64 protein-coding genes (1 of these 64 running past the window's edge) are annotated in these 89,683 nt (G+C 44.6%); 42 read left to right on the top strand and 22 right to left on the bottom strand.

Annotated features, from left to right (window positions below; translation table 11 throughout):
- The 22 genes from T426_RS0111840 to T426_RS0111715 form a co-directional block, all read left to right on the top strand.
- On the top strand, positions 1-2,999 hold a 2,999-nt coding region (locus T426_RS0111840; RefSeq protein WP_027585749.1), incomplete at its 5' end, for an HNH/endonuclease VII fold putative polymorphic toxin.
- A 2-nt stretch (positions 3,000-3,001) separates the two neighbouring features.
- Positions 3,002-3,415 carry an Imm50 family immunity protein gene (locus T426_RS0111835; RefSeq protein ID WP_025866161.1) on the top strand — a complete coding sequence of 138 codons (414 nt, stop codon included), beginning with the start codon at positions 3,002-3,004 and terminating at the stop codon, positions 3,413-3,415.
- Positions 3,416-4,322: 907 nt separating this feature from the next.
- Positions 4,323-4,736 carry a type IV pilin protein gene (locus T426_RS0111830; protein WP_025866162.1) on the top strand — a complete coding sequence of 138 codons (414 nt, stop codon included), beginning with the start codon at positions 4,323-4,325 and terminating at the stop codon, positions 4,734-4,736.
- A complete protein-coding gene (locus T426_RS0111825; RefSeq protein WP_027585748.1) occupies positions 4,736-5,266 on the top strand; it encodes a prepilin peptidase in 531 nt (176 codons plus the stop codon). The genes T426_RS0111830 and T426_RS0111825 overlap by 1 nt, the downstream gene beginning before the upstream one ends.
- A complete protein-coding gene (locus tag T426_RS0111820; RefSeq protein ID WP_025866164.1) occupies positions 5,244-6,668 on the top strand; it encodes a GspE/PulE family protein in 1,425 nt (474 codons plus the stop codon). The genes T426_RS0111825 and T426_RS0111820 overlap by 23 nt, the downstream gene beginning before the upstream one ends.
- A gap of 82 nt (positions 6,669-6,750) precedes the next feature.
- On the top strand, positions 6,751-8,655 hold the full coding sequence (locus T426_RS0111815) for a type II secretion system protein GspD (RefSeq protein WP_027585747.1): 1,905 nt from the start codon (positions 6,751-6,753) through the stop codon (positions 8,653-8,655).
- Positions 8,656-8,665: 10 nt separating this feature from the next.
- A complete protein-coding gene (locus tag T426_RS0111810) occupies positions 8,666-9,868 on the top strand; it encodes a hypothetical protein (RefSeq protein WP_027585746.1) in 1,203 nt (400 codons plus the stop codon).
- A 3-nt stretch (positions 9,869-9,871) separates the two neighbouring features.
- Complete coding sequence (locus T426_RS0111805; RefSeq protein ID WP_025866168.1) at positions 9,872-10,432, top strand: hypothetical protein; 561 nt, start codon at positions 9,872-9,874, stop codon at positions 10,430-10,432.
- On the top strand, positions 10,419-11,375 hold the full coding sequence (locus T426_RS0111800) for a hypothetical protein (RefSeq protein ID WP_025866169.1): 957 nt from the start codon (positions 10,419-10,421) through the stop codon (positions 11,373-11,375). The genes T426_RS0111805 and T426_RS0111800 overlap by 14 nt, the downstream gene beginning before the upstream one ends.
- A 23-nt stretch (positions 11,376-11,398) precedes the next feature.
- Complete coding sequence (locus T426_RS0111795) at positions 11,399-11,878, top strand: hypothetical protein (RefSeq protein ID WP_025866170.1); 480 nt, start codon at positions 11,399-11,401, stop codon at positions 11,876-11,878.
- A gap of 216 nt (positions 11,879-12,094) precedes the next feature.
- Positions 12,095-12,685 carry a toxin-antitoxin system YwqK family antitoxin gene (locus T426_RS0111790; RefSeq protein WP_025866171.1) on the top strand — a complete coding sequence of 197 codons (591 nt, stop codon included), beginning with the start codon at positions 12,095-12,097 and terminating at the stop codon, positions 12,683-12,685.
- Between the two features lie 6 nt (positions 12,686-12,691).
- The gene (locus tag T426_RS0111785; RefSeq protein ID WP_025866173.1) at positions 12,692-13,990 is read left to right on the top strand and encodes a hypothetical protein; all 1,299 of its coding nucleotides are present in this window, start codon (positions 12,692-12,694) and stop codon (positions 13,988-13,990) included.
- On the top strand, positions 13,981-14,349 hold the full coding sequence (locus tag T426_RS0111780) for a type IV pilus modification PilV family protein (protein ID WP_027585745.1): 369 nt from the start codon (positions 13,981-13,983) through the stop codon (positions 14,347-14,349). Before T426_RS0111785 ends, T426_RS0111780 begins: the two co-directional genes overlap by 10 nt.
- Before the next feature lie 63 nt (positions 14,350-14,412).
- On the top strand, positions 14,413-15,027 hold the full coding sequence (locus tag T426_RS0111775; RefSeq protein WP_169737685.1) for a pilus assembly FimT family protein: 615 nt from the start codon (positions 14,413-14,415) through the stop codon (positions 15,025-15,027).
- Entirely contained in the window at positions 15,017-16,177 is a 1,161-nt protein-coding gene (locus T426_RS23540) for a type II secretion system F family protein (protein ID WP_025866177.1), read from the top strand. Before T426_RS0111775 ends, T426_RS23540 begins: the two co-directional genes overlap by 11 nt.
- A 1,088-nt stretch (positions 16,178-17,265) precedes the next feature.
- Complete coding sequence (locus tag T426_RS0111750; RefSeq protein WP_036985426.1) at positions 17,266-17,976, top strand: DNA-binding domain-containing protein; 711 nt, start codon at positions 17,266-17,268, stop codon at positions 17,974-17,976.
- Between the two features lie 332 nt (positions 17,977-18,308).
- A complete protein-coding gene (locus T426_RS0111745; protein ID WP_036985424.1) occupies positions 18,309-21,701 on the top strand; it encodes an RHS repeat protein in 3,393 nt (1,130 codons plus the stop codon).
- A 33-nt stretch (positions 21,702-21,734) separates the two neighbouring features.
- On the top strand, positions 21,735-28,466 hold the full coding sequence (locus T426_RS0111740; RefSeq protein WP_027585741.1) for a DUF6443 domain-containing protein: 6,732 nt from the start codon (positions 21,735-21,737) through the stop codon (positions 28,464-28,466).
- 11 nt (positions 28,467-28,477) lie between these two features.
- The gene (locus tag T426_RS0111735) at positions 28,478-28,999 is read left to right on the top strand and encodes a hypothetical protein (RefSeq protein ID WP_081782494.1); all 522 of its coding nucleotides are present in this window, start codon (positions 28,478-28,480) and stop codon (positions 28,997-28,999) included.
- A 595-nt stretch (positions 29,000-29,594) separates the two neighbouring features.
- Positions 29,595-31,067: a polymorphic toxin-type HINT domain-containing protein gene (locus T426_RS25140; protein WP_262502894.1), complete on the top strand. Its 1,473-nt coding sequence runs from the start codon at positions 29,595-29,597 to the stop codon at positions 31,065-31,067.
- A gap of 562 nt (positions 31,068-31,629) precedes the next feature.
- Positions 31,630-31,878, top strand: a complete 249-nt coding sequence (locus T426_RS0111720) for a hypothetical protein (RefSeq protein ID WP_036984777.1) — start codon at positions 31,630-31,632, stop codon at positions 31,876-31,878.
- 92 nt (positions 31,879-31,970) lie between these two features.
- On the top strand, positions 31,971-33,113 hold the full coding sequence (locus T426_RS0111715; RefSeq protein WP_025865291.1) for an MFS transporter: 1,143 nt from the start codon (positions 31,971-31,973) through the stop codon (positions 33,111-33,113).
- On the opposite strand, the gene T426_RS26010 is transcribed toward T426_RS0111715, so the two are convergent.
- Both T426_RS26010 and T426_RS26005 read right to left on the bottom strand, forming a co-directional pair.
- Positions 33,110-33,697, bottom strand: a complete 588-nt coding sequence (locus tag T426_RS26010) for a MutS-related protein (RefSeq protein WP_262502895.1) — start codon at positions 33,695-33,697, stop codon at positions 33,110-33,112. The two genes, T426_RS0111715 and T426_RS26010, sit on opposite strands and share 4 nt — an antisense overlap.
- A 35-nt stretch (positions 33,698-33,732) precedes the next feature.
- Positions 33,733-34,725 (bottom strand): hypothetical protein, encoded by a 993-nt coding sequence (locus T426_RS26005; RefSeq protein WP_199898661.1) that lies wholly within the window; start codon positions 34,723-34,725, stop codon positions 33,733-33,735.
- Between the two features lie 215 nt (positions 34,726-34,940).
- Between T426_RS26005 and T426_RS0111705 the strand changes: the two genes are divergently transcribed.
- From T426_RS0111705 to T426_RS23525, 10 genes are all read left to right on the top strand, one after another.
- The gene (locus tag T426_RS0111705; protein ID WP_025865292.1) at positions 34,941-36,251 is read left to right on the top strand and encodes an MFS transporter; all 1,311 of its coding nucleotides are present in this window, start codon (positions 34,941-34,943) and stop codon (positions 36,249-36,251) included.
- Positions 36,252-36,432: 181 nt separating this feature from the next.
- The gene (locus T426_RS0111700; RefSeq protein WP_027585739.1) at positions 36,433-38,004 is read left to right on the top strand and encodes a carboxyl transferase domain-containing protein; all 1,572 of its coding nucleotides are present in this window, start codon (positions 36,433-36,435) and stop codon (positions 38,002-38,004) included.
- Positions 38,005-38,092: 88 nt separating this feature from the next.
- Positions 38,093-38,881, top strand: coding sequence for an enoyl-CoA hydratase-related protein (locus T426_RS0111695; RefSeq protein WP_025865293.1), 789 nt, complete (start codon positions 38,093-38,095; stop codon positions 38,879-38,881).
- A complete protein-coding gene (locus T426_RS0111690) occupies positions 38,881-40,875 on the top strand; it encodes an acetyl/propionyl/methylcrotonyl-CoA carboxylase subunit alpha (RefSeq protein WP_051568981.1) in 1,995 nt (664 codons plus the stop codon). Before T426_RS0111695 ends, T426_RS0111690 begins: the two co-directional genes overlap by 1 nt.
- 2 nt (positions 40,876-40,877) lie before the next feature.
- Positions 40,878-42,026 carry an acyl-CoA dehydrogenase family protein gene (locus T426_RS0111685; RefSeq protein ID WP_027585736.1) on the top strand — a complete coding sequence of 383 codons (1,149 nt, stop codon included), beginning with the start codon at positions 40,878-40,880 and terminating at the stop codon, positions 42,024-42,026.
- Positions 42,027-42,053: 27 nt separating this feature from the next.
- Positions 42,054-43,064 carry a beta/alpha barrel domain-containing protein gene (locus T426_RS0111680; protein WP_025865295.1) on the top strand — a complete coding sequence of 337 codons (1,011 nt, stop codon included), beginning with the start codon at positions 42,054-42,056 and terminating at the stop codon, positions 43,062-43,064.
- Complete coding sequence (locus T426_RS0111675) at positions 43,061-44,383, top strand: hydroxymethylglutaryl-CoA reductase (RefSeq protein ID WP_025865296.1); 1,323 nt, start codon at positions 43,061-43,063, stop codon at positions 44,381-44,383. Before T426_RS0111680 ends, T426_RS0111675 begins: the two co-directional genes overlap by 4 nt.
- Positions 44,376-45,311 carry a GYDIA family GHMP kinase gene (locus T426_RS0111670; protein ID WP_025865297.1) on the top strand — a complete coding sequence of 312 codons (936 nt, stop codon included), beginning with the start codon at positions 44,376-44,378 and terminating at the stop codon, positions 45,309-45,311. Before T426_RS0111675 ends, T426_RS0111670 begins: the two co-directional genes overlap by 8 nt.
- Entirely contained in the window at positions 45,304-46,377 is a 1,074-nt protein-coding gene (locus T426_RS0111665) for a diphosphomevalonate decarboxylase (RefSeq protein WP_025865298.1), read from the top strand. The genes T426_RS0111670 and T426_RS0111665 overlap by 8 nt, the downstream gene beginning before the upstream one ends.
- Complete coding sequence (locus tag T426_RS23525; protein WP_025865299.1) at positions 46,377-47,333, top strand: mevalonate kinase family protein; 957 nt, start codon at positions 46,377-46,379, stop codon at positions 47,331-47,333. Before T426_RS0111665 ends, T426_RS23525 begins: the two co-directional genes overlap by 1 nt.
- Before the next feature lie 69 nt (positions 47,334-47,402).
- On the opposite strand, the gene T426_RS0111655 is transcribed toward T426_RS23525, so the two are convergent.
- Together T426_RS0111655 and T426_RS0111650 are read right to left on the bottom strand one after the other, a co-directional pair.
- The gene (locus T426_RS0111655) at positions 47,403-48,611 is read right to left on the bottom strand and encodes a DUF4861 domain-containing protein (RefSeq protein WP_025865300.1); all 1,209 of its coding nucleotides are present in this window, start codon (positions 48,609-48,611) and stop codon (positions 47,403-47,405) included.
- A gap of 50 nt (positions 48,612-48,661) precedes the next feature.
- Complete coding sequence (locus T426_RS0111650) at positions 48,662-49,897, bottom strand: DUF2264 domain-containing protein (RefSeq protein ID WP_025865301.1); 1,236 nt, start codon at positions 49,895-49,897, stop codon at positions 48,662-48,664.
- An 881-nt stretch (positions 49,898-50,778) separates the two neighbouring features.
- On the opposite strand from T426_RS0111650, the gene T426_RS0111635 reads away from it, so the two are divergent.
- A complete protein-coding gene (locus T426_RS0111635; RefSeq protein ID WP_025865302.1) occupies positions 50,779-51,435 on the top strand; it encodes a DUF6261 family protein in 657 nt (218 codons plus the stop codon).
- Positions 51,436-51,482: 47 nt separating this feature from the next.
- On the opposite strand, the gene T426_RS0111630 is transcribed toward T426_RS0111635, so the two are convergent.
- The 5 genes from T426_RS0111630 to T426_RS0111605 form a co-directional block, all read right to left on the bottom strand.
- Positions 51,483-52,880 carry a sialate O-acetylesterase gene (locus T426_RS0111630; RefSeq protein ID WP_025865303.1) on the bottom strand — a complete coding sequence of 466 codons (1,398 nt, stop codon included), beginning with the start codon at positions 52,878-52,880 and terminating at the stop codon, positions 51,483-51,485.
- A gap of 403 nt (positions 52,881-53,283) precedes the next feature.
- Positions 53,284-55,026, bottom strand: a complete 1,743-nt coding sequence (locus tag T426_RS0111620) for a RagB/SusD family nutrient uptake outer membrane protein (protein WP_027585731.1) — start codon at positions 55,024-55,026, stop codon at positions 53,284-53,286.
- A 22-nt stretch (positions 55,027-55,048) separates the two neighbouring features.
- Positions 55,049-58,453, bottom strand: a complete 3,405-nt coding sequence (locus T426_RS0111615; protein WP_199898662.1) for a TonB-dependent receptor — start codon at positions 58,451-58,453, stop codon at positions 55,049-55,051.
- A 327-nt stretch (positions 58,454-58,780) separates the two neighbouring features.
- Positions 58,781-59,833 (bottom strand): FecR family protein, encoded by a 1,053-nt coding sequence (locus tag T426_RS0111610; protein ID WP_027585730.1) that lies wholly within the window; start codon positions 59,831-59,833, stop codon positions 58,781-58,783.
- A 144-nt stretch (positions 59,834-59,977) separates the two neighbouring features.
- Entirely contained in the window at positions 59,978-60,556 is a 579-nt protein-coding gene (locus T426_RS0111605; protein WP_025865307.1) for an RNA polymerase sigma-70 factor, read from the bottom strand.
- A gap of 308 nt (positions 60,557-60,864) precedes the next feature.
- Here T426_RS0111605 and T426_RS23520 point away from each other — a divergent pair, with 308 nt between their 5' ends.
- Positions 60,865-62,529 (top strand): cellulase family glycosylhydrolase, encoded by a 1,665-nt coding sequence (locus T426_RS23520; RefSeq protein WP_025865308.1) that lies wholly within the window; start codon positions 60,865-60,867, stop codon positions 62,527-62,529.
- Positions 62,530-62,629: 100 nt separating this feature from the next.
- Here T426_RS23520 and T426_RS0111595 read toward each other — a convergent pair whose 3' ends face one another.
- The 9 genes from T426_RS0111595 to T426_RS0111555 form a co-directional block, all read right to left on the bottom strand.
- Complete coding sequence (locus T426_RS0111595; protein ID WP_025865309.1) at positions 62,630-63,181, bottom strand: YceI family protein; 552 nt, start codon at positions 63,179-63,181, stop codon at positions 62,630-62,632.
- 3 nt (positions 63,182-63,184) lie between these two features.
- Positions 63,185-63,847, bottom strand: coding sequence for a hypothetical protein (locus T426_RS0111590; RefSeq protein WP_036984778.1), 663 nt, complete (start codon positions 63,845-63,847; stop codon positions 63,185-63,187).
- Positions 63,848-64,042: 195 nt separating this feature from the next.
- A complete protein-coding gene (locus tag T426_RS0111585) occupies positions 64,043-64,255 on the bottom strand; it encodes a heavy-metal-associated domain-containing protein (protein ID WP_025865311.1) in 213 nt (70 codons plus the stop codon).
- 40 nt (positions 64,256-64,295) lie between these two features.
- Positions 64,296-66,524, bottom strand: a complete 2,229-nt coding sequence (locus tag T426_RS0111580; protein ID WP_025865312.1) for a heavy metal translocating P-type ATPase — start codon at positions 66,522-66,524, stop codon at positions 64,296-64,298.
- Positions 66,525-66,606: 82 nt separating this feature from the next.
- Positions 66,607-67,173 (bottom strand): helix-turn-helix domain-containing protein, encoded by a 567-nt coding sequence (locus T426_RS0111575; protein ID WP_025865313.1) that lies wholly within the window; start codon positions 67,171-67,173, stop codon positions 66,607-66,609.
- A 49-nt stretch (positions 67,174-67,222) separates the two neighbouring features.
- Positions 67,223-69,115 carry a biosynthetic arginine decarboxylase gene (gene speA / locus T426_RS0111570; protein ID WP_025865314.1) on the bottom strand — a complete coding sequence of 631 codons (1,893 nt, stop codon included), beginning with the start codon at positions 69,113-69,115 and terminating at the stop codon, positions 67,223-67,225.
- Between the two features lie 202 nt (positions 69,116-69,317).
- A complete protein-coding gene (locus T426_RS0111565) occupies positions 69,318-70,451 on the bottom strand; it encodes a lipid II:glycine glycyltransferase FemX (protein WP_025865315.1) in 1,134 nt (377 codons plus the stop codon).
- A 170-nt stretch (positions 70,452-70,621) separates the two neighbouring features.
- Positions 70,622-71,533 (bottom strand): sugar phosphate isomerase/epimerase family protein, encoded by a 912-nt coding sequence (locus T426_RS0111560; protein ID WP_025865316.1) that lies wholly within the window; start codon positions 71,531-71,533, stop codon positions 70,622-70,624.
- A 107-nt stretch (positions 71,534-71,640) separates the two neighbouring features.
- A complete protein-coding gene (locus T426_RS0111555; protein WP_025865317.1) occupies positions 71,641-72,330 on the bottom strand; it encodes an aspartate/glutamate racemase family protein in 690 nt (229 codons plus the stop codon).
- Between the two features lie 304 nt (positions 72,331-72,634).
- Between T426_RS0111555 and T426_RS0111545 the strand changes: the two genes are divergently transcribed.
- Entirely contained in the window at positions 72,635-73,324 is a 690-nt protein-coding gene (locus T426_RS0111545) for a protein-L-isoaspartate(D-aspartate) O-methyltransferase (RefSeq protein WP_027585727.1), read from the top strand.
- A gap of 77 nt (positions 73,325-73,401) precedes the next feature.
- On the opposite strand, the gene acs is transcribed toward T426_RS0111545, so the two are convergent.
- Positions 73,402-75,315 (bottom strand): acetate--CoA ligase, encoded by a 1,914-nt coding sequence (acs, locus tag T426_RS0111540; protein WP_025865319.1) that lies wholly within the window; start codon positions 75,313-75,315, stop codon positions 73,402-73,404.
- Positions 75,316-75,578: 263 nt separating this feature from the next.
- Positions 75,579-76,427 (bottom strand): bifunctional transcriptional activator/DNA repair enzyme AdaA, encoded by an 849-nt coding sequence (locus T426_RS0111535; protein ID WP_025865320.1) that lies wholly within the window; start codon positions 76,425-76,427, stop codon positions 75,579-75,581.
- Between the two features lie 217 nt (positions 76,428-76,644).
- Between T426_RS0111535 and argS the strand changes: the two genes are divergently transcribed.
- The 3 genes from argS (at position 76,645) to T426_RS23515 (ending at position 82,488) form a co-directional block, all read left to right on the top strand.
- Positions 76,645-78,435, top strand: a complete 1,791-nt coding sequence (gene argS / locus T426_RS0111530) for an arginine--tRNA ligase (RefSeq protein WP_025865322.1) — start codon at positions 76,645-76,647, stop codon at positions 78,433-78,435.
- Positions 78,436-78,573: 138 nt separating this feature from the next.
- The gene (locus tag T426_RS0111525; protein WP_025865323.1) at positions 78,574-78,864 is read left to right on the top strand and encodes a PQ-loop domain-containing transporter; all 291 of its coding nucleotides are present in this window, start codon (positions 78,574-78,576) and stop codon (positions 78,862-78,864) included.
- A gap of 144 nt (positions 78,865-79,008) precedes the next feature.
- On the top strand, positions 79,009-82,488 hold the full coding sequence (locus T426_RS23515; RefSeq protein WP_025865324.1) for a PAS domain-containing hybrid sensor histidine kinase/response regulator: 3,480 nt from the start codon (positions 79,009-79,011) through the stop codon (positions 82,486-82,488).
- 55 nt (positions 82,489-82,543) lie between these two features.
- Here the strand turns inward: T426_RS23515 and T426_RS0111515 are convergent, their stop codons facing one another.
- Positions 82,544-85,177, bottom strand: coding sequence for a DUF5916 domain-containing protein (locus T426_RS0111515; protein ID WP_027585726.1), 2,634 nt, complete (start codon positions 85,175-85,177; stop codon positions 82,544-82,546).
- A 285-nt stretch (positions 85,178-85,462) separates the two neighbouring features.
- Between T426_RS0111515 and ffh the strand changes: the two genes are divergently transcribed.
- The 4 genes from ffh to T426_RS0111495 all read left to right on the top strand — a co-directional run bounded on the left by ffh (position 85,463) and on the right by T426_RS0111495 (position 89,216).
- Entirely contained in the window at positions 85,463-86,797 is a 1,335-nt protein-coding gene (gene ffh, locus T426_RS0111510) for a signal recognition particle protein (protein WP_027585725.1), read from the top strand.
- A gap of 26 nt (positions 86,798-86,823) precedes the next feature.
- Positions 86,824-87,699, top strand: coding sequence for a bifunctional methylenetetrahydrofolate dehydrogenase/methenyltetrahydrofolate cyclohydrolase FolD (folD, locus tag T426_RS0111505; protein WP_025865325.1), 876 nt, complete (start codon positions 86,824-86,826; stop codon positions 87,697-87,699).
- A 170-nt stretch (positions 87,700-87,869) separates the two neighbouring features.
- Positions 87,870-88,688: a M48 family metallopeptidase gene (locus tag T426_RS0111500; RefSeq protein ID WP_025865326.1), complete on the top strand. Its 819-nt coding sequence runs from the start codon at positions 87,870-87,872 to the stop codon at positions 88,686-88,688.
- Positions 88,689-88,841: 153 nt separating this feature from the next.
- Entirely contained in the window at positions 88,842-89,216 is a 375-nt protein-coding gene (locus T426_RS0111495; RefSeq protein ID WP_025865327.1) for a DUF3276 family protein, read from the top strand.
- A gap of 98 nt (positions 89,217-89,314) precedes the next feature.
- Here the strand turns inward: T426_RS0111495 and T426_RS0111490 are convergent, their stop codons facing one another.
- On the bottom strand, positions 89,315-89,683 hold the 3' end of the coding sequence (locus T426_RS0111490) for a tellurite resistance TerB family protein (protein WP_025865328.1). The gene runs 378 nt beyond the window's last position; the window shows 369 of its 747 coding nt (coding positions 379-747); the start codon falls outside the window, past its right edge — the gene reads right to left on this strand; it ends in the stop codon at positions 89,315-89,317.

The following is an 89,683-nucleotide window of genomic DNA, read 5'->3' as shown; positions in this document are numbered from 1 at the left end:
CTGAAACTGTATTTGACAACTCTCCCCTGAACCGGGTAATGGAACAGGGAGCCCCGGGGCAGGCCTGGCAGCTTGCTGGTGGGCATACGGTGAAAGCCGAATACCTGTCGAATGCGGCAAACGAGGTAGCCCTGTACCGGGTTGACCCGGTTACTGATTCCCTGGCTACGGGAACTCCTTCATGGTATGATGCGGGAACCCTGTACAAGACGGTAACCAAAGATGAGAACTGGACCGACCAGGGCTCGGCTGCGCTGAACAAGCTGCATACTACTGAAGAGTTTAAGGATATACTGGGACGGGTGATTTTGAAGCGGAGTTACGCACTGGAAAGCGGCAGCACGACCCAGGTGGATGAGCTAAATACCTACTATGTGTACGACGATTTTGGGCTGCTGCGCTATGTATTCCCGCCCAAGGCGTTTGCTGACGGCAATAATAGTATCAATGCTACCGAGATGGATTCGTTGTGTTACACCTACAAGTACGACGGCCGAAGACGAATGTTCGAGAAAAAGTTGCCGGGAGCTGAGCCGGTGTACATGTTGTACGATAAGCGTGACCGTCTGATTGCCATACAGGACGGTGATATGCGGGCCAATTCGGAGTGGGAATTTACCAAGTACGATGCATTGAACCGCCCGGTCATGATCGGTATCAAAACTTCCTCGAAAACCCGGGCCGACCAGCAGGCTTACCTGGACTCCTACAACGGGGTATATTACGAGAGTCGGACGAGTACGGGAATTGGCTATACGCTTACGCAAAGCTTTGCCGACCGCTATACAGCAAAGGAGAAGAAGCTGTTGAAAGTGATCTACTATGATGACTATGATTACCCGGGTTGTAAGGCTTTTGACGGCAGCACAAATATCAGCGGTTACAGTGATGCGTCGGGCGACAGTCGTTATTTCGATAACGTAAAAGGACAGGTAACCGGTGTGCGGGAAAAGGTGCTGGACGGGAACGAACTGACGACAGACGGTGTCTGGCTGGCTAGCACAACGTATTACGATGACCGTTACCGGGTGATTGAAACACTGAAAGACCTGTACCCGCAAAGCAGTGGTAACTACGAAGTGAGTAGTTCGAAGTACGATTTTGTCGGAGATGTGCTGCTGAGCAAGACGGTACAGTCCTTCCAGGGAAATACCGACTCGATCCGGGAGGCTTACAGCTATGATCATGCAGGACGGATGACGCAGATTCAGTACGCGTTGAACAACAACGCGCCGGTCATTCTCTCCTCAATGGAGTACAATGAGCTGGGACAGCTGAAGCGGAAAACGCTGAACGGTGCACCCGGTGCAGGAGCCCAGGAGCTGAAGTATGCATACAATATCCGGGGTTGGCTGAGTCAGATTAACGATCCGAGTGTGGCCCCGGGAAGTAACAGCACTGAGAAGTTTAACCTGGCGCTGTACTACAATACCACTCCTTCGGGGTTGACAGCCGACCCGCAGTACAACGGGAACATCTCGGCTATGGTCTGGAATACTCCGTACAACGACGGGGCATTGTCGCCTACCGGGAAACAGGGCTACGGCTTTACCTATGATGCTTTGAACCGGCTATTGACCGCCGACTATGGCGAAGGCAGCAGTTTTGCGACCAATGCCGGGGCCAACAACGTAGCCATTACGGGTTATGACCGGAACGGAAACATCATGGGCCTGACCCGGCAGCTGAAGGGTACGGGAACCATTGATGATCTGTCCTATGCCTATGACGGGAACCAGCTGAGAGCGGTAAACGATGCCGGAGACCGGCATATCGGCTACATCGAGGGAGCCACACCTCATACGGTGGAATACACGTACGATGAGAACGGTAACCTGACCAGCGATTCGAATAAGGGAATATCGGGTATCAAGTATAACTACCTGAACCTCCCGCGGCACATGTACGCAGGGACAACGAAAATTGACTACCTTTATACCTTTAGTGGTACCAAGGTATGTAAGCTGAATATTAATGGTGACACAATTGCGCATTACTATGCGGGCAACTTTGTGTACGAAGGAAGTTCTTTGAAATATATCCTGCACGAAGAGGGGATGGTGACTACGCCTTCTACATCGCCCGTGTACCTGTACGACCTGAAGGACCATTTGGGCAATACCCGCCTGGAGGTGAACAGCTCGGGTACGGTAACCCAGCAGACGGATTATTACCCGTTTGGGTTGGCCTTTAAAATTGCCGGATCTTCCGACAACAAGTACCTCTACAACGGCAAGGAACTCCAGGACGATGCCATTGGTAACGGAACGCTGGGATGGTACGATTACGGGGCCAGGATGTATGAGCCGGAAATTGGGCGGTGGTTTGTTGTGGATCCGAAATTAGAGTTGTCAAGGCGTTGGAGCCCGTATGTATACGGTTTTGATAATCCCATTAGATTTATTGATCCGGATGGAATGTGGGGAGATGATTATACCGGATATATACAAAATGCTTCGCCAAGTCTTAGAAACTACAATCCTGCAAAGGCATTCATAAAAGACATCAGTGCAGATTTTCTCAACAATTTTTCGCCGCTTGGCGGCATTGATGATGCTATTGTTACCTACAAGAATCCCAATGCCACAACAATGGATAAGGTTAACGCGACCGTGGAAGCTGCAGTGGGCGCTGTTATTATTGTAGGAGAAGGAAAAGCGCCTGTTGGAGAGAAGGTCGGTAAATTTGAAACTAAAGGGGGAGCCTTAGGACAATTAAAAAGGGATGTGAAAATTCCAAGATCTCAACAACCAGAAAATGTAGCAAAAGAACCTTTGAGAAGTAAAGGCAAGACCGTTCTTGGAGGTGATGGCAAGCCAGTAATGACCACTGAGTATACACATACGACAACTGATGGAAACAAAGTTGTAATACAAGATCATTCTGCTGGTCATACAATTGGTAATGTTGGACCTCATTACAATGTCCGACCAGAAAGTAATACTCGCACGGGTAAAGTTTCTGGGGCACGAACGCATTATGAATGGAAAAATAAATAGTTATGGAAGATATAAATAATGAGTTGATATGGATTTTAGTCAATCCAGAACCAATAAAGGCAATCTTTAAGAAGGAAGTGCTGGATTTGGATCATATAAATGTTGCAAGCTATGCTGTTGATAGTATTAATGATAGTGTCACAGTCGCTTTTGATGTGAGGAATTTTCCTACAACGCCACCGAAGAAGTGGCTCGCACAAAAGTTCAATACTGTTAGGATAATGTTAAAGATGTATGATATTGAAGTAATAAATTGCAACTATAACTTCGGTTTTAAAGATACAGTGAGGTTGTTACTTGACAAAAAAGATGGAGTAATTAGCATGTCTCTGGTGAAAGAAGAAGACGTTCTATTTTTCAAGATAAAAGGAAAATGGCTTTATTTAGACAAGATTGAAGCATATTCAAAAGAGTAAGAAAAAAGAAGTCCGGCTATATCCGGGCTTCTTTTATACTTTTAAGGACGATTCATTATACATAGAATAGCCAAATTGTAAAGGAAATTTTAAGTTGTACAACAGGTTAATCAGAGCGATATTTTTACCTGACGCCGGGTAACCATTACTACTTGTTGAGTATTAACAAGTAGTTGAGTCGGCTGTTGCAGATGAACCATATCTTTTTCCTTTTCATTTGGAGAGAACCACTGAATAGACTATCGTAGTCTCCTGCCGGTATTTAAAGCAGCAACCCGATCGTCCTGGCAAAAGGTTACAACTACCGGTGTTGGATCCTTATAACCATCTTCCAAAGAATAAGGTAACCATCTGTGGAAAAACCTTCTAAGGTTTTGTGTCAGATCCTTATAACCTTTTTCGGAAAAGGATTACTACCATTTGTCGCCGATCCTTATAAGGATTTTCGTTTGGTCCTTGTAAGGATTTGGAATGGGGAACTGTGATCATCTCACCCGGGAGCTGAATAGAACTGGTGCAATTGACAACTTTCGGGGCCTGTATGAGTCGTATTCCCGGGTGTCAAAGATAAGAGGTAGCTTATGCTTTCATCTTTTCTTTAAAATGAAATTTCAAGTTGTACAACAGGCCAAGTAATGAGATTTTTTAACAAAAACGGGGGTAACCATTTTCCCATATTATGTATTAATATGTGTATGAGTTGTCATCTTCAAAGACAATCTTACAAATTATCTAATACTACCATTGACTGGACCATCATATCGGGATGAAAGGAGAAGTGATAACCTTATCTTTCATTCAGGATTAAATTCGCTAAACGAGTTTTTGCTGTATTTACCAGGATTGTTCAGCCGATTGTAAAAACTAACAAGGATACGAAACGATCGAACCTGAAAAAAACAGACTTATGAAATTTTCCATCACCTCAAAGAAGCTGAAAGGCTTTACATTGCCGGAACTATTAGTCGTCCTGGTTATTATCGGTATCTTGTTGCTGATTGCACTGCCTAACCTGATGCCCTTGATATCCAGGGCGAAGAGTACCGAAGCACAAATGCAGTTAAACCATCTGTATACGCTGGAGAAGAACTATTTTTACCTGCACTCGAAATACACGAATGAGATTGACCAGCTCGATTTTGTGCAGGAGAAACTGGTCACCGACGGAGGGAATGCCAATTACCAGATAACCATTACCGAGGCAACAGCCAATACTTTCAAGGCGAAAGCCACAGCAGTAGTCGATTTCGATGGGGATGGCGTATTCAACGTTTGGGAGATTGACCAGGATAACAATCTGAAACAGGTAACCAAGGATTGATGGTTGGGTTACTGTTGTTATCGGTTCTCTTTTTACTTCTCATTGCCGTATCTGATTTCCGTACCCGGGAAATACCGGTTTTGTTCCTGTTGGCAGCGTTCCTTCTTTCTGCCGGGATACGTTATCTGCTGGTAGGAAAGGAATTGTTTTGGGAAGGTCCGGTTAATCTGGTGGCTATCGGGCTACAGGTATTTGTTTTGTGGGCCTGGATACGATTTGGGAAGAAGAACACAGGCGAGCTGTTTTCGGGCTTTGGCCCGGCAGATGTGGTGATGCTTATCATCATCGGGGTAAACTTTACGCTGGCCGGCTACCTGGTGTTTATTTCGTTGGCTAGTTTTTTAACGCTGCTTGTATGGATAATCGTGACTAAGGTACGTAAGTCAGGAGAAGCCTCGGTTCCGTTTGCCGGATTTTTGGCAATCGGGCTGATTATATACCAATTTTCCCTGCTATGGACGGGAGCCAAGGGCGATTGGGTCGACCAATACATTGGAAAGGTGATTTATGGATTATCAGGAAGTTTTTGAATTAAGTACCGAACACCGGCAGTTGTTGTCGACAGCCCAGGCGTGGTATCTCCGGATTATTCCGGCGGGACACACCAATGGTAAGCTTCATTTCTTTTATGAGGAGGAGAAAGATGTTGCGCAACTGCAAAACGAGTTAGAAGTATTGCTGGGTAGAGAGGTGGCGCTGAAACCGGTGCCATCGGATTGGATTACCCGGCAACTGAACCGGCACTATCCCAACAATCACCAGCGGAAGAATGTAGAATGGCTCAATTCCCAATCGAAGGATCTGCTGTCGATGATCCTGGACGAGGCGGCCAAAATCAAGAGCAGTGATATTCATCTGGAACCATACGAGGAGCGGTGCCGGGTCCGGTTTCGTATCGATGGTAAGTTGGTGGAACGATATGTGATACCCACCTCCGAATATCCGGCCATCGTGAACAAAATCAAGATCAAATCGCATCTGGATATCTCTGAAAAGCGGCTGCCACAGGATGGGCGTATCATATACGAGCAGGGAGGAGCCAAGTTCGATTTAAGGGTTTCGGTGTTGCCAACCTTGTACGGTGAAAAAGTCGTATTGCGCTTGTTGAACCGTGATGCCACTCAGATCCAGATCGACCGGTTAGGATTTAGCGAAGTACAATTGGCTAAATACCTGGAAGGGATAAAAAATCCCAACGGATTGATTTTGATTAGCGGACCGACCGGATCAGGTAAAACCACAACTTTGTATGCTACGCTGAAGTTGCTGAACCGCAATGAAACGAACATTTTAACCATCGAGGACCCGATTGAATATATGCTGGAGGGGATTAACCAGGTTCAGTTAAAAGAAGCCATCGGGTTAACGTTTGGCAGTGCGCTGCGCACATTCCTGCGACAGGACCCGGATATTATCATGGTCGGGGAGATTCGCGACGGCGATACGGCCCAAATGGCCGTCCGGGCGGCACTGACCGGCCACCTGGTTTTATCGACAGTACACACGAATTCGGCCTGGGGTACCATTTCCCGGTTAATCGATATGGGGATTCCTCCTTACCTGATTTCGTCCACCGTAAAGCTGAGTATCGCGCAGCGGTTAGTGCGTAAACTTTGCCCGCATTGCAAAAAAGAGGAAGCATTTAACGCAACCGATGTGCGTTGGAATTATCGCCCGGAAGTTTTGCCGGAAAACCATTTTACGGCGGTTGGATGTCCAGAGTGTTTTTATACGGGGTACCACGGGCGTATTGCCGTGTATGAGGTGATTACGATTGATGATGACCTGCGCGAGATGATTCGCAGGAATGAATTGAATGCTACCGAATATTATGAAAGGAAGAAAATGAAGACCCTGTCTGATCAAGCCTTTCAATTACTGGTTGATGGAACGACTTCGCTGGAAGAGGTGTATGCCATTCTTTCCGGTTGAGCAAACTGCAGAAGAAGAAAATGAAAAGAACACAAGATTAAACCTGGTGCAGATAGAATCTGCATTGAACTGATCCCGATATATGAATTTACGACAACGCTTTTTATTACTGTTCCCCCTGATAAGTCTGGTTTTGATATTGATAACCAGGCCCGTTTCAGCAGTTGGACAAACAGAGAACACACCGGTTATTCAGTTACTGGATTCGCTATCCAATAAAATTCCGGCACTCAACGAGAACATCGATATCACGGTCAATGCTACCCCGGTGCAGGAATTTTTAAGAGGAGTTGCCAACCAAACGGGATTGAACATCAATATTGATCCGACGCTCAATTTTACGGTCACCAACAATTTCGTTCACGTCAGGGTACGGGATATTTTACAGTTTCTGGTCGATAATTATGATATTAATCTTCAGGCAGCAGGCAGTATTATCAATATTCGGAAGAACAAGCATTCACCGGTACCTCTTTCCGACAGGTTAAAAGTAGAGTTGGATACGCTTTCCGACCATGTCAATATGTCGATTGAGCAGGTTCCCATTCAGGACCTGGCCAAAGAAATTACCCGGAAAACAGGCAATAACATTGTTGTGACACCCGAGCTCAGCAAAAAAGTGATTAGTTCCTATATCCAGAATATGCCGCTGACCGATGCGATGGACAAGCTGGGAATGGAGAACAATTTTACGGTGACCAAAACGGATGGTGGTTTTTATGTATGGGAACCTAAACAACCGGTTAGAGCAAATGAGATGCAACTACATCGTTCTTCCGGTAGAAATTCCATTGGTGACGGAACCATCGATATTGAGGCGTTAACCATTGATTCAGTGAAAATACATACGGCAAACGCTCCATTGGATAAGGTGGTGGAGAAGTTGTTCGATGTATGTCATCAACCCTACAAATTATTGGGACCGTTAACTGATAACGTGTCGATCGATTATGATCGCATCTCGTTTGCTTCGCTGATTGATGAATTGTTTGCAGGCACTGATGCGACGTTTAAGTATGTGGACGGTCGTTATTGGGTGGGGAAACGGAATATTGACGCTTTACAGGATGTAAAGATGATTCAGCTAAAGTACCGCACGGTCGATTCATTGGTGCAAATTATACCAACACAGCTAAAGACCGGGGTTGAAATAAAGGAGTACCCCGATATCAACAGCATTATTCTTTCCGGCCCGCAGGAGAAGGTTAATCGCCTGGCAACGTTTGTTCACCAGGTCGATAAGTTGATCCCTGTAATCCTGATTGAAGTGTTGATTATCGACAACAAAAATAGTAAAGCGCTGGCGACCGGAATTACCGCCGGTTTATCCGATGAACCGGTCACGACCAAGGGAACTGTTTTTCCATCGGTTGATATGACCCTGAGTTCGAAAGCGATTAACAATTTGATAGACGGTTTGAACGGCTTTGGTTGGGTGAACCTGGGAAAGGTAAAATCCAACTTTTATGTCACGCTGAAAGCGTTGGAAGAGGATGGTGTGATCGATCTCCGGTCCACACCGCAGTTATCCACGCTGAACGGGCACAAAGCCACGATGAGTATCGGAAATACTGAATACTACAAGGAAGAGATGAACACCATTTATGGTTCCATCAACACCCAATCGCAGGTGGCTACCACTTATAAACCAGTGAATGCAGAGTTGGCCGTCACCATACGTCCGATTGTTGCGGGGAATGACGAAGTAACACTGGATATTAAAGTGGAGCAATCGGATTTTACCAGTCGTATTTCGGAATATGCTCCTCCCGGAAAGGTATCGCGCAAATTCGAATCCCTCATCCGGGTAAAGGATCAGGAAATGATTTTGTTGGGAGGACTGGAAGAGAAGGAAGTGAAGGATACCCGAAGCGGGTTACCTCTTTTAGCCCGGATTCCGATTATCCGGTGGCTCTTTTCGAGCCGGGAAAAATCGAATACCAAGTCGAAGCTGAATCTGTTCATTAAACCGACGATCATCAAATAACAAAGACGTTTTGAAGTTGAATCTTGACAAACATATATTAAAGAGGACGTCACGAGTCATTGGGCTAGGCATTACGTTTCTCACCCGTGATGACTGGCGGTTTTCGGCAGTGGAACTGAAGCGGACAAAGCAGGAGATTCAAATCCTTTCCCAAACCGAAAGTCAAAACGATTGGGATGCCATAAAAAGCCACTTCAACCCGGATGTCCCGGTGGTATTACATCTCGACGGTGTCGGGATATTGCTCAGGGATGAGGAGCCGGGAGAACAGGCTTCGGAGAATGGCAGCTCTTTTCAGTCAGATGATTCTGATTTTATCGTTCGTCGGTATGCAAAAGCAGATGGGACAGGAGAGTTGGTATCTATTATGCGAACGGAGCTGGTGCAGACAGTTCTTGATTTTTGCGTAAACAATGGAGTCAATGTGGTCGATTTGAAATTTGGCCCATTTCCTGTGGCAGCAGTCATTCCCCTGCTGGCCAATGTAGGCGATGAGGTCATCACCGGGCGTTGGAAGCTACTTCTGAAGGATGGACAGCTTCATTCGTTTTCAGCCAACAGCGATGAATCACGTGTTACATATTCCATAGAAGGAGAGCGAGTATCCTCAAGCGTAATTGCTCTTTTGGCTGCTTGCCTGCAATTTTTGTCTGGTGATATGGATGATATCCTTTTACTGGGTAGACCACGGGAAGGGTACACCTACGGGTATCTGCTGAAAAAGGGAGGCATCGTTGTGTTGGGCGTGCTGCTGTTATTCCTGACCGTAAATTACTTTGTTTGGGACAATCTGCGCGGTCGGTATGCCGGCTTAAGGATGCAGGTAGCCAACAATGAAAACTATCTCACCGAATTGTCCGGACTGGAATCGAAGCTGAAAAAGAAACAATTCTTTGTCGATAAATACATTGGCAACGATGTATCTACCCGGTTTTCATTTTATGCCGACAGGCTGGCGTCTACATTGCCGGGATCGATTCGACTCACCCAAATGGAGCTTCAGCCGTTGATGCAAAAACCGAAAGAGGGTAAAGCGATTCTTTACCAGGAAAAAACAATAGCCGTGGAAGGAATCTCGAGACACATGACAGCGATTAGCCGGTGGATAAAAAGAATCCGCAGTGAAAGCTGGGTGAAAGAGGTAGAACTGGTGTCGTATTCGGTAGACGAGAAGCACCATACGGGAAATTTTGAACTGGAAATTAAATTTTAAGCAATGCTGAGCAACTGGACCAATAAACGGAAATTCATCGTGGCACTGATCGGCCTGGTCATTTTTGCATGGCTGGCTTACCGGTTGACATTTGCGAAAACATTTGCCCTGTTGCATGAATACCGGACATTGAAGAGTCAGCAGGTGCAGATAAAGGACTTGGCCACACGGGTTCCTGAACTCAAGGCGCATCTCGAAAGACTGAACAACATGTTTGGAGAGGCCAACAGTGAGGATTTCTCGGTTCTCGTGATGGATGAACTGAACGAATTGTGCAGCAAATCAGGCATTGTTCTGAAAGATATTCCTCAAAAACATGTCTTCGAGGGCGATGATATTCGAATTGAAACCATCGATGTGAATTTCCAGGGAGCATTCAAAAAGCAATTGGCTGTGATTTCGAGTATGGAAAACAATGATCATCAGGCTAAGATTCGTTCAGTACAGTTCCAATTGGAAGTCGATAAAAGAACCAACCGGAAACGGTTGCTTGGGACGATCTTTTTACAATCCATTCAACTTTTAGAATCAAAATCTAACGAGGAGTCTCATGAAAACAAATAAAACTCTGAATACGATGCTGGGAATCATATTGATTGCGACAATGGCAGGATGCGATTCCTTTTTCGAGGACGATATTTCTAACCGTTCGGTTGAACTGGTCTCTCCGGCCGACCAGGTAGAAACCGATATTCTCACGCAGACTTTTTACTGGGATGTGGTAAAAGGAGCCTCGTCCTACCGCTTACAGATCGTCACTCCATCATTTGCCAACGCAGAAAATTTAGTGCTCGATACCCTGGTAACAGATAATAAGTACACGTATAGTTTATTTCCGGCAGAATTTGAATGGCGGGTCAGAGCAGAGAATAGTGTGTATCAGTCCGGATGGTCCTCTTCACATTTAACGATTTACAGCAGTGATGATTTGACCCGGCAAAAAGTGCAGCTCGTATCCCCGCACGATGGAAAGATTACCAACAGTGCTGATATTTCTTTTGTATGGGATGCCTTGTACAATGCCGATAATTACCAAATTGCCATATACAAAGGCTCCTGGGAAGGAGAGACGGTCGTAGCGCCAGTCAGCGTCGATGGGACCAGCTACGAAGGAACATTGTCGGAAGGCACGTTCTTTTGGGGCGTGCAGGCTCAGAATCAGACCTCGGAAACTTCTTACACCATTCAATCATTAATGATCGATCAAACGCCGCCGAATACTCCGGTATTGACATCGCCGGAGAATAACTCGACAGTTACTTCCACGTCGGTTCAGTTTGCATGGAACAGCAGTGATTCGGGTAGTGGGATTGCTCAGGATACGGTAAAGGTCTATTCCGATAAGAATTTATCGACGCTGGTGGATGCTGTGGCGTCGTTCGATCAACAGGCGAAAGTTACTTTATCCGATCGGACTACCTATTACTGGACCGTACTTTCGGTCGATAAGGCGGGGAATGTAGGTGCCCGGGCAAGTATCGATACACTCATCGTTCGGGTCAACTAATCTCATGAAATAACCTGGCTGCTATGTTAAAGAATAAGAAACTGGTCTATCTTTTGTTGCCGTTGGTCCTGCTCATCTGGGGACTGATATTTTATCGTATTTATACGAACCTGCATGGGAAACAGGTCAACTCTTCTTTCAGAAAACAGGTGACGAAAGAAATCGATGTATCCGATAACGAAGAGAAGCCTAAGCTATCCCTGAATTATCCCGATCCGTTTTTGAAAAGTGCTTCAGGCGGGACCGTGAAAACGAAAGCGAGTCATCAGCGTAGCGATGTGCGTTCCCAACCGATTAACTGGCCCATGATTACCTACCGGGGAATGGTCAGGAGTGAGAAGCTGAAGGCGAAGGTCATGGGATTTCTCCGTGTCGGGACCAAAGATTTGTTGGTGCATAAGGGAGATGTAGCGCATGAACTGACTGTTCTCAGGATTGTAAAGGATTCTATTCAGCTGGAAAACCGGGAGAAAAAGAGGTGGTTCCGGGTGCGTGAAAAATAGAGAGTTAATGAAGTAAAAGATATAATGAAATATCCGAATGTTTACCATTCTGAAATTAATGTAAGAAACGAGGCAAAAAATGGTCAATATTCATTCGTGTTAGAGATGCGACTCACCCCACCGCCCGGAATCAGGGGGGCGGGGGAGAGTAGAGTTAATATCAGATTTTATTACGATAGGTAATTAACTGGATATATCATAAAAGATATTTGTCAAATGAGAAATTTAGTGGTTATTTTTTTTCTGGTTTTTGGGCTCACATCATGCCGGTCAACTTCCGATATCCCGGAAATCACTCACCGAAATATCAGTGTGGTATCGGGTAACGGTACCGTGGAAGCGAATATTTTGATTGAGCGAAATAAAAAAGCAGCAAAAGGAGATCCGGCCAAAATGTACGCTGGGTATTACCTGAGCGGAATTCATTATACACAAGGAATGGTCGTTGGGCACCCGCTGGACGGTTTGTACCGGAAGTTTGATGGAGATAACCAACTCATGATTTCCGGAAAATACCAAGATGGCTTGAAAGATGGTTTGTGGCGGAAGTGGAATAAGGCAGGTAAGTTGACCGAATCTTCAACCTATCGGAAGGGAATACTGGATGGAGAGCGCCGGATTTATTTCCAGGGACATCCGGCAAGTATCGAGCAATACAAAAAAGGGGAGCTGGATGGGAAACAAATCACATTTGTCAGCAGCGACTCCATCCGGGTAGAGCGGTACCGTAACGGAGAGAAGATAGTGAAAAAGCATTTGTTTCATGGATGGTTTCATCCCTCACAAAAAAAGGATACCATCCAATAGATTTTCATGGTTGGTTTAGTGTTTACATATCAGGATAAGCTATTCAGGAAGAGACCGCGATATCGGTTGAAAGGCGGTGCGCTTTATTTTGCCATTCTGGTCCTCCTTTTGCTGAGTGTTCTTTCCTCATTCTTCATCCTTCTGGAACGATTGTGGAATGAAGAGGATGTTCAATACATGAAAAATGTGGAATTGAATGATCGAATTGAGTCAGCGGCAGAGTGGCTGCATGCCGCTCCTTCCCTTGTTCAGCCCGGAGAAACCAAAGAACTAACGCTTTTTGAAGACAGCGTACTTGTGGAGATAGGTGTGCGCTGCTGGGGAATGCTTCGGATAGCGAATTACCGCACCCAATGGCACCGAATGGAAAAGAAATATACCGAGCTACTGGCGGCTGAAGATGAACCAACCTACGCACTGTATCTGACCGATGAGAATAAATATTTGTCGCTGGTTGGACAGAGTTCGTTGGTAGGTAATTGTAAACTGCCCCACCTGGGGATACGGAGCGGAAATATCAGGGGAAGAACGTTTGAAGGGGAAAAGCTGGTGGACGGAACCGTCTCTCCCAGTGATACCCAGCTGCCGGCTCTTTCAGAACATTTTCAGGATTTTGCGGCTGCATACCTGAATGGCGACTTCACAAAGCAGGACAGTGTGATAGCGCTTAGCAAGGTTGAAAGAAATGGCCTGCATCAGTTTTCGTTTCATCATAAGACTTGTGTGATAAATTGTGGAGGTTCTGCTTACCTGGATAATGTTCAGTTGGAAGGAAATGCTGTTGTACTGGCGAGGGATACCCTTGTTGTATCTCCGGGTGCCCAATTGAAGAATACTATCCTGATAGCCCGGGTGATTCGGGTGGAGGATAAGGTGACAGGGCGTTTTCAGGCTTTTGCCACAAAGGAGATTACGGTCGGGAAGGATTGCCGGCTGAACTACCCCTCTTTTCTGGTTTGTCTGAATAACCGGAAGCCCGGGAAGATAACGCTGGGGAAAAACAGTACTGTCATCGGCGGCATAGCGCTGAACGGCAAAAACCAAGAGCACAAGAACAATTTGTTGTTTTTGGATGAAGACGATCACCTGGCCGGAACGGTATATGTGAATGGTGATGTTCATTTTACCGGCCGCATCGATGGGCGGTTATACTGCAACCGGTTTATCATCGACACGCCCCGGGCCTTTTACGAGAATATCATTGTCGATGGCATCATCGATAATACCAGTACACCTGCTTTATTTGGCTCTTTCTCTGTTTCCGATCAGCCGTTTCAACTAAAACAGATAGCCATATGCCAGTAAAACGTTTACATACACTCCGGGGAAGTACTATGATTGAAGTGGTAGTCGGCTTTTTTCTTATCTCCCTTGCTGTCGGGTTGACAACCGTACTGTTCAATCAGGTCATGAACAGTTCCGTGTTGTACTCCCGGCACCGGGCATATCTGGCTGTTAACAACCTGGTAGAAAAACAACAGGAACAGAACACCTATGAAGCGGTATCGGAAGAGTATGGCGATTTGGTAATCGAAGTAACATTGACGCCATTCGATGAGAAGAGAAAGCTATACATCGTTACTTACCAGGCGATACAAAAAGAGAAAAAGGAAGTACTGTATAAGCGACAATTACTGAAACAGATAAAAACGAACGGGGAATAACCATTTAAAATAACAGGTGTTCTTAACTGCTCGCTTATTTCGAAAGAGATGAAAGGTATAAAAATGGTTAAAATTCATCCGGAGAATAAAACGGACTCACCCCACCGCCCTTATTTCGGGCGGTCTCCCCTCTCTACACGTAGAGAGGGGCCGGGGGAGAGTAGCACCAATTTCAAGAATGGAGATTCAGTTGTGCAAGAGTATATTCATAAGAAACTGAAAGGATTTACCCTGATGGAGCAGCTTATCGCGATTGCCCTGACCAGTCTTCTGTTGCTGATAGGTTTTACGGCTGTGATGAATTTCAACCGGCTTTTCCGGCAAATCAGGTTAAATGCCGGTGAGGACAGGAGTGTGCTGCTTTTGGAAACCCAACTCGCAAACGACTGGCAAGCATGTAATGAGGCTCGGTGGGATGAGCAATTAACCTTAAAAAAGGCTTTCAGCACGATCACCTACCAATTCGAACCGGAATACATTGTCAGAAGCTACGATATGCAATCCGATACGTTCCGGCTAAGTAGCCGTGAATTAAATATCAACGAAGTGTCCGGAACAAAGGGACTGGTGCGCACCCTTTCCTTTCAGGTACCTACTACCAACGAGCAATATACCATTCAACTAACCAAAGAGTATCCGCAGTTTAAACAATGGGAGGCAAGAGGTTATGGCGATTAAACTTTCCAATATCGATTCAGGGAATACAGGACGAAAACAAAGTGCACCATCGGTTGGTAATCGAAAGGAACCGGATATTTCCGCGGTAAAGCGATATCTCACACAAAAGGGGCGATTGCTAAAAGACCGGAAGAAGGAGGAGTTTTATGCCGAGATATTTTTGCTCCTTCAGGCGGGCCTGGATTTGAAGAGCGCCATCGAGTTGTTTTCCTCCCAGGAGAGTAATGTCAAATTGAAAGCGATATTTACCGATATCGAGAATAAGCTCATTAAAGGAAGTTCCTTCTCGGAAGCATTGGAACAAACCGGACAGTTTTCGCTGTATGAATATTATAGTGTGAAAATTGGGGAGGAGAGCGGGAAGCTGCCGGAAGTGGTGAAGGAACTGGGGCACTATTACGAGCGGAAAATCAAATTACAGAAGCAGGTATTTGGAGCGCTTTCCTATCCGTTCATCATCCTGATTACGGCTGTTGTGGTAGTGATTTTCATGATGAACTTCATTGTCCCCCTGTTCGCTGATGCCTTCAAACGTTTTAATTCCGATTTGCCGGCCTTTACGCAGTCGGTGATTGATATTTCGAACGGATTACGAAGCTACTGGTGGCTTATCCTGCTTATCGTAATGGCTATGGGCGTCACCGTTTTCTTTGTACGGCAAAACAAAAAGGTGCTTCGAACCCTCAGCTCTCTGGTAATTCATGTACCAGTTATTGGCCCATTATTACTAAAAATCTACCTGGCACGCTTTTGCCAGTTCATGTCGCTGATGACCTCGGCCAAAACTCCGCTCATTACAGCCCTGGATATGGTGGGGAAGATGGTGGGCTTTTTACCACTGGAAGAAATACTTATTTCGGTGAGAGGCCAGATTTACAAGGGAATGTTGCTGAATGAAGCCCTGGCATCGTATTCGCTTTTCGATGAACGGATGGTGGCATTGCTTAAGGTAGGAGAAGAAACCAATAATCTGGATGTGATTTTCCGGAAGTTGCACAGTCAGTATTCCGAAGATATCGATCACTATACCCAGTTGATGAGTTCACTCTTGGAACCATTGATGATTGTTTTTGTCGGTGGCCTGGTAGCGCTTATCCTGGTAGCGATGTATTTGCCCATGTTCAAAATCGGAAACACCATGATTGGATAGTCATTGAATATGGAGGCTAATTTATTCAATCGTGCATCCGGAGCAAATAAGAAAAGACAGAAAAATGAAGCTTTTCCCTTTAGTGATACAGGGTAAAAAAAGCTTCATTTTTCTTGTGCCAGGGAATTACTGTTCCATAATTGGGTTGAGTGACTTCCCCTTGAAAAGTCAGCAAAATAAGTATGCTATGAAACATTCCGGGTCGAATGTTGTCAATAAGATTCAGAGAAATAAGGAGATAGAAATAGAGAATGACGATTGTATAATTTTTGTCACAAATTAAATTGAAAAAAGGGGTAACCAATTGGTTATTTCAGGTATTAATAAGTGTAATATGTTAATGGCCAAGCCTTCCCTGCTGCTTTTACCTGCTATAAACGTATTCAAACAACCAACTTATTTAACCTGTTTCAGCTTTAAACCCGAAGGAATGAAAAAAATGTTTTTGCAACAACTACTTTTATAACCGAGCAGGAATCCACTGTCACGAATATCCCTTTCTTTTAGGACGAAGGTTTTTCCGGTTGGCATTTGTTCATCACTGATGGATAAATGTATAGGCCGGAGCGCACAAGGTCTTTGTCTCTACGCAAGAGGGAAATAGATAAAAAGCCCCCCGGAAAACCGGAGGGCCAACCTTTAATTTATTCACCGGGAATTGCAGTTCCCGCTAAAAACATAAAGATATGAAAAAGTGAGTTAAAAGTATCCATCCGACCATGAACCGCCTATCAGCGGTTCACCCAATTTCATTTTAATGCTACCCGACCGGTTATTGGGATATCCCGGAGAAACGTGTGTATCTCCCATGTTTCAATAACCATGTCCTCTCAAGCTTTCGCCGATAGAAGGAGATCTGTTCCCTTCGGCGAAGGATATACCAAACTGCTTTAACCAAACTGTTGTCTGAAACGAATCGGAATCAGAAAGCATCCCGTTTCCTGCTTTGCCTGCAGAAATTCGGAGTTTAAAGGGAAATTTGATTTTTCAGGATTCACCCTTTAGGGAAGGGGTAAAAAGACTGAAAAATCTTTCCGGGAGATCGTTTTTGGCAACTGGCATTAACAAATAACCAAACCAACCTGACAATGGAAAATGATGTATTGAACTACGCTTTGTTTGAGAACCACCTGACAAGCGATCCCAACGACTACATGGCAGTAACCACCAATGCCATCAGCCTCGACCAGGAGGCGATTATCCAATTAATGCTGAAACGGGGCTCTACGCTCACCGCCACCGATATTATGGCGGTACTGAAAATGGAGAGGGAAGTGATTTGCGAACAGGCTGCCCTGGGCAATAACATTACCACTCCCGTATTTAACCTGAACATGAGCATCAAAGGAGTATTCAACGGGCTCGACGACTCGTTCGATTCCTCACGTCACAGCATCCGGTTCAACCTGAGCCCGGGTGTGGAACTGCGTAAAGTGATGGATTCCGTGAAGACCCAGAAGGTGCGCGGAGAAAAGGCCGGCCCGGTTATCGATCAGTTGGTCGATGCGGCTACGGGTAGTGTGAACGACCAGCTCACCTCAGCCGGATTGGCTACGTTGCGGGGCAGTTACCTCAAGTACGATGCTTCGGACCCGGCACAGGGCATCTTCTTTATTGCCAACGATGCCACCGAAACCCGCGTGGAGGTGATTTCGCTGAACAAACCCGGTGAGCTGCACTTCCTGGCCCCGGCTCTGGCAGCAGGTACTTACCATGTGGAAGTACGCTCGATCCTGATAGGACGGAAGGAAATTGCCACTGGCCGGTTGGATGCCGAGATTAGCGTGGTAGGAGGTTAAAAGCCTCTTGCCCGTATTTGGGAGTCCGGTTTGCGGCTTCCCGGACATGGGGTTGTAACTACACGCGGCAGATCCTTATAACCATCAGAAGAAAAACCTTATAACCATTTTCCCCTGATCCTTATAACCTTTTTCCGAAAAAGGTTAGTACCATTTGCTGCTGATCCTTATAAGGATCTTCGTCTGGTACCTTATAAGGTTTTGGAGGAGTTGTAACTAATCAGATGAAAATAATAGCGACACCATACAGATATTTCACAAAAATTGAAAACAACGTCAATAAAAGAAACATGAATAAAAATAAATTCAGGACATTTATTAATGTCTTAATTATGGGGGTGATAATTTGGTTATTGCCCCATACAACAATGGCGCAAAGCACAGAACAAGATGATTACTCAAGGTACGACGCGCAAATAGCGTTTCCTACATCACCAACAGCTGCTTCTCTAGGTGAATATGGGAAGTATCCGGTAAATCTTCAAAATGGATTGATTGACATCTCGATTCCGTTGTACACCATTAAAACACAGGAGCTCACATTACCTATTTCTTTGAGCTATCATGCGTCGGGAATTAAGGTCGATGAAGAAGCTTCATGGGTCGGTTTAGGCTGGGCACTGAATGCGGGAGGTGTAATTACAAAATCAACAAAAGGTGCCCCGGATGAAAGTGGTTATGGTTTTAATTTGTATTACAATGATGTACCGGATGCTTCCGATATTGATCTGACAACGGAATCTGATTTTGAGTTTGTTAGAAACTGCTTTAAAGGAACGTTTGATCGGGAGCCGGACATTTACAATTATAATTTCGGTGGATATTCGGGACAATTTGTCCTTGGGAACGATGGGGAGTATCATACCATGGGACTTGATAATCTGAAGATACAATCTTCAGGATTATTTGCAATAACGGTCACAGCTCCTGATGGAAGGATGTATCGTTTTGGAATGGGAACGGACGGCCGAGAAGCGTATGAGCAAACCGTAATACAACCACCAAACTTGAGTTATACTGGACTTAATCAATCGGTGACAGCCTGGTACCTGACAGAGATTATTTCATCTGACAGGTCAGATACCATTTACTTTCGTTATAATTCGCATTTAGCCTCTAGTTACAACCTGGGAAGCCAGTATCAAAGCTATATTACGGAAGTAGATGGCGTTAATCCTCCGCCTATTGGGACACAAGAGTACGGCTGGAATGCGACAGTAGCTAGCATTGGCAACAGCAGGCAACTTTCAGAGATTGATTTTAGTAACGGGAAGGTGCTATTTAATGCGATTGATGACAGACAGGATTCTCCGATAACCCGATTGGTTAATTTTCAGGTTTTTAATAAGAGCAGCGAGGACAATGCTTTTCATGAGTTGAAGACTATAAATTTCTTGAATGACGCTTACTTTGACCGATCGTGGCATTGGCATGTCGTAGAAACCTATTCATCAACAGGGGTAGAAGAGAAGAGTTTAAAGCTAACAGGTGTCGATATCGTGTCGCCAACACAATCTCAAAAGAGTTATCGCTTTGAGTACAATAGTACCAACTTGCCGGCAAGAAAGACAACAGCACAGGATTACTGGGGGTATTACAACGGGGTGTTAACAAATGACAATTTGATTCCCGAGGTAACATTAGCTCATACCTCAACCACTATCGGAACGGCTAATCGGGAACCAGATGCTGCTTCGATGCAGGCATGTATACTTAAAAGCATTACCTATCCGACCGGAGGGAGGACTGAGTTTACCTATGAACCCAACTATTATGTGTCACAGAGCACTTATGATGGAGGCCAGACTAAGGTGATATCAATCGTGAAGAATGTAATGGCAGTCGGTCATGTAAGTGATCCTTCCTTGAATATTGAAACAAAATTAGTCGATGAGATTAGCTTTACTCCACCTTTAGATGGAATGACTACTTTGACATATGAGTTCACTACAACATATGGAGTTCAATATGATAATTATCCCAGGCTAACTTTAGTGGATAGTGTTTCTGATGAGGTGCTTTTCAGTGAACTTCAACATATAACTGATCAGCCATTGAATGGTACCGTGCAGATTTACTTGAGAGCTGGTAGAACTTATCACCTTCGAGCTGAAACTTGTGACTGTACATCTCCGAATTCGATAATAGGTGCAGCTTATGTTTCCGGAACCATAAGCTATGACGATAATATCATTGTAACAGATCCTCAGGAATGGATCCCGGAAATGGCTGGTGGATTAAGGATAAAAAAAATAGAAAATTTTGATGCAAACAGTACGGTCCCTTCTGCTACTAAAAGTTACGTTTACGGCGATATTCAGGTCTCAGGAAATATAGGTATTGGTTATTTGGTCAGCCCCAATATCGATACTCATACAAAAAATCTATATCTGAATCATAATGAATCGAGTTTAAATAATCCTTCAGGGTCTAATGATTATACTGCAATACTATTTTATGTTAATTCAAATTCCTATATTGACTGGGGATATAACGGGAACTCTCCCGTTGAGTATGGAAAGGTAACCGAATATTCGGGTACTCCATTTGATAATGTTGGTAAAACAGAATATTACTTTACCAGGACTGAAGAAATCGTTGGATTTTTCGGAAACCAATATTTCCCATATGATTACTTGTTATATCCCAAATATAAGTCAGGCAGATTATCAGAGGAGAGAAAATACAGGAATGACGATGATAGTTATGTGTTGCAACAGAAAAATTTATATCGATACGAAACAAAAAAAGGTATATCAGTTAAAGCCTTTAAGGTATTACAAAAGGTATATTTTAGCAGTGCTTCCTGGGACGGGGCGTCTGTAACCTGGCCGGAAAGGTATATTCCCGAAAACTATGTTTTACAGTTAGGGAATTATAAATTGAAATCCACTACAACTGAAACGTATGACGAAAGTGGAGCGGAACCGGTAGTGACGACCAAATACATGAAATATGATCCGGTTTACTTTCAATTGACAAGTGATTCGACCGTAAATAGCAATGGAGATATTATTTCCGGTAAGTACTGGTATCCTTACCAGGATGGAGAACTGACCGGATTAACCAGTGCTGCGGTTACGGCATTGGATCAAATGGTCATGAATCATCAAATATCAGACATTGTTGATCAGAAGGATTACAAACATGGACAATTGGATACCTGGTTGCGGAAAAACTATGAAATGCAAACAGATGGAACTGTTCTTTTGAATAATGTTGAGAAATCATATTTGGGCAACAGTCTTGAATCACAACTTGCAATCGATCAGTATGATGATCGCAAAAATGTTGTACAATTCACCGATCAAAAGAGAGGAATAACGACGTCTATTTTATACGGATATAATCAGACGTTACCTGTTCTTTATGCGAAGAACCTGGATTATTCTACATTCTCAACTGCACTGAATAGTGTGCTTAATAGTTTGGGATACAATTCGATTGATGCGCTTCTGCAGGCTGTTGGTAAACTATATACCAGCAATGAAAAATTGGCATTGAAGAATTTTATTTCGGCATTGCTCAATAGTTCAACTATTGCAGGGAACGATATTTTGGTCTCGTTCTACACCTATGAGCCCCTGGTTGGCATTACCTCCATGACCGATCCCAATGGTCAGACCACGTATTACAACTACGATTCTTTCGGTCGTCTGGAAAGTACCCGGGATTCAAAAGGGAACATTGTGCAGCATTACAAGTACCACTATGCTCAGCAGTAACCATTCTACCTATTCAAACTAAAACTTAGTCCAATGAAATCAATACAAACAATCATATTTTTCCTTGCCTTGTTTTTGATGCATATGCCATCAAACGGGTATTCGGTCAATCGTGAAACAGAGGAGCAGTCTGCCGGTACGGCTGTTGCTTCACCTGAAATTTCCGTCCCGAGTGGATGTGTAACCAGCGTTAACCCCGGTTCCGTCAGTTTTGAGGATGTGGGAGGAACTATATTTATTGAAGTCTTGAGGCAGGATGCAAACTGCACCTTTACGATTAGTGAACAAGCCTGGTGGCTGTCCATTCAGAATGAAACTTTTCGAGGCTTTGATATTGTCTGTAGTCCTAACGAAATGGCAGCATCCCGGTCCGCCACCGTTAATGTCGATGGTATCAATGTTACCGTCACCCAGAAGGGAGTTGTCATCAACTCCTACAATGTAACGGGAGGAGGGACTCTTTGTTCCGATGGTTCCCCTGGTTCAGGTGTGGATGTGGGGTTGGCCGGGTCTGATATCGGGGTCAGTTATGCATTGAGACGAAACGTAACCACAACTGTCATGACATTGTCGGGAACAGGTTCCGCTTTGGATTTTGGAAAACAGACCGTCACGGGGAGCTATACGGTTGTAGCCTCCAAAAACGGGTTAAACCAACAGATGCCAGGGTCGGCATCTGTTGTGGTCAATCCGCTACCCAGTTCCTTCACTTATGGTGGCGGCGGAGTACTGACTCCATGCATTACGAGCGCAAGCATTGATCTGATATGGAGTGAGACCGATGTGACATATACGTTATACTGTGATGGAAATCCGGTTAGTAGTAAGGACGGTGATGGGGGACTCATGACCTGGGATGGTTTGACGACACCTGGTAATTATGAGATTATTGGGGTTTCAACCAACGGTTGTCAGGCCAGTATGTCAGTGTCAGGAAGCGCCAGTATTTCGCAACAAACGGCCTTGGATCCCGGAATTATCAGCGGTTCAAAGTGGGTTTGCTATAATAGTCCGGCCGGAGAATTAAAAAATGAAACACTGGCAACAGGTGGTGATCCCTCTAAATACGAATACATCTGGGAGGTATCGACCGATGAGATTAACTGGACAGGGATTAATAACACCGATGTTGCAAGTTATTCTCCTACGGAGAGTTTGACTTCGACGCATTATTACCGCCGCACGATAAGCGATGGTTGTGAGATAAAGCACACGCAAAGTGTTACGATTTTGGTTCACGAGCAGTTGATTCCTGGTAGCATTAGCGGTACAAAAAACATTTGTTACGGTAGTTCTGCCGGAATATTAGACAATGAAAATTTGGCCACCGGGGGGGCGGGAGAACTCAGTTACCAGTGGGAGGTATCGACCGATAACAGTACCTGGATACCGATTGCTAATACCAATGTTGCGAGTTATCAGCCACCGGGTACCCTGACTTCAACTCATTATTACCGGAGAACGGTGTCCGACATCTGTGACACGAAAGCTACTGCCAGTGTCAAAGTAACTGTGGGTGCCGAGCTTATTCCGGGAAGCATCATTGGCACAAAAACGATTTGTTACAATAGTTCCGCCGGGAGCTTAGACAATGTAAATGTGGCGACGGGAGGCTCAGGAACTCTCAGCTACCAGTGGGAGGTATCGACTGATGGTAGTAACTGGACCAGAATCGGAAGCACCAATGTTGCAAGTTATTCTCCGGGTACTTTAACTTCGACCCGTTATTACCGGAGAACAGTATCCGATGATTGTACGACAAAAGCTACTGCCAGTGTCAAAGTAACTGTAGGTGCCGAGCTTATTCCGGGAAGCATCATTGGTACAAAAACGATTTGTTACAATAGTTCCGCGGGGAGCTTAGACAATGTAAATGTAGCCACCGGGGGCTCAGGAGCTCTCAGTTACCAATGGGAGGTGTCGACCAATGGTAGTACATGGACAGGGATTGGTAGCACCAATGTTGCAAGTTATTCTCCGGGTACTTTGACCTCGACCCGTTATTACCGTCGAACGGTATCCGATGACTGTACAACAAAAGCTACCGCCAGTGTCAAAGTAACTGTAGGTGCCGAGCTTAATCCGGGAAGTATCATTGGCACAAAAACGATTTGTTACAATAGTTCCGCGGGGAGCTTAGACAATGTAAATGTAGCCACCGGGGGCTCAGGAGCTCTCAGTTACCAATGGGAGGTGTCGACAGATGGGAGTAACTGGACCGGAATTGGTAGCACCGATGTTGCGAGTTATTCTCCGGGTACTTTGACCTCGACCCGTTATTACCGTCGAACGGTATCTGATGATTGTGTAACGAAGTATAGCAATGTTGTCACCGTTTCAGTTAATTCCGAGCTTAATCCGGGAATCATCAGTGGAACCCAAACGATTTGTTATGATAGTTCAGTTGGAACATTAAGCAGTGCAAATCTGGCTACCGGGGGCTCAGGAACTCTCAGTTACCATTGGGAGGAATCGACCGATGGTAGTAACTGGACAGGGCTCGATAACAGCAATGTTGCAAGTTATCAACCACCGGGTACTTTGACCTCAACCCATTATTACCGTCGAACGGTATCTGATGACTGTACAACAAAAGCTACCGCCAGTGTAACGATAACTGTTCGTGCCCAGCTTGATCCTGGGAGTATTAATGGAACACAAAATATATCCTATAACACCCAGCCCGATCCGTTAACAGGAAGCACTGCTACGGGTGGTACTGGAAGTTATGAATACACATGGTACGAGTCGACTGACAACAGCACCTGGACCCCGATTAATAACAGCAATGCTGTGAGTTATTCACCCGGTGTTTTGACACAATCGACCTGGTATTACCGTAAAGTAACTGACCTGGGAGGATGTGGCAGTGTGAACAGCTCGAGTGTCAAAGTATCGGTGTACAACGCTCCGACGATGCCACCGTCAGCTGAAGCGAGTTATAGCAGTGGACAAACGGTTTTGTCCAAGCCCTCTGCTTTAACTTCATATGAAGAGTATTACTGGCAGACGGGCAGTACCGGTACATCGATGGCCGACGGTAATGCTACAAAACTCTATACGACTGATAATACCTATTACCTTCGTTCGTACCATACGGTTTTAGGCACTTGGGGCCCGACGCGCGTTGGTGAAGTAATGGTGTATACTCAACCCGGTATACCTCCAACACCAGAGATCACTATGGAGGATGGAAAGACAACGGTTAGTCTGGATAGTATAGGGATTCCCGAAGGAGAGACCTATTACTGGGAAGATTCAGCGGAAGGCGAAACGACAGATAATTCTTCAATGGTCAGGGAATTTTCTGCTTCCAAAACAGTATATCTTCGTTCCCGTTTAGGTGCACCATCGTACCTGTGGAGTGATGCATTAACGGTGGAGGTTGATGTCATCCCATCGGAGACTGCGTATTCGAATAAAAACTATGTCAGTCAGATGACTATCCGCCAGGAAGGAATCACGGACACGGCTTCCGTTGCTTCGTTAACGGCGGCACAAAAGAGCGAAACAGTGAACTACTTTGACGGCCTTGGGCGGTTAGCCCAGGAAGTGCAGGTGAAGGCTTCTCCCGGATTAGCAGATATCGTACGTCCGGTGCGGTATGATGCGTATGGGCGGGAAGCAATGAAATTCCTGTCATATCCTAAAGCAAATTCCAACGGAGCTTTTGTTGCAACGGATTCAACCGAACAGGCAGCTTACTATACTGAGCTTCACGGTAGCGCTGACGGCACAACGGCTTTTGCTGAAACTGTATTTGACAACTCTCCCCTGAACCGGGTAATGGAACAGGGAGCCCCGGGGCAGGCCTGGCAGCTTGCTGGTGGGCATACGGTGAAAATGGGATACCTGCCGAACCAGGCAGACGAAGTGGCCCTGTACCGGGTCGATCCGGTTACCGATTCGCTGGCTGTCGGAAGCCCGTCATGGTATGATGCAGGGACCCTGTATAAAACGGTAACCAAAGATGAGAACTGGACCGACCAGGGCTCGGTTGCGCTGAACAAGCTACATACCACCGAGGAGTTTAAGGACAAGTTGGGACAGGTGGTGCTGAAACGGAGTTATGTATTGGCATCCGGCAGCACTACCCAGGTGGATGAACTAAACACCTACTATGTGTACGACGATTTTGGGTTGCTGCGCTATGTATTCCCGCCCAAGGTTTTTGCGGACGGGAATAACAGTATCAACACCAGTGAGATGGATTCGTTGTGTTATACCTACAAGTACGACGGCCGGAAACGGATGATCGAGAAGAAGCTTCCGGGGGCCGATATCGTGTACATGGTATACGACAAACGTGACCGTCTGATAGAGATTCAGGACGGTAATATGCGGCACCTGGGACAATGGCAGTTTACCAAGTACGATAAGTTGAACCGCCCGGTATTGATTGGTATCAAGACTACCGTGAAAACCCGGGAAGATCAGCAGGCCTACCTGGATTCCTATGAAGGTATCTATTATGAAAGCCGTGATACCTCCGACATTGGGTATACTCTGGATCAGAGCTTTCCTGTTAAGTTCTCGGTTATGGAAAAGAAACTGCAGAAAGTGATTTATTATGACGACTATGATTACCCGGGGAGCAAGGCTTTTGATGACGGTGCGAACGTTAGCGGTTACAGCGATACTTCGGGAGACAGCCGTTATTTTGATAATGTAAAAGGACAGGTAACCGGTGTGCGGGAAAAGGTGCTGGACGATAATGAACTGACTACCGACGGTATCTGGCTGGTTACCACAACGTATTATGACGACCGTTACCGGGTGATTGAAACCCTGCGAGACTTGTATCCGCAAAGCAGTGGTAACTATGAAGTAACCAGCTCGGAGTACGATTTTACAGGTGATGTATTGCAAAGCAAAACGGTACAGTCCTTCGAAGGGAACAACAATACGGTTCTGGAAACCTACAGTTATGATCACCGGGGAAGGATGACGCAGGTGAAGTACAAACTGAACGATAACCCGGAGATCATCCTCTCTTCGATGGAATATAACGAGCTGGGACAGTTGGAACGGAAAACGTTGAACGGTGCCCCGGGAGCCGGCGTACAGGAACTGAACTACGCGTATAACATCCGGGGGTGGCTGAGCCAGATCAATGACCCGGGAGTAGATCCGGGCAGTGGCAGCCAGCACCAGTTTAATATGGCGCTGTACTACAACACGGTGCCATCCGGACTGACTGCCGACCAGCAGTACAACGGAAACATCTCCGCTACGGAATGGAACACACAGTACAACGACGGCTCTCTTTCGCCGCTGGGAAAACAAGGGTATGGCTTTACCTATGATGCCTTGAACCGGTTGAGAACAGCTAATTATGGCGAGGGCAGCAATTTTGCCACCAATGTTGGGGTCAATAATGTGAGCATCCCGGAATATGACTGGAACGGGAATATTGTCAAACTGAACCGGCACATGAAGCGGTCGGGGACTGTTGACAGCCTGTCGTTCTCTTACATTGGGAACCAGCTGAAGGCCGTAAGCGAAGCGGGTGACCGGCACATTGGTTTTACCGAAGGAAGGACCCCGCACGATGTGGAGTACACCTATGACCTGAACGGTAACCAGACCGATGATGATAACCTGGGGCTGACCGCTATTCGTTACAATTACCTGAACCTGACGCGTCGGTTGTTTGTGGGGAAACACAAAATCAGGTATCTTTATACTTCCGGTGGCGTGAAGTTGTGCAAGCAGAATATAATAGATGGTGATACCACATCGTACTACTATACGGGCAACTTTATGTACCAGGGAAGTTCATTGAAATATATCCTGAATGAAGAGGGGATGGTAACGACTCCTTCAAACCCTGTGTACCTGTACAATTTGAAGGACCATCTGGGTAATACCCGTATCCAGGTTGATGATGCCGGCACAGTGGTTCAGCAGGTGGATTACTACCCGTTTGGTATGGCCCTTAAAATATCGGGTTCATCCGACAACAAGTACCTGTACAACGGGAAAGAGTTGCAGGACGATGCCATTGGCCTGGGCAATATGGACTGGTATGATTATGGCGCCAGGTTTTATGACCCGGCGTTGGGTAGGTGGCATTCGGTTGATCCACTAGCTGAAAGTTGTTACAATAACAGTTCTTACTCTTATACAATGAATAATCCCATTCGGTTTATCGACCCTGATGGTATGAGGACTGATGAATATATTTTCAATGAAAAAGGCGATTATACTGGGAAAATAAAAAAGCCTGGAGAACATACTGGATTAGTACTTGGGAGTAGTACACGAAAACCACTTTCCTTTAAATTTGCTGACCCTGAAAATGATCCGAAGGCTATTGATAAAGGAGAAATCGCTGGAGTAGAAATAGTTAGCGATAAAACAATTTCTGAAGTTTTAGATGAATCAGGGGTAAACGATAAAGAAAATCAAGCGAATAAAGTTGAATTTATTACTAGTGAAAGCGATGCCTCTAACTTAAAAGGAGAAGGGAAAATGGATTATGTTGTTACAGCTAAGCCATCAATAGACGGGGTAAAACAACCAATAAGGGCTGATAAGTTATATATTACCAAGACGGCTTCTGGAGCTGTTGCGCATAACAACTATAATTTTGGTAATTTTTTATGGGGAGCAGGTGCTAGTAAATTAGGATTCTCAAAGTTCGCCGCAAAACTTGGAGCTCATATCAATAGCTTAATGGATCCACATTATAGGAGTTTAGATTCAAAGGACGACCAATATTCTATTGGATTGGGATATGAATGGAGTAAGTCAAATAAGTAATGCATACAATTATGAAAACTTTAGCAATTTTTTTTCTGTTACTTATCTTTCAGAATTGTGATACAAAAGAATTTCCTTTAGAGGTAAAGAAGATATATTCATCGAATAAAGAAAAGCCTTTTTCTGAATTTGAGAATTGGAATATTTATTTAAGAGGTGGAAAGAATGATGTTTATGTTTTTGATTACATGCTAAATGACAAAATAGAAGCTCGTTACTTGGTTACCGACGGAGAGCCCGTCATGTTTAAACGAATATTTCCTTTTCAAGATTCTGTGTTTTTTTCACTAAATAAAGATTCCCTTCATAGATATTCAGGAAAATCTATAATAAGCAAGAAATTGTATTTAGATTTTAAATCCTTAGGAATTGATGCAATATTTTACAGGCCAAAGGAAAAGTTGTTTTTGTTAAAAAAAGATAAGGTTACTTTAGTCAGAACGGTAGAGCCTCAAAATAGACTTTCTGACAGTTTGCGAGTTGTGAATTATAAAAAGATTGATCCCCATTGGTTTTATTTTAGAGATGAGTGATTAGAGGCCTTATGGCTTTAGTAAACTCAATGCGATGTAACGAAGGACAATAAGATGAGTTTGGAAGTCAGTATATTGTCCTTCGTTATAATATTTGATTATGTTTTGTGTTGTAACTGATAGGAAAATCCCTTGATGATAATCATCAGAGGTAAATTAAGTTATTAGGGTGTGAGAAGGCTCCCAAAGACCTTCAAGTACGTTTAATATATAATGTTTAGAACGTCTATAAGAAGTAGCCATGTAAATTTTGGGGCTTACAACCTCATTTAAGAATTGTGAAACATGATTAATTCCATAGTCAGAGAGTCAGCTCAGCAGCATCTCCGGTACGTATAATGGAATCTATAAAAGTGGCACTTTCAGCTACGACGGCAACGGAAACGCTACCAGTGACGGCCTACGTGGTTTGACGGTTACTTACTTCGATGAGCTGAACCTGCCGAAGCAGTACTACCAGAATTCGACGAATAAGGTCGACTACACGTATGATGCCGGGGGTAACAAGTGGAGTAAAACGGCTACCGTTTCGGGTACTGCTTCCACCACCCTTTACGATGGTACCTTTATTTACGAGAACGGCACCCTGAAAAAAGTGTTGACTTCCGAGGGGTATTACGACCCGTCGGCCGGGCGGTACTATTATTACCTGAAAGACCACCTGGGGAATACGCGCTTAACATTCCATTACAGTGGCACGACGGCAGTAGTCGACCAGGAGGTTGAGTACTACCCGTTTGGCATGGCACTGAAAATAGCAGGTTCTTCCGACAACAAGTACCTGTACAACGGCAAGGAACTGCAGGATGATGCCATTGGCAACGGTACACTGGACTGGTATGATTACGGAGCAAGGATGTATGATGCGGCATTAGGAAGGTTTCATACTGTGGATCCGCTTTCTGAAAAGTATAATTTCCAATCTACCTACGCCTATGCCGCAAACAATCCGATGAAATATATTGATTTCATGGGGATGAAACCGGATTCAGCCAACACGCAGACAAATCCTGCATTAAATGATTTTTTGATGCGGTTGTTTAATGGTACGCATTCTTCCCAGACTTTTACATTTGGTGATAATGGGGCAAGTCCTTATGTTACTCAAAGCGCCTCTGAACAGGAGGGACAAAACGGTCCTGCTGATTTAAATTTTGAGCTTTTTAACAATGTTAATACATCTCTTTCCTTTACACTTGGAGCAGCAGGTTATAACATCGGCCAAACATTGGGTGCTGGCTCTAATTTATCCAGATTTAAACCACTAACAAGTGGTAGTGGTTCAATTACCAGTTTTCCGACAAACTCAGGATGGAGATATCTCGGTCTAGATGGAGCAAAAGCACTTAAACTTGGAGGAGTTTTTAGAATGGGAGGTAACATATTAGGGGGTATTGGCTTATTTTCCACTGCATATCAGATGATAACGAAACAAATATCCGCGAAGGAGGGGGGGACAGATATGGGGGCTGGTGTGACAGGATTTTTCGGAATTATGGGGATGAGTTTTTCAGGTGTTTATTTTGGAATGAAGGCGATGGGACAATTTGACCCTGTTTTTCTAAACGCAGTTGAACAACAAAATAAGCAATACCAAAGGTCCTTAATACAAGGAACCCGAAGTGGTACTCAATATTATATGAACATGTCTCCTGTATGTTTCAAAGCGGGCACGAAGATAGTATATAATGACGACAGCCTCCGGGATATCGAGAAAGTATGTATCGGAGATACGGTAAGAACATTCAATTTAAAAACTTCTATGGTAGAAAATAGTGTTGTTTCCAATACAATCATCAGATCAACATCTGAAATATATAAGCTTACTTTTGGTTCTGAAACCGTATATGTAACGGCAGAACATCCATTTTATGTGAAAAATCAAGGATGGGTAAAAGTGTGTAACCTTAGAGTTGGGCAATTATTGATTACTTCTGATGAAGGAAAGACACCTGAAATAGAAATGATAGAAAAATTGAATGAGAAAATGACTGTTTATAATATAACTGTTGAAGGCAACCACAATTACTTTGTAGGTAATCAGGAAGTATTAGTGCATAACAAATAGCGAAATGAATATGTATTATTACACATTTTACTGGATATACTCAATTTATAGACGTTTAAGTGACGATGAGTATTTTTACTATTTTGCTGTTGGAATATACAGTGCAATAGTAACTTGCGGAATAATAGGGATTGTTGGCATTATTGATTTCGTTTTATTGCATTTAAATATTTTGTTTAGAAATGGAATAATTCTTCCTGGTATTTATGTAGGGACTTATTTATTCAATTACTTTCTTTTCATTGTAAATGATAGACATATCAAGCAGTACTCCTACTATGAGAAGCACAGGCAAAATGAAAAGACCTTGTTTGCAGTTGTATTAATCATAGTATTTATAGCCTTGTGCGTGACAACTCTTTATATTACAAGTTTAAACTATGGTTAAAATGTAAAATAGGAAAGCCCGGCAAATCGTCGGGCTTTTTCTTTATATCGCTTTGAGTTTAGTAGATTTAATAAGGTTATAGGATGTATGGAAAATGTAGTTTCTGTCCTCGTCTGGTAACAGCTCAATATCTTCGAGGCGTTTTAAAAGCTCCTTGTTCAATACAGAACATTGTTGGAACTGCTTAACGAGGAAAGAACTTTGCAGCCTACCGGAAAGCAGGGATACGGCTTTACCTACGATGCATTGAACCGGCTATTGACAGCCGACTATGGCGAAGGTAGTAGTTTGACAACCAATGCCGGTGCCAACAACGTAACTATTTCGGGTTATGACTGGAATGGAAACATCACCGGACTGACCCGGCAGTTGAAGGGGACGGCGAGGCTGAGAATATGGCTAATCTTGTTACCAAATGCTTAAATCGGACCTTTGGGTTTTCAATCTTTTTCTGGAAGAAGTACCTTTGCCCCATCGTTTTGATGCGTTTTACGCGTATCTGAAAAAGACCTGCCATGAGCAAAAACTCCCGTTATCTCACTTCTGTTCTTTCCATTACACTGGGAATGCGCCTTTTCTCCATGTCCATCATCATTCCGTTTCTGTCGGTTTATGCATTGAATCTGAAAGGGGGAGCTCCATGGCTGACCGGTTATGCATTAGGTATTTTCGGATTGACACAGGCGGTGTTGCAGATTCCGTTTGGCGTCCTGAGTGACCGGATTGGGTACAAAAAGGTGATGGTGGCGGGTTTGCTGATGCTGATTGCCGGATTGCTTACTGCAGCTTACGCACCCTCGGTTTACTGGCTCATCTTTGCCCGTGCGTTGCAGGGGAGTGGAGCCATCGTCACGGTAGGGTATTCCTGGATATCGTCGGTGGCAAGTGACGAAACCCGTGACAAGAAACTGACCCGGCTGGGAGCCGTTCTGGGCACCTTCACCATGTTGTCCTATACCATCGGGCCGTTGATTCACATCTTCCTGAAGGTCGACCGGATGTTTATCTTTTCCGCTGGTTTGATGGTGATTTGCCTTTTCTGGGTATTATTCGGGACAAAACAGGTTGATCCGAATATGCGTCGGATACACCACCAAAAACGAAAAGGCAAAACGGTCTTCAACCGGAAAACGTTTATGCGGGGATTGTTGCTGACAGTCAATAACCTGCTGATGATGGCTTTCTTTTTTATATTGCCTATTTTACTGGAAGGAAAGCTTGAAACCCGCCAGATGTGGATGATCCTAACGCCGGCGATATTAGTAGCGATGGCTTTTCTGACCCTCTTTTCACGATTGGCATCAAAAAGCAAAGCAAAGCCGGTGATGCTCTTCCTTTATCTGTTGGAAGGGATTGGATTCTTGTTGCTTTACGGGCAATCGTTTCCCGGAATCATCGCCGGAACTGTTCTTTTGATGACGGGTTCCTTTTCCGTGTCCACTATCGTTCCCATGTTGCTGAATCGTGATATTGATAACGAACAGCGGGGAACCGGAAATGGTATCGTAGTTAGTCTGCAGTATTTCGGTTCTTTTCTGGGTGCAGCGGTCACCGGATCTCTTTGGAGTATATCTCCGGATATTGCCTTTCTGTTTACCGGGATTTTCTCTGTTCTTGGGGTGGTGCTGGTGTTAACGTTTCCACAGAAAAAAGACTAGCCTTCCAGTTTCTTTGCTATCTCTGCTTTTCTATCCAACTCATGAGATATCGTCATGGCATCTTCAATGATTGTTTTAGGATAATCATTGATTTGTAAAATTTTGATAGCATTCCGGTTTTTCAATTTCCCATTCTTTAGTTTATAATCAAAATCAATGGATTGGTGGTTGATGATTTCGCTGAAGTGAAATAGTTCATATTCTTCTTTCAGTAAATCGGCCAGTTCAATGTCGTGTGTCGAAACGAAAACGATATGATTATTCTGATTTAAAGAGGAAAGAACTGCTTTGCCTGCTGAAATCCGTTCAATCGTATTGGTGCCTTTGAAAAGTTCGTCGAGGAGATAAAGATTGGGATGTTGAGTATCAGCATAGTTAATCATCTCTTTAATGGTCAGAACCTCCTGGAAGTAATAGCTCCGATCATTCATCAGGTCATCGCTAATTCGAATGGCAGTAAAAATGCGCATTTTAGCTAATGAGAAGTGACGGGCAAAGCAGGTATTTATCGTTTGAGCGGTAATTGCATTAATTCCGATGGTACGAATAAAGGATGTTTTACCAGACATGTTAGAACCGGTCAGGAGAATCGATTTTCCGTTTATCTCAATGTTGTTTGTTACCAGTCGGGAATAAGCGGATGATAAAGCTCTTTTGCTGATATTTTCTTATTCTGTTCGTTAATTTCCGGTTGGCAGTAATGAGTTAATCCATTTCGGAGCGAAGCGATAGAAATTAATGTGTCTATCTGGCCGACAAATTCAAATACCTCTTCAATTTGTTTCCTTTTGGAATCCAGTTGTTTTAGTACACCAAACAGTAGTAGTGGTTCTAATAAAAAGATGATTTTTATGATATCCACGAATGCCCAAAATATGGCTACTGCGTCTCCTCCCAAATTAGCCTCCAATTTGAATAGTGACATCCGATTCCTGACTTTATTGATGTCTTTTATGGAAGAGGACAAATTGGGATTTAGCTTTTTTAACGATTGGTCCTTGAATAGTTCCCGTGCTACGCTGTTCATAATAAGCAGTTGCGGGACAGAAGCCAGATAAGCATATAGGTTACGTTTATTCCGGTAATGCAGGGCAAAATTGATAAGAATGATGAAAGACCAAAAAAACAGGATCTGTGGCAGGAAAGGGATTAGTATGAGTGAAAGCAAACTGGAGAGCGATAATATCCTGATAAGAAAAAACCATTTGGGCGGTTGCAGGTATTCATCCTGGAAAAGGGCAGGGATGTAATAAGATTCTCTTTTGTCCAGTTTCTTCAGTTTCTTCTGTATGGCTATCCGATATGCTGGCTCGTTTGTAAGACGCTTGAGCAATGCTTCGTGAGTTGCAACTTCCGGATGATGCTCCGGAATGACCCGAAGTTTGTTGTAGAGATATTGCTGGCCGACTTTTGATTGTGTCCGATCAAGAAACATGAACAGTTCTTCAAAATCCAAATCATCGCAAGTTTTATCTGATATTATCTGGAAGGCATCAGGATGCTGCTTTTTCCTAAAATACTTCCCGATAGAATCGAAATCAAAAGTTGCGTCTTTTAGTTTGCCGAACGATTGTTGCAGGTTTTCCTCTTCTTTTTTACGGTTAAATACCATTGGTCGTGGAGTAATGATTGATGATTTGAATCATCTAAAAGTATTCCATCCCAAATGAATGGCAAAATATTCCACAAGGTAAAATCAGCTAAAATGAAAAAATCCCCGGGGCAGAACTATTTCATTTAAAGCTTTCGTTAAAGCTGCACGCTTACGTGCCAAAAAAGGTTCACAGAAGTTTTGATTCCATACCTTTGCATCTTAATTTCTTTCATATGCCGAACTACGCTAAGATTCCTTTTCGTGTTGATCGCTGGCCTTTTTTCTACGGTTGGTTTGTTGTGTTGATAGGAACGCTGGGAGTTCTGTTCAGCATTCCCGGACAAACGATGGGTGTTTCGGTTTTTACCGACCATTTGATTGGCGAATTGAACATCTCGCGCGACCAGCTAAGTCTGGCCTATATGTTCGGCACCATTGGTAGTTCTTTGTTTCTTACCCTTGCGGGAAAATGGTACGACCGCTATGGTGTTCGTCTTGTGATGAGCGGAGCAACCATTACCCTGGCTTTTGCTTTGGTTGTAGCTTCTTTTTCTCCGGCCATTGTTTTGTTAGGGAGAGGACTTACATTTTTGCCGTTATCCTATTTCGCTGTGTTCGTTATGAGTTTGCTCTTTTTCCTGATTCGTTTTTCAGGACAAGGCGTAATGACATTGGCATCGCGAAACATGATTATGAAGTGGTTCGACCGGAAACGTGGTCTGGCCAATGCACTGAGCAGTGCTTTTGTCAGTTTTGGTTTTTCTATGTCGCCGCTAATTCTCGCATGGGGTATCAACCGGTTCGAATGGTTTGGAACATGGCGCTGGCTGGCAGTATTGTTACTACTTTTCGCTGTACTTGTATTGGTTTTCTACCGCGATAATCCGGAAGTCTGCGATCTGTTGCCTGATGGCAAAACTACGCGCCCTTTGACAGAGAAAGAGCAGATTCAGCAAAACCGGAAACAATTTACCCTGCAAGAGGCACGAAAAACAACTGCCTTCTGGGGCGTTGCTATTGCAAATACGTACAACGGATTTTTTATTACCGGATTAACCTTTCATATTTTATCCATTTTTAAGACGGTTGGAATGGATGAATCCAAAGCATTGGGGATTTTCCTTCCGGCTACGGTTATCTCCGTCATCGTTTCCATTGGCGGAAACTACATCAGTGATTTCGTTCGTTTGAAATATCTTCTTTTAATTATGGCGCTGGGAGGTATATTGTCGTCGGTTGGATTGATTATGCTTGGTGATGGATGGAGTTATTATGTGCTGATTTTAGGAAACGGAATCGTGAGCGGAATATATAGTGTTCTTTCTGCGGTGGCATTTCCCCGCTTTTTTGGCCGTAAACATCTCGGCGCCATTTCCGGCTTCAATATGTCGATGATTGTTTTTGGCAGCGCCATTGCTCCTTTGATTTTTAGTTTGAGCAAAACGCAGACCGGTAGCTATTATTCGGCCGGGATGTTTTCCCTGACGATTGCCGTACTGATATTCCTGCTCGCAACCCGCGTTCGCAATCCCCAACAAAGTTAAACGTTCATACTTCCTATTTTGAATGATTCGGGTCAATTTGTTACTCATTTCCCGATTTGTTGGTTGATATTCAGTATCAGTTGGAAAAATCCTGTCCTTTTGTTTCATTTTTGTGCAAATTTAATTGAACAAAAAACTTTTATATTCATTTAAGACATGAAACTCTTATATTGCGGCAGAATTGAAACAGCTTAGATCCGAAATAGACGAGCAGTCTCCTGACTTTATGGAAAGAGTCGGGGAGTATGAAAATGTGCTGAATTCCTACCGGGAAGCGCTCAGGCAGACGGTTGATCGGGAACAGGAACCAGCGATGAAAAAACATCTGGACAGGGGAAAACTGCCGGCACGTAAACGCATCAGTTTACTGATTGATCCGCAGACTCCCTTTCTGGAGCTTTCATCTTTGGCTGCATACGATCAATATAACAACCAATTTCCATCGGCAGGAATCATTACCGGTATCGGTCGTATTCATGGCCGCGAAGTGGTGATTATTGCCAATGATGCTACCGTGAAGGGTGGTACCTATGTGCACGAAACGCTGAAAAAGCACATTCGGGCACAGGAAATTGCTATGCAGAATAATTTGCCATGTGTGTATCTGGTGGATTCCGGGGGAATATTCCTGCCGGAGCAGGCACGATTGTTTCCCGATAGGTTTGATTTCGGTCGCATTTTTCATAACCAGGCCCGGATGTCGGCGGAAGGAATCCCGCAGATTTCAGTGGTGATGGGCTCGTGTACGGCTGGCGGCGCTTATGTTCCGGCCATGAGCGACGAAACCATCATGGTGAAAAACCAGGGGACCATTTTCATTGGAGGTCCGCCTTTGGTGAAAGCGGCTACCGGCGAAGATGTGGATGCGGAGGAACTGGGTGGCGCACTGGTGCACACGGGAATTTCGGGTGTAGCTGATCACCTGGCGGAGAACGATATTGACGCATTAAAAAAGTGCCGCAGCATTATCGAGACGTTGCCGTTGCCTGACAAACAGGTGTTGGATGTGGTTCCACCGGAAACTCCTTTATACAAAGCATCAGAACTGTATGGTCTGGCTCCGGTTGATTTGAAAAAGCCGGTCAGGATGCGGGAAATCATTGCCCGTTTGGTAGATGGTAGCAAGTTCCAGGAATTCAAGGAGCGCTACGGAACGACTATTATTACTGGTTTTGCCCGGATTATGGGCTATCCGGTTGGCATTGTTGCTAATAATGGTTTTCTCACGTCGGAGGCGTCGTTAAAGGCGGCTCATTTTATCGAATTGTGCAACTTCCGGAAGATTCCGTTGTTGTTTTTGCAGAACATTACCGGCTTTATTGTCGGGAAAAAATATGAACAGGAGGGCATTGCCCGTAATGGCGCAAAACTGATTCATGCAGTAGCCACGGCAAGTGTTCCTCGTTTTACGGTGATTATTGGTGGTTCATATGGTGCCGGCAATTATGCGATGGCCGGTCGGGCGTACGATCCGAATTTCCTGTTTATGTGGCCGAATGCCCGCATTGGTGTAATGGGAGGTGAGCAGGCATCGCAGGTGTTGCAATCCATCGGAAAGAAAGGTGGAAAGAGCGGCGCACCCGATTTGGTCAGCCAGTTTGAAGAGGAAAGTCGCGCACTGTACAGTACATCTCGCATTTGGGATGATGGCATTATCGATCCTACCGAAACGCGGAGTGTGCTGGGCCTGGCTATTTCGGTTTCACTAAACCGGAAAATAGCTGAACCTAAAACCGGTATTTACCGTATGTAGGATAAGTGTTGAATTGATTGATAAAAAAAGAGATTCACAGAGAAATCTGTATTTGCATAACCTGATTGATTTGCGTAAGCATTGGTCTATGGAAGAATACCAAACCATATCGGTTAAACCGGAAGGAAAAACATTAAATCTTTGGTTAAACCGAAGTGAAGTGCATAATGCGCTTAACCGTCAGATGATTGTTGAGCTGCACCGTTTTTTTCAGTGGGCAGAAGAACAGCCGCATTTCCGTTTCGTGGTGATTCGTGGCCACGGGAAATCCTTCTGTGCCGGTGCCGATTTGAACTGGATGAAAGAATCAGCGAACTTAAGTGACGCGGAGAATCTGGACGACAGTCGGTTGCTCACTCAAATGCTGATGGCCATTTTTCGAAGTTCGAAAGTGGTCATCGGTGCGGCGTATGGTAATATTTTTGGAGGTGGAACGGGTTTGTTGGCAGCTTGCGATATGGCTTATACAGTTACCCGTGCCCGGTTCTCGTTGAGTGAGACCCGTCTTGGACTGGTGGCGGCCAGTATTACACCTTTGTTGCTGAAACGAATGAAACCCTCGCGGCTAAAAGAATTGATTTTTTCAGGGAGCCATTTTAATGGAACTGAAGCTTTTGAAAATGGTTTAGCTGATCGGGTTTTCGAATCTGTCGAAGAGATGGACAGATACATCCTTCAGTTATTGGAACAGATGCTGAAAGGCGGTCCACGTGCAGTTGTTCGATCCAAGCAGTTAATCAATGAATTGACCGATGGACCATCGATGGACGAATATATGAAGCAAATGCCTGAACTGTTGGCGGAAGTACGGGTTACCCCGGAAGCACAGGAAGGTATTACCGCATTTTTAGAAAAACGAACTCCCGATTGGCCGTAATGATGCAGAGATTGGAAAAAATATTGATAGCCAACCGGGGCGAAATTGCGCTTCGAATTATTCGGGCCGCTCGTTCCATGCACATTTCCACTGTTGCGGTTTACTCCGAGGAGGAAGCTGGTGCTTTGCATGTTCGTCAGGCCGATGAGTCGGTTTCGCTTGGAGCTGGCTCGCTGAATGATACCTATCTGAATATTGAAAAGATGATTCAGGTAGCGGTTCAAACCGGTGCTCAGGCCATTCATCCGGGCTATGGTTTTCTTTCGGAAGATTATCGCTTTGCGGAAGCTTGCGCTGAAGCGGGGATTATCTTTATTGGTCCCGATGCTGAGGTGTTGAAGCTGATGGGCAATAAGATGGAGGCCAAACAATTTGCTCAGAAACTCGGAATTTCTGTATTACTGGGGCAAATGTTGATTGCCGGGGAGTTGAACGGCGAAGCCAAAACGCTGGAGTATCCGTTGCTGATTAAAGCTTCCCACGGAGGTGGTGGAAAAGGAATGCAGATTGTCGGTTCGGCTGAAGAGTTGAATGAAAAACTGACTCAGGCATCCCGTGCCGCAGCAAATTACTTTGGAAACGGCGAAGTGTACGTTGAGCCTTACGTCGAAAAGGCCCGCCATATCGAAGTGCAGATTTTGGGCGATGGTCACGGTAACCTGGTTCACCTATTTGAGCGCGATTGTACGCTACAGCGGAATCATCAAAAGATAGTAGAAGAAGCGCCTGCAGCCAATCTTCCGGCTTCCGTACAAAAGAAACTCCTGGATGCAGCCTTGTTGCTGGGAAAAGAAACCAACTATTCGGGCGCCGGAACGGTGGAGTTTTTGGTGGAACCCGATGGCCGCTTCTGGTTTATGGAGATGAACCCGCGTATCCAGGTGGAACATCCGGTAACCGAGGAAGTGACGGGAATTGATATCGTTCGGGAACAACTGCGAATTGCTTCCGGCGAACCGCTCTCATTTCGACAAAGCGACGTTTCGCTGAAAGGACATGCCATCGAGGTGCGTATCTATCGCGAAGATCCGGAGAAAGCGTTTGCGCCGTCGTCTGCACCGGTTAATTTTTACCGGTTGCCCGGAAATGGTGTCCGGCTGGAGACCGATTTGGACGGGGATAACGAAGCCGGAAGTCAGTTCGATCCGCTAATCGCGAAGATTATCACTTCCGGCGAAAGCCGAAGCGATGCGTTGGCGAAGATGGGACTGGCACTGAAAGAACTGTCTGTTCATGGTCCGAAGACCAATCTTTTGTATCTGAAACACTTGTTGAACGAAACTTCGGTTGTCAACAACGAAATACATACCGCCTTTATTGGCGAACAGCTTCAGGAACATCTGGATGGCTTGCAGAAAAGCCGCGAGAATGTATCACGGGAAGTTCTGTTGGCTGCGTATTTGCACCTCGGCTTTCTGCGTAAGCAAAATGAAGCGGTTGATACCTGGGAGCAGGTCGGCTTTAACCGCCTGAAAAATGAGGTGGAAATTTCCATTGATGAACAAGTGTTTCCGCTTGCTTTTCATTCCCGGAAGGGAAATAGTTTCCAATTACAAGTCGGAGATAAATCGTTTACCGTTTCAGTAAAAGAAACAGACACACAGTGCTTAACGGTTTCGCTGGATGGAATGAACCACGGTATTTTCTGGTCAAATCATCCGGTAGCCGGGAAATGGCTGGATTCAGATGGCTTTCATTTTCAGTTGACCAGCCCTGATTTGCTGGAAGACTATCATGGTGAAGCCGCCGGAGAGGAGCAGGAAACGGCCGAAGATGAAGCGGTGGTTCGCTCGCCGCTGCACGGAAAGATTATTGATATTCAAGTCAAACATAAACAAACCATCAAAAAAGGGGAGGTGTTGCTGGTTATCGAATCGATGAAATCGGAAAACCATGTCACATCACCCCGAGCAGCAAAAGTCAAATCCATTGCTGTAGAAGTTGGCAGCCAGGTAACTGACGAAATGCCTTTAATTATTCTGGAGGATATTTAACTATGGACGAATTATTGCCCAAACACTACGCAGACTATCGAAAGCGAGTCAGAGATTTTGCAGAGAAGGAGATCCACCCTGTTGCAATTGAGAACGACGAAAATGAGCATTTTCCTGTTGATTTGACAAGGAAAATGGGCGAAGCCGGACTTTTTGGAATTGCCATTCCGAAGGAGTATGGTGGCCAGGGACTCGATACGTTGTCGTATATTATTGCGGTGGAAGAGTTGGCCCGAGTGGACAGTTCACCGGCTGCTACCATAGCTGCCCACAATTCACTGGGAATCGCGCCAATTTATTCTTACGGGACGGAGGAGCAGAAGAAGAAATTTATTCCGGGCTTGTGTACGGGAGAGAAACTTTGGGCATTTGGATTAACGGAATTGACAGCCGGTTCGGATGCTAAAGGTGTCGCATCGCGCGCCGAATTGGTCGATGACGAGTGGGTCATCAATGGTTCCAAGATGTTTATTACCAACAGCGCATCGGAAATTGCTTCCGGCATTACCCTGCAAGCTATTACCGGTGAAGAGGATGGAAAAAAAGAGTTGACAGCGATTCTGGTCCCCCGCGAAACGCCGGGATACGAAACCTGGCCGGTGAAGGGAAAGCTGATGTGGCGTTCGGTGGACAACGGCAAGATGAAGTTTACAGATTGCCATGTACCGGAAGAAAACATGCTCGGTAAGCGTGGTGAAGGTATCAAGATTATGCTTGCAACACTCGATGGCGGACGCTTGTCGATTGCAGCCATGGGACTCGGTCTGGCACAAGGCGCTTTCGAAATGGCGGTGAAACATGCCAAAAAGCGCGAGCAGTTTGGTAAGCCGATTGCCGAATTTCAGGCGGTTTCCTTTAAGCTGGCCGAGATGGCTATGCGCATTGAGTTGGCCCGAAATACGCTGTATCGTGCATGTCAGTTGAAAGATGCCGGAAAACCCTTCGGGAAAGAAGCGGCGATGTCGAAACTGTATTGCTCGGAAGTAGCCAAATTTGTGGCTGATGAGTCGGTTCAGGTTCACGGAGCCTACGGCCTGCTTCGCGAAAATCATATCGAGCGTTTCTACCGCGACCAGCGTTTGCTTCAGATTGGTGAAGGAACTTCCGAAATTCTGAGGATGGTCATTGGTCGTTATGTCTTAAAATCGTAAACTGTTTTTCAAAGAAATCAGATAAACATGGGCGCCGACCGCAAATTGGATCACATCAAACTGGCTTTTCAGTCGCAGATGAACGGAATCGCTGCTGATGAGCGGTTCTTCTACGAACCGATGTTGTCAGGACATCCGTCAGACAAACCGGAGGAAATTCCGTTTGCCGGGAAAAAACTGAAAGCTCCGGTTTGGGTTTCGAGCATGACCGGCGGTACCCAGTTGGCCAATACCATCAACCATAACCTGGCTCGTGCCTGCGGTGAATTTGGTTTGGGAATGGGACTCGGCTCCTGCCGAAAATTGCTGGATGACGACACCTATTTTTCCGATTTTGATGTACGCGCCGATATCGGTGAAGAGCAACCGCTCTATACCAATTTGGGGATTGCTCAGGTAGAAGAGTTGCTGGATAATGGGCAGACAGACAAAATCGAACGGCTCATTTCGCGCCTTCGTGCTGATGGATTGATTGTCCATATCAATCCGATGCAAGAGTGGTTGCAGCCGGAAGGAAATCTTATTCAGCATCCCCCGATTGAAACGGTGAAACGCTTGTTAGAGCAGGTGGAATTTCCGGTGATTGTAAAGGAGGTTGGGCAGGGATTTGGCCCTGAAAGTCTACTCCGGCTTTTAAAACTTCCGCTGGCAGCGGTTGATTTTGGTGCTTTTGGAGGAACCAATTTTGCCCGCATCGAACTGGAGCGCAACAGTGAATTGAACCGTGAATTGTACGAGCCGTTTGTGCGTGTCGGAATGTCCGCGGAGCAGATGCTCAATTCGGTGAATCAAATGGTCGATGGCGGTGAAGAAATCAAGTGCCGCCAGTTGATTATTTCCGGTGGTATACAGAACTTCCTCGACGGTTACTACCTGACGGGAAAATCGAAATTACCAGCCATTTATGCGCAGGCTTCTGCTTTCTTGAAATATAGCCAGGGGGAATATGCGGTGCTGAGAGATTATGTGGATGCCCAGCTGAAAGGTTTACGTATTGCCAAAGCTTTTCTTCGGATTAACGAAAATCATTCTGAATGACGAAAAACGAACGGATTATCAGTGGCTTTTCCAAACTGAACCGGTCGCAACGAATCGATTTAATATGGGACCGGCTGGGACTTGATGAGGCTTCCCGGTCGGTACTCGATAATTTCTTGCATCAAAGTCCGGCTACTCAATCACTTTTCGAAGAGTTTAGCGAAAACTTCCTGACCAATTTCTTTATGCCCATGGGCGTTGTTCCCAACGTTGTGGTGAACGATCAATCATATATCGTTCCGATGGTGATAGAAGAGAGTTCGGTGATTGCTGCTGCATCCAGAGCGGCCAAGTTTTGGGCATCTCGCGGTGGTTTCCAGGCCCGCGTAACCGGAATGGTCAAAAAAGGACAGGTGCATTTTTCCTGGTCAGGAGAATCGAAAGATTTGAAGGCTGCTTTCCCGTTTCTGAAAGAGAAAATGCTGGCGGCTACCCATGATTTAACGGCTCGCATGCGAAAGCGTGGCGGTGGTATCACTGCCGTGGAATTAGTCGACAAAACCGATGAGTTAGCTAACTATTACCAGGTCGATGTTTCCTTTGAGACTGCCGATGCCATGGGAGCGAATTTCATCAATTCGTGCCTGGAAATCATGGCCGGAGTGCTTGTTCAGGAAATGAATACGAAATTGGTGAGTGGTGAGGCGAGTGTCATTATGTCGATTTTATCGAACTACACACCGGATAGCCTGGTGGAATGTTGGGTGGAATGTGATATTGACGAGCTGGCTCCTTTCAGTGGAAAACTGAAACCAGTTGAGTTTGCCCAAAAGTTTACCACAGCCAGTCGCATTGCACAATTGGATGTATCGCGGGCGGTGACGCACAACAAAGGTATTTACAATGGCGTGGATGCCGTTGTGCTGGCTACCGGAAACGACTGGCGGGCCGTGGAAGCTTGTGGTCATGCCTATGCAGCTTCTAATGGAAATTACCGCAGCCTGACGTTTGCCGAAATCGACGGTAACCGTTTTCGTTACACACTTCGCCTTCCATTGGCTCTGGGCACCGTTGGCGGTCTGACGAAAACGCATCCGGTTTCGAAACTTGCTTTGGAAATGTTGGGCAAACCTGACGCAAAGACACTGATGATGATTGCAGCAGCAGCTGGTCTGGCTAACAATTTTGCAGCTGTTGCATCACTGACAACAGTTGGCATTCAACAAGGGCACATGAAAATGCATTTGACCAACATATTGAATCAGTTAGGGGCTAATGCTGAAGAAAAAAGTGCTTGCACACAATATTTCAGCGATAAAAATATCGCTTACGCGGAAGTAGAGAAATACCTGAATCAAATCAGGAATATCAATGGCTGAAACAACCAACACAAGAGTATTTTATTCTCGCGGCAAATTGTTGCTGACGGGCGAATATGCTGTGCTTCGGGGCGCGAGAGCATTGGCTCTTCCGTCGAAACTGGGGCAATACCTGGAAGTAGCAGAAGGAGATGAATCGGGCGTTTTGGTTTGGGAAAGCAATTCTCCTTCCGGGAGATGGTTTGAAGCCCGATTTCGTTTGCCGGAGATTGACATCGTTTCGAGCACAGATCAGAATAAAGCCGATGTCTTGCGTGAGTTGATGTTGACAGCCAGACAACTGCGTTCCGGTTTCCTGGAAAGGGAAAAAGCACTGCAGGTAACTTCTACGTTGGAATTTCTTCCCGAATGGGGATTGGGTTCCAGTAGTTCTCTGGTTTCCAATATTGCCGATTGGGCCAAGTGCGACCCATTTGAGTTGAACCGGCGGGTTTTTCACAGTTCCGGATACGATGTGGCCTGTGCCCGTTCCAAAAGTCCGATTCTGTATCGAAGAGTGAATGGATTGCCAGAGATTATTGCTGCCAAATTCCGGCCTCCATTTGGCAACAATCTGTGGCTGGTTTACCTGAACGAAAAGAAGAACTCACGGAATGCAGTAAAAGCATTCGCTGAGCAGAATGTGAAAGAGGAAATTCTTCGACGTATTTCTGATATCTCGGAAGAAGTGGTATTGGCTGATGATTTGGATACCTTTTGTAATCTTTTGAATGAGCACGAAAAACTGGTTGGTGAAATGACCGGTTTGATTCCTGTTAAGGAAAGACTTTTTCCCGAATTTGACGGCTGCATCAAGTCGTTGGGTGCATGGGGTGGCGATTTCATTCTGGCAGCGACCAGTTGGCCGGAAGGGGAAGTGAGAAAATGGTTTGGAGAGCGGGGATATGAAACGGTTCTTCCATTTAACGAAATGACTTCAAATGACTGATAAGATAAACAGCTGGAACGAAACGACCTGGGTTAGCCCATCGAATATTGCGTTGATAAAATACTGGGGAAAGCATGGCGAACAACTCCCTAATAATCCGTCGTTAAGCCTGACGCTGAAGAATTCGGTCACAAAAACACAACTTCGTTACCGGAAACTGGAGAAGCCTGTATCGGATTCGGAAGACTTAAAAGTTGCTTATTGGTTTGATGGAAAACGGAATGAGGCTTTTGAACGAAAAGTCATCATATATTTGGGACGTTTGCATACCGAAATGCCTTATTTACAGAACTACGAGCTGGAATTTCGAAGTGCGAACACATTTCCCCACTCTACCGGAATTGCTTCTTCGGCGTCATCGATGAGTGCCATTGCGCTTTGTTTAGTCGATATGGAACAACAGTTGGGATTGCGGAAGCCTCCCACGCAGGATGTATTCCGTCGTGCATCATTTTTAGCGCGGTTGGGGTCGGGTAGTGCCTGTCGCTCGGTATATGGTGGTTGGGTTACCTGGGGAGAGGATGGCTTGTTGCCTGAATCGTCCGATCGGTATGCATCGCCGTTGGAACAAACTGTTCCCGAACAATGGCAAAATTTGCGGGATGCTATTTTGATTGTTAATTCCGACAGAAAGAAAGTTTCGAGTTCTGCTGGTCACGGATTGATGAGTAATCATCCTTTTGCAGAGGGGCGCTACCGGCAAGCCCGAAAGCACTTGAATTGCATGATGCTGGCGCTTCAAAATAGTGATGAGAAAACCTTTATCGAAGTGGTGGAGAACGAAGCGCTGACGTTGCACAGTTTGCTAATGACTTCCTCGGAGGACGGTTTGTTATTGCAGCCTGATTCAATCAATATCATTAACGCAGTGCGCGCTTTTCGCGAAAAAACAGGTCTGATGGTTTGTTTTACGCTGGATGCCGGACCGAATGTCCACTTGCTCTATCTTGAGGAAGATAAGGAAACAGTTCAGCAATTTATTCAGGAAGAATTGCTTTCTTTCTGCGAAAACAATCAATGGATTGATGACCAGGTAGGAGAAGGTCCGTATAAAGTAGAAAATTGATGGAACGTTTCCCCGCAAAAATATTATTATTTGGCGAGTATAGCATTATTACCGGCTCGAAAGGACTGGCGCTTCCGTTCGATTTGTACGGTGGCAACCTGGCTTTTCCCGGCGGGAGAATGAATTCATACGAGAAGGATGCTGCGGATAGTTCGAACCGTCAGTTAGCGGAGCTGGCAGCCTATCTGGAGACCAAACGGGTAGACTCCCGTTTTTTTGATATTGTAGCACTCAGAAAAGATCTGGCGAAAGGTCTTTATTTTCAATCCAATATTCCCAATCAATATGGAGTGGGTAGCTCGGGAGCCTTAACTGCTGCGCTGTACCATCGGTATGGTTCGAGTAACCATGACCTGACATTGCATGAAATAAGGCAACAAATGGCCGTCATTGAGTCGTTTTATCACGGTACCAGTTCGGGGCTGGACCCACTGGTGGCGTATGTGCAAAAACCGGTTTGGATTAAAGGTACCGAAGAAATTAGTACAGCTGCCGGTTGGCCTGAAAAACTGCTGAATGAGTATGCTGTGTTTCTTATCGATAGCGGAGAACCCGGCGGGACTGGTGATTTGGTTAATTGGTTTATCGAACAACACGAGCAGTCTGGCTTTCGAAAGGTTTATCAGGATGAACTGGTCGATAATATCGATTTACTGATTGAGGACTTGATGAATGGCTGCTCAGACCGTATTCATTCTTCGATACAGCAAATTTCCCGTTTTCAGCTGAATCATTTCCGTCCGATGATTCCGATGGCATTCAGAAAACACTTCCGTTATGGTCTGGAATCGGGTGATTTTACAATGAAGCTTTGTGGCTCGGGAGGCGGTGGCTATCTGCTTGGCTTTACCAAGAATCGTATCGCAACAGAGAAGTATTTCCGTGAACGCGAAATCAATTGTCTATTTGTCGAAATGATTCCCGAAAGTGTGGGAGCGAACGGGCTTCGCTCGTAAAAAGAAAATGTACCACCAGCGCTATTTCGGCTACTAATGGTACATCTCCAATTTATTGTCTCTTGTTTTTTATTGAATGGTCACTTTCAGGGGATGCTGGATACGTTCCGCCTGTTTTTGGAGCATTGCGTCCCAGTCTTCAACCGAATTGACCTGTCCGCTTTTTTTCCAGGCAAAACCGGCATAATAGGTAAGTACCGAATCTTTAGGCTGCGTAACAACCATAATCTGACTTTGGTCCGGGGTTGGTGAGATGTGGGTAAAGGCGCTGTCCACGCGAGCCGGATTAACCACGACACCTTCGCCAACAAATGAGTCTGCTCCTTTTTCCCACTGGCGGAACCAGCCTTCTTTCGGCTCCAGTTTTATATCTCCCTTCCGTTCATGCATCGAGATGCCGATGGTGATATTGGGAACCGGTTTTTCGGGTTTCAGCGATACAACAAATTTGGAGAAGTTCGAGCCCAAATCGAGTGAAATGCGTTTGGTTTCGTGAATCCTGTACTCACTCCACGGCGCATAGGTCAACTCAAAAACGGTACGAATTGGTCCCCGGGCAATGGTCTTGTAGCTGACAAAATTTTTCGAAACATGCAGACTATCGTCTTGCCAAACACCGATTCCCCCAACGCCGCGACTCGAGCCAACATGGTAGGCATCACATCCTTCTCCACGGTCGACGTTGTAATAATCGACACTATCGACGGCACCTGCATACCACTCATCAATAATCGGGTATTTAACTCTTTTAAACCACAGGTCGATGCCGCTGGTCAGCGTGCCGCCGGGCTTGTGTTCTTCGGTAAGTTGCTGTGCTTTTGGCCCGAATGTCCGGAAGGCGACTTTGTCGTTTTCCCAGGCATAGTCATCAATTCGTTCCGGAACAAACCTCGAGAAGGTTGTGTATTTACTGTGTGGTTGTTCTTCTGAACCGTTTTCTCTACCAATAATCTGGTACGTTTTTGCCTCGTTGGCTTTGATGCTTACCTGGAAAAGCAGTTCGTCAGGTTGACCATCCTGGTTTTCGTCAACCAACTGACGAACCAGGTAGTTGCCGGTCGATGGATCTTGTACCAGCAAGTCTTTGGGAGAATACTTAGCCGTCAAATCTTTCAATTTCGTCATGGGAATGGATACCGTTTCCGAAATGCGGTTGAAATCCAACGTGTTTTTTACCCGAACTTCCTTTTTCAGGGCTGTACTTCCGTTACAACCTGCCAACAGGAATAGGGAAAACAGAGGCCAGTAAATCAGTATTTTTTTTCGATTGATTTTCATCTGCTTGAATTGTATTATTGGTTCTGTTTATATTTTTAATGTTGACTAAGTTACAAAGCGTGATCGGCTTTCACGTTTTCACCATTCCAGATTTTTGCTGAGGTCCAGAGTTCATCTTTGTTGGCCCAGAATGGATTTTCCGGCGGAAGGCCCAGTGCCAGGAAGACCGTTGAACACAAATATAAGCTACCGGTCGAAATGTAATATTCTCCCAGGGCATTTTGGTGTCCGTGCAGTCCAATTTGCAGCCAGCCCTGTTTGTCGAACGTGCCGGGGGCTTCCATCAGTTTTTTCATCACAGCAGAGAGGGCACAGCGAACCTGGGCTGGTTTTACATTGTCGGGCAAACGGTGTTGCAGCGACGCTTGCGAGAGGTGCTGAAAAGCGCCCATCCGGTAGGTGATGGATCGACCAATAGCCGGGTAAGTGCCTTCCGGCGAAATCAGCCGTTCCTGGATGGCGGCATACCGGGTGAAGCGTTTGGCAATAGTGTCTACCTCGTTTTTGTGTATCTTCTTTTTGTCCAGCATCACCGTTACGATATCCATCAGCATGGGCTGAATGACGAAGCTGTTGTAATAATCCCAGTGGAACTGGTCGCCGTCGCCGTAAATGCCGTCGCCCAGGTACCATTCCATGTGTTTCTTCACCGGTAGTTCCAGGCGCATGATATCGAAGGGCAAATCGTTGGCCAGGAAGAACGCTTCAATCATCCCGCTAAACAGTAACCAGTTCGAATAGTAAGGCATCACTTCGCGGGTAGCCAGAAATGCTTTGACAACATTTTTCTGAGCTTCTGCCGGCAATGCCTTCCACAGGTGTTTGGGAGACCGCAGAAAGGAATGCGCCAAAAACGCAGCATCGACCAGCATCTGTGGCTCCATATGGTCGAACAGGTAGTCCGGTGATTGCGGGTTGACGATACTGGTTACTGTGGCAACAGCCATTTCGCGGTAGCGGTTTCTCAGCCGTTGCTCTTTCGCTTCGCCTGCATCCAGCTCCAGCCAGGGTGAAATACCGGCCAGTAAACGTCCCACCGCTTCGAGGTAGGTCGACGGTTTGGTTTTGGCCCCGGTGGTGGTTTCTACCGGCATCTCCTGTTTCAGCTTTCGCTTACTTCCCGCCTGCAGCAATGGTTCCGATATTTCTTCGAGAAGTTCCAGCCAATATTTGCGATGACTGACTTGTTCTTTTTCCGCATTTTTCTCAGTTGCCGATACGCCCGATGCCCAAAAGGCGCCGGCGCCAAGCAACGGGACTGTCTTGACAAAATTTCTGCGTCTCACAATATTATATTCTTAGGTTGACAATTGATTTAGCCTGCCGGGAAATATTTCCATCCGCCATACCTGCTCCCGGGCGAAAACAATTCCCGGCCCGTTTGCCATGCATCTGCCCATAGCGTAGCGGTTTTCAGGGGCATGAAAAAAATTCCGGAGTCATAAAGGTAGAATTTTCGGGCCATTGTTGGAGGAGAAAGTGTATAAATTACACCTTCGTCTCACTCATTTCACGAAAAGTGGTACACCTTTCGGTGAATTCTCCTACCGGGAAATCGCTATCCGGGTACGGTATCATTCCGGTTAACAAACCGTAATATAATACCTATCCGGTAGCCCGAAAAGAGTCGAATATTGGCCGGCGATATGTAGCATCGCGGTATTTTTCGCGGTAGCCGGATACCATATGGGCCCTGCATGTCCTTTATTTTAATTGATTCTTAACGATATAATACTTAAGTTGATTGTTGAAATTTTGAAGAGCCGGCAAACCCGCCGGCATGGGACAGACAACTTAGCATATGGTTTTTCGTGGTAATAAAGAGAGAACGATCGGCGTATAACCCGGCTTTGAAAAAGCTATAGATAAAACGATAGCCAAAATCAACCGGATATACCGGCATCTTGTGTTTTTGTCTCGCCGGAGGGTCGGATAAGTCGCCGATTTCTGTCGGCGACATTCCTGAGGGTCGGATGAGTTGCCGATTTCTGTCGGCGACATTCCCGAGGGGCGGATGAGTTGCCGATTTTTGTCGGCAACGCTTGGTAGGCTAAGGCAGGGTGCCGGTTTTGGCAGGCAACGTTCCGGAGGGTAGGATGCACTAAAAATAGTGATCGGGAAGAATTTCCCGGCTCGTATATACAGACCAATAAAAAAAGTTAGCACTATGATTGAAATTGCATTATCCAGATTGAAAAACAACGCCCTGTTTACCTTGTGTAAGCGGATTTACGAATTGATTTTATCGGTGAAAACCGAAGAAATGGGTATCGACTTTTACTTTGGCCGCTTTGAGGAAGCGTACAACGAGTACAAGGCGGCCATGGAAAAGTCGGTGCTGAGCGCCGACGAGATTGCTGAAAAAGACAGCTTTCGCGACCAGATGTGGTCGGCCCTGCGTATTCACGTGAAGAATTACCTGCGGCACCCGTCGTTGGGGGCAAAGGCGGCGACCATTCTGGACGAGATTGATAAGTTCGGCAAACGGGTTGCTCAGCAGAGCTACGAAGCCGAGTCGGCTATTATTCAGAACCTGTCCGAGACGCTTGACGCGGGTTATGCCGACGATTTGGCTGCCATGCATGCCGATGAGTGGTTGACGTTGCTGAAGGATGCCAACACCGATTTCGAAACCACGCTGCGGGCTTATAACGCACAAAAATCGGACGCCGATGAAGTGGATGCTGCCACATCGGTCCGTCCCGGGCTGGAGGAAGCCCTGCGCAAGCTGCTGACGTTTATGCCTATGCAGGCCGAAGTAACCGGTAACAGCGGTTTGACCGAACTGGTGAAACAAATGGAAGTAGAAGTTAGCCGGTTTTAATGAAGAGACCTTCAGGGTTTTTAAAACCCTGAAGGTCTGAAAAGATGTTATTTTACTTTCCAATTATCGGTCCGGAAAGGTTCCAGAGGAAGGCCATTCGTGTCGAACAGATTGGGCATGCCGCCATTGGTGAAACAGTAGCGAACCGCCACGGGGTGTTTCACTTTCTTCGAAAACACTTCAATCGTTCCGTCTTTCTTCAGTTTGGCCTGGGCCGGATAGAAGTGCTGGTCGCTTCCGGCAACCTGGAAGCTCTCGATGGCTTTCCCCTTCACGGTCAGTTTTCCAATCGATTTAACCGTAATGAGAGCCTTGTTTCCTTTGATGTTCATCGAGGCAAACTGTGGCTGATACGGTTCCAGTTTATCAAACCCGTACACTTCTTTCAAGGCCAGATTAGCCAACCGGTCACCAACCGGTTTTTTTGATTTGGGATGAATGTTCGTGACATCATCAACCAAATCGCCAACCGTAACCATGCCTGTTTTCGGCAGACTCAGTGCCGAGGCCTGTTGCTCGCGGACAATGGCTCCGCTCAAACCGCCGTAACCGCTCCAGGGAGCAATTTGCACGAAATAGAACGGAAAATCGTTGCGGAATTCTTTCCGCCAGCTGGTAATCATCGCTTTGAACAAGTCGCCGTAATACTGCGGCCTATCGGTATTCTGCTCGCCCTGGTACCAAATGGTTCCGGCAATTTTGTAGTTGAGAATCGGGTGAATCATGGCATTATAGATAACCGTAGGCGCTACCGGTGACCAACTGACCGCCGGAAGGTCTTCCGCTTCCTGCCAGAGTTGGCTGTTTCCTTTATACGCCTCTTTCGGGGTCCAGGCCTGAACGCAGGAGCCGCCCCAGTACGAACCGATGAGTCCGATCGGTTTGTGCAATTGGGTATTCAGCTTTCGCCCGAAGAAATACCCGACGAGGCTGAAATTGGGCATCGACGCGGCATCGCATACTTTCCATTCGCCTTCTGTATTTCCTTGCGGGTAATCGGCATAGGAGTGAGAAGGCTGGAAAAAGCGAATTTCCCGGTTGGCTGTCTTCTTTACATCTACGGAGTCAATAGAGCCCCAATTGTAGTTGAACTCCATGTTCGACTGGCCGGAACACAACCAGACTTCACCCGTTAGGATATCGTGAATGGTAATTTGCTTTTTGCCACTGCTGAAGGAAATCGTGTACGGGCCACCAGCCTTGGGTGTTTTCACAGTCGTTTCCCAGGTCCAGTCTTTCTTCGGCATGGTGGTAATGGTATCGGACGGATTCCAGCTGCAAACAATTTTTACCGGAACGGTGCTGTGTCCCCAGCCCCAGAGTTTCACACTGGATGAAGCCTGAAACACGGCATGGTCGCTCAAAATATTCGGGAGTTTTAATGTGGGTTGAGCGAATGTGAATGCAGGAATAATGACAAATAGGAGTAAAAGAATACGTTTCATGTGCTGTTGCTTTATCATTTTGTACTATTCACTTTTTGGATTGATGAATTTACAAATAAAAAAATCGCCGGTGCAAACGAGTTTTACACGGGCGGGCAGAATTTGTCCCTGATGTATGTTTTTCTTCCTTAACAGGATAAATTTTGTAGATCAATTAGCCGGGAAAGTGTAACCTTTCCGCTTGAATATCCGGAACCTGGTAGCCCATCCATTGGGAGCAGGTTCATGCGCATTAAGTATCATCGCGTTGTCATCGGGGAAGAGAAAGTTGTAAGTAAAAAAGGAGTATCAATATGAGAAATAAGCTTCTTTTGAGCTTTGCAGCAAGTCTTGAATCAAAAAGAGGTTGCCTCCGAAGAGACAACCTCAATCTATGCTCCTAAATGTTTTACTAACTTATTTGCTAATTACTCCAGCCGGAGTACAGCCCTTCGCCATTCTGATAACCTTCAACTTGTTGTAATTTGCCTTCCGAAATATCTACCTGCGATTGCGGTATCGGGAAAAAGCCTTTTGTTTCGTCGTAGCGTTGACTATAGCCTTTGGGGCTAAGCGCTTTTTGGGTAGCCGGTTCACCAAAGTTATAAATTGGAACACCAACCTGGCTCTCGAGTGCAGCTTTTGCATAAGCAGGCCCCCATCTTCTCATATCATTCCATCTTAGTCCTTCAAATGCAAACTCGTGACGGCGTTCTTTCTGAATGTTCTGAAGTGAGTAAGAAACCGGAGGCAGATCTGCGCGTGCCCTGACCTCATTCATGTACTGAGCATCTTCCGTTAGCTCCGACATCATCAGAAGAACGTCGGCATAACGGATGAAGATTAAGTCATCGGTATGAGAGAGCTGGTTATTGTCGTTATTGCCATACATTACGACGCTGTAGTCGTTTTTGATACTTCCGTCAGAAGCTTTGGCAGCAATGCCGTTGTACTTCTTCCCCCAGTAGTTACTTTCCATTACAAAATCCCATTGACCTCTTTTGTAACCTAACGGAACCACTTCTTTTTCAATATTCATAACGGAGGCCCACAATCTGGGGTCATTGGGTTCATCAGCTTCCCACTCGTCAACCAGTGATTTCGGAACAGAATTTCCCTGTCCCCAACCACCGGCGAAGGGGAAGGTATTTTGCAGAGGTTGCAGACCTCTTAAAGCAAAATATAACTCGTACTGGTTGGAGTATCCTCTTTTGACTCCCCAATCGGAAAAGTTGGAAAATTTCTCGGCAAACATGGTCTCCGGATTTCTGGCACCATTGTCGCTGGCATAGGTCAGGCTTTTTCCTGTTGAGTCCATGTAGTCCTGAATATATTTATAGTCTCCGATGGTGGCAGAGTTTGTATAAGGCCATAACTCATGGAAATCACTAACCAAATGATGGCCACTATTACTAATACAATCACCCAGCCAGTCAACTACATTTTGTTTGGTAACACTTCCGCCGTCAGCGAGGGGCAGCGCATCTTTCTGATAAAAGCCGGTATAGAACAAATAAACCCGGGCCATTAATGCCTCAGCAGCCCATCGCGTAACCCTGCCGTCTTCTGTCTGATCATAAGAAACGTTAGGCATTATTTCGATAGCGGTTTTCAGGTCCGAAGCCATTTGTCCGTAAAGTTGTTCGCTTGTGGCAGCAGGCAGGTTCTCAGGCTCTGTCTTTGTTGTAAGCGGTACGTCCCCAAAGAGCGTGGTCAGTTGATAGTAAAACCAGGCTCTCAAAAACAAAGCTTCACCTTTATACTGATTGTTCAGACTTTCGCTGATGACGTCGGTACCGATGTTGCCAAGATTCTCGATTGCATAATTGGCGCGGTAAATTCCGGTATAGCCCTCTGTCCATGCATGGTTCAGCATTTCAGGGTCAGAATACTGGAAATTTTCATAGGCTTGAGCTTTAACATCATTCATACCTCCGCCACCTAATGCGTCGTCGCTGGCTATTTGGCAAACGAGGAAATAGCTTTGGTCTGCAAATCTTTGAGCATTATTCATGGTGGTATAGATACCAGCCATCATTTGTTTGGCATCATCTGCCGTTTGTGGAAAATTTGCTGAGGTCTTTAAGGTAAGAGGCTTTTGGTCCAGAAAGTTATTACACCCCGTGAACATCACCACAGCAACGATAAAATATATTATTTTTTTCATAATAATCTCAGATTAAGGTTTTTTAAAATGACAAATTAACACCGGCCAGGAATGTTCGCGGAGTAGGATAGAAACCGAGGTCAATACCTGAAACCCAGCCTTGGTCGTCGCCATAACCTACTTCCGGATCCATGCCTGAATAATTGGTTATTGTGAATAAATTGCGGGCACCCACATAGAATCGAGCCTGACCAAAAGGCATAGCCGGCATTATCCGTTTGAAATCATAGCCAAGAGTGACATTTTGTATTTTTACATAGTCCCCATTTTCAACATAAATTGAAGATATGTTAATCCTGTTGGTACTGTTACCTGCGGTCAGACGTGGAAATGAATTGGACGTGCCTTCACCTCTCCAGCGTTTCGTCAAAATATCAGTCGTATAGTTCTGGAATTCGTTATCGGCAAAGGAGCGATATGATTTCATGATTTGCTGGCCAAATGCGCCCTTACCACTAAGAGAGAAATCAAATCCTCGGTACGAGAAATTAAGTCCGAATCCAATAGTTACATCCGGGTGAGGATTACCAATCATGGTTTTATCTTCCGGAGTTACTTTGTTGTCACCATTTGTGTCTGCAAATATCACATCACCCGGTTGCGGATTCTCCTGTAGGAAACCATGCGTCCAATTGTCAATTTCCTGCTGGTTCTGGAAAATTCCATGTATTTTATATCCATAAAAATATCCGATGGGGTAACCAACTTGTGCACGGTACATTGGGTCCGTACCCTGGGAGATAATACCGGCAGGACCACGGATTATACCTTCGGCATTGGCGAGCCTGGTAACCTTGTTATCATTTTTTGAGGCATTAAAGTAAGCTCCGTAATGGAAATCTCCTGCATGATCATTCCAGCGAAGAGACAACTCATATCCTTTATTCTCTACGTCACCACCGTTAATATAGGGAGCACCTGCGCCATAAATTTCAGGGATCGGAGCCTGTACCAACCAATCCACTGTCTTCTTGTTGTAGTAGTCGAACGCAAGCTGAAGCCGGGAGTCAAGAAAATATGCATCCAGTCCGATATCCAACTGATCTGAAGTTTCCCATGTAATGTCTTTATTGGGAAGAATTGACGGATACCCTCCTAATTGTTGTTTATTTCTATCGTTTCCGAAAGAGTAATTGTTTTCAGAATCGAAGGCGATGATACTCAGATACTGGTACGGGTCGATATTCGAATTACCGTTTTGTCCCCAACTAGCTCTCAATTTCAAGAAATCGACAAAGTTGTTGTCTTTCAGGAATTCCTCATTTGTAATCAACCAGCCGGCAGAAACTGACGGAAAATATCCCCAACGCTTACCTTGTGGGAAGTTGGATGAGCCATCACCCCTCATTACTAAAGTTAACAGATAGGTTTCGTTGTAATTGTATTGAATCCTTCCAAAGAACGAAGCTAGTGAACCTCTGTCATCTGGTTTTCCGGATAAGCTCGTTACACCGGAAGTTAAGCCGTCAGTGTTATCAATATAGGCATAATCAAATCCTACGTAAGTGGGGTTTGCATTCGTTGTTTCCATGTTGCTGCCAAGCCCCCATTTTTCGAGGGATTGTCCAATGAGTACATCAAATGAATTACGATTTAAATTAAATTTATAATTTAACGTATTTTCAAAAGTCCAGCTACTGCCATTTCCTGACGACTGGGTAATGCGCCCAGGACTCAGCGAAACATCACCGGCAAGGTCATAAGCAGGCTGATAGCTGCGATAACTGTTCGCATTCATTCTGTATCCAAAGCTACTTTTGAACAACAGATTCTTTATTGGTTGAATTTCAATATAGGCGTTACTGTTTATGTTGTAGTTTTTGGTTTCGTTCATTCCCCTGTTCAGTACCATCTGAGCAACGGGGTTGTATAGTCTGGAAGACAGAGCTGCCAGACCAGAAGCCTGTAAATCTGTATTGGCATAGTACTCACCCTGGTTGTTGTAAATCGGTACAAGTGGATTACCATCCAGCATGTTACGAATATCGTTGTAATACATACCTCCAACGGCAATACCAGAGCGTTTGCGGAAACTATAATTGAGCGTTTGTCCAAATTTGATGATATCAAGTCCGTTGTTTTTGTAAATTACATGATCACTATTGAGTCGGACAGTATATTTATCATTTTGAGGTTGAACAGGTTTACCCATTACCCCTTCCTGAGAAGCATAAGAAAAACCTAAAGAAAAAACTGACTGGTCAGTACCACCGGTAATGTTAAATGCGTGGTTTTGGATGGGGGCATTTTTGTTGTAAATCTCATCCAGCCAATTTGTCCCGTTCCACTGTCCACTCTGGATTTTCTGATATAAATCCGGGATTACACTGGCAAAGTCGACTGCAGTTTTACCTGAAGTTGTCCTTTCTTCATTATAAATATCCATAAATTGCTGGGCATTAAGCGGCTTAGCTAGGTTCGGTACATCCTGCACACCGTAATACCCATCATAGGTAACTTTTATTTTGCCTTTTTTTCCTTGCTTGGTGGTAACCAGGATAACACCATTGGCAGCACGGGCACCATAAATGGCAGCAGAAGCAGCATCCTTCAGTACATCAATGGATTCAATGTCAGATGGATTAAGATTGTTGATGTCACCTCCGGCAACACCGTCAATAACATACAATGGAGAAGAGTTTCCAATAGTACCTAATCCACGGATATTTACTTTAAAACCTTCTCCCGGCATACCCGAACTCTGTGTGATGTTAACACCCGGAGATTGACTTTGAATGGCTACGAGTGGTTCACTGGTGTTCTGCTGCTTAAGTTCGTCAGCGGTTAGATTCAGGTTGGCTCCTGTGGTTAGTTTTTTCTTCTGAACACCATATCCTACAGCTATAACTTCGTCGAGGCCGATAGCCGAGCTTTGCATTACCACATTGAGGGTTGTTTTTCCGGCAACGGATAATTCCTGTTTCTTCATTCCCACGAATGAGAAATCGAGATAGCCGTCAACTGGTACATTGTCGACGGAATAATTACCATTTGCATCGGTAATAGCACCCTGGGTGGTTCCTTTAATGATCACTGTCACACCGGGCAGCGGATCTCCATTGGACTCCGTCACTTTACCGGTAACGGTTTTTCCTTTCTGTTGAGGTGCCGTTTCGCCCATCGCTTTCTTCGATGAAAGCACAATCTGGCGATCCAGAACGGTGTAGGTTACGTCGGTGCCAGCAAAAATAGAGTTAAGAATTTGGTTGATCTTTTCATTATCAGCGTTGACGTTTACCCTGCGTTTTACGTCAATTAGTTTGTTGTTGTATGCAAAATAGAACTCCGATTTTTTTTCTATCTGCTTGAGTACTCCGCGAATTGTTGCATTTTCCTGGTTTAAGGATATTCGGGTACTTTGCGAATAGGAGTTGTTAGCGTAAATACTGAATATTGTCCCAAATATCAGCATGAGCGTAAGTTTCATAATACGTTTAGTTTGTTCGGGAAGAGGTATATGCAGTCTCCTCCTGAAATTCAAGATTTTTTTCATAGATTTAAACGATTTAATAGTTAATACTTACTACCTGTTAGCCGCAGATAGTTATGGAAAGGAGGGTGTGCCATCACTCTCCTTTTTTACATAGATTATCAGGTTGTTTTTGTAAATGAGAGCATCTGTCGGTATCAAGATGGAGCAACTCAATAATTTGTACCGCAGATTTAGTTCATTTGACAAGTTTTTCCGGATTTAGGTTGACGTTTTTTTCATGAGGAATCAGATTTTTTAATGGTTACAGATTTAATTTACAGTTTAGTTTATTGTATTGTTTGCTTTACTTAGGATGATAGTTCGTTTTCCATACGCTCCATTGCTGTCTTTTTTCGCCTCAATTATTTTGTAATGAATCGGCGAGGAGATGCTTAATATTTTTAGTGCCCGTTCAAGTGTTTCATTTACAAATGTGGCTGTGAAGCGGTATTGGAGCAAGTCTTTACTTTGGATTTTTACATTTACGTTGAATAGTTTCTCGAACTTGTCGGCCACAATTTCAATCGGGTCGTTATCGAAAACCGTTCGCCCTTCCCGCCAGGCGGTATATTTGTCCAAATCTGATTTGGCTTCAATCTTCAGTTGGTTGTCTCTTTTATCGAGGAAAGCCACTTCATAAGGTCTGAGACTTTCGTATTTGGTGAATTCTTTTCCTTTGTTTGCTTCGCTTCCCAATTCGACAGAACCTTCTACCAGGGCAACCGTTGCATAGGCTTCGTCGTCATATGCCCGGGCGTTAAAAACCGTTCCGGTTACTTTCACATCCATATCAGCCATATCGACAATAAATGGAGCGGTTTTGTCCTTAGCTACTTTGAAATATCCTTCGCCATGCAGTTCAACGAGGCGTGTGTGGTGTTTGCGAAACGAAAGCGGGTAGGTGAGTGTACTGCCGGAATTGAGCCAGACGTGGGTTCCATCGGGGAGCTGTAATTTGCTCGTGGCTCCCAGTGGCACGCTTATCGTCGTTTGTGCAAGGTATTTTTTTGTATTGATGGTACGTAAAATGAATGCGCCTGCTACAATCAGTATAGGAATAATGAGTACGGCAGCTACTTTTGAAAAGCCTAGGTAGATTCTCTTAAGTTTGGATGGTTGCTCTTCCATCAAGTTAATCCGGTGGTGAACCCGATGCAGGATGTCTTCTGATTTCTCCGGAGCAACGTCTTCGCTGTCTTTACACTCTGTCCAACGAGAGTGGAACACTTCCCTGACTTCAGGCTTGACAAAAGGTTCTTTCAATATCTCTATTGCCTCTTTCAATTCCTGTTCAGAGCAGTCGCCTTCAATGTATTTTTCGAGCAGTTTTTTCATCTTTAATTACAAGTACAACGCAAACGTGATATTTATCCCCTGCTCCTTGTTGTGTTTTTTTTAGAAAGATGTGGATTTTTGGGAGAATCGTTTATCGGCTTTAGCTGTAATAGGTCTGTAATGAGTTGTTTATCTGTTTTTTGTCTATTCAATAAAAAGAGCATAAAAAAGCGCCGCCCAAATACCAAATTGTGAAATGTGCTTTTTCAAAAAGGCCAGCGATTTAGTAATGTGATCTTCGACGGTTTTCTCCGAAATACCTTTGAGTTTGGCTATCTCTTTGTTCGTAAGCCCTTTCTCGCGGCTTAAAATGAAAATCTCTTTTCGTTTGAGTGGCAACTTCGGTATAACGGATTGGTATTGTGCTTTCAGAAATGAATAATCAACTTGTTCGGATGTAGCGTCCGTGTTGATTTGCATGTGATGGCCCAGAAATTCGATGTATTTCTTCTCACTGGCCCTTTTCCGGAAAATAGAAAGGATAGTGTTTTTAGCCATTGTAAACATGAGGGCATCGATGTTGGTATCTTTCCTGAATGAGGACCGCTTTTCCCAAAGCTTCACAAAAACTTCCTGAACAATGTCGTATGAATCTTCTTCGTTTTTCAGAAAACTCAAAGCAAAGTGGAAAATGCGAGCATGGTACATTTCATATAAACGATCAATTACTTTTTTGTCGCCTTTAATAAGTCGATCGCAATATGTCTTAGAGTTGTCCTGCATTAGAAAAAAATAAGTAGAAACAATGATAGAAAGGTTTTGTGACATATCAAAATACGTAAAAAATACGTAAAGTATGATAAGGTCTGTGAAAATATTTTTTGAAATTGTATGTATTCATATTTCAATTGCTGGTTTCTAAGGAGTGTTGTATTCATTGTGTTTGCTTGAAACCTAAACGACAAATTGTTATTCTGATTTCGGAGGATAAGGGAGCGATGTTTTCACCGATTCTTCTCTTATCTTTGGTTGAGATCTAATGAGACTTTTGAATTTTATACCGATAAAATACTGAACCAAATATCAATTACATGAAAAAATTACTACTATTTAGTTTACTGATACTGTTTGCTGCAGCATTGGTATTTAATTCCTGTGCGGAGAAAAAGGAAACCGTTCCTGCGACCCAAACGCTTCCCTGGCTTCACACACAAGGGCACAACTTTGTGGACGATGCTGGTAACAAAGTATTCTTTCGTGGAGTTGGCCTTGGAAACTGGATGCTTCCGGAAGGCTACATGTGGAAATTTGGTAAGAATGGTGACAGGCCCCGGAAAATTGAGCAGCTGGTTAGCGATATGATTGGACCGGAAAAAGCTGCTAAATTCTGGAAAACTTACCATCAGAATTACATCGCGGAAGCAGATATCAAGCAAATTGCAGAGTTGGGATTTAATTCGGTTCGACCGGCGCTTAATTCGCGGCTTTTTCTTACCGAAGGAGAAAATCCCGAATTCGTCGACGAAGGTTTTCACTTGTTGGACTCACTGGTTAGCTGGTGCGGAAAATATGGTTTGTATGTTATCATCGACATGCATGGCGCACCGGGTGGGCAAACCGGAGCAAACATAGATGACAGCGCCGATAATCAGCCGGAGCTTTTTATGGACAAAAAGAACCAGGACTGGCTGGTGAAATTATGGGTGAAGATTGCTAAACGCTATAAAGATAATCCCACGGTTGCCGCCTACGATTTGCTGAACGAGCCGCTGCCTGAAAATACCGGCGCGGCAGAAAAATACAAAGCTCAACTCGTCCCTTTATACAAAAGGATAACTAAGGCTATTCGGAAAGTTGATCAGAAACACATGATTACTGTTGAAGGGTATAACTGGGCCAATAACTGGTCTGAGTTCACGGAGAAGTTCGATGATAACATGTTCTTCCAGTTTCATTATTATTGTTGGAACCGTCCCGATCATCTGAATAGTATTCAAAAGTTTTTGGATAAAAGAAAAGAACTGGATGCGCCGGTATGGGTGGGAGAGACAGGAGAGCAGGGAAAGGCTATATATTGGGGTACCACGCAGTATTTCGAAGCGAATAATATTGGATGGTCGTTTTGGCCATGGAAAAAGATGGACACTGAAAATACGCCATATTCCATCAATAAACCCGAAAACTGGGACTTGATTTCTGCTTATTCAAGAGGAGAAGAAAAACCCTCAGCAGAGGTCGCTCAGAAAGCACTCGACGGGTTATTGCAGAATATTAAACTGGCCAATTGCGTCTATTTCCCCGATGTGGTGAATTCTATTTTTCGCCGTATTCCGGTAAAAATTGAAGCGGAAAATTACGGACATGAGGGATATAACGTTTCGTATTTTGTAAAGGATACAACCCAACAATCGAAATATTACCGAACCAATGAGCCGGTTCCGGTTGAGGTGATGGATTGGGATAAAACACAACGCGTCTCGCAACAGTGTATTCGCCTGAACCAGGATGAATGGACAGCTTATACCGTGAAGAGTGCGGAAGATGGAAATCATCCGGTGAGTATTCGGGTAGAAGCGGAGCAATTGCCTGCATCATTTACGGTGACGTTGAATGGCGTTGCTAAAGAAATCGCAGTGCAACAGACCGACTGGAATGAGATTGATTTGGGCGAATTATCCTTCAGGAAAGGTGAAAACCAGATACGACTGAAAGTAGATCAGGGAATTGTTCGGTTCGACTGGATGGATGTGAGATAGACTTACTGAAACCTGAAACGCAGAAAGTATAATGATAAAGAGGGCATGGAACTGCGATCCATTGCCCTCTTTTTTTTGAACATCAAGTATGAACTAGCGTCTATTTAAAAAAAAGATCAAAATTCAATTTGATATTGTCATCGGCAGCCATGCCTAACAGACTCGGCGGGTCGATTTTGTAATCGGTCATTTTTACCGCAAACTTTCCGGTGACTTCCATCTCTCCATTGCTGTCAGTTTTTTCTACAATGGGAACCGTGATGGAGTGTGAAACGCCATGAAATGTCAAATTACCGGTAACGGTTTCCTGTCCTTGCTGACTTTTTTGAAAGGATGTACTGGTAAATGTAACATTGGGGTTTTTAATTGCATCCGTGGCTTCCATCATATGAGAATCGCGGTTGGCATTGTGACTGTCGAAAGTCGATACCTTGATGGCAATAGCCGTTTGTGTAATTTTCTTTGTTTTGTTGTCCACAATAATTACCCCTTTTACCGATTTGCTGGTTCCTTCCCAGTCGTGCAACGGGTGCGACATGGCATACCGGACATACGATTTTCCGGTGTCGGACATCATCTTTGAGGTTGTCTGTGCAAAACCTAAGGTTGCCGTTATGGCAACCACCACCATTGATAAGATAATTTTCTTCATGAATTAAAATTTAATGACAATCATAGCAGCAGCTAAGGAACCAAAAGCGGTTAGGGCAGCAGCCCGATGGTAAGGTTTTAGGTTGGGATGACTTTCTAATTGTGTGGCAAGAACGTTTGTGGCTATCATGCTGGTAAGGTGTATAATAGCCAAGATTTTGTGAACTTTGATACTACTGTATCCTTTGCGTTCGTCAAGCATTTTGGGCGGTGCAAACAGCGCCAGTGCAGCCGTTGAGAAATAGGCAATATCAACGCCAGCGGCCAGACCTTCGTGCAAGCCCTTAATACTGTAATCGCCGTTGTATAGCTTGTACCCGACAACACCCTGAGCTGCCATTCCTGCCAATGAGACAAAACCCAGAACCTGGTGCATCTTTAACATGGTACGCCGGATCTTCAACTCTTTGTCCCGCTCTTCCGGCGAAAGCTTGAATGCATTGAAGTTCCTCATCAAACCTTTGTGTCCCCAGAGGAGTTTCTGTGTGAACGGATACTTGTTCGGCAGAAGCTGGACGTGTTCCTGCTGAGGTGTCATGATCGAGCTGAGCAGATCATTTTGAACTTTAGTCGTATCGCTTTGAACATTAGTGGTATCGGTCTGTGCCGATAAGCGCCCTACGGACAGCAAAAGTGTGACGATAAAAAGAATTGTTCTGATTCTCATACTTCCCTAATTATTAATTGAGATTAGTCTAAATTAAGACTTATTTTAAATTGTCTGCCGAAGATTTTCAATCTTAAGTGAATTTTAAGAATTAAAAGACGAGTTTAAGTGCTGATAATTAATGCAAAAGAAAAGGCAGAGAACTCGCTGTTTACGAATTTTCTGCCTTGGTTATGTTCCCGATACCTTCGGTTTTTAAAGCTCTTCGATGCGGTATCCGGCTTTTTGGACCAACTCTTTTACTAATTCGGGATTGTTGTCCTTTAGTTCCACTGTCAGAATTTTTTCCGGATTATTAATGTCTACTTCCCATTTTTCAATGGCATCTGAGCCATTCAGGGAAGGAGTTACTGCTGCTATGCAGCCATTGCAGTTAATGTTTGTTTTGTATTTTACAGTGAATGTCATGATTACTTGAGTTTTATGTTATTGATTAAATCATTTGTTATTAAAGTGTTTTCCATTTTAAACGCAGACTGTTCGACACGACCGAAACCGAGCTGAATGCCATGGCCGCTGCAGCAATCATTGGGTTCAGCAGGAATCCGTTGAAAGCATACAGTACACCGGCAGCAATCGGGATACCAATTACGTTGTAAATAAATGCCCAGAACAGGTTCTGTTTAACAGTTGCTACGGTTTGTTTCGAAAGTTTCAATGCTTTGGGAATGCTGTTCAGGTCGGAGGTGGTCAATGTCATTTTGGCCACATCGATGGCAATGTCCGAGCCTTTTCCCATAGCAATACTGATATCAGCCTGAGCTAAAGCCTGCGAGTCGTTGATTCCGTCACCTACCATGGCTACGGTTTTGCCTTGTTGCTGCAGTTCCTTCACGAATTCGGCCTTGTCGCCGGGCAGAATACCTGCTTTGAAATATTTCAGACCTACCTGTCGCGATACCGATTCAGCGGTCTGCTCGTTGTCGCCGGTCAGCATGTAAACTTCGATGCCTTCCTTTTGCAGATGCTTGATAGCTGCTTTCGAAGTATCTTTTATCTGGTCGGCAATAGCAATCACTGCCAGTATTTTTTTCGCATTCGCGAAGAAAATGACCGTCTGTGCTTCCTGTTGCATTTTTTCGGCTTTCGCCCGAATGTCCTCCGGTAGGTCAATTTTATTTTCTTCCAAGAGTCGATTGTTCCCGACAAAGTAGACTTCTTCTGCGAAAGCAGCCTTTACACCTTGTCCGGTAATACTTTCGAATTGCTGAGGTTGAGTTCCGTTTACTTTTTTATTGCTGAAGTGCTCTTCAACTGAGCTCGCTAGCGGATGCTCTGATTGTTTCTCCATTCCGAGCAGTAACGATGTCAGTTGCTCCTGGTCTGCATTCTCACTCCAGATGATGTCGGTAACCACCGGTTTTCCTTCCGTGATAGTTCCGGTTTTATCGAGAATCACAGCATCTACTTTGTGTGCCGTTTCCAGGCTTTCGGCGTCCTTAATTAGAATGTTATTTTCGGCACCTTTACCAATTCCTACCATGATAGCGGTTGGAGTGGCCAATCCCAACGCACATGGACAAGCAATGACCAATACGGTGATGGCGGCCAGCAGCGCATGTGTAAAAGCCTGTTCTCCTCCGAAAATCATCCAGACGATAAATGTCAGAAGAGAGATTCCCATGACGACCGGGACGAAAATACCGGCAATTTTATCGACCAGCTTTTGCACCGGAGCTTTACTTCCCTGGGCTTCCTGTACCATTTTTATGATGTGTGCCAGCAGAGTTTCGCCGCCGACTTTTTCGGCACGGAACCGGAAACTTCCTTTTTGATTGATGGTTCCGGCGAATACTTTCTTGCTTTCTGTTTTCTCGACCGGAATCGGTTCTCCGCTGATCATACTTTCGTCGACAAAGGAGTTGCCGTTGGTCACTTTTCCGTCCACTGGAATTTTTTCGCCGGGTTTTACCAGCAGAATATCGCCAATGGTTACATCCTTGATAGGGACGGTTATTTCGGTTCCGTCTTCAGCAATCCTAACAACCGTTTTGGGTTGCAGGCCAATTAATTTTTTTATGGCTGATGAAGTATTTGACTTGGCCCGATCTTCCAAAAGTTTTCCCAGCAGAATGAAGGCAATAATGGCAGCGGCAGCTTCGTAATACACATGCGCATCGAAGCCTTTGCTGGTCCAGAATTCAGGATATAACGTATTGAACAGACTGAAGAGAAATGCAATTCCGGTACTCACAGCCACCAGTGTGTCCATGTTGGCCACCCGGTGTTTCATTTGTTTCCAGGCATTTACATAGAAGCGTTTCCCGAAGATGAATACAACCGGAAGCGTAAGCGCTAGTTCAATCCATTTTGCATAAGGCATATTAGGTAGAAACATGGCGATGACCACAATCGGGATGGAGAACAATACTGCTCCCAATGTGTGCTTCTTCAATTGATCATATTCTTTTCGCTGGATTTCTTCTACGGTCTCTCCGGCAGTTTCGCTGCCTTCCACTATTAGGTCGTAACCCACAGCCTGAATAGCGGTCTTCATCCCCGCAGGTTGTATGACCTGCTGGTCCCATTTCACCAGAACACTGGCATTCGCAAAGTTCACTTTGGCATCGATCACACCATTCGTTGCATTCAGGATGGTTTCGACACTTAGTGAACAGGACGCACAGCTCATCCCGGTAACGGGAAAGGTTTGCGTTATGTAATTTGAAGCTGACATAGCATAAAGTTTTATTATGCTACAAAGCTACTGTTGAAAGGGTCTTCGGATGTTACAGGATTTTTGAAAAGAGTTATACAATTTACAGTTTATCGAGTGGGGTGCGTTGCCTCACGTCTTTCAGTTTTTTGAAATGGCTGGGCGTTAAGTCGGTGATTTTTTTGAATTGCCCGCTAAGGTGTGCTACGCTGGAATATCCCATTTGATAGGCTATTTCGCTCAGCGTAAGTTCGTCATATACGAGCAGCTCTTTAACCTTTTCGATTTTTTGCTGAATGTAGTAATGCTCGATGGTTGTTCCTTCGATAGAAGAAAAGAGATTACTGAGGTAATGGTAATCGTAATTGAGATGCGCTCGGATGTAATCCGAAAGTTTGATTTGAATCGGCTCATCGTTTTGGTGAACTAATTCAATGATGAGTGTTTTGATTTTTTCCACCAACATGCTGTTCTTGTCGTCGAGCAATTCGAATCCGAGAGGTTCAATGTTGGTTTTTATTTGCTTCATTTGGTCGGGAGAGAGTTCCATTTGACCAAAATCTACTTCTCCCAGTTCCACAGAAATAGGATCCAGTTTCAGATCGTTGAGCTGGTTTTTAATCACCAGCTTACAACGATCGCAAACCATATTTTTGATGTAAATCTTCACTTTGTCTTTTTTCCAAAGAGTCTCTTATTTCGGCTTTTGCCGGAAATATCTACTCGAGGTAAGTGTATCCGTACAGTCCTGAGCGGTAGTTCGACAAGAACTCTTTTCCTTCCTCAGCTGAAATTTTCCCGGCTTTGACGGATGAGGTTACCCAGGTTTCGACGGTACGGACCAGTTTCTTCGGATTATATTGCACATAGTCGAGAACTTCGGCTACTGTTTCTCCGTCGATAATTTGGTCGATGCTGTATCCCTTGTCGTCAACAGATACATGAACCGCGTTGGTATCGCCGAAAAGGTTGTGCAAATCGCCCAGTATTTCCTGGTAAGCACCTACGAGGAATACCCCGATATAGTATGACTCTTTTGCTTTGAGTGAATGAACAGGCAGGTAGTACGAAAAGTTCCGGGTCGAAATGAAATTGTTGATCTTGCCGTCCGAATCACAGGTGATGTCCTGTAAAGTTGCCGAGCGTTCTGGTTTTTCGCCCAACCGCTGAATTGGAATGATCGGGAAAATCTGGTCGATGGCCCAGGAATCAGGCAATGACTGAAACAGTGAGAAGTTACAGAAATATTTATCGGATAATAACTTCGGTAAGTTCAGTAATTCTTCCGGAACATGCTTCAGTTTACTGGCCATTTGATGGACCTCGCGGGCAATGGACCAAAATAGCCGTTCAATTTGCGCGCGGGTCTTCAAATCGACCAGTCCAAGGCTAAAACGGTCGAGTGCTTCTTCCCTGATTTGTTGTGCGTCGTGCCAGGTTTCCAGCATTCGTGGCTGGTTCAGTGTATCCCATGATGCGTGTAATTCTTTCACCAGGTCATGTGCATCTTCGGATAATTCTTCCTCTTCATCCCAGCTCGGCAAAGTAGCCGATTCAAGTACCTCGAATATGAGTACCGAGTGATGGGCCGCTAGTGAACGTCCTGATTCGGTGATAATATTGGGATGTGGAATATCGTGTTCGTTGCTGGCATCGACCATCGATGAAGTGGCATCGTTCACGTATTCCTGAATGCTGTAGTTCACGCTGCTTTCGCTGTTGGCTGAACGGGTTCCGTCGTAATCGACACCCAGACCACCGCCAATGTCGACAAATTGAACCGGGAAGCCATTGAGGTGGAGGTGCACGTAAAACTGTGCGGCTTCGCGCAAAGCAATTTTGATACGACGAATTTTATTAACCTGACTGCCAATATGGAAGTGTACCAGCTTCAGGCAATCCTGCATCTTGTTCTCTTCCAGGAAATCCATGGCAACCAGTAATTCGCTGGAAGTAAGACCAAATTTACTGACATCTCCGCCTGAATCTTCCCATTTTCCACTGCCGGAACTGGCCAGTTTGATACGGATTCCAATGTTGGGACGAATCTTCAAACGCTTGGCAATGCGCGTTATCAGTTTCAGTTCGTTCAGTTTTTCTACCACCAGGAAAATCCGGCGACCCATTTTTTGCGCCAACAAAGCAAGTTCAATGTAATCTTCGTCTTTGTATCCGTTGCAAATAATGAGAGAATCATTGTCGGTGTTCACACCGATGACGGCGTGCAATTCCGGTTTGGAGCCAGCTTCCAGTCCAATGTTGAATTTCTTACCGTGACTGACAATCTCCTGAACAACAGGTCGCATTTGATTTACCTTGATAGGGTAGACGGTAAAATTCTGCGCCTTATATCCGTATTCCTCAGCTGCTATTTTAAAGCAACTTTCCATTTTTTCAATCCGGCTATCTAATATATCTGGAAAACGTATCAGCATGGGAGCGGAAACATCGCGAAGCTGAAGTTCATCAACTAACTCCTTCAAGTCAACCTGAACGCTGTCCTTCTTAGGCGTTACGACAACATGTCCCTTCTCGTTAATCGAAAAATAATTTATTCCCCAGCCAGTAATGTTGTACAATTCGGCAGAATCTTCAACGCGCCATTTTCTCATTTTTGCGACTTGTTACTAATTTGTTCGTTATTCAGTTTATAATCACCTGTTTTTTGCCGGTAAGGGCAAGTCGTTAATTTACGTTTTCGGGCTAAAATTAGGAAAAAATTGTTGGTTTGTTTTCCGGTATAACAAACGCGAACCCCTTATTTTTTATTTAATATGTTAAAATTTGATGTGGGATGTTATATCTATCTGTAAATTAACGAATATGATATCCCTGGCTATTCCGCTCGGCCATCATAAATAACTTGTATTGCTCTTCATTTAGCGGGTAATCCCAACAGCCCATCCGGTGATACAATTCACCGCCAAATCCGGTTTTAAAGCGGTAAAGTCCGTACATGGGATGTGAAGGTTCCGGAGTTGGCGATACACCAAACATGTCGTATTCGGTGCAACCTTTTTGGCGGGCAATTTTTATGGCCTCCCATTGTAACGCGTATGTAGCCATCTTGTTTCGGTTGTGAGACGAGGATGCTCCGTACAGATAAGTAGCTCGTTTTCCGGTTACCACCAGAAACATTCCGGCTAACGGTATTCCCTCCGAGTCGGCCAGAAGCATGTGCACATCGGCGGGTGAAGCGGTATTGGAAGCCTGTGTTTCCAGTACGGTACGGAAGTAATTGATGTCGTCGAGTACGATGCCGTTGCGAATAGCGGTTTGTTTATATAACTCGTACCATACAGGTAAATTATCGAAGCTGACTTCCTTTACTTCCACTCCTTTACGTTTCGACAAACGAATATTATAACGTGTTTTGGGCTTCATTCGCTGAAGCAACGTATCGTGATTGTGACTCAAATCCAGGAAAATAGTATGAGAGGGGAGCAAATCGGAAGGAGCTTTGCGCAGGTTCCAGTTTTGCGTATTGAAGTTGACACGCATTTCCTGGTAGTGTGGTTCCGGAGGTCCCAACCAGTCATCCCGGTCATTGAAACGGTTTTCGTCTTCCGCCCACGGCGATTCCCAAATCAGATCGTAACGGATTAGGATGGTATTCGACGGGAGAAACGGACGAATGCTTTCGGATAGCTCTTCGAGGTACAATCCGCGAAAATCCTCATCGGGATTGAGAAGCGGACCGTATGGAATGTAAGCAACCTGGTGATCGGCTCCCACTTGCTGCATGACCACCAGCAGATCGTCGGTTACCGATTTTGCAAGATTTGAAGCAGATTCATTAATTTTTATGTCTGCATGGGGGACTTTGATGTCGAAGGCGCGTGTTTCGTATCCCTGGTTTTCTTTCACTTTGGCCCAAAAAGCTGTTTGCTGTGGGACAGCTGCAGGTTTGATTTGCTCCGTGTATTTCGGTTCAATGTCAATATGCATTCCGCTTTTTGTGGGGCAAAGAAAAGGCAATTTTTATACAATGAAAAATAATAGGTAATTAACTGTTTATTAAACGTTTTTAAGCGAAGTGTTGTCTGTGCTCTTGAGTTGCCTTTGTTAAAAAAGGCGCTCTATTGGAACGCCTTTTTTCTGCTATCGGGAAATGATTTCTAGTAGCCCCATTGCTTCATTATTTTCAGGTCTTCGTCCATACAGGCCAACGGATCTTGTTCCTGATATGATTCCTGCTCGATGATGAAATATCTGGTTCCACCCATTTTTCGTCCCAGCTCGATAACCTCTTTTGTTCCGATGATTCCTTTTCCCAGAATCGTGCTTTCGTATTTTTCTTCACCCGGAACTTTTATTTCATCCTTCACGTGAATCAATTCGAAACGTCCCGGATACTGTTTCAATACTTCGGCTGCTCTTCCACCTGAAATGTACATATTGCCGATGTCGAGCTGTTGAGCGACCAGTGCAGGATCTGTCTGTTCCATGATAATGTCATAAATTTTCTTTCCTTTCAGCTTTTCGCCGAATTCAAAATCATGGTTGTGGTAGCCGAATTTCATGCCTGATTTTTGGCATAGTTCGCCGCTTTTGTTGAATATCTCGAGAAACGCTGACAAGCGATCATAATCTGTTCGCAAGCTTTCATCCAGCCAGGGGCTGATGACATAATGCTGTCCCATTTCAGCAGCATCGTCAACGGTTTGTTTCCATTCGTCGGTAAAGTCTTTCTGCTTATCATCCCAATGCTCTGCACGCATCACGGTATGTCCGCAGGGCATTTTCATGTTCAGGTCGGCCAAAACTTTTTTGAATTCCGGAACGGTATATCCATAGAATTTTCGGTTGGCATAACCAGCGTGTTCAACATTGTGGTAGCCCATCTTGGCGAGTTGAGTTAGTGTTGCCAGTGGATCTTTTTTCATTGCATCGCGAACCGAGTAAAGTTGAAGGCCGGTGACGATTTCATCAGATGCTGTATTACCCCCAAGTGCCAAGCGAGGGAATACAGCTGCAGCGGTAAGCGCTACAGCACTTTTTCTCAGGAAACTTCTTCTTGAATTGTTCATGGTTTAGTTTGTTCGTTTATGATTGGCTTTTAAAGTAGTCAGGATTTAAAACTAACCTATTTTCAGGTAAATACCACGAAAGGTTCATTGAAAATAGGATGGATAGGTTAATCTTTCAATGCAAATTCCACGGCAGCTTCTGCATGTATTTTCAATGTGTCAAATAGTGCCAGTCTGGTATCTTCCTGATGAATGAGTAACGGAATTTCGGTGCATCCGAGAATCATTCCTTCAGCACCTTTTTCAGCCAGTTGGTTCATGATTTCCAGGAAACGACTTTTCGATGTGGCACTGAATATCTCTTTTTCCAATTCGTGCCAAATAACATGATCGATAAATTGACGATCTTCCTTTTCTGGAACCAGCACTTCAATGCCATGTTTGGCCAGGCGCTTTTTGTAAAAATCCTTTTCCATCGTCAACATGGTACCTAAAAGTCCGACTTTCTGGAAACCTTTTGCTTTGATGGCTTCGGCTGTAGCATCGGCAATGTGGAGCAGAGGAACCGGAAGTTCAGTCATGAGTTTATCAGCATGCAGGTGCAGCGTGTTGGCGCCGAGCATCACAAAGTCAGCTCCTGCATCAATAAGTCTCAGCAGGTTTGTTTTGATGTAAGCATACACTTCCTGTGGACCTTGTTTTTTCAGTTCATTTAGCTCGGCAAAATTGACTGAGTGCATAAAAATACGCGCAGAACTCAATCCACCGAGTCGTTCATTCGCCCCTTGGTTCAGGTAACGATAATATTCCAGGGTGGAAACCCAGCCGGTTCCACCGAATAGTCCAATTGTTTTCATGTTTGTCGATTTAAGATTAAGGCCTGTTAAGTTAATGAAGAATGACAATTCCCGACTGTTTATCTACATCTTTTTGGGGCAGATACTTTTGGATAGTCAAGATATTTTTCATCTGGGGAAAGACGTTACTTTTTCGTTTTGCTGTAATTATTAATCAGTGGATAATACTAATGGAAGGATTAGAAAACATATGTATAAAGGCTTTTACAGGTTGGGAATTTAACGGATAACAGATAGCTTTGGACGTATATAATTGTTTGATTCCCTAATCGAAATTCCGTACATTAACGCAAAATGAAGTACAATGAAACTAATAACCATACTGCTACTTATATTTTTATTCCCATTGCTGGCGTGCGCCCAGGAGGACTTTGAGGCCAAGCGTATAGAAATGGTGAAAAAGCAAATCATTGCCAGGGGCATCAATGATGGTCCAACTATTCGGGCTATGCGCAAAGTTCCCCGTCAGGATTTTGTTCCGGATGCGTACCGCGATCAGGCATATAGAGATGCTCCGCTTTCGATAGGCTATGGACAGACCATCTCACAGCCTTATATTGTGGCGTTAATGACTGAAAAAACAAAACCTTCGAAAGGTAAAAAAGCATTAGAAATTGGAACGGGATCAGGCTACCAGGCTGCTGTTCTCGCCGAAATTGTCGATTCGGTTTATACCATCGAATTGATTCCCGGCTTAGCCAGGCATGCCGCTAAAGTACTTTCCGGACTTCATTACGATAATGTGGTGCCGAAACAAGGTGATGGGTACCGTGGCTGGCCCGAACATGCGCCTTTCGATATCATTTTGGTAACGGCTGCCGGCGATCATATTCCCCGTCCATTAATTAACCAGTTGGCTGAAAACGGCCGGTTGATCATGCCGGTTGGACAGCCCGGGAGCTTTCAACAATTGGTATTGCTGACCAAACGAAATGGTAGAATCAAACGAAAAAATCTCGCGACAGTTCAGTTTGTTCCGCTCCAGCGGGAATAATTTATATCAGAATGTATAGGACATAAGAAAGCCGGAGCTGTTTCAACTCCGGCTTTTATTTTATTGTTTGTAATCGATTATCGTTTAACATCAACTAATGCGCCGTCGATAATTTGATCAACCACTTCCTCGTCGAGCAGCGTGGTGATATCACCGAGGTTGGAAGCGTCGCCTTCCGCAATTTTCCGTAATATTCTTCGCATAATCTTACCGGAACGGGTTTTGGGCAAGCTCGGAACCAACTGGATAATGTCGGGCTTGGCGATTGGACCGATGATCTTATTGACACCTTTCATAATCGAATTACGGATACCATCTTCACCTCCGGTCGATAGTTCGCCACAAACGACAAAAGCATAGATCCCTTGTCCTTTGATGGCATGCGGATAACCCACGACTGCCGATTCATTGACCAGCGGGTGCTCATTGATGGCATTCTCAATTTCTGCTGTTCCCAACCGGTGTCCTGAAACGTTGATCACATCGTCAACACGACCGAGAATTCGGTAGTAACCATCTTCATCACGTTTCACACCGTCGCCGGTGAAGTACATATTTTCGAAACGGGAGAAATAGGTATCTTTCATCCGTTCGTGATCACCCCAAATGGTACGAAGCATTCCGGGCCAGGGATATTTGATACAGAGATTTCCTTCCACACTGTTTCCTACCAGTTCTTTTCCGCTGTTATCGACAACCACGGGTTGCACTCCCGGCAGAGGCATGGTGGCAAATGAAGGTTTCGTTGGAGTAACGCCGGCAATTGGACTAATCATAATACCTCCAGTTTCGGTTTGCCACCAGGTATCAACAATGGGGCAACGGTTTTTACCGATGTGGTCGTGGTACCAGTGCCATGCCTCTTCATTAATGGGCTCACCAACAGTTCCTAAAACCTTCAGAGAGTCAAGCCTTTTACCTTCAATGAACTCGGAGCCTTTAGCCAATAAAGCACGAATAGCGGTTGGTGCCGTATAGAATTGATTTACCTTGTATTTTGCTACAATGTCCCAGAAACGACCGGCATCGGGCCAGGAGGGAACTCCTTCGAACATGAGTGTTTGCGCACCATTTAGTAACGGACCGTAAACAATGTAGGAGTGCCCGGTAATCCAGCCGATATCGGCGGTACAGAAATACACATCACCCGGGTTGTACTGGAAAACATTTTTAAATGTATAGGCCGTGTAAGTCATATATCCACCGGTGGTATGGACAATTCCTTTTGGCTTTCCGGTAGAACCGGAAGTGTATAAGATGAACAGTTCATCTTCCGAATCCATTTCTTCCGGCTCGCAATGGGCGGGCTCACCATGAATAGCATCATGCCACCAGATATCGCGGCCTTCTTTCATGTTAATGGACGAACCGGTTCGTTTTAATACAACTGAGTTTTTTATTGTGGGACAGTGCATCAATGCATCATCCGCGATATCCTTCAACGGTGTAATCTTGGAGCCCCGGTATCCGCCATCAGCTGTCAACAATATGGTGGCTTCGGCATCGTTTATCCGATCGGCCAGCGATTGAGCGGAGAAACCGGCAAAGACTACCGAATGGATGGCACCAATGCGGGCACATGCCAGCATTCCGACCGCCAGTTCCGGAACCATTGGCATATACAGTGCCACGCGATCGCCTTTGCGTACACCAAGCCGTTTCAAGGCGTTAGCAAACATGTTTACTTCTGCCAATAATTCTTTGTAGGTCAGCACGCGGTTGGCTTCTTCCGGATTGTTAGGTTCCCAGATAATGGCAGGCAAGTTGGCATGCGTATAGAGGTTTTTCTCAAAGATGTTCTCCGTAATGTTGAGCTTTCCGTTGATGAACCATTTGATTTCAGGCTTTTTGAAATCCCATTCAACGGTTTTATCCCAACGTTTTCTCCAGAAAAACGATTCAGCAACCTGATTCCAGAACGCTTCGGGATTGGCTATTCCTTTTTGACATTCGTGAATGTAACCTCCTAAGGAATGAATTTTTGGTACCATGTGATCTTATTTTAGTAGTGTTTGGATTTCGGAAAATGCCATAATTTATATTGAATAAAAATAAGAATCAAGTATTGAGGTCACATAGTATCGATACCCGGAATATCATAATTAAGAATTATGACTCAGAAAAGAAGAAAAAAGGACAGTGTTTGGTTGTATTTGTGTGTTTGTAGCTGTTGGTTGTAAATATTGTTATTTCAACAAAGAGGCTAATTTTTATATCGTTTTAATCTAAATAAAAATAAAAGACAGTCATTATCTCAGAAAAGCGTTGTTTGAGATTCAGAATCCTGATTGGTTTGTGCTGCTTCCCGTCCAATCATGGCTCGTTTGCGAGCCGGGTTCCAGCGATAACCACCTGTTTCACCCATACTCTTAATAACCCTGTGACAAGGGATGAGATATCCTACCGGATTTTTCCCTATGGCCGTGCCAACCGCTCTTTGGGCAGACGGAGCATCGAGATGTGTGGCGATTACGCCATAACTAGTCAGAGCGCCTTCGGGAATTTGGAGCAAAGCCTGCCACACTTTCAGTTGAAACGGAGTTCCTTTTAGCCGCAGTGCAATTGGTGCATCTGTTTTTTCATGTTTAAAGAAAGCGGCCACATTTAGGTGTATCATCTTTTCCTTTTCAACCAGTTTAGCAGAAGGCCATTCTTCTCTTAGTAGTGCTGCGGCGGCGTCCTTTTCGTTAATGAAAAACAGGTTACAGATGCCCCGATCAGTTGATGCGACAACAAATTTCCCGTAAGGAGAGGATTGAACACTAAAATATATTGTCAGGTTTTCGCCTCCGTTTTTGTATTCGCCCGGCGTCATTCCTTCGAGTTTGACAAACAGATCATGCAAACGTCCGGTACCTGAAAGCCCTGTCTGGTGTGCTGTTTCAAACAACGACCGGTTTTCTTTCAGGCAGCCCTTGGCATATTTGAGTGTTAGGTACTGCAGGAACTTTTTAGGACTGATTCCGGCCCACTCAGTAAACAAACGCTGAAAATGATATGGACTCATGTTCACACTCGTTGCTACATCGTCGAGTGATGGCTGAAGACTGGCGTTGTCACGAATGTAGCCAAGTGCACGGGCAATTATTTCATACGTATCCATGTGGGTAAAGTAAAAGCGAATGCTCAACAGAAACAACCCGAAAATTGCTTTTTTCCGGTTTTATCGTCCAAATTTGATGATGGTCGTTTTCCTCCAACTTTAACTTTGTGTCATATTATGGAGGTTCGCAGCAATCAGTTACATTTCACGGAAGGAAATCTCATAGTGGTTTTCTATCTTTGCGGTTCGAAAAAAGGAATTGACAAATTACCCGGATATGGATATTGAAATCATCATCAGAGATAAGGTTATTGACGCGATTGAAAAACTTTACAGCCATAAAGCTGACCCGAACCAGGTTCAGATTCAGAATACGCGAAAAGATTTCGAAGGAGACAAAACTGTTGTTGTTTTTCCCTTTCTGCGATTATCGAAAAAATCACCCGAACAGACCGGTGAGGAATTGGGAAATTTTCTGACCGGGGAAGTAAGCGAAATTGCCGGATTCAACGTCGTAAAAGGTTTTTTAAACCTGGTTATCGATGGCAGCTACTGGATGAATCAGTTGAACGAAGCGGCAGGAGATAAGCAGTATGGTTTTTCTCCGGTTACCGACGAATCGGAATTGGTGATGATCGAGTATTCTTCACCGAATACCAATAAACCTTTGCATCTGGGGCATATCCGTAATAATCTGCTTGGCTTTTCCATCAGCGAAATTATGAAAGCCAACGGAAACAAGGTGGTGAAGACCAATATTGTTAACGATCGGGGGATTCATATCTGTAAATCGATGTATGCCTGGAAGACGCTTGGCAATGGAGAAACTCCGGCTTCATCTGGCAAAAAAGGTGATCACCTCGTAGGCGAATACTATGTGAAGTTTGATCAGTTGTATAAAAAAGAAATTTCCGAGCTGGTTGCCGGTGGCATGTCGGAGGACGAAGCTAAAGACAAAGCGCCATCCATTCTGGCTGCCCGCGACATGCTGCGTAAATGGGAAGCCAATGATGCGGAAGTACGACAATTGTGGGAAACGATGAATGGCTGGGTTTACCAGGGTTTCGATGAAACCTATAAGATGCTGGGAGTTGATTTTGACAAGATATATTACGAGTCGGATACCTACTTAATCGGGCGCGATGAGGTAATACGCGGACTAGACGAGGGATATTTCTATCGTCGCGAAGACGGTTCTGTGTGGGCCGATTTATCCGGTGAAGGACTTGACGAAAAAATCCTGCTTCGCTCCGACGGTACTTCGGTCTACATGACCCAGGATATTGGTACCGCTAAAATGCGTTTCGAGGATTACGATATCAATCACATGATTTATGTGGTGGGAAATGAGCAGAATTACCACTTCCAGGTGCTGGCTATTTTACTCGATAAACTTGGGTACAAATGGGGTAAGGATTTGTATCATTTCTCTTACGGCATGGTCGAACTTCCTCATGGTAAGATGAAATCACGGGAAGGTACCGTTGTCGATGCCGATGATCTGGTGGAAGGGATGATTGACGTGGCCCGGAAGGTATCTGAAGAGTTGGGTAAACTGGATGGTTACTCTGAAGAAGAGAAGAATAATATATACCGGATTGTGGCTCTTGGTGCCCTGAAGTATTTTATACTGAAAGTTGATCCGCGCAAAAGTATGCTATTCAATCCGGAAGAGTCCATCGACTTCAATGGAAATACGGGACCTTTTATTCAATACACCTATGCGCGTATTCAGAGTGTGCTTAGAAAAGCCACTGATTCAGGGCTGTCTATTCCTGAAAAGGCACCGTCGATTGCATGTAATGAAAAAGAAATTGAGCTGATTAAAACGATTAATCGCTTTCCATTTGTGGTGAAAGAAGCCGGCGATAACCATAGCCCTGCGCTTATTGCAAACTATGTGTACGACTTAGTGAAAGAATTCAACCAGTTTTATCACGATTACAGCATCGTGAATGAAACGGACGAAACGGTACGGTCGTTCAGGTTGGTACTGACCAGAACCGTTGGGCAGACCATTAAAAACGGATTTTCCCTGCTGGGAATTGAGGTGCCGGAACGAATGTAAATATTTTAAAATCACTGATTAGACCCCGACTATCTCCGAATATTCGGGGTTTCTTTTTGTTGGTCAGTGTTCGTTTAATGCTTCGGTAGGATTGCTGGATGGAAAGTTTTTACCTTTAAACACCAAAAATTTTAGCGTATGAATCCATTTGAATTTATCGGTTGGTTTGGAAACATTATTCTTAGTATCGGAGTCATTCCGCAGGTTATCCAAACATGGCGTACACATGATGTTTCCAGTTTCAACTGGCCATTTCTCCTAATGTGGGCTTTTGGCGTATTGTTTACTTTCATTTATATCGCTCAGGGCGACATGGCTCGTGGTTCTTTTCAATGGCCGCTTTGGCTCAATTATCTGGTCAACATACTAGCAACGTTCTATTTAGTTTATGCTAAATATAAATATGGAAAAACAGTTACGCCTGATTAAGGTTTAAAGCAGAGGGGATGTAAAATAATTACGATATCTTTTCGTTATTAAAGCAACAATTGGCGAATGTTCATTTTTTAGATTGGACGAAGGGGAGTCGAATATTCTGAAATTGTTATTTGCCAAACTTCGCATGTTGCTCATATGAAAAGAATCGTTATTTATCATATAGATACTACCGTTTCCGGGAAAATCCTGGATGCTATCTCTGATTGCTACGGATTCAGTGCTGTTTTCTTGAGTGATGTAGCATCTTTTTCTCAGGATATTCAGCGTATTAAACCGGATCTCCTCATCACAGGTACCGACGATTTTGCGAAATTGGCGGAAGAGCCCGGCATGCGTGATATTTTGTTTTCAGGCAAGTTTAAGGTTGTATTGGTCGCGAATTCCGGCGACAGTGATCTTTCAGAAATTCCTGAGTTTGTCACTATCGTTTCTGATGAATTTAATCCGAATAGTTTGAGAATTCTTCTCAAGGAGATGATGAGTGATTGTAAACGGGAGATCCATACAAGTGAACATCTTGAGTGGGTCATTCAGCATATTCCTACGGCCATCTTTTGGAAAGATACTCGTTTAAAATATTTGGGCTGCAACCAAATGTTTGCTGCCGATCGCGGGCTAAATAACCTTGAGCAAGCGACCGGACTGACCGATTTTGAACTGTTTTCTTCTGATGAAGCAGCCAGTAATATCGCCATAGACAGGGAAGTGCTTGCCACTGGGCAATCCAAAATAAACTACGTGGAAGCTGTCCCTAATCGTAACGGGAAAACGGAATGGTTGAGGAAAAGTAAAATTCCCATGCGGAATGAGAAAGGGGAAGTCATTGGCATTTTGGGAATGTATGAGAAAATTACTGACCAGAAGTTGGCTGAAGCAGAATTGGAAAAAGAGAAGGATTTTCTCCAGATGTTGATGGATAATATTCCCGACACCATTTACTTCAAGAATACAAAGTCGCAGTTTACTCGTATTAATAAAGCGCAGGCAAAAATATTAGGAGTTGCTACTCCAGAAGAAGCAATCGGTAAAACGGACGCAGATTATTTTGACAAACGACATGCGAGCCAGGCATTTGACGATGAACAAGAGTTGTTCACCCTTGGTATTCCGGTTGTCAATCAATTGGAAAAAATAGCTACAGCCGAAGGGCAGAAGTACGTAACTGCCACCAAAATTCCTATTCGTAATCAGGCAGATAAAATTATTGGTCTTGTTGGGATATCCAGAGATGTAACAACGGAGCAGGAATACAAGGAGAAGTTACGGCAGCAGCAGGAATTGGTCGATACGTTTTTGAAAAATAGTCCGGATATTATTTACTACAAGGATAGAAAAGCCAGGTATACCCGTATCAATGAGGCGCATGCCCGGTTAATGAGATTGGAAAAACCGGAAGATGCTATTGGCAAAACCGATTTCGAATTTCACGATCGCGAATTTGCAGAGCGATCTTATCAGGATGATATGAATCTGATGAGAACAGGGGAAGCGATCGTGGACAAGCTTCAGGAATTTGTAGATGCATACGGTGTACAGAGGTATGTAACCACAACCAAAATCCCGATTAGAGAGAAGGACGGAAGAGTGATAGGATTGGTTGGCGTTTCTCGGGATTATTCCGAGAGGAAAAAAATGGAGGAACGGTTGGACCATGAACGTCAATTGTTGCAGATACTGATGGATAGCGTGCCGGATGGTATTTATTTCAAAGATGCAGAGGCGCGTTTTACCCGGATTAACCAGGCAATGGCTCACTTGCTTGGAGTAGAAACAGCAGAAGAGGCGAAAGGGAAAACTAAAGCTGATTTTTTCAGAGAGGATGAAATCATTCAGATCAATCTTGATGAAAAAGAGCTGCTACTGACTGGAAAACCCATTATTAAAAGACCGGAAAAACTTACCATAGCCGATGGAACCGTTCGGTGGTTATCTGCTACCAAAATGCCGATTCGCGATAGCGAAGGAAAAATAATTGGGCTGGTTGGAATTTCAAGGGACAACACGATTGAGATTGAGGCCAAAAAGCATTTGGAGGTAGCCAAAAACAAAGCAGAAGAAGCCAACCGCGCCAAGAGCCTTTTTTTGGCCAATATGTCGCATGAAATCCGGACTCCAATGAATGGCGTTATTGGCATGGCGGATATTCTGAGAAAGACAGAACTAGATGAAGAGCAAAAGGAGTATCTCGATGTGATTACCAAATCGGGAAATAATCTGTTGTCTATCATTAACGACATTCTTGATTTCTCCAAGATTGAATCCGGGCGGATGGAGCTGGAATCGACACCAATCAATATCCGTAAGATTATTGAGGAAGTGGCTGATGTGTTGATTGTTAAGTCCAATAACAAAGGACTGGACCTGGTAACCTATATTGATGGGGCTATCCCTGATATGGTGGTGGGCGACCCTGTCCGGTTAAGGCAGGTGCTTATTAATCTCGCCAATAATGCAATCAAATTCACCAATAGTGGTGAAGTATTTATTTCAGCTGAACTGAAAGAGATTAATTCAACGGTTGAAGTGCTTTTTAAAGTAAAAGATACAGGAATCGGAATACCCAAAGAGGCGCAGGAAAAGTTGTTTGAATCCTTTACGCAGGTCGATTCATCAACAACCCGTAAGTATGGCGGGACCGGCCTGGGATTAGCCATTTCGAAGCGATTGTCTGAGCAGATGGGCGGAGAGATTGGCCTGGAAAGCAAAGCCAATCATGGCTCTTTGTTCTGGTTTACTGCCCGTTTTGAAAAGGCATCTGCTGAAATGGAGTATGACCAGCCGAAGGAAATTATTGAGCTGGAAAATGTGAAGGTTTTGATTGTTGATGATAATCGTACCAACCGGTTAATCTTTTCAAAATATCTTGAAAGCTGGGATTGCTCGTCGGATGAAGCTTCCAGTGGGATGCAGGCATTGAAGAAATTGAAAAATGCTGCTTCGAAAGGGAAACCTTATGATATAGCTTTGGTTGATTTTCAGATGAGCGAAATGGATGGACTTGATTTTGCCCGTCGCGTGAAAAAGGATCCCGCGATTGCTTCAACCAAACTGATACTGTTATCCTCCGTTTCTGATATCCTGCCGCGAGGGCAGGTGCATAGTGCTGGTTTTGAGTACTATTTAAACAAGCCGGTTAAACTCGATCATCTGTTGAATATTATGGCTAAGGTGACCGGAAAAGAGTTGCCTGAATCATTCTTACACTCCGGGCATCAAAAAAATGTAGGAGTTAACGGAAAGAAAAGAAATCTGAGAGTCCTGGTCGCAGAAGACAATGTGATTAATCAAAAGGTTGCCATGTTAACGCTTAAGTGCGTTTCCGATTCCATCGATTTGGCAAAAGATGGCGAGGAGGCGTGGCGGATGTACCGCGATAACAAGTACGATCTCATTATGATGGATATACAAATGCCTTTACTGAATGGCTATGAGGTAACAAAAATGATTCGTAAAAAGGAAGAGGAAGGAAAAGATAAGCCGATAAAAATCGTGGCCATGACGGCCAATGCTTTGCAGGAGGATGTCGATTTATGTTTAAGTATTGGTATGGATGCCTACTTGAGCAAGCCTTTTAAATCTGAAGATGTAATTGAGACAGTAGATAAACTATTTTAATGTTTTTCTTCTCTGAGATAAAATAAAAACCCCGCTTCATTGCGGGGTTTTTTCGTTAATGCAATCCAATCCGGTACGAGAATTTTATCAAAAAAACGTTATACGGTTGGTCGCCATTGAACAGGTCGTCGAAGCCCTGATTTAAACTAAAATCACCCAGGCTGTCGGAATAATCACGGGACTGAGACCAGACCAGGTAAACGGTTGAGCCGGGAGTATATTCCCAACGGACGACCAGATTCGATAGAAACTCGTTAAAATTAAAGTTAGGTTGCTCAAACGAGTAGTCAGTCGTCCCGTCTTGGTTTTCATCGATGTAGTACATCTCATCCGAACTGTTATACGTTAGTTGGTCTGGCTTAAAAGCACTGTATCGGTCAGAGAACTGATCTGCTTTGGGGTCGGTGATTGTTTTAAAATCGTTGTATTTCCCGGAAGCAAAAAACGGTTGTCCCCAGTACTGAATGGTCAGGTCGGGTGTCAGATTGATATTAACCCGCATCGAAAAACTCAGTACTTTCTGGTCGAGATGTGCCATCAGGTAGCGATTGTGGCCGTTGAAGGAGTATTCATCCACATACTGCAGCTCTCTTTCTTGTTTGTATAATGATGGCTCAAAGCTGAAGTTGAGGGTGTTATTGGGACGGTATTCGATCTCAGGCGAATAGGAGCTGGAGGTACGACTGTTAAATTTATTCCATCTGTTGTTTCCAAAATAAGACAGTTTCAGTTTTTTACGTTCATCCGTTTCAATACCATACCAAATATTCATTCCTCCCGGAACAATCATACCCGGACCTCCCCGTAGGATGTAATTGTCTACTTCGTCGCTATCAAAGTTCACTCCGCCATGGAATGACCAATAGTTCTTGAATTCAATGTAACCATTAACATTTCCACCTGAATTTAGATATTGCCCGCTGAAATCCCAGACGTTCCACTGGTTCAGATTCAAATTGGCTTTCCGCATAATCCCTTTGGGCTCGTTAAACCGGTAACCCATCCAGAATACCTGAAAAATCTGATCGGTCGAGCGAAGATAGCCCACATCATTTAGTTCCAGTCCGGGTGATTTGGCCATGGTTGCCAGCAGGAATTTCAGGTTGCCACCAGTTTTACCGAATTGCATATTTCCACCAAATCCGGAAAGACTGGTTCGTGTACTGTCCAAACGGATGTGCGTTGCATCTGGCCTTTGGAAATAATGCCTTGACGAGGTTTGCGTTTCCAGGAGGGCCTCTTTGGTGCCGTCAACTTTACTAAAGGCAGCATTTAGCGTAAATATGTAATTCTTATTATCGAAGTATTGGGTAAAATCGAATCCTCCCGTGGTCGCTGAGCGGTGGAGATAGTTCTTCAATACATCATCCAGTTGTCTGGAAGTATTGGTCACCATACCGCCAATCAGGGTGTTCCCTTTGTTTAAATCTTTTTGAACGCGGGAAACAAAGTAGTTGGTTAGTGGCTCAACAGCTTGCGAGTGCTGTTCACCCTCGTATGCAATCTTTGCTTTCTCTTCGGCAGCAACACTTTCAATTACTCCTACCGACCATCCTGATTCAGTTTTTCCGGTTAGTTTAGCCGCTCCAATGATGGAGGTGTTTTTTGGGCTATCGATGTATTCGTTGTCTCGTAAATCCGGTTCATACTGTGGTCTGCGGCCTATTCGGCGGGAATAAAACAGGTTTTCCTGCGAAAGATCGCCATCGCCAAACCCTAACGAGAAGCTGGTAATGTTCTTTCCTTCAATAAAAAAAGGACGTTTTTCACGGAAGAAAGTTTCGAACGCGGTCAGGTTAACTTCTGACGGATCGGCTTCTACCTGGCCAAAATCCGGATTAATGGTAAAATCGAGCGTCAGGTTATTGGTTACGCCAATCTTCCCGTCCAGGCCGGCTTTAAACCGGTTTTTATGGCCGGTTGAAAATGGATTGCCTTCTTCTTTCTGGTAAGATTCCACCCCAGCCACCATGTAGGGCGTCAGATCGAGTTGCTTTTTCGGCTTGATGTTGCCTAATCCCCCGAGTTCTCCGTATAAGTGAACAAATCCCGGAGCACTGCGGGCAATAGGTTGCCAGAAATCGGTTTCAGCATAACGATAAATGTAACGAACGACTTCCAGTCCCCAAACAGAGGACGAGTTCTTGTTGAATCGTAATTGTGTAAATGGTATCTTCATTTCAGCGCTCCATCCCCACGAAGTCAAGCTTGTTTTTACATACCAAATCGGATCCCAGGTATCATCTTCGTTGTCTCCGTCATTGGTCATGGTGGCGTCGTCTTTGACTCCCGAAGCCGTTACAATGAAATTGAAGGCAGTACGGCGGTCATGGTAGCTGTCGAACGAAATTCCAACATAATCACCATCAAGGTTGTCACGTCGGCTCATCCTTCTGACGATGCTGTCGGGAGCACTGTCAAACGCTTTAATACCGACATATATAAAATTGTCGTCGTACAGAATTTTGAAGGTCGTCTTCTGGCGGGGGGCTTTTCCTTCGTAAGGCTCTCTCTGCGTAAAGCTGTCTTCCCAGGGTCCCGATTTCCAATCGGCTTCAGACAAATTACCGTCAATTGTTATCGGGGACTGAAGCCGGGAGGTGTCGTACCTCTTTTTCTGAACTTCTTGTCCGAATGAATTGCTTAGTATGATGACCAGAAATATGAGTAGAAGAAAAGTTCTTTTCATGGTTTGCAATTGGTAGATTAGCTTTCATCTTAAGAGGACGCTGAAAAACGAGTTTCGTTACACAATCTCTTAAAATTATTGTTAGTTTTTAATAAATGAAATGTGTATTGTTGTTTGTTAATGAGTGAAATATGAGAGTAAAATAAGGCGATTCGTAGCCTTGAAAATAGAGCAGACTTACGATTATTGAAAATCAGTATTATTCGGTTTGACTGCCCAATTTTATATTTTCCTAATTCTGCCAATTCATTATCTTTGTACGCACTCAAAAAAACGGGAATACAAATGTTTGAAAATCTTACCGACAGGTTAGAGAAATCGTTTAAACTGCTCAAAGGTCAGGGGCAGATTACCGAAATAAATGTTGCCGAAACATTAAAAGATGTTCGTCGCGCATTACTCGACGCCGATGTGAACTTTAAGATTGCCAAGGATTTCACCAATCGTGTGAAAGATAAGGCTATCGGGCAAAAGGTGCTTGAAGCGGTGAAGCCGGGACAGATGATGGTGAAGATTGTTCACGATGAACTGGCTGAACTGATGGGAGGCGAAACGGTTGATATCTCATTGAAGAAATCTCCCTCGGTTATCCTGATGTCTGGTTTGCAGGGATCTGGTAAAACTACTTTTTCAGGAAAACTGGCCAACCGCTTAAAGTCAAAGCAAAAGAAAAATCCGCTGTTGGTTGCCTGTGACGTTTATCGTCCTGCTGCAATTGAACAGCTGAAGGTTGTCGGCGAATCGATCGGTGTTTCGGTTTACACCGAAGAAGACAGTAAAGACCCGGTTAAGATTGCCCGGAACGCAATTAAGAAAGCGAAAGCCGAAGGCAATGACGTGGTAATTATCGATACCGCCGGTCGTCTGGCCATCGATGAGCAGATGATGCAGGAAATCGAAGCCATCAAAAAGGCTATCGAGCCTGACGAAACGCTTTTCGTGGTCGATTCGATGACTGGACAGGACGCTGTGAATACAGCCAAAGAGTTTAACGAACGACTCAATTTCGATGGAGTTATTCTGACGAAACTCGATGGTGATACCCGTGGTGGTGCAGCACTTTCCATTCGGACGGTGGTGAATAAGCCCATTAAATTTGTGGGTACCGGTGAAAAAATGGATGCCATCGACGTATTCCACCCAAGCCGTATGTCTGACAGGATTCTGGGTATGGGTGATATCGTTTCGCTGGTGGAGCGCGCCCAGGAACAATTCGACGAAGAGGAAGCCCGCAAATTGCAGAAAAAACTGGCGAAGAACCAGTTTAATTTCAATGATTTCCTGACACAGATTCAGCAAATCAAGAAGATGGGTAACCTGAAAGACTTGGCCGCAATGATTCCCGGAATGCGAAAGGCTTTGAATAATATTGATTTAGAGGATGATGCCTTCAAACATATCGAAGCAATTATTTACTCCATGACACCCGACGAGCGCAATACTCCGGCTTTGATTGACGGTTCACGTCGAAAGCGTATTGCCCGTGGTTCAGGAACCGATATTCAGGAAGTAAACCGCTTGATTAAGCAGTTCGGGGAAACCCGGAAAATGATGAAGATGGTTTCGCAAGGGGGAAATGTGCGGAAAATGGCGTCAAAGGCACAACGCGGAAGAAGATAAGCTTAATCATCAATAATATATCTTCAATGATTTTACTGGACGGAAAAATGACATCGGCTGAATTGAAAGCCGAAATTGCTGAAGAAGTAAAGGTGCTGACAAGTGGCGGGAGAAAAGCTCCTCATCTGGCGGCAGTGCTGGTTGGTCACGACGGCGGAAGCGAATCGTACGTAGCCTTTAAAATGAAGGATTGCGCTGAGGTTGGATTTAAATCGAGCCTGGTTCGTTTTGAAGATGACGTAACCGAAGAAGAACTGTTGGCAAAAGTGGATGAGTTGAATAATGACGACGATGTGGATGGATTTATTGTTCAGTTGCCTTTACCCAAACACATTTCCGAGCAAAAAATTATTGAAGCTATCGATCCGAAGAAGGATGTTGACGGATTTCATCCGATTAACGTTGGACGGATGGTGATTGGCCTGCCTTGCTTCGTTTCGGCTACGCCTGATGGTATTGTCGATTTGCTGAAGCGTTATAACATTGAAACGTCAGGAAAGAATTGTGTGGTTGTTGGAAGAAGCAATATTGTTGGCCGTCCGTTGAGTGTGCTGATGTCGCAAAAAGCGATGAATGCTACGGTTACGGTTGCGCATAGCCGGACGAAAAATTTGAAGGAATTGTGCACCAGCGCTGATATTCTGATTGCGGCACTTGGTTCTCCCGAGTTTATTAAAGGCGACATGGTGAAAGAAGGTGCTGTTGTTATCGACGTCGGTACCACCCGTGTGAAATCGGATAAGACCAAATCAGGTTTTAAACTCAAAGGTGATGTTGCCTTTGACGAGGTGGCTGAAAAATGTTCTTACATCACACCTGTTCCCGGAGGTGTTGGTCCGATGACCCGTGTATCGCTATTGAAAAACACCTTGTTGGCCGCGAAAAAAGAAATTTATTCGTGAGATATTTCTGACATTTAGATAGATATTTGATGAGCTGTCTCTTGAGGCGGCTCTTTTTTTGTTCTTTCCGAATTTTCAGAACGTTGTACATGAACCGAAATTGAATTGAAAACGTTTCTTCTCTTATAGAATTCATTGCTTAATTTAACCGACGTATGAAAATGATACCAATGAAAATTAGCCGACTGCACGTTAAGTTATCCTGGGTTTTTTCCCTGCTGTTGTTTGCTGCCTGTGCAACCGTTCCGTTGACCGGAAGGCAGCAATTGAACCTGATTCCTGAATCGGAAATGTTATCCATGAGTTTAACTCAATACGGAGACTTCCTGAAAAGCAATCAATTGTCAGATAATCAAGCGCAAGCTGAAATGGTGAAGCGCGTTGGGAAGCGGATATCTGCTGCTGTTGACCAGTATTTGAAGGACAATGGACTGGGTGACCGGGTAAAAGATTTTAACTGGGAATTTAACCTGGTGAAAGATTCAGTAGCAAATGCCTGGTGTATGCCTGGTGGAAAAGTCGTAGTCTATACCGGTATTTTACCTATCACGAAAAACGAAAACGGCTTGGCTGTTGTCATGGGACATGAAATTGCCCATGCCATTGCTCGTCACGGTAATGAGCGGATGAGTCAGGAAATGTTAGTTCAATTGGGGGGAATGGGATTAGCTGCAGCCGTTGACCAGAAGCCGGAGCAAACCAAACAAATTTACATGACGGCATATGGCTTAGGTGCTCAGGTAGGAGCTATCCTTCCTTATTCGAGAAGTCATGAGTTGGAAGCGGATAAAATGGGACTCATGTTTATGGCGATGGCGGGTTATGATCCGCGCGGAGCTGTTGATTTCTGGGAACGAATGGCGGCTAATGGTGGAAGCGGAATGCCTGAATTCCTGAGTACACACCCAGTCGATTCTCATCGAATAGCACAGATTAAGCAAGATTTGCCTGAAGCATTGAAATATTACCGGCAGGCAAAGAATAATTAGCCTTTATTATCCATATTCGTTATAAATATTCGATTTTCTGCTTTACAACCTATTATGAGTTAAACATAATATGCAGTGTTTTAATCTTTTTTAATTCTTTTTTATAATTTTGAAAAGATTCGAACAATACACAGAAAATTAAAATTTTCGAATATGGAAGGTATTGATAAAAAGGATGGAGCTGACAATCAGAATAATGGAGAAAAGCGGTTCCGTGAAGAGGTTTATTCGAAAGCTGTAAGAGCTGGAAAAAGAACGTATTTCTTTGATGTGAAGATGACTCGGAAGGATGAGTATTATCTTACCATCACCGAGAGCAAGAAGAAATTTGATCAGGATGGCAAGTACCATTTCGAGAAACACAAAATTTTCCTGTATAAAGAGGATTTTGATAAATTTTCGGATGGACTTACTGAAATTATCGATTACATTCAGGAACGTCAGCCCTACGAACCTCGGGAAGAAGAGGAAAAGGACGTGCTCAAAGAGTACTCTGACGTGGAGTTCGAAGATTTGGCCTCAAGCTAACAAACGGTTACAAGAATAGAAAACAGCCGTTGAAATTCAGCGGCTGTTCTCGTTCTGGTAATATTTTCATAAGGTACTGACCGGTAGCCTAACTAATCCTAAACTATTTTTCTTTCCTGCCGGATAGCCTCATAGGCTTCGTTAACCTTTTGGAATTTCTCTTTTGCGGCTTTCTGTACATCCTCTCCGAGGTAGCTAACTTTATCGGGGTGATACTTTACGGCCATCTTGCGGTAGGCTTTCTTTATTTCCTGCTCGGTGGCTGTTGAAGGTATCTCCAGAATCTGGTATGCCCAATCGGTACTGGGAACAAACATCGATTCGATAGAGCCGTAGTCGGCATCGGATATGCCTAAAAAGTAGGCGATGTTTTTCACCAGGACTTTTTCCCGTGGATCAATTTCGCGGTCGGCAGCTGCTATACCAAACAGAAAATGGACCAGTTGCAGGCGGGAGGAATAGTCCAT

This window comes from Prolixibacter bellariivorans ATCC BAA-1284 (assembly GCF_000621705.1).
Taxonomy (GTDB): Bacteria; Bacteroidota; Bacteroidia; order Bacteroidales; family Prolixibacteraceae; genus Prolixibacter; species Prolixibacter bellariivorans.
Note: the sequence above shows the minus strand (reverse complement) of the source record. Positions and strands in the feature narration are given on the sequence as shown.

Excerpts from the sequence above, each read along its gene's own strand:
- T426_RS0111835 (WP_025866161.1), top strand. The coding sequence starts at position 3,002 with ATGGAAGATATAAATAATGAGTTGATATGGATTTTAGTCAATCCAGAA.
- T426_RS0111830 (WP_025866162.1), top strand. The coding sequence starts at position 4,323 with ATGAAATTTTCCATCACCTCAAAGAAGCTGAAAGGCTTTACATTGCCG.
- T426_RS0111825 (WP_027585748.1), top strand. The coding sequence starts at position 4,736 with ATGGTTGGGTTACTGTTGTTATCGGTTCTCTTTTTACTTCTCATTGCC.
- T426_RS0111820 (WP_025866164.1), top strand. The coding sequence starts at position 5,244 with ATGGATTATCAGGAAGTTTTTGAATTAAGTACCGAACACCGGCAGTTG.
- T426_RS0111815 (WP_027585747.1), top strand. The coding sequence starts at position 6,751 with ATGAATTTACGACAACGCTTTTTATTACTGTTCCCCCTGATAAGTCTG.
- T426_RS0111805 (WP_025866168.1), top strand. The coding sequence starts at position 9,872 with ATGCTGAGCAACTGGACCAATAAACGGAAATTCATCGTGGCACTGATC.
- T426_RS0111800 (WP_025866169.1), top strand. The coding sequence starts at position 10,419 with ATGAAAACAAATAAAACTCTGAATACGATGCTGGGAATCATATTGATT.
- T426_RS0111795 (WP_025866170.1), top strand. The coding sequence starts at position 11,399 with ATGTTAAAGAATAAGAAACTGGTCTATCTTTTGTTGCCGTTGGTCCTG.
- T426_RS0111790 (WP_025866171.1), top strand. The coding sequence starts at position 12,095 with ATGAGAAATTTAGTGGTTATTTTTTTTCTGGTTTTTGGGCTCACATCA.
- T426_RS0111785 (WP_025866173.1), top strand. The coding sequence starts at position 12,692 with ATGGTTGGTTTAGTGTTTACATATCAGGATAAGCTATTCAGGAAGAGA.
- T426_RS0111780 (WP_027585745.1), top strand. The coding sequence starts at position 13,981 with ATGCCAGTAAAACGTTTACATACACTCCGGGGAAGTACTATGATTGAA.
- T426_RS0111775 (WP_169737685.1), top strand. The coding sequence starts at position 14,413 with ATGGTTAAAATTCATCCGGAGAATAAAACGGACTCACCCCACCGCCCT.
- T426_RS23540 (WP_025866177.1), top strand. The coding sequence starts at position 15,017 with ATGGCGATTAAACTTTCCAATATCGATTCAGGGAATACAGGACGAAAA.
- T426_RS0111750 (WP_036985426.1), top strand. The coding sequence starts at position 17,266 with ATGGAAAATGATGTATTGAACTACGCTTTGTTTGAGAACCACCTGACA.
- T426_RS0111745 (WP_036985424.1), top strand. The coding sequence starts at position 18,309 with ATGGGGGTGATAATTTGGTTATTGCCCCATACAACAATGGCGCAAAGC.
- T426_RS0111740 (WP_027585741.1), top strand. The coding sequence starts at position 21,735 with ATGAAATCAATACAAACAATCATATTTTTCCTTGCCTTGTTTTTGATG.
- T426_RS0111735 (WP_081782494.1), top strand. The coding sequence starts at position 28,478 with ATGAAAACTTTAGCAATTTTTTTTCTGTTACTTATCTTTCAGAATTGT.
- T426_RS0111715 (WP_025865291.1), top strand. The coding sequence starts at position 31,971 with ATGAGCAAAAACTCCCGTTATCTCACTTCTGTTCTTTCCATTACACTG.
- T426_RS26005 (WP_199898661.1), bottom strand. The coding sequence starts at position 34,725 with ATGGTATTTAACCGTAAAAAAGAAGAGGAAAACCTGCAACAATCGTTC.
- T426_RS0111705 (WP_025865292.1), top strand. The coding sequence starts at position 34,941 with ATGCCGAACTACGCTAAGATTCCTTTTCGTGTTGATCGCTGGCCTTTT.
- T426_RS0111695 (WP_025865293.1), top strand. The coding sequence starts at position 38,093 with ATGGAAGAATACCAAACCATATCGGTTAAACCGGAAGGAAAAACATTA.
- T426_RS0111690 (WP_051568981.1), top strand. The coding sequence starts at position 38,881 with ATGATGCAGAGATTGGAAAAAATATTGATAGCCAACCGGGGCGAAATT.
- T426_RS0111685 (WP_027585736.1), top strand. The coding sequence starts at position 40,878 with ATGGACGAATTATTGCCCAAACACTACGCAGACTATCGAAAGCGAGTC.
- T426_RS0111680 (WP_025865295.1), top strand. The coding sequence starts at position 42,054 with ATGGGCGCCGACCGCAAATTGGATCACATCAAACTGGCTTTTCAGTCG.
- T426_RS0111675 (WP_025865296.1), top strand. The coding sequence starts at position 43,061 with ATGACGAAAAACGAACGGATTATCAGTGGCTTTTCCAAACTGAACCGG.
- T426_RS0111670 (WP_025865297.1), top strand. The coding sequence starts at position 44,376 with ATGGCTGAAACAACCAACACAAGAGTATTTTATTCTCGCGGCAAATTG.
- T426_RS0111665 (WP_025865298.1), top strand. The coding sequence starts at position 45,304 with ATGACTGATAAGATAAACAGCTGGAACGAAACGACCTGGGTTAGCCCA.
- T426_RS23525 (WP_025865299.1), top strand. The coding sequence starts at position 46,377 with ATGGAACGTTTCCCCGCAAAAATATTATTATTTGGCGAGTATAGCATT.
- T426_RS0111655 (WP_025865300.1), bottom strand. The coding sequence starts at position 48,611 with ATGAAAATCAATCGAAAAAAAATACTGATTTACTGGCCTCTGTTTTCC.
- T426_RS0111635 (WP_025865302.1), top strand. The coding sequence starts at position 50,779 with ATGATTGAAATTGCATTATCCAGATTGAAAAACAACGCCCTGTTTACC.
- T426_RS0111630 (WP_025865303.1), bottom strand. The coding sequence starts at position 52,880 with ATGAAACGTATTCTTTTACTCCTATTTGTCATTATTCCTGCATTCACA.
- T426_RS0111620 (WP_027585731.1), bottom strand. The coding sequence starts at position 55,026 with ATGAAAAAAATAATATATTTTATCGTTGCTGTGGTGATGTTCACGGGG.
- T426_RS0111615 (WP_199898662.1), bottom strand. The coding sequence starts at position 58,453 with ATGAAACTTACGCTCATGCTGATATTTGGGACAATATTCAGTATTTAC.
- T426_RS0111610 (WP_027585730.1), bottom strand. The coding sequence starts at position 59,833 with ATGAAAAAACTGCTCGAAAAATACATTGAAGGCGACTGCTCTGAACAG.
- T426_RS0111605 (WP_025865307.1), bottom strand. The coding sequence starts at position 60,556 with ATGCAGGACAACTCTAAGACATATTGCGATCGACTTATTAAAGGCGAC.
- T426_RS23520 (WP_025865308.1), top strand. The coding sequence starts at position 60,865 with ATGAAAAAATTACTACTATTTAGTTTACTGATACTGTTTGCTGCAGCA.
- T426_RS0111595 (WP_025865309.1), bottom strand. The coding sequence starts at position 63,181 with ATGAAGAAAATTATCTTATCAATGGTGGTGGTTGCCATAACGGCAACC.
- T426_RS0111590 (WP_036984778.1), bottom strand. The coding sequence starts at position 63,847 with ATGAGAATCAGAACAATTCTTTTTATCGTCACACTTTTGCTGTCCGTA.
- T426_RS0111585 (WP_025865311.1), bottom strand. The coding sequence starts at position 64,255 with ATGACATTCACTGTAAAATACAAAACAAACATTAACTGCAATGGCTGC.
- T426_RS0111580 (WP_025865312.1), bottom strand. The coding sequence starts at position 66,524 with ATGTCAGCTTCAAATTACATAACGCAAACCTTTCCCGTTACCGGGATG.
- speA (WP_025865314.1), bottom strand. The coding sequence starts at position 69,115 with ATGAGAAAATGGCGCGTTGAAGATTCTGCCGAATTGTACAACATTACT.
- T426_RS0111565 (WP_025865315.1), bottom strand. The coding sequence starts at position 70,451 with ATGCATATTGACATTGAACCGAAATACACGGAGCAAATCAAACCTGCA.
- T426_RS0111560 (WP_025865316.1), bottom strand. The coding sequence starts at position 71,533 with ATGAACAATTCAAGAAGAAGTTTCCTGAGAAAAAGTGCTGTAGCGCTT.
- T426_RS0111555 (WP_025865317.1), bottom strand. The coding sequence starts at position 72,330 with ATGAAAACAATTGGACTATTCGGTGGAACCGGCTGGGTTTCCACCCTG.
- T426_RS0111545 (WP_027585727.1), top strand. The coding sequence starts at position 72,635 with ATGAAACTAATAACCATACTGCTACTTATATTTTTATTCCCATTGCTG.
- acs (WP_025865319.1), bottom strand. The coding sequence starts at position 75,315 with ATGGTACCAAAAATTCATTCCTTAGGAGGTTACATTCACGAATGTCAA.
- T426_RS0111535 (WP_025865320.1), bottom strand. The coding sequence starts at position 76,427 with ATGGATACGTATGAAATAATTGCCCGTGCACTTGGCTACATTCGTGAC.
- argS (WP_025865322.1), top strand. The coding sequence starts at position 76,645 with ATGGATATTGAAATCATCATCAGAGATAAGGTTATTGACGCGATTGAA.
- T426_RS0111525 (WP_025865323.1), top strand. The coding sequence starts at position 78,574 with ATGAATCCATTTGAATTTATCGGTTGGTTTGGAAACATTATTCTTAGT.
- T426_RS23515 (WP_025865324.1), top strand. The coding sequence starts at position 79,009 with ATGAAAAGAATCGTTATTTATCATATAGATACTACCGTTTCCGGGAAA.
- T426_RS0111515 (WP_027585726.1), bottom strand. The coding sequence starts at position 85,177 with ATGAAAAGAACTTTTCTTCTACTCATATTTCTGGTCATCATACTAAGC.
- ffh (WP_027585725.1), top strand. The coding sequence starts at position 85,463 with ATGTTTGAAAATCTTACCGACAGGTTAGAGAAATCGTTTAAACTGCTC.
- folD (WP_025865325.1), top strand. The coding sequence starts at position 86,824 with ATGATTTTACTGGACGGAAAAATGACATCGGCTGAATTGAAAGCCGAA.
- T426_RS0111500 (WP_025865326.1), top strand. The coding sequence starts at position 87,870 with ATGAAAATTAGCCGACTGCACGTTAAGTTATCCTGGGTTTTTTCCCTG.
- T426_RS0111495 (WP_025865327.1), top strand. The coding sequence starts at position 88,842 with ATGGAAGGTATTGATAAAAAGGATGGAGCTGACAATCAGAATAATGGA.